This window comes from Streptomyces sp. NPDC032745, from assembly GCF_055579465.1.
On record NZ_JBVING010000004.1, the window covers coordinates 225,242 to 338,808 of the forward strand.

Here is a 113,567-nt window from a genome sequence, read left to right on the forward strand (position 1 = left end):
ACGGCGGAGGCCCGAACCCGTGCGCGGGCTGCGGCGGTTGCGGCGCCTGCGGCACGTGCTGCTGCGGGAACTGCGTCGGTTGCTGCTGCGCCTGCTGGGCCAAGGCCGCACGCTGGGCCTGCTCATGGGCCTGCCGGGCCTCGTGCGCCTGCTGGGTCCACGGGTTCACCGGCGGCTGCCAGGGCTCGTAGGCCGCGAAGTCCCGCAGCAGCAGCACGATCAGGGCGCCGGTCACGAGGACGCCGACGGCGAAGGTCGCCAGCTTCAGCCCGCCCTGGAGGGTCGAGGTGAAGTAGTCGGTCTGCTTCTCGTCGAACAGCGCGCCCGTCAGGCTGCGCATCCGGTTGTAGCCCTCGATGGCCGCGCCGCCGATGATGATGCCCCGGCCGAGGGTGTTCCCGCGCAGGACGAGAAGGCCGCCCGCCACGTAGACGACACCCCAGTTGAGGTTGAACGTCTCGGCGGCTCCGGAGCCGTCGCCGATGCCGTAGTAGACGATGCCCTGCAGGAAGTCGACGACGCCGACCTGCCAGAAGCAGTTGTAAAGGGCCCACAGGAGCAGGACCCCCGCCCATCCCATGGCCACGAAGGCGGCCACGCGGTGGGCGCGTGGCGTTAGCGCGCTCAACTTCACTCCTTCTCGGATGATCCGTCGTGCAGGGCGAGCCATTGCACTCCGGAGGGGCCCGGTTCACGGCCCCCGGTGATCGTCTTGGGGTCGTTGTAGGTCTGCTGCACGTCCGCCTGGGGGTTCTTCGCGGTGAGCCCGTCGCCCCACACGGTCCACAGCACCCAGGGCGCCTTGTCGAGCGTCGTGCGCTGCGCCGCGCCCAGCGGCACGTGGAAGGACTCCGCGAGGATCCGCGGCTTGCCGTAGTCCTCGAGGCCGCGGTGCCACGTCGATGTCCAGGCGGCCGGGTCGAAGGGCTGGTCCGGCGTTCCGCTGTAGTCGTCGACCCCGACCACGTCGACGTACTCGCCGCCCGGGTAGAAGTCCCAGGGTTCGCTGCCGTGGATGCCGTCCCAGGCCGTGGGGGCCCATACGAAGATCAGGTTGTGCAGGCCCCGGGAGCCGACCAGGTAGTGGTGGAGCAGCTCCCACAGGGCCGTGTACTGCTGCGGCTTCAGCCCCGCCCACCAGAAGCTCTGCTCCCCGCCGAGCGAGTTCATCTCGTGGTACGGGCGCAGCAGTACGGGTACGTCGTACGCGGCCAGGTAGCCGAGGTGGTCCGCGAGGAACGACAGGTCGAGCAGGAGCGCCGCGTGTTCGGGGGTGCCGGGGGTGAGCACCCGGTCGATCCAGCCCGGGTCCTTCGCCGAGGGGGCGTTGCGGCGCAGCGTCTGGTCGTAGCTCTTGACGGGGCTGCCCGGCCACGGCTGGTGGAACGACATCCCGACCAGGCCCGCGGGCGCTCCCCCGTTGGTCGGCAGCACGGTCTTCGTGCCGTTCCAGAGGCGTTCGGTGCCGGTCGGGTTGTACGAGCCGTCGTCCTTGCGGGGCAGTCCGTGCCAGACGCCCATGGCGAGGTCCACGACGTCGTTCGTGTAGGTCCAGAACTCGCGGCGGGCGGGCCAGGCGGCTCGCGAGTAGTCCCGCGCCTCGCCCACGCCCCAGCTGTCCTGCTGGTAGCCGGGGCCCAGGTCCAGTTCGAGGAAGGCCGGCAGTTTCCCGGTGATGTCCTGGGGTTTGCGGTAGTAGTAGCCGGGCGGTTTGGGACCGCTGTGGTCGCCGTACTCCGGGTTGTACCGCTCGTTGTGCACCTCGGCGTGCTGGCCTATGAGGGTGCCGCGGCGCCGTCCGGCCCGGGCGTCCGCCTCCAGCCCGGCCAGTAACCGGTACACGGCCCGGGCCGACTTCGAAGCCTTGGGATCCCGTGACACCAGGTCCTGCTGCAGGCCGGTGGCGGGGGCGCGCGAGGTGCTGAAGGCCGCCACTCCGGCCAGGGCGCCGCCCGTGGTCGCGGTGGCCGCCGCCCCCAGGAGGAGATTGCGGCGCTTCAGCTCGCGGCCTAAGACCGGGCGGCCCGACACGTCACGACCCCACACTCCGAGACCCCCCTCGGTCGACAGCCGGCCGACGATGGCCCCTGCCGATGACTCGGAACCCCCGGGACCGCTGTCACCCTACGCGTCGGCCCCCGAGCGATGCACTCGGGGGCCGAACGTTCACCGTATGTACGTGTGGTTCACCGTTTGTGCCTGTTACGCCGCGGGCAGCGTCTCCAGCTGGGCCTGGATCCGGGCGATGTCCGCCTCGGCCTTGGCCAGCCGGCCCTTGATCTTGTCCACGACGTTGTCGGGGGCCTTGGCCAGGAAGGCCTCGTTCCCGAGCTTCGCCTCGGCCTGCTGCTTCTCCTTCTCCGCGGCCGCGAGGTCCTTGGAGAGGCGCGCCCGCTCGGCGGCCACGTCGATCGTGCCCGACAGGTCGAGCGCGACGCTGGCGCCGGCGACCGGCAGGGTGGCGGTGGCTGTGAAGGCCTCGCCCTCCGGCTGCAGGCGCAGCAGCTGGCGCATGGCCGCCTCGTGCGCGGCCAGCGGCGTACCGGTCAGGTCCAGACGGGCGGGGACCTTCTGGCCGTCCTGGAGACCCTGCTCCTTGCGGAAGCGGCGGACCTCGGTGACGACGGCCTGGACTCGCTCGATCTCCGCCTCGGCGGCATCGTCGCGGAAGCCGCCCGGGGCGTCAGCCCCGGGAACGGACACAGCCTTGGGCCACTCGGCGATGACGAGCGACTCGCGGCCGGTCAGCGTGGTCCACAGCGTCTCGGTGACGAAGGGGACGACCGGGTGCAGCAGCCGCAGCATGACGTCGATGACCTCGCCGAGCACACGGCCGGAGACCTTGGCCTGCTCGCCGCCCGCGAAGAACGTCGTCTTCGACAGCTCCACGTACCAGTCGAAGACCTCGTCCCACGCGAAGTGGTAGAGCGCCTCGCTGAGCTTCGAGAACTGGAAGTCCTCGTAATACGCGTCGACCTGCGCGACCGTCTTGTTCAGGCGGGACAGGATCCAGCGGTCGGTGGCCGACAGCTGCTCGACCGGCGGCAGCTCGCCCTCGATGGTGGCGCCGTTCATCAGCGCGAAGCGCGTGGCGTTCCAGATCTTGTTGGCGAACTTGCTGGACGCCTGGACCCAGTCCTCGCCGATCGGCACGTCGGTGCCCGGGTTGGCGCCCTTGGCCAGGGTGAAGCGGACGGCGTCGGAGCCGTACTTGTCCATCCAGTCCAGCGGGTCGACGACGTTGCCGAAGGACTTCGACATCTTCTTGCCGCGCTCGTCGCGGACCAGGCCGGTCAGCGCGATGGTCTTGAACGGCGCCTCGCCGTCCATGGCGTACAGGCCGAACATCATCATCCGGGCGACCCAGAAGAAGATGATGTCGTGGCCGGTGACCAGGACGTCGGTGGAGTAGAACTTCGCCAGGTCCGGGGTCTTCTCCGGCCAGCCGAGCGTGGAGAACGGCCACAGGCCGGAGGAGAACCAGGTGTCGAGGACGTCGGTGTCCTGGTGCCAGCCCTCGCCGGTGGGCGCCGCGTCGTCGGGGCCGACGCAGACGATCTCGCCGTCCGGGCCGTACCAGACCGGGATGCGGTGGCCCCACCACAGCTGGCGCGAGATGCACCAGTCGTTGAGGTTGTCGACCCAGTCGAAGTAGCGCTTCTCCATCTCCTTCGGGTGGATCGTGACCCGGTCGTCGCGGACCGCGTCACCGGCAGCCTTGGCGAGGGTCTCGACCTTGACCCACCACTGCAGCGACAGGCGCGGCTCGACGGTGGTGGAGCAGCGGGAGCAGTGCCCGACGGAGTGCAGGTACGGGCGCTTCTCGGCGACGATGCGGCCCTGCTCGCGCAGCGCCCCGACGACCGCGGAGCGGGCCTCGAAGCGGTCCAGGCCGAGGAAGGGGCCGTGAACGGTGATGATGCCGTGCTCGTCCATGATCGTCATGTTCGGCAGGCCGTGGCGCTGCCCGATGGCGAAGTCGTTCGGGTCGTGGGCGGGCGTCACCTTGACGCAGCCGGTGCCGAACTCGGGGTCGACGTGCGTGTCCGCGACCACCGGGATGGAGCGGTCGGTGAGCGGCAGCTTGATGAGCTTGCCGACGAGGTGCTTGTAGCGCTCGTCGTCCGGGTGCACGGCGATGGCCGTGTCACCGAGCATCGTCTCGGCGCGCGTGGTCGCGACGACGAGGGTGTCCTCACCCTCGCCGTACTTGATCGAGACGAGCTCGCCCGCGTCCTCCTGGTACTCCACCTCGATGTCGGAGATGGCCGTGAGACACCGGGGGCACCAGTTGATGATGCGCTCGGCGCGGTAGATCAGCTCGTCGTCGTAGAGCTTCTTGAAGATCGTCTGGACGGCCTTGGAGAGGCCCTCGTCCATGGTGAACCGCTCGCGCGACCAGTCGACGCCGTCGCCGAGCCGGCGCATCTGGCCGAGGATCTTGCCGCCGTACTCTTCCTTCCACTGCCAGACGCGCTCGACGAACTCCTCGCGGCCCAGGTCGTGGCGGGACTTGCCCTCCTCGGCGAGCTGCTGCTCGACCTTGTTCTGGGTGGCGATACCGGCGTGGTCCATGCCGGGCAGCCAGAGGGACTCGTACCCCTGCATGCGCTTGCGGCGGGTCAGGGCGTCCATGAGCGTGTGCTGGAAGGCGTGCCCCAGGTGCAGGGAGCCGGTGACGTTCGGCGGGGGGATGACGATGGTGTACGCGGGCTTCTCGCTCGCGGGATCGGCCGTGAAGTACCCACGCTCCACCCAGCGCTCGTAGAGCTTCCCCTCTACCTCGGCCGGAGCGTACGCGGTCGGCAGTTCGGAGTTGGGGCTGCTGGGTGTCTGCGTGTTCTCGGTCACGAGGCACAGTTTAGTGGCGTAACAGTCAAGTCATGAAACCGGTAATGAGGGGGCCCGGCGCCCTGCGCGACTCCGGCTTCCGCCAGGATGTCTGAAACGCATAAAGGATTCCTGAAGGGGGACGCGGGCATGAGTTACAACCAGCCGGGACCGTACGGGGCCCAGCCGCCGCAGCAGCCGGGACCGTACGGGGGCCCGCAGCCGGGACCGTACGGCCAGCCCGCCCCGCAGCCCGGCTACGGATACCCGCAGCAGCCCCCGCCGCCGGGCGTCCCCCCGCAGGGCTACCCCCAGCAGCCCCAGCCGGCCTACGGCTACCAGCAGCCGGGGATGCCCCCGCAGCCCCCGTACGGAGGAATGCCGCAGCAGCCGAAGAAGTCGAAGGCGGGCGTCATCATCGCCGTGGTCGTCGCGGTAGCGGTCATCGCGGGCGCCGGCTGGTACTTCACGAAGGGCGGCGGCGCGGGCGGCGCCATCGCGGCGGACACCAAGGGTTACAAGCTGGCCTTCCCGGCCTCGGTCGACAGCTACGCGAAGAACGATCAGGCGGCTGGTACCGCGAAGAGCGACACGCCCCTGACGGGCGAGCAGAAGACCAAGGCCGAGGCCATCGGCATCAAGGACCCGCACCAGGCGACCCAGCAGTACCTGAACGGCACGAAGGGCAAGGCCAAGCAGATGACCGCGAGCGGCTTCTGGGGCCAGATCGACGACCCTGAGCGGGCCCTGGACGCCTACTTCGCCACGATCGGCGCCCCCAACCCGGAGACCGACAAGCTCGGCCTGAAGTACGAAAAGGTCGGCGCCCCCAAGGCGTTCACGCCGGACGGGTTCAAGGGCGCCGTCATGCAGTGCGTCGACGTCAAGATGTCCACCACGAAGACCACCAAGCCGGGAGAGCCCAGCTCCCTCGTGGTCCCCACCTGCGCCTGGAGCGACCACTCCACCTTGGTCGCGGTGAACCACATGGACCAGACGACGATCCTGACCGGTGGCACCCAGGGCACCCTGGAGGACGTCTCCAAGCTGGCGGCGAAGCTCTACAACAGCTCGCGAACCAAGGTCTGATCGCGCCGGTGGCCGGTGCGGGCACTCGTCCCGCACCGGGCCGACCTGTACAACTCTCAGCCCGCCAGGCCACACGCCTCCTGCGCGTGATAGACCCGCACCCCGATGTTCATCAGCTGCCCCAGACAGCTGCCATAGGCGATGGGCGAAAACTCGGACCCGGCCTTACAGGCGGCCTCCACGTTCGGGCCGACGTTGTAGCCCTGCTCGTGCAGGTAGTACTGGCAGTCGCCCTGATCCGCCGAGGCAGGCGTAGCCGCCATGATCGGGAGGGCAGCTGCGGCAAACGTCGCGGCCAGGACGCCGACTGCGCGCTTCTTCATCTTCATGTCTCGTTCCCCTCGACTAAGGCTGGTCGAGACAAAGATGATCAAGAAGTCATCCGCCGCACCAGGCAGCACGGCCCACTTGTCCGATTATCGGCAAAGGTAGTCCGAATATGCGAAGGGGCGCCCCGGGTGACCGGGGCGCCCCTTCGCGTACGTGTAACGGTTACGCCGACTTCTCCTGCGGGCCCTGGTCCTTCGGGACGATGCGGGGGACCAGCGTCGGGTTGACGTTCGAGCGGACCACGTCCGCGGTGATGACCACGCGGGCCACGTCCTTGCGGGACGGGACCTCGTACATCACCGACATCAGGACCTCTTCCATGATGGCGCGCAGGCCGCGCGCGCCCGTCTGGCGGAGGATCGCCTGGTCCGCGATGGCCTCCAGCGCCTCGCGCTCGAAGTCCAGCTCGACGCCGTCGAGTTCGAACAGCCGCTGGTACTGCTTGACCAGCGCGTTCCGCGGCTCCACCAGGATCTGCAGCAGCGCCTCGCGGTCCAGGTTGTGGACCGAGGTGATCACGGGCAGACGGCCGATGAACTCCGGGATCATCCCGAACTTCACCAGGTCCTCCGGCATGACCTCCTGGAACTGGTCGCTCGCCTCGATCTCGCGCTTCGAGCGGATCGTCGCCCCGAAGCCGATGCCCTTGGCGCCCGCACGCGACTCGATGATCTTCTCGAGGCCGGCGAAGGCGCCGCCCACGATGAAGAGCACGTTCGTCGTGTCGATCTGGATGAACTCCTGGTGCGGGTGCTTGCGGCCGCCCTGCGGCGGGACCGAGGCCGTCGTGCCCTCGAGGATCTTCAGGAGCGCCTGCTGCACGCCCTCGCCGCTCACGTCGCGCGTGATCGACGGGTTCTCGCTCTTGCGGGCGACCTTGTCGATCTCGTCGATGTAGATGATCCCGGTCTCGGCCTTCTTGACGTCGTAGTCGGCCGCCTGGATCAGCTTGAGCAGGATGTTCTCGACGTCCTCGCCGACGTACCCGGCCTCCGTCAGCGCGGTCGCGTCGGCAATGGCGAACGGGACGTTCAGCATGCGCGCGAGCGTCTGGGCGAGGAGCGTCTTGCCCGAGCCCGTCGGGCCCAGCAGCAGGATGTTGGACTTCGCGAGCTCGATCGCGTCGTCCCGGCCCTGCGCACCGCCGTTCTCGCCGGCCTGGACCCGCTTGTAGTGGTTGTACACCGCCACCGAGAGGGCCTTCTTCGCCGGCTCCTGGCCGACGACGTAGCTCTCCAGGAACTCGTAGATCTCACGAGGCTTGGGGAGTTCCTCCCACCGGACCTCGGAGGTCTCGGCGAGCTCCTCCTCGATGATCTCGTTGCAGAGGTCGATGCACTCGTCGCAGATGTACACACCGGGTCCTGCGATGAGCTTCTTCACCTGCTTCTGGCTCTTTCCGCAGAACGAGCACTTGAGCAGGTCGCCGCCGTCACCGATGCGTGCCACGAGGTGCTTCCCCTTCGCCTGGGAGACGCTTGGTTCAGCGCTCCTGGTGCCTCATATCCGACGGTACCTTGCCGGGGGCCCCGTACGGGGCCCCCTTGACGTGGTTCACATCGCCGAATGTGACGACGTGCCCACGCCAACTGGCGGCAAGGATCAGTGGGAGTTCTTGCGGGTCGAGACGATCTGGTCGATCAGGCCGTACGCGAGCGCGTCCTCGGCCGTCAGGATCTTGTCGCGCTCGATGTCCTCGCGGATCTTCTCGATCGGCGTGGTCGAGTGCTTGGCCAGCATGGTTTCCAGCTGATCGCGCATGCGCAGGATCTCGTTGGCCGCGATCTCCAGGTCGGAGAGCTGCTCGCGGCCGGTGCCGCCGGACGGCTGGTGGATCAGCACGCGGGCGTTCGGCAGCGCCATGCGCTTGCCGGGGGTGCCGGCGGCCAGCAGGACCGCGGCGGCAGAGGCCGCCTGGCCCATGCAGACCGTCTGGATGTCCGGCTTCACGAACTGCATCGTGTCGTAGATGGCCGTCAGCGCGGTGAAGGAGCCGCCGGGGCTGTTGATGTAGATCGAGATGTCGCGGTCCGGGTCCATCGACTCCAGGCACAGCAGCTGCGCCATGACGTCGTTGGCGGAGGCGTCGTCGATCTGCACGCCGAGGAAGATCACGCGCTCCTCGAAGAGCTTCGCGTACGGGTCGTACTCGCGCACGCCCTGCGAGGTGCGCTCCACGAAGCGCGGGACGACGTAGCGGTTGTCCACCGGCGCGCCGGTGTAGAGGCCGCTCGCGGGAGAGAGGTTGTTCATGTGCATCTGGGTGTTCACCATCCTGGTGGCGTTCTGCGGGCTGGGGCTTGCCGGGTGCGGGCGGGCGTACGGGGCCTCGTACGAGGTCCCGCGCGCCGGGGCCGGGATCAGGCCCCGGTGCCGCCGCCGCCCGGGACCAGCGACGCGGCGGAGATGATCTCGTCGATGAGGCCGTACTCCTTGGCCTCCTCCGCGGTGAACCAGCGGTCGCGGTCGCCGTCGCGGATGATCGCCTCCACGGTCTGGCCGGAGTGGTGGGCGGTGATCTCGGCCATGCGCTGCTTGGTGCGCAGCAGGTACTGGGCCTGGATCTTGATGTCCGAGGCGGTGCCACCGATGCCGGCGGAACCCTGGTGCATCAGGATGTCGGTGTTCGGGAGCGCGAAGCGCTTGCCCTGGGCGCCGCCGGTGAGCAGGAACTGGCCCATGGAGGCCGCCATGCCCATGCCGATGGTGACGACGTCGTTCGGGATGTACTGCATGGTGTCGTAGACCGCCATGCCTGCCGTCACCGAGCCGCCCGGGCTGTTGATGTACAGGTAGATGTCCTTCTCCGGCTCGGCGGCCAGGAGGAGGAGCTGCGCCGTGATCTTGTTGGCGATGTCGTCGTCGACCTGCTGGCCGAGGAAGATGATGCGCTCGCCGAGCAGCCGGTTGTAGACATGGTCGCCGAGGCCGCCACCGATGGACGGCTCACCCGCGGCGTAAGGCTTCAGATTCGTCACGTATCCACCTGCTCGTCTCCGACGGCCACATGCCGTCTCAGCGTCTCGTTCTGGGGCGCGGACCGGTCGGGGCGGCGGTGGCCGCCGCTTCCGGGTACTCCCGTGCCCTCGTATTCATGGACCCTAACGCGCAGGTCGGACAACGCCATCCCGCTTCCCGAACTGTTCGCTCGGAGCGCAAGGTCCGTGGGCCCTTCGGGGGCCGGGCGGAGGCCCTGTGGACAGCGCGGTGCACGGAGTGTGCGAAGGGCCCGTACACGGCTGCGTACGGGCCCTTCGGGGTGCTGCTCAGCGGGCGCCGCGCGGGGCGGCGCCCAGGGTGTTACTTGGCCTCGTCGGCCTGCGCCTCGGCGGCGTCGGCGTCACCGTCGACGACGGCCTCGACGGTCTCGGCGGCAGCCTCGACCTCGTCCTCCTCGTCGGAGAGGTCGACGACCTCACCGTTGGTGTCGACGACCTTGGCGGCCTCGACGACGACCGCGAGGGCCTTGCCGCGGGCGACCTCGCCGACGAGCATCGGCACCTGGCCACCCTCGACGACGGCCTGGGCGAACTGGTCGGGGGACATGCCGGAGGAAGCCGCACGGCGCATGAGGTGCTCGGTGAGCTCCTCCTGGTCGACGCCCAGCTTCTCCTTGTTGACGAGCGCGTCCAGGACGAACTGGGTCTTGATGCCCTTGATCGCCTGGTCCTTGGTCTCGGCGTCGAACTCCTCGACCGTCTTGCCCTGGAACTCCAGGTACTTCTCGATGGTCAGGCCCATCTGGCCGAGCTGGTGGTGCTCCAGGTTGTGCTTGCGGGTGTTGACCTCGTCCTCGAGCAGCTTCTCGGGGATCGGCACCTCGACGAGCTCCAGCAGCTTCTCCAGGACGCGCTCCTGGGCCTGCGTGGCCTGGTCGTACTGCTTCATGTTCTCGAGGCGCTTGCGACTGTCCGCCTTGAGGTCCTCGAGCGTGTCGAACTCGCTCGCCATCTGCGCGAACTCGTCGTCCAGCTCCGGGAGCTCCTTGGCCGAGACCTTGGTGACCTTGACGGTGACCTCGGCGTCCTTGCCCTCGGCGGAGCCGCCCTTCAGCTGGGAGGTGAAGGTGGCCTCGCCACCGGCCTCCAGGCCCTTGACGGCGTCGTCGATGCCGTCGAGGAGCTCGCCCGAGCCGATGGTGTAGGAGACGTCGGAGGCGACGCCGTCCGGCAGCACCTCGCCGTCGACCTTGGCCTCGAGGTCGATGGTGACGACGTCGCCGTCCTCGGCCGCGCGCTCGACGTCCTTGGTGGACGCGAAGCGGCCGCGCAGCTGCTCGACCGACTTCTCGATGTCCTCGTCGGAGACCTCGACCGCGTCGACCTCGACCTCGATGCCGGAGTAGTCCGGGATCTCGATCTCGGGGCGGACGTCGACCTCGGCGGTGAAGGCCAGCAGCTCGCCGTCCTTCAGCTCCGTGATGTCGACCTCAGGCTGGCCCAGCGGGTTCAGGTCGGCCTCGTTGACGGCCTCGGTGTAGAACTTCGGGAGGGCGTCGTTGACGGCCTCCTCCAGCACCGCACCGCGACCGAAGCGCTGGTCGATGACCCGGGCGGGGATCTTGCCCTTGCGGAAGCCCTTCACCGTGACCTGCTGGTTGATCTTCTTGTACGCCGCGTCGAGGCTGTCCTTGAGCTCCTCGAAGGGCACCTCAACAGTGAGCCGAACCCGAGTCGGGTTCAGGGTCTCCACGGCGCTCTTCACGGTTCGGTCTCCTTGTGGCTGACTGCTTGGGGTTCTGCGTCCGCGCTGCGATTCAGCGGTTCGGCGGATTCGGCCCGGTACATCAGACACACGGGCACGCAGCTTGCATAGTAACCGCAAGCGGCAATCAGCCCACAACGCGATCTTGTGATGGCGATGCTGGTGGTCGGGGTGGCCGGATTCGAACCGACGACCTTCCGCTCCCAAAGCGGACGCGCTACCAAGCTGCGCCACACCCCGTCGGTGCGACACGTAGGGTACATGCCCGGAGACCCTCTGATGCGCGGGGTTTAAAGCGAACGTTTCCGGACGCCGCACCGCGGGCGCGTAATGCGGTGTGCACTCCCCCGGCCCGACCCGCTAGGATGCTGTCCGTGCCGCGGTCCCCCGGACCTGCGGCGCACGTGTTGCGGGCGTAGCTCAATGGTAGAGCCCTAGTCTTCCAAACTAGCTACGCGGGTTCGATTCCCGTCGCCCGCTCTGAAGCACGAAGGGCCAGGTCAGAGGACGTTTCCTCCGCCTGGCCCTTCGTCGTTCCGGGGCCCCCGATCAGCTCGGCGTGCCCCCTGCGTGCCCCTTGCGCTGTGGATCTTCCTTCGTGTCCTTGGCGGCCTTACGCCCTTTCTTCACGAGCCCGCTCAGCGCGTCGGCGATCAGCCGGTCCCGGTCGGCACTGGCGTGCTGATAGATCAGCGCGGCGCGGGCGGTGCTGTGGCCCATGCGCGTCATCAACTCCCGCGTGCTGGCCCCTGTTGACGCGGCGAGCGTGTTGCCCGTGTGCCGAAGATCATGGAAATGCAGCCCCTTGATCCCCGCCTCACGGCAAGCCTTCTGCCACAGCCGATTGAAGTGGTTGCGGCGCGGCGTCGCCCCTTTGGCCCCGATGAAGACGCGCCCGTCGGCGCCGGCCTCGGCGTACCGCTTCAGGTGCTCGTTGATGTCCGGGAGGATCACGCCGGGGATGGAAACCGTCCTCTTGCCGGCGGCGCTCTTCGGTGCCTTGATCTCCCGCTGCCCGTTGCCCAGCTCGGCGACAGCCCGCCGCACGCGGACGGTGCCGTGCTCCACATCGATGTCCCGCCGATGCAGCCCGATCAACTCGCCCCAGCGCAGTCCGAGGAATCCCGCCATGAGCACGAGGGCCCGAAAGCGCGGCTGAACCGCATCGGCCAGGTCGTAGACCTCCTTCACCGTCGCAGTCGGCCGCTCAGGGGTGTGAACGCTGCTGGCTCCCTTGACCTGACAGGGGTTCCGCCGGATCAGCTCGTCGGACACGGCAGTCCCCAGGATGGCCCGGAGGAGGGCGTAGGCCTTGGCCACGGTGGTGGGGCCGGTGCCGGCGGCAAGCTTGTCGGCACGCCAGCTCCGTACGAGGGGCGGCGAGATCTCCGCCAGGTTGACGGCGCCGAGGACCGGCTCCAGGTGGTGCTTGAGGAGCGAGCCGTAGAGCTGCCGCGTGGTACTGGTCAGCTCGCGCTCCTTGATCCACGCGACGGCGTACGGTCCGAAGGCGACCTTCCCGGCGTCCGGATCCTGCCAGTCGCCCCGGCGCATCTCGGTCTGCTTGTCGGCGAGCCAGTCGTCAGCGTCCCTCTTCGTACGGAACGTCTCGGGCGCGGGACGGAGCTGTCCGTCCGGGCCGAGGTACCGGGCCTGGTACCGGCCGGAAGGCAGCTTGCGGACCCGGCCGAACTGGCGGCGCTTCCCGGCCATCAGGCAGCCACCCCCAGACGGCGACGACGCGGCTCGACGGTGTTCGCGGTGATGAATGCCTGGACGGCGCTCTCAGGGATCCGAACGTGCCGCCCGACCTTCACGTAGGTGATCCGCCGCTCCTCGACCAGTCTCCGAGGGAACCTCGCGGTGGTCCCGAGGAGCTCGGCGACCTGGACGACGGACAGGTACCGCTCATTCATGCTGCTCCCCCTTCAGGGCTTCGCGGGCGGTCTCCCGGTTGAGCTGGATGTCGCGGGCGATGGTGGCGGCGAGGACCGACTCCCCCGGGCTGTGCCCGTGGCCGGCGTACTGCCATGAGGTGAGGACGAGCACCGTGTCCGGCTCGAAGTCGTCCAGGCCGCGCGCCTCTCGTTCCTGGGCGGCGCGGTAGTCGGCGCGGGTCTGGCGTAAGGCCCCGAGGGTGGTCGAGTAGGAGCGCGACTTCGTGGAGAAGTGGCCGCGGAAGCCGAGCATGTGCGACCAGGCGGCGAGGCGCCGGTCCGGGTAGAGCGGGTCGAGGTCGAGGCAAGCCGAGATCAGCCGGGCAGTGTGGTCCGGCACGTCGAGGAGCACCAGGGCTTCGCGATTCCCGACGCGCCTATCGAGCGTCCCGGTGTTCTCGGCCGCCTTGGTCGCGTACTTGGCGACGTACGAGGCCACAGCCTGCTCGGTGATGTCGGAGCCGTTCCCGAACGCCTTGATCGGCCGGACGTCGAGCTGCGTACCCCAACGGAAGGTCCGGGCGGGCTGTTCTCCGGCCGCCGGCACGCTGACAGAGGTGTACGAGTGAGCGACAGCGGCACGGATCGAGGCAGTCAGCAGTTCCGTCGTAGCCCAAGCAGGCGGCGGGCTGTCCGGCCCGCCGGGACCGTCGATCCGCACGACGGCGTGGAAGTGGATCGCCCCGCGCTTCTGGAACTCGGCGACCTTCCCGTAGGAGAGCCGGGCCACCTCCTTGAGCTCCCGTTGGGTCAGCCCGGCGTAGGCGGCGATCGCGCGTCGCAGTCGGGTGGTGAAGCGCTGCCAGAGCTGACCGGCGTGGTTGTTGAAGAGGACGGCGCCCGCGTAGTCGTACGTGTCCGGATCGAGCGCGGTACCGAGCTCGGCGTCGTCCTCCTGGTGGAGCTTGCCGCAGCGGCAGGAACGGCCGGCGGGGCGGTTGTGGACCGGGCCGAAGGAAGGCGCGGTGAGGGTGGCGAAGACCCGGGGGTGTTCGCGGACGGTGGCGGGGATGTCCCGGCGGTCGTCCCCCGCGAGCCCGGCCCGGATCAGGTGGTACGTGTCTCCGGCGTAGGTCCAGGCGCAGGCCGGGCAGCGGGAGGCGCGGCGGTTGCCGCAGGCGATCCGCAGTCGGCCGCCGGGCTCGTTCTGAGTGGAGTACCGGTGCAGGGTCTCGCCGGAGGTCTTGTCCTTGGAGACGGTCCAGCCGGTGATGTGGATCGGGTCGGAGCAGCCCCCCGTACGGCGGATCTGGTCCTCCCAGCGGGCGTAGTCGGGTGCCGCGGCCACCTTCAGCATTTCGCCGAGGAGGCCCGGGGCGGGGTGGGGCCGGGACATGATGGAGCTTCCTTCCGGATCTTTTGGTTCGGGCAGGAGCACGGCGCCGGGACGGCGGAGACTTGGCGGTTGAGGCCGTCCCGGGGCCGGTCAGCGGTGGTGCTGGCCGTTGAGCAGCGAACGCAGGACGACGGCGCAGACGGCGACCGAGGCGCCGGTGATGGCGACAGCCAGGAGCATCGAGACCAGGACCGCGCCGACGACGAGGACAAGGCCCGCTCCCCCGGCGACTGCGGCAACGAGGCCAGCCGGAGTGAGGCGGACGGCGGGCAGCTGCACACGAGACGTCGGCTGAACCGGGGCGTGGTGGCAGTCGCAGGCAGGAGCCGTACCCGTGTGGGGTTCAACGGCGGTGGTCGGCTGGTCGAGCGGGATGACGAGGCCGGTCGGGAGCGGGTTGACCGGGATCTTGGGCCGGATCATGTGGTTCTCCTTCCGGGGCGGGTTACTTGTTGATCGCGGTGTCGATGGCCGGGGCGAGGAAGCTGTCCGCGAGGAGGAAGCCGCCGAGGAGGATCACGGCGACGAGCCACAGCGGCGGGCGGATGAGCTTGTAGCCGAGAACACCGACGACGATCAGGGCGAGCCAGAGCGGAACATCCACGGCGGTGTGTCCTTCAGGTCAGTTGATGCGGCAGCGGTGAGAGCGGGCGGCGAGCTGGGCGGCGGCGGTGCTGGCGTAGTCGGCGGACCAGCCGCAGCCATCGGCGGTGCACACGGCGGCGTGCTTGGTGCGGCCGCGGTTGTCGCGGTAGGTGCCGATCTGGACCGGGCCGATCTTCATGAGCGAGTGGAACGAGTTCCGTACGGGCATCGAGGTCTCCCCTCAGACGAGCTGGACGGCGATGGCCTCGGCCATCGGGAGCGGGACGCCGAGCCGGGCGCGCAGGGTCTCGGTGTCGATCTCCGAGCCGGTGCGGGTGCGGTGATCGGCGGCAAGCTTCTGGGCGTGAGCGACGAGGGCCGGCGGAGCGGTGACGGCAGGCGCCTCCTGATCCGGCGCGGGCAGTACCGGAGCAGGTTCGGACTCGACGGGCGGTTCCCGCTCAAGCACGGGACCAGGCGCGAAAGCCGGTTCAGGCGCGGCGGACTGGGCTGCATGCGGGTGGACGAGCAAGGTCCCGCCAAGGAAGGCCAGCGCCGGCCATCCGGCGACGAGGATCCGGAGCCAGTCCGGGACGTGGGCCAGGTCGAGGAGTCCGGCGGTGGCGACGTTCGCACCCAGCGACGCGGCCAGGGCGACGGTGAACCAGGTCCACGCGGGCCCGGTCGACTCCCCCGCGTCTCGGAGGCTGCGCAGCCGACGCCAGGCGGCGACGAGGAGCAAATCCACGCTGACCGGGTAGGCCCAGGCTTTCCATCCGTCCTGGCCGGCCGCTTCGGCGAGGTCATGCAGGTGAGCGAAGGACAAGGCCCCCGCGATGACGGCTTGGACGAGGACGGCGTCCGGGCGGACGAGGCGGGCCATGTGCTCCACCTCCTTTCAGGCATGGGTCGGGTAAGGACTTGGCGTGAGAGGCCACGCCGACCGAGTGGGGTGATCGCCTACGGCAGGACGATGCCGCTGAGGACGCGGGCAGGCAGCACCGGGCGGAAGGGATCCAGCTCCGAGATCTGCGGCGTGCGGTACGCGTGGGCGTTGCAGACGTCCACGGCCTGACGGAGCGTGGTGTGCGGCGTACGGATGCGCGTCCAGCCGCCGGAGGAGTCGCCGACAACGGCGGTGCCGGGCCGGTCCTTGTCGATCTGGATGGCGGCGAGCACGGCCTCGGAGGAGATGTCGCCGAAGGCCATGTTGGCCGAGGTTTCGTCATTGACGCGGTGGGCGGTGCGGCCGGTGAGCTGGGCGCGAAGCATGGTGATGCCCTTGCCGAGTTCGGAGCCGAAACGCTGGCCGCAGATCTCCAGGTGGATGCCGGCGGCGCGACCGAGCTGGGAAAGCCGTACGAGGTGAGTGACGATCTGGTCCCTCCGGACCTCCTCCTTCTTGTTCGCGGCGAGGGCCAGCTCAGCGACCTCATCCACGAGCAGCACGACAGGGGTCGGGCGCAGGTGTTCGGGCAGGTCCCAGATGTCGGCGGTGATGTCCGCGTCCGGCAGATCGGCGCTGACCCGCTGTTCTGCACGTATGACCTGGTAGACGCGGTCCATGTACTGGACGAGTGCGGCGAGCAGGTCAGCAGCCGTATCGGCGTTGTCGGCCAAAGCCGTGAACCGCCTCGCAAGGGGCGCAAGTTCGACGCCGTTCTTGCAGTCGATCCCAACCAGAGCGACGTCACACGGCGCAAGACCGGCGACCAAGTTGCGCTGGTACACAGACTTCCCGGACTTGGTAGCACCTACGTTCAGCGCGTGCGGGACCGACCGATAGTCGCGATGGTGCACAGCCCCGTCCTCCCGCAGAGCAACAGGAACCCGAAGTACTCCAGAAGCCGGATCAGAAGCAGGCATCCGAACCTCCCGCAGGACGTCGTAGCCGGTCATCCGCAGCTCGACGACTCCGGAGCGGATCTCCTGCGCAGTGACGGCGTGGAGGACGAAGGAGTGCCGGAGGCGATCCGAGGCGGCCGAGAAGTCGAACGCGTCCTGACCGGACCGAATCTTGAGGCGGAGCACCAGGCCGGTGCGGGTGGGGCGGATCCACAGGATCCGGGGCGACCGGGATTCCGGCGCGGGACGGTCAGTCAGCCTGGCCAACGCCAGGCGCCAGCGCGAGGGCGGGACAGTCAGCCCGCAGGCATCCATCACTGACCGGTAGCGGGCCAAGACGCGGACCGCGGCGCAGGTGACCCCGAAGGTCACCCAGTACCAGCCCGGACGGTACCGCCGCAGGACGAGCGCGACGGCGACGATCAGCAGCGGCAGGACGACCCATAAGACGTCCATGATCAGGCGGCCTTCGGCGTGGAGGTGGCCTGGACGAGCGAGGTCACGGCGACGGCGCGGAAGCTGATGCCGTGCCGCTTCTGGCCGTTGAACTCGTTCTCCCAAGGGCGGGCGACGAGCCCGGTCAGCCCTACCGGCGTGCCCATCACGAGCTCTCCGGTGATGCCGGTCTCGGGGACCGTGACGGAGAGGACCTCGGCATCACCATAGGCGGCGAAGAGCACGTCCACGGTCATCATGCGGACGCCGGTCTCGGGGTCGGTGGCGATCTCACCGGTACGGCGGTCCTTGACCTTGGCGGCCGGCGGCTGGGCCACCATCACCATGGCGGCGGAGGTGTCGACGGGGATCTGACGCACAGAAGATCACTCCTCTATAGGGGCAGGACTCCTTCACTCATGTACATGAGTGACATGAAGAAGAGTGCCCGACTCCTATACATGAGTCAACCCGCTGCGGAAGAAAACTCGCAGCGGGCTGTGGGGAGTTGAGGAACCGTCAGTCGCGCGCCGGGATCCGGTACTCGAAAACGAACTGGTCAGCGGCCATGAGGGTGTCGCAGACCTCCACCACGCGACCCGCCTCCGTCACCGCATCTCGCACCAGGTGCACGACAGGCGCGCCAGGGCTCAGCGCCAGCTCGGACGTCTCAGCCTTAGAGGCCGGCCGAGCCTGCAAGGTCTCCACGAACTCTGCGAAGACGTACCCGTGTTCCTCCAGCCGCGCGTAAATCCCACCGCCACCAGGATTCTCGGCGAACAGCTCAGGGATGTCCTTCACGACGTCCCACGGCAGGTACGAGGTCGCGGTCTCCACCGGCGTCCCGTTCCGGAAGTACAGCCGCCGTCGGGCGAGCACCTGAGTGCCGGTCTCAACCCCAAGCCGTCCGGCAATCTCCTCCGGGGCCTCCATGGGCCCGATGAACAGCACGCTCACCTTGGCCTCGGCGCCGGACTGCGCGGACTCGGCAAGGTAGGCCGCTCGCCCCTCCTGCCGATGAGTACGCCGAAACCGATCAGACGACCGGTGCCGTACTGGCGGCCGGGCCTTAACAATCGACCCCTTGCCGTGCCTGGTCTCCACGAGCCCACTCGCCCGCACCTCGACCATGGCCTTACGAATGGTCCCGCCGGAGACGCCATACCGATCCACGAGCTCAGACTCACTCGGCACCATGTCGCCGGCGCCCAGCACCCCGGCCCGGATCTGCTGAACGATCTCGTCGGCGATCTGGACGTACCTCGGGGCGGCCTTGCCGCCTCCCACTGCGGTTCCCATAGTCCTTCTCTTCCTCCTATGCTCCTATACATGAGTACGGGTTCCCCGCAGCACAAGTCAACGCCACTGCATTCCGTGTCCGTGGCCGGGGCCGTGCTGCGCGAGGACGGCCGACTCCTAGCGATCCGCCGAGCGGACAACGGCACTTGGGAGCTCCCGGGCGGAGTCCTCGAACTGACCGAGTCCCCAGAGGCCGGCGTCCGCCGCGAGGTCCTAGAGGAAACAGGCATCGACGTCGAAGTCAACGACCTCACCGGCGTCTACAAGAACACCACCAGAGGCATCGTCGCCCTGGTCTTCCGCTGCAAGCCCTCCGGCGGCACGGAACGCACCTCCAACGAGTCGACCGCAGTCGCATGGCTCACCCCAGAAGAGGTAGCGGACCGCATGTCTGAGGTCTACGCGATTCGCCTCCTGGACGCCTTGGACGACACAGGCCCCCACGTCCGCAGCCACGACGGCAAGCACCTCGTTGCCGCTCGCTGACGGCCCAGTCATGACCCCTCAGCGAAGCATGACCCGCGACGAGGCCATCCTCTTGGTCCAGCAACTCCTGACCGGCGACGGCGCCGAGCCAGAGACAGGCGCGATCATCGCTGCTCTCCAACGCGACTTGGCCTGCCCTCACATCAGCGACTACATCTACTGGGACTTCGACCCCGCACTGAGTGCTGAGAAGGTCGTAGACCGCGCCATGGCGTACAAGCCCATCGCGCTCTGATCTCAGGCCAGCGCGGTAAGAGTTTCCCTACTTCATCAAGGCACCCGCCGCGCATGGCGCGGCGCGTGCGGCCCGTCGCCCGGGCCTGCGCTCCTGTCTCCGCCCCGCTCCAGCCCGGCCGCCAGCCGCACGCCTACGGCTCGGGTTGATGGGGTATGGCGCCCAGGTCGAGAGGGCCAGAGGCTGTCCATTCCGGCCCGACACGGTTCAAGCGGGCGTTCAGACGCGGCAACCGTCACATGGCATGCGTGGCCGGGAGCACTGCCGACTGCGGCCGAGACGAGGTACTAAAAGACGGCCAGCGGCGGGGAGGGGTGGTCTCTTGCGCAAGGCCGGCCGACTGCCGGGCCTGAGTCGGGCTGGGCGCCGTACCCCCGCCGTCACGAATGACGGGTGCGTGAGGCGAACGCACCACCGGGCGTGGGTGGGCGGGGAGCAGCTGCTGCCGCGATGTGGCGTAGGCCGGTGTGGTCGCTCCGCGTCGGTACCGGTCTCGTTGTGGCTGATGAGCGTGTCGTCTCAAAAGCCTTGCCAAGCTGTCGGCCATGGCACCGGACAAAGCCGCTGCACCGACTCTCGACGTGCGGCGGCATCCTCCCTCGAAGGACGGGAAGTTGGCATCATTCACGCACCTTGGGACGCAACTATCAGTAGGCTACGTTCGATCATCATGTGGCACGACCTTCAACCCGCGGGGGGACCAAGGGTGAACGTACGCACTAACAGATTTCTGAACGTGATGGAAGATATCCAGGCAGCTTCCGAGAGAGACGAGCAGGGAGAAAGCCCACTTCGCCTCGATCTGACTGTCCTGCGATTGCTCACCGCCGACACCTTCGATCGAGAAATCACCTTGGAAGGACTGATGGTCGATGCAGATCTCGATTGAGGCTCAGCTTCGCAGAGGCTTGCGAATCATCAGTGAAATCCCAGACATCCCCCTCTGTCGCATCGAGGGATATAACGGGATTGGCAAGACCAGCGCTATCAAACTATTGCAGCTCTGCTGCGGAGAGCAGCCATTCGAAGGCCACGATTCTGCGTGGCGAACATTCCGCGAGCAGCTAATCAGCGCACGCGTGCGCGTTTCCAATTTGCACGACACCGATGATATCGAATGGGAGTTGAGTACAAATAAATGGCCCACAACTCCCGAATTGCCCGGAGCTGATTTCGCGACGGTTAGAATCGGAGGGCGTCCGGCCAAGATCAAGGACCTCCGAGATATCCTGGAAGTACACCACGTGCGGGCGGATGAGACGCTCGAGGACATGCTGATCCAATACTCCGAGTCGTCCCGGAACACCATCAATGGCTGGCTCTCCTCTCACGGGACTACCCGAAGTGAATGTGTTGATCAAGAGCTGAAGTCGATCCAGGATGCGATCCTCGCTTGCTCGCCCTCTCAACTACCCGTTGACGTTCAAGCAGCAGCCGATTCACACGAAATCGCGCAAGCAGCCCGCGAAAATGCACGGAAAGCGCGAACCCGCGTCGAGCTTCTTGAATCAGCGGTGCAAGTTCTGGAAAAAATCGAGCAAGTCCGTGGGCGTGGCTCCGAAATGGATGCCAAGCTAGAGAAACTCAAAGAACAGATCGAGAACCTAGCAACCCTCAAGGGTGAACTTGACATAAAAATCACCCAAGCAAGCGAGAGGCAGCAGCTCGACACCCAGGCTGAAAAGGAATTCAGTCTGGCCCAGAAGCAGTTCCTCCGACAGGAAGGTAATTTCCAGGAAGCCCAGAGCAAGCTGGAGGAAGAATGCGCAAGAGCATTCATCGGATCCGACCGAGAAGCAGTCGAGCAAGCGCGGCGTTCCACCGGAAAGAAACTTAGCGAACTAGTTGCACTACAACCACAGGTACACGCCACCCCTCTACTCGTCGAGCTTCTCGGTGAGCTTATCCGCCCGCTGGAGCGAGCTGAGGTAGATGAACTCGGCGATAAATCTCTAGTAAGCGGCGACCTCAACCGCGCAGGCTACACCGTGAGTGAACTCAAAGAGGCCCTGAGTCTCCGCTTGTCTGAACTAGAGAGCCAGAGTCCCGATGAGGAAGCAGAACAGCTAGCCTCGAACATCGAAATAGCTCGTCTGAGGCTGAGTTCAATCTCCGAAATCGAAACTCTGCTGAGTAAATACGAAGAGGCCGAGAGGAATCGTGAGCGAGCCAAGCAGCGACTGCGGGCAGCTGCCGCTGGTCTGCCTCCAACCACAGCAAAGACGCTCAACGAGCTACTCACGGAGCGCAACCGACTAGACGAAGAGGCGACTTCTACTCAGCTCCAGCACACACGATTGCATCAAGCTCGCGAGCTGCTTGGTGGCGGTCAGACCGAAGACGCCCTCGCCGCAGAACTCGTCCAGCTGTCAGCCGCAATCGGTGTAGAAGCATCGCGCGTGCATGGCCGGCTAAAGGAGGAGGCACTCGAACTTGAGGACCTAACACGACGTCACAACCTGGCCAGCCAGCAAGCCGCTAGGGCTCGCCGTGTTGCAGATGAGCGGACCGCTCAGCTCACCCAAGTCGTAGCTGACCTCTCGACGCAGGCCAACTTCTCGTGGCTACACAAAACCGTTCCGGCACTTAGAGAGCTCCCGGGCAAAAGCTTGCTGGATCAGGCGCAAGTTTTGACCGAAGTACTTCAGGCCGTCGAAGCGGCGCGGAATCGCCTTACCAGCACTGTGCGGGCCGTGCAGGGCATCTCAGGGGCACTAGGAAATGTCGTTAACCTTCTCAAATCAGGTGACGCCGTGACAGGTACATGGAATGACCCCGTTCGCGCCTGGCTCAGCGAAGAAGTCCGGCGCTGGTTTGATAATGATCAAGTAAGGCAGGCCCTTTTCGGCGGCGGAAAGGATGTAAAGCTGGATCCGCTGGCCATGACTGTCTCGTGGACGGATACTGACGATGCGGCCTTTACGCGCCCCTTGACAGCATTCTCCAGTGGTCAACAGGCTTTCGCCTTTACTCGTGCACGTGTGGCGCAGCTCGACAGAGAAACGCACGGCGCCGCCAACAGGTTGATCGCTCTGGATGAGTTCGGCTCGGTCATTGACAGCGAGAAGATGTCTCACCTGGCATCTTTCCTGGACCAGCGACGGGAAAAAAGGCCGCACGACCAAGTAGTCGTGATCCTGCCACTGCGGGAAGAATTCCTTCACTCTGCTACAAGTCAGTCTGCCCAAAGGCACAGAGAAAGCCTGCGAGGCAGTGGCTACTTCGCAGAGCCTCTTCGCCCATAAATTGGTTCCTGGAAAAGGTGACGCAATGAGTCGGAGCGTTTTCGGTGTACCGACAGTTCTGACGGGGTCCGAACTGAAGGAACTGATCGCTGACCTTAGTGAGCTATGGGAGCTGACCTATGGGGCGCCTCCCGGCAGCGTCGAAAGCGATCTGCATGATTGCCGCAAATTCTTCGACCCGTTGGTCCGTGGATATACGCTCAGAGATCGCCTCGCCCAACTTCCCAAAACTCCTCAACGCCTGACCTCACGGCTGCGCAGAATCGGCGACCCTCTCATCACCGATGCCGGCGACCAAAGGTTGCTGGTTGGGGTGGAGGGTCGCCTGCTGCTCGAGGCTCTCAGGATTAACGAGGTCATCGATGACCACACCGTGATCCGCTCAGATGAAGTCTCTAGAATCCACTCTAGGGCCCTTGAGATCTACCGAGAATGGTGCACAGGTCGACTGGTTCAAGTGGTGCAGCTACGCACCGGAGCTGGCAAGGAAGTACTGCAAGCAACGTCCGTCGGGCTAGTAATCGCCATTCTCGTGAATCGATCAACGGCGCCGGAGCGAGCGATCGTCGACCGCGGTGACAGTCGAGAGGGAGAGGTCACTAACTCGGCTGTCCATCTGGGAGCTATTCGGTTCGCGGAAAGAATTACCTCAGGCAGGAAGAAATCGCCAGGCGAGCAAAAGCTACGCGGCGGGTACATCATCAGCGAAGCACGAAGGCGCCTTGCGCACCGCTTGGTGGTGAAGGAAGGCGCCTCCACGTCCGAAAGCCTAGTTTACATCCCAGAAGAATTTGTGAACGAGGTAGTAGATTTTCTAGGTAGCGATCTCTCGCGCCGCCCCAGCCTTTCGGACTCAACTCTGAGATCGGGTTTGGACGACTTGGTTAGCGCCTATAGGTCTGTAGCTAATGATCTCGCTAGTCAATCGCTAGTCCACGAACGTCCGGCTGATACATCTCAACTCGTGGAGATGGTTATGTCTTCCTTCGGAAGACATCAGAAGGATAGGTCGAGGTCCAATTCTTAACGACGGCGGAATAGCAGTGAGCGTTCAGACAGTTCGATATTGTGACGCATGCTATTGCCCGACCAACGCTGGCCACGGCGTCGAAGTGTCACGTCCTTCTCCAGGGAGAAGCCAAGCTGTTCTGCCAGCTGACCAATAATGTGGGGCGTATCTACATAGATCCCATAGGGAGCACTGTCCCCCACAAGCCAAATGCAAGGCGCACCTTCCTCCAGCGCTGAAGAGAGGTTTTCAAGAACCTGCGCTATTGCGGAAAAATAGGCAGGGATTACCCGGTCGTATTCCTTACCGCGACTCCTGCCGATCCGCTCCTCCGTCAGACTGTTCGTCAGATTTGAAATCGAATCGGACACATCGCCGAATTTCCGAAGGTAGCTTTCAGCCTGCTCCGCGGAACCAACGCTACTCTGCTGCGTCGTAGCGGTAATCATGTCTTTCCTGACCGACCCGCACATCTCCGACCAGCTTGAAGCGTACCCCCAGAAGTAGATCTCTAGGCGTGTCGCATCAGCATAGTCGAAGTTATTCAGGTAGGGCGGTGAAGATACGCAACCTTGGGCATTACCCGCTCCCACGCGCCAGGACTCGGGATTTCGAGAATCACCGCTGACGGCGCGGGAGCTATGCGAAACAGAGTCTGCATATTGTGCCAAGTCCTCGGCGATCCACGCCACACGCTGGGTGAATCTGACCAAAGGGTCGGCAAACTTGGGCTTCCTCTGTTCCGAGGGCCTCTGATAAGGCCAGCCGACCTTGACGGATGCCACGTCTCTCAACGTCGCCAACAAAGCCCATTTCAAATAAAGCTCAAACGATTCCGAAGAGATTCCTTTGATCAAGTCCCTCAAGGTAACAAGGGCTGCTAGTACCGGACCCTCGAATGACCTCTGAACCAGGTCCGTCTCGCTCGCTACCAATTCCTCAATGAAACCCGAACCGGAAGCGCAAGCAGCACGTGTCTTGGTGGTGAGCTCATCGGCGAGTGCAGTGAGGCCGCTAAGACCCTGTGGTGTGGGCCTCAACTTGAGGTCCGCTAGTTCAGCGATCAACGGATGTGCTTCGATTCCGAAGAACGTCAGACCTGCGTTTCTGCAGCTAGTGCCGGTTACACCCGATCCCGCAAAGGGGTCCACAATTAGCGATCCGGGCGCCAGGTCGAGCTCTCGTAGCAGGAGGGTCGCGTAGTCAGATGCAAAGCCCGCAGGGTACCGGAACCACCGATCGAAGGGTGCTCGTACGCTGGTTCCGTGACTGCGGCCCCTGCCTGACCCAGGTTCGGACAAAGTGACGGCTCCTGACGAGTACTTGGCGATCGGGGACGTGTCATGGCTACGGGTCTTCGGCGTGGTCACGGTCCATTGCACCATGGAGGCGGGCGTCACCGCCGCGGTGATGGCTTCAACTCTGCTGCCTACCTGCTCAGGACGGCCGCGAGTAGCGCACTCCGGGGGCGCCAAGACCCCGACTGTTTGTAGTAGTTACAGAGTTCAGGCCTAGGCGCAAGGACCCGGTTCATGACCGTAGCTGCAGGCCCCTCAAGGTCAGTCAGCCACTCAATAGTCCGAGCATGCTGACCGGCATGGCCAGCGTGCTGATCCGCGAGGAAGTAAGGGAGGGCCACATCTTCGGCGTAACCCAGTTCATCAGCTCCGACGAGTGTGGACAGGACCGTGAGTACGAAGCCTAGCGGCGCCTCGACATATCCCGGATCCCGATCACCCCAGCTGTTCATTGAATGTGCTGCCATGCGCTCGGCCAACTCCGCAGCCTGCCCCGGAACTGCAGCCACCCAAGGTCGGAGCCATCTCGTAGTGACCATTGCCAGGTGATCGAGAAACACTCCCGAATCATCAGGAAAAGCGCTTGCGAGATTCGCAAGAGCCTGCATGTCCTGATAGCGGCCCAGCATCAACTCAGATAGCAGCTTCGCCGCTCTCAGGTTGGCAGGTTGGTCTCTTCCATCGAAAACTTGCTGGAGTAGATCTCGGAGCTCCATCATGGAGCCGGGCCGATCGCTAGGAGTAGGCTCGGTGCACGCCTTAATGAACATACGCCAATGCTGATAGCGCCCCTCCGGGAGGTTCCGAACACCGGGGGTTGGCCATCTACCATCGAAGAACCACTCCGCGACTCTTCCCATGCTGTAGACGTCTGCGGCCGGCGTGGCATTCATAGCATTAGTGAGAAGTTCCGGGGCGCTGAATCCTGGAGTACCCAGCCCTTCACCCACTCGAGTCAAGGGAGGCGAGGTACTGGTCAACGGCCTCCTGACCAAGCCCCAATCTGCCACGACCCAGCGTATGCTTCGAGACTCGGTAGCGGTCAGCGCAAGAATGTTGTTCGGTGATATGTCGCGATGCAATAGCTCGCTATCATGTGCCACGCCAAGCGCGTCTGAGATATTTAGAAGTATCGAGGCCAACGATTCCTCGTCAAGATCAGCCCGCATCTCAGTCAAGTTCCCGCTGGCGCGCGGCATGGTGTACCAGAGATACCCAGGATCGAATTCCAAGATGGGCATGATATTCGGGTGGGCCAGTTCATGCTGAGCCTTAATTTCCCGACGAATCCGGTCTCGGGCATTTTGATCGATCTTCGCCCGTTTAAGCGCTACCTGTGCGCCGTCTTCGCGCCGAGTGGCAGCCATAACCTCCGCGTACCCGCCTCGTCCAAGCGGCCGGGCCTCCATCCTGTAGAGAGTCTTAGGGTCCACGCTCGGCTGCTCCTCTACCATGCGGACGAGAGTAATCGGTGTCGACGCTACGAGGGTGCGATTCTCCTGACCTCCACCTCCCTTATCAGGGCAGAGCCAAGGCGCCGCCCTCAAGTAGCCGCTAGTGCGACCGCGGCAGGCTCGCGCCCCAAGTCCCACCGCGAGCCGAGGAGATGGACTCGGCGATGCAACAACCGCGTTCAACACCCTGGGTGACGAGGCCCGTTCCTGAGCTTCATGCACGCTGGGCCCAGGCCCGATCGGCCTCCATGGACCGGGCGTCGTTGGAGCCACGCAGCGCAACACATGTTCTTCATTCGTTCGCTTCCGGTGCTGCCTGCGTGGGCCGCCGCCAAACCCCAGCCGTTGGATCGCCTGCGCGTGGACACGTACGTGTGGCGGTGCCGGCCAAGCGCGATGCCGCCGACACTCGCGGTCTATCTGCGGGACGGCCAGACCCTGAGCAAGATTGGGGGGAGCGCTCTGATCTGCGGAAACGCGCGAGACGCACGGGGCCTCCGGAGCCGTGTGCGCCAAGCAAGAGCGGCCCCTGACCGAGTCTGGGGCCGCTTCGTCGTCTCGTACGAGCGCTTGCTAACCGAAGTGCGGTGGCAGTCCTTCGTGAGCGGGATGGGCTGGGGACGTGAGGCGGTGGCCTCGGCTGATGGCTACTCGGAGCGTGTCGCGGAGGGCGCTGGAAAGGTCTGTTGCAAGGAGGCGGAGTTCCTCCGGGTCCGAGGCCGTGTCGGTGAGGACTTCGGCGGCGTGGGCCAGGAGCTCGGCTCCCAGGCCGAGTTGGGTCTCTTCGGTGTGGTCGGCCAGGAGGGATAGGTAGCCAGCAGTGTCGTCGGTGCTCAGGTAGCAGGGCTTGTCGTCGGGGCCCGTCCAGGGGAGGAGGCGCAGGCCATTGCTCGGCGTCATTCCGGCGGGGTCCCCTCGTCGATCATGAGGCAGGTGGTGAAGAGGGCGTCCGCTCTGTCGCCGGGGAGGACTATGAGAGCTGCCTCGACCACGCGGCCGGCGGTGTCGGTCGCCACGCGGGTAAGTGAGAGGACCGGCAGGGACGTGCTGATCCGGAGGGCCGTTGACTCCTCTTGGGTGGGGAGGCGGGCGCCGAGTCGCTCTTGGATTTCGGACAGCGGTGGGCGGAGGTCTGCCAAGCGCGCTCGCATCTGCTCGGGCGAGGGACAGTCGGTTGGCGCCAGGTCTCGGGGGACGTAGATGCGGGCCAGGCTGTGAGGCGCCTTCTCGTCGTGGGTCATGTAGAGGAGCTCGGTCAGCGGGCTGAGAGGTGGGACATTCAGGAGGGCGGGCAGGTCGCCGTGCGCTTCGAGGTTCGTGGTGCGGACGGTTGCTCGTAGGGGTGGGATTGGTGACGTGCCGACGCCGCCGACGTACGTGATCTTGCGGAGGGGGCGGCGGACGAAGTTGCCGCTGCCGTGGATCTTTTCCACCAGGCCCTCGCCTTGGAGGAGCGCGAGGGCGCTGCGGAGGGTTGGCGTGCTGACCGTGTAGCGGGTGGCGAGTTGGGCCTCGGAGGGGAGGCGCTCGCCGGCCTTGAAGTGGCCCGTTGAGATCTGGTGGCGGAGGTCTTCGGCGATGGCATGGCGGCGGGAAGGCATCTGCCGGGTCACCACTTTCTCATCACTCGGAGGGCGATGAGTCGGCTCCTTGCGTGCATCGTGAGTGCCTCGCCCGTCTCAAAGAGCAGCCGCTTGGCGCCGGCGCGGAGTTGGATGAGGTCGGTCACGCGGCACGGTTGGCCGCCGATCTGGATGACGTCGCCTCGCTGGACGCTGTCCGAGGTGATCTCGACGGGCGTGGCGAGCGCGCCGGTGGGGGCCCTCACCGGTTCGCCTGCCGTGGTTCCGACGGTTCGTTCGGGGTGTGGCAGGAGCAGGCGCACGCCTCGTAGATCACGGGGACGCCGACGGGCGCCGTGGCCGGGGACGACTGGGCGCATTCGGAGTGGGTGCCGATCGCGCACGAGGTCGACCGGTAGGTAAGCCTCGCGTGTGTGGCATAGGAGAGTGCGGGGAGGTGCGGCCCACTGGTGTGGGCGTTGGTGGGACCCGTACGGTTGTGCACGCTGATCAGCTCCTATCGCTGACGGCCAGGTCCCCGGACATCGCCCGTCGCGGGGACCGCTTTGTTTACGGCGGCCCAGAGGGTGCGGCCGGTCAAGCTGCTGGCGACGAGTCCGAATCGGTCGGCCTCCGCCACCACTTCCAAGACCTGTCGCCACGATTCGGCAGGCAGCGCCTCCGGCACCTCCGCTCCGATCGACGTGTACGTGGCGTGCAGCTCCACGCGCGTGGCCAGCCCGAGGGCCGACAACTGGGAGGCGAGATCCTTGGCCCTTGCTTCTGAAGCGGGCACACAGGCCTCCGTCGCCGATTGATCACGTTGAGTGAAGCTAGTTAACTAGATTAGAGCTAGTGGACTAGATTTTCCACATGCCTGAGCAGCCGCCTTATCTCCGCATCGCCGACGTCCTGCGGCAGCGGATCGCGGAGCACGTGTGGATGGCCGGAGATCGGTTGCCGTCCCGTGCCCAGATCGCCGAGGAGTGCGGGGTCGGCGAGAACGTGGTCCGTCGAGCGCAGGAGCTCCTGATCTCCCAGGGTGTGCTGGAGGGGCGTGCGGGGTCCGGGACGTACGTGGCCGAGCCGCGGCAGCGTGTGCGCGTGGTTCGTTCCTCGGCCAGGGAGCAGCCGGACGGCTCACCGTTCCGGGCGGACATGCGGGCGCTGGGCAAGCAGGGGAACTGGGAGAGCCGGACCGAGGCGAAGGTGCCGGCCCCGGCGGAGATCGCGGCGCGGCTTGGTATCGCCGAGGGTGACCTGTGCGTGCGTACGGTCTACGAGTTCCTTGCTGATGGCCGGCCGGTGCAGTTGTCGACGAGTTGGGAGCCGTACGAGCTGACCGGCGGCACGCTCGTCGTGTTGCCGGAGGGCGGGCCGCATGCGGGGGTCGGCGTCGTGAATCGGATGGCCGAGATCGGGATCACGGTCAGCCACGCCGTAGAGCAGCCGGAGCCGCGGCAGGCGACTGCCGAGGAAGCGTCCCTCCTCGGGATCCAGAAGGCCGCTCTGGTCACGCACATCCGGCGGACGTACTACAGCGACCAGGGGCGTCCCGTGGAAACGGCGGACATCGTCATCCCCGCCGCGCTGTGCGAGGTCGTCTACGAGATCCCTGTCGGCCGCTAGAGCGGCTGGCGGAGAACGGAGGGGATCGCCTTGGACGCGGAGCGAGAGGCTCGCATAGCGGAGGTAGCCGCGAGAGCGCGGCCCGTGTGTGCGGAGAAGCACGACGGCGAGGCTCTGCAGGAGTTCTTGGAGGTGCTCGGCTGTGACGGCGTGGACGCGGTCATGGTGACCAGACAGGTGGTCGGATGCAGTCTCGGCGAGGCTCAGGAGATGTTTCTCACCGCGCCCTGCCGGGCCACCGAGCTCGCCTTCCACAACGCGTTCATGGAAGCCCTTGAGCGGTCTCAGGGCGACGTCTGACCCCTCCGGTCCACTCCTTACTCGGGTGGGGCCCCGTCCGGCCTTCGTACGCCAGCACAGGCGATCAGGTCGCCACCGTCCTCCGTGAGGAAGAACGTGTAAATCCATGACCTGTCGCAGGCTTTGATCTGCCCGATGCGGATGGGCTGAGCGCGCTCACGGAGCAGTTCTACCGCTCGTTCCCATCCCAGGGTCTCGGCGCCCTTCCGCTGCATGCACCGATGCCGGATCGCGAAGGTGCCTGCATGGCCGTCCGAAAGCCTCGCCCCGGCATCCCATACGTCGTAATCGGCACCGGCGGTGAGGGCCGCCAGAGCAGCCTTGGTTGCCGCGTCGTCGCCGGCGAGCAGCCGCATCAGCTCATGACGTTCCATGGTCAGCCCTCCTCCGCCGGAATCCTGCTGGATCGCGGCAAGGCGCCGCAACGCCGTTAGGGTCCTCGGCATGACCAGCAACGCGCCTGCCTGCCCGGAGTGCAGCCAAGTCATGAACTTCGGCGGATTCGTGCTCTGTCGCCGGGAGGACGACGGCGAACGGGTCTGCCGGTCGCTGTGGAAGTGCCCCGCTCGGCATGTCTGGTGGCACTGGGCCGACCGGCCGGACGAGGCGTTGGAAGCGTGCCCGATGCCGGAGATGTTCCGCTGACATCTGTGTCTGCACGCGTGCCCTTCGTGTGCCCGATCAGACGGCGAGTGGTGGGGAACCACGGTCATCTGTGGTGGGTGCTCGGCTCGGGTGCAGGTCAGGGGCTTGGCTGGTGGCAGGGAAGGTGCGTACGCGATCTTCCAAACTAGCTACGCGGGTTCGATTCCCGTCGCCCGCTCTGAAGCACGAAGGGCCAGGTCAGAGGATGTTCCTCCGCCTGGCCCTTCGTCGTTCCCGGGGAGATCAACACGGCACGGGCGGTGCTGTGACCCATCCGCGCCATCAACTCCCGCGTGCTCGCGCCGGTTGACGCGGCCAGGGCGTTCCCCGTGTGCCGCAGATCATGAAGATGCAGCCCCTTGATGCCTCAGGTGCTGCCGGATCTCCGGAACGATCACCCGGGAATGGAGCCGGTCCGCTCCCCAGCCGCACTCTTGGGCGCCTTGATCTCCCGCTGCCCGTTCCCGAGCTCGGCGACGGCGCGGCGGAGCCAGCTTGCCGGCCCGCCGACGCCGTACGAGTGGCGGCTGCCCGCCGGGCCTCACGTACCGCGCCTGGTATCCACCGGAGGGAAGCTTCCGCACTCGCCCGAACGGACGTCGCTTTCCAGCCATCAGGCTGCCACCAGCCCACGCCGACGGGGCTCGACGGTGTTGGCGGCGATGAACGCGCGCACGGCGCTCTCGGGGATCCGAACCTGCCGCCCGACCTTCACGTAGGCGATCCACCACTTCTCGATCAGCCGTCGAGGAAACCGCACGGTGGCCCCGAGCAGCGCGGCGACCTGGACGACGGACCGGTATCGCTCATGCATGCCGCTCCCTCTTCAGGGCTTCGCGGGCGGTCTCCCGGTTGAGCTGGATGTCGCGGGCGATGGTGGCGGCGAGAACCGACTCCCCCGGGCTGGCCCGTGGCCGGTGTACTGCCATGAGGCGAGGACGAATACGGTGTCCGGCTCCATGTCGAGGCCGCGGGCTTCCCGGTTCCTCGTGGGGCCTCCTGCCAGAGCCGCCTCCGGCGGGGGCGCTCAGGCTCCGGGATCGAGGGGGCCAGTTCTGCGACTGCCGGTCGGATGTGGTGCCCGACCCAGGTCACGCGAAGCGCGCCGCAAACGCATTGACACCAGGACTTGAACACGTTCAAGATGATGTCCGCCGCTTCCTTGAGGCGTCGCCTCCTGTTCCGCCTACTACCCGGTCGAGGTCAACACCGCTGACCGGCTGACGGGCGCGTGGTCGGACTGGAGCGGGGCGACAGTTGAGTTCAAGGACGACGGCACGTTCACAGCCAAGGGCTTGGACAAGGAGGACGTCGTCGGCTGGGGGTGCTCCGGGTTCGCCGACCGGCAGCATGGAACCTGGTCTCCCTCCCCCGGAGCGTACGGCGAGGTCACCTTCGACGGCGTGGACTGCGAGCACATGAAACTGGCCTTCTACGGCTCCCCGGATTCCTTCGTCGCCTGCTTCACCCGGGACGTGACTTCCGGGGGGTGCACGCACGAATTCAGCCGGGAGAAAGACCGATCCGGGTCCCGGCCGCGAACCGGCCCCTGACTGGGTCCGGGGCCGCTCCGTGGTTTCTTGGCAGGTCAGTCAGTTGACTGCGGCCGCAGCGCAGGCGGCATGGGCTCAGTGTTGGAGCACGGTGCAGTTGACGGTGGTGCCATCGGCCGTCTTGACGACGTACTTGCTTCCGCTGAGACCGCCGAGGTCGAACCTTCCCGACTTGTCGATGGGGACGGAACCCGAGGTGGATCCGGAGTAGGTCACCGTCGTGCCGCCGGGGAATCCCTGACCCCACAGGTGGTACTTGCCGGCCGAATCCGTTTCGACTTTGCACGTGGCGGCGGTGGTCGAGGCGTGTGCGGCGACGGCGGGTCCCAGCGCGAGAGCGGGGGCCGCCAAGAGCGCGAGTACTGCAAGACGACGTGTCCGGTTCATCATTCAACCTGCCTTGGACGCGGAACGGTGCGGCTGGTGGGGCGTGACGGCTCCGAATACCCGCGGCAGTGGTCGCACGGGACGCCGAGGGGAGAGTCTTGCTCCGTTACGCCGTGCTCATATCGACCCGCATGGACGCGTGAGGTCGATGGCCTTTTTCATCCTATCGTCCGGTTTGCCGCATGGCATCTCGCGGGCTGCCCGCGGCTGTTCCTCGCCCTTGACGGGGGTGAGGGGAGGTTGTGTACTCCCCTGCATGCCAGGGGAGGGCGGGAGCCGGGGTGCCGCGGCGCGGGAGTACGTCGAGACGCGGCTGTGTCAGTACCAGGAGTGGTACGACCGCAAGGCCGTGCGGAGCAAGGCCGTGCATTTACGGATGCGGACCCTGTCGGTCGTCGGCGGGGCGCTCGTGCCCGTGCTGGTCAACCTCGACATGCCGTTCTCCCGGATCACCGCCACCGTGCTGAGCCTGCTCGTGGTCGTCTCCGTGTCGCTCGAGAGCGTGTACAGGTACCGCGAGCAGTGGAAGAACTACCGCTCGACCGAGCAGCTGCTGGGGCACGAGCGGATCTACTTCGAGACCGGGGTCGGTCCGTACGCCGGGCTGTCCGGGGCCGATGCGTTCACGACACTCGTCTCCCGGGTGGAAAAGGCGATCGCCAACGAGAATTCGGCCACCCTCAACGTCATGACCCTGGGCGGCCAGGTGAGTTCCGACCTGGAGTACCGGCTCGGCGTTCCGGGGGCCCGGCGGGCGGCGGAGTAGGCCGGCGGGTACGCGAGAGAGCCGGTCCCCGGGCGGACGGGACCGGCGTCGACTGCCGTTCTAGAGCTTGATTCCCGCGATCGTGTCGGCGAGGGAGTTGAGGAAGCGGTTGACGTCCGGGGCGATGGAGCTGGACGCGAGGAAGAAGCCGAAGAGGACCGCGACGATCGCGGGGCCGGCCTTGATGTGGTTCCCGCGGACGAGCACCACCAGGATGACCGCCAACAGAACCACCACTGACAGCGAAATGGCCACTACTGATCACACCTTCGGTCGTCCCCTGGTCGGCCCGGGGCGCACGGCCGCGCGCGCCCCCACATGGACCATCCTCCCACCAACGGGCCCCGGCTATCCGCCCCGTGGCGAATCGGCGTCGGCGCTTTCCCGCCAACCGCCCGTGCACCGGGCATATTTCGGGCGCGGGGCCGGGGTCACGGTGCGGTGAGGCCGAGGAGGGAGCGGACATATGCATACTTCGCGGACAGTCGTTCCCGGGTGGGGCCGTCCAGTACGGAGAGCCGTACGGGGTCCGCGTTGTGCGCCAGGTCGGCCTCCTTGACCAGGAGGGCGCCCGGGGTGGCGAGGATCCGGGCCGCGTACTCCTCCACCGGTTCGCCGGGGCGCTTGGTGACCGCCAGGACCATGTCCTTCACCGGCTGGGGCAGAGCGGCGGAATCCAGCCATTCCCGGCTGAGCGCGTCGTCCTCGACGGCGTCGTGCAGCCAGGCCGCCGCCTGCTGCTCCGCGCTGCCGCCGCGGGCACGGACTCCCTCCGCGACGGCCGCGAGGTGCTCGGCGTACGGCCGGCCGGCCTTGTCGGTCTGGCCCTCGTGCGCGGAGCGCGCCAGGGCCTCGACCTCGAGCAGGGTCAGCGGTTGCTGCTGCGTCATGCGGTCCCCTTCGCTTTCGCTGCCGTGTGTGCCGCTGCCGCTGTACGGAGAGCCTGCGCGGCCCGGCGTACATCGGCCTGCGTGGTGCGCCAGTTGGAGAACGCTGCGCGCAGGGCGGGGGTTCCCGCGTAGACGGTGGGGGTGACGAAGACCTCCTCCTGGGCCGCCTCCCGGAGGGCCGTCAGGCGGGCCGGGGTGGGGTCCTCGGCGAGGGTGAAGCAGACGACGTTCAGGCGGACCGGGGCGAGCAGGCGGAAGGCCGGGTCCTGCTCGAGTGCGGTGCCGAAGGCTCGGGCGCAGGCGATGTCCCGCTCGACGATCTCGCGGTGGCCTTCGCGACCGTACGCGCGCAGGGTGAACCACGCGGCGAGGGCGCGCAGCCGGTGCGAGTTCTCGGGGGTGAGGTGGACCAGGTCGGGGCGCTCGCCCAGGGGGCCGAGGTAGGCGGCAGCGTTCTGGAAGACGCGGGCCTGGAGGTCTTGGCGTCGGGTGAACTGGACGGCGCTGTCGTAGGGAACGTTCAGCCACTTGTGCAGGTCGATGCAGAGGGAGTCGGAGGCGTCGAGGCCGTCGACGAGGTGGGAGTGCTCCGGGGAGAGGGCGGCGAAGGCACCGAAGGCGGCGTCGGTGTGGAGCCAGAACGCGTGGCGCTCGCGGAGGGCGGCGATGGCGCGGAGGTCGTCGAAGTCCACGGTGTTGACGGTGCCGGCGTTGGCGACGACGACGGCCGGGCCGGGGGTGTCGGCGAGGGCGCGGTCGAGGGCGGCGGGGTCGACGGCCTCGCGGCCGGGCAGGGTGGGTACGGAGATGAGGGAGCTGCGGCCGAGGCCGAGGACGGAGAGTGCCTTGGCGATGGAGGAGTGCGGGGCTCCGGACAGGACGCGGACGGGGCCGAGGGCTGCCGCGCCGTCTTCGGAGGGGGAGACGCCGAGGCGTTCGCCGAGCCACTCGCGGGCGATGGCGAGGCCAGTGGTGTTGGACATGGTGGCGCCGCTGACGAAGGTGCCGGTGTGGGCGCCGGTGAGGCCGAAGAGCTCGCGGAGCCAGGTGACCGTTTCGCGTTCGAGGTCCTGGCCGGCGCCGTCCAGGGCCGAGTTGGAGTTCTGGTCGTGGACGGCGGTCAGCCAGTCGCCGGCGAGGGCGGCGGGGGTGGCGCCGCCGGTGACGAAGCCGAGGTAGCGGGGGCCGGCGGAGGCGGAGAGGCGGGGCTCCCACCCGTCCCGGAACGCGGCGAGGGCGGCGTCCGCCCCGGCGGCGTGCTCCGGCAGGGGCTCGGGGTCCCGCGGAGGCCCGGCGGGCGGTACGACGGGACGGGCGTCCAGGGCTCCGAGGGCGTCGGCGGCGGTACGGCGGGTGGCCTCCAGGAGGTCGGGGAGGCGGGCGAGGTCGGCGGCGAGCGTGCGGTCCATGGGGGCACGGTAGGGATCCGCCGGGCGCGGCGGACCGGCCAATCGGGGGTGATTGGCCCGGCCCGCGTCTCCGAGGCCCGTCCCGCGTCTCCGGGGGCCCGTCCCCGGCCCCCGCGTGTCGTGCGGCGGCGCTGTGCGAGCGGCCCCGGGCTGCGCCGGCGCCCTGGCTCTCCGGAGCTCCGCCCCGGACGGAGCTCCGCCCCGGACCCGCGCCTCACACGCCGGCGGGGCTGGATCTGCCGCTGCACGGCCTGGAGTCGACCGGTGCGGGCGGGGCGGCGGGAGCAGGCAGGCGGGAGCCGGCCGGCCGTCAGGGGGAGGGAAACCAGGCGGAGTTGGGCGATGTCGCCCCGGTGGCGCGGGCGGGGCGGGTGGGGGTCGTAGGGTCGGGGGATGGTGAGCTTGCGGTGGGTGGCGGGGGTTGTCGGGGGTGCCGTCTTGGCGGGGGTGGTCGTGGGGTGCGATACGCCGCCGGCACCCGAGGCTGCGCCGGGGCCCACGTGGGCGGGGGCCGCACCGTCCGTCCGTGCCGCCCCGTCGGAGGCAGGGGCGCAGAAAGACTGCCCCGAGGGCGGGGTGCGGTTGCTCGAAGGGGAAGGGAATGCCGCGATGGGACTTCGGGTGACCGGCATCCAGCTGTTCAACTGCGGCACGCAGCCGTACGTACTCGAGGGCTATCCGGAGATCCGGCTGCTGGACAAGAAGCGGGTCCCGGTGGAAGTCGCGGTCGTGCACGGGGCCGAGGGGATCACGTCCGCACCGACCGGCGTGGAGGGCGCCCCTGAGAGGGTGGAGCTCCGGCCCGGCCAGGCGGCCACGGTCATGATGGTGTGGCGGAACCTGGTCACCGATGCGACCGTGCCCGCCGCCGAGGGGTGGGTGCTGGACGTGACCCCGCGGGCCGGTGCGCCCCGGGTGGAGCTGGAGCTCGACCACTCCGTCGACCTCGGGAACACCGGGAAGCTCGGGATCGGCCCCTGGAAGGCACCGGCCCGGTGATCATCTGGCTCAACGGGCCCTTCGGGGGCGGGAAGACGCAGACCGCGTACGAGCTGCAACGGCGGCTGCCCGGCAGCGTCGTGTGCGATCCGGAGCACGTCGGGTTCGGGTTGCACCGCATGCTGCCCGCGCCGCTGCGCGGGGACTTCCAGGACCTGCCGGCGTGGCGGCAGGGCGTGTTCGAGGTGCTGGACCTGGCGGCGCAGCGGCATCCGGGGCCCTTGCTCGTACCGATGACCGTGACGGAGCCGCGGTACTTCGCCGAAACGGTCGGGCGGCTGCGCGAAGCGGGCCACGACGTACGCCACTTCGCGCTGCTGGCCGAGCGGGAGACCGTACTGCGCCGCCTCGGCGAGCGCGGGCTCGGGCGCGGGCTGAAGAGGGCGAGCTTCGCAGTGGCCCGGCTCGACGGATGTCTGGAGTCGCTGCGCGGACCGGAGTTCGCCGACCACCTGGTCACCGACCATCTGACGGTGTCCCAGGTGGCGGGCCGGGTCGCGGCCGTGTCGGGGCTGTGGGCGGCCCCGGACACCGACGGCGTGCTCCGCCGAAGGCTGCGGCGCGCACTGGTCGGTGTCCGGCACATCCGGTTCGACCAAGGGGTGTCCGGCGGATCAGGGCCGGACAGCCCTTAGGCCTGACCGCGTACGACCGGGTACGGACGGACCGTCTCCTGCCCAGGGGCCGTCGCGCTCGCCTCGCTCCTGATGTGGGGGAGCGTCGCGGGCCCGGCGCGATCCCGCAGCGCGAAGGCCTACCTTCCCGGGCGGAGGACCCAGCGGGCCGGGAGGGTGGTGGCGGTCAGGCCCAGGGTCAGGGCCGCCGCCGCGAAGGAGGCGTAGAGCATCGGCGGGATGTGCGGGGGCGCCCCGGTCAGGGCCTCGGTCAGCGGGAACAGCGTGGCCAGGGCGATCGCGCTGCCGAGGGTGACGCCCGCGCCGCCGATCAGGAGGGCCTCCCAGCGCAGCATGCGGAACACCTGGCGCCGGGTGGAGCCGACGAGGCGCAGCATCCGGAGCTCCCGGCGGCGGTCGAGGACGGTCATCACCAAGGTGTTGGCGGCGGTGACGGCAGCGAAGCCGCCGAGGACGGCCGCCATCGTGGTGTTGGCCCAGGCGTTGAGCTCGCGGTCGAGGTCCTGGGCGGTGGTCCACTCCGAGACGGGCACCGCCGAGGCGGACACCGCCGGGCCGAGACCCGCCGGCACCGGGCCGCGGATCAGGAGTTCGGTGGCCTGCCCGGCCGTGGTGTGGCCGGTCAGGTCGGCCGCGGGGAGGGTGATCTGGCCGAGGCCCAGGCCGCGGGTGTAGACCGCCACGATCTCGGGAGTCACCGGAACCCCGTCCGGGAGGCGGAGTTCGATGCGGTCGCCGACGGCCGCGTGTGAGGAGTCGGCGATGCTGCGGTCCACGGCGACCGTGCCGGGTCGGAGCGCGGCGAGGCTGCCCTCGCGGACGCCCAGGTCCTCGACGGTGGTGACGTCGCCCGCGACGCCTTGGGCCGATGCGGACTGCAGTCGGCGTTCGCCGCCGCTGCCGGCCATCACGAGGACCGGGGTACGGGTGATCGCGACGCCGGCGCGGGCGTCGGAGGGCGGGTCGGTGATCACGTGGTCGGCGAGCAGTCCGGCCTCCTGCTGCTGCCGGACGGCCCGTTCCTGGCTGGTGTGCAGGAAGACCAGGGTCGAGGAGAAGGCCATGGCGAGCACGATCGGGGTGATCGCGGAGGCGAGCCGGCGGGCGTGGGCCCGGGAGTTGGCGGCGGCCAGCGAGCCGGACGCCCCGCCGGCGCGCAGCGGGAGGCCGAGTACGGCGGCGCAGGCGCGGGCGATCAGCGGGCCGAGCAGGGCCACCGCCAGCATGAAGAGCATGACGACGCCGAGCGCGGCGTTGGCTGCGTCCTCGCCGGAGCCGGTGGCGGCCAGACCGGCGCACACGGTCCCGCCGGCCACGGCAGCGAGGCCGAGCGGCGTACGGATCCACCCCGGGCGGAGGCGTTCCACGGCGGCCTCGGCCAGCGCCTGGCCGGGGCGGATCCGGGCGGGCCGGCGGGCGGCGGCCCAGCCGGCGAGCAGCGCGGCGACGAGGCCGATGCCGACGGCCGAGGCCAGGGGGATCCAGGAGACGGCGAGGCCGACCCCGGCGGGGATCGCGCCCTTCGCCTTGAGCTGCCCGAACCACCAGGCGGCGAGGCCGATTCCGGGTACGCAGCCCAGCGCGCCCGCGACGGGTGCGACGAGCAGGGCTTCGGTGGCGACGGTGCGGCGGATCTGCCGCGGGGTGGCTCCGACCGCTCGCAGCAGGGCGAACTCGCGGGAGCGCTGCCCGACGGAGAGCGCGACCGTCGCGGCGGCGGTGAAGACGGCGACCAGGGTGGCGGTCCCGCCGAAGGAGCCGCCGAGGCCGGTCAGCATCGCCTTGGCACCCGCGAGCTGCGGGTCCACGGCGCGGGCGGTGCCGGTCAGCACCTGGGCGCGGCCGTCGACGGCGGCGCGGACCCGGGCCGGGTCGGCGTCGAGCAGGACGACGGCGTCGAGGGTGCCGGGGTGCCCGGAGAGGGTCCGGGCCTCGGCGTCGGAGAACCAGGCGCCGGTGCCTTCGGCGTGTCCCACGACGCGGAACTCCCTCTTCCCGACCGGGGTGTCGAGCGACACCCGGTCACCTGCGAACCCCGTACCCGTGCCCGTGCCCGTGCCCTTGCCCAGCACGACCTCGCCCGGAGCCGCCGGGGCCCGGCCCTGGCCGAGCCGCGCACCCGTGAAGGCCGACGCCCCCCAGCCCGAAGCCTCCACGGCAGGGCCCGCGTCCCCGCGTACGGGGAAGACCACGTCGGGGACGGCCCGCCCGAGCGGAGCCAGCCGCTCGAGCAGGGCGGCATCGACCCGGGCCCGCTCCGGCACCTGCACGGATTCCTCGTACGAGCCTTCGCCGCTGCCCACCCGCAGGCGGATCTGCTGGTCGGCGGCCACGACGACGGGGGCCTGGGCGTAGCGGGTGGGCGGGACGCTCGCCCGGACTCCGCTCTCCAGCAGGATGCCGCAGGCGGAGACGATGGCGACGGTCATGAGCAGGGCGATGAAGGTGCCGGCGAAGGCGGCGGGGCGGAAGCGGACCGCCGCCCGGGCCAGGCCGTTGGGGCGGAGCAGCATCAGGCGGCCGCTCCCGCGTACGCCGGGGCGGTGAGGGCGGTCATCCGGTCGGCGATGGTCGCGGCGGAGCTGTGCGGCAGCCGGTCCGCGATCAGTCCGTCGGCGAGGAAGAGCACCTGGTCGGCGTGGGCGGCGGCGGCCGGGTCGTGGGTGACCATGACGATGGTGGCGCCCATGGAGTCCACGGCGGCCCGGAGCAGTCCGAGGACCTCGGCTGCGGTGGCGGTGTCGAGGGCGCCGGTGGGTTCGTCGGCGAAGACGACGTCGGGCCGGGTGACCAGGGCCCGCGCGATGGCGACGCGCTGCTGCTGGCCGCCGGAGAGCTCGGCGGGGCGGCGCCGGCCCTTGCCCTCGAGGCCGACGCGGGCGAGCAGGTCGGCGGCCCGGGCCCGGTCCTGGCGGCCGCCGGCGAGCCGCATCGGGAGCAGCACGTTCTGCTCCACGGTGAGGGAGGGCAGCAGGTTGAAGGCCTGGAAGACGAAGCCGAGGCGGCTGCGGCGCAGCTCGGTGAGCTCGTTCTCGTTCATGCCGGTGATCTCGGTGCCGCCGAGGCGGACGGAGCCCGCGGTGGGCAGGTCGAGTCCGGCCGCGCACTGCAGGAAGGTGGACTTGCCGGAGCCGGAGGGGCCCATCACCGCGGTGAAGCTGCCGCGCGGCAGGCTGAGGTCGATCCCCCGCAGCGCGTGCACGGTGGCGGCCCCCCGCCCGTACTCGCGGCGTACGCCGCGCAGCTCGACGGCGGCGGTGCTGTCGTACGGCGACTCGTACCGCGTCTCGTGTCCCGTGCCGTGACCTGTGCCGTGACCCGTGCCGCTGTGCGCCGTCTCGCGCTGTCGCCTGCTGCGCCGGAGCCCCATGGTGTGCCGCCCTCCGTGTCCGCCGATGATCGTGGTCTCGACGTTACGGACGGAGGTGCCGGGGCGGACATGGCGCAGCCAGGCGGATCGCCGGTGGGGAAAACCCCACCCCGGCGGACCCGCCCCGGCGGACCCGCGCTCAGGGCGAGCGGCGGATCAGGAGCAGCGCGCGGTCGTCGTTGACGTCCTTGGCGACCTTTTCGATCAGGTGCCAGGCAGCGCCGTCCCAGCCGGCGGCGACGTAGCGGTCGGCTTCGCCGGTGAGGCGGTCGATGCCCTCGCTGATGTCCCGGTCGGCGGTCTCGACCAGGCCGTCCGTGAAGAGCATGAGGACGTCGCCGCGGCGCAGGTTGCCGCGGGCGGGTTCGAACTCGGCGCCGTCGTAGACGCCGAGCAGCGGGCCCTCGCCGGACTTCTCCTGCCAGCGGCCGGTGCCCGCGGAGAGCTGGAGGGCGGGCAGGTGGCCGGCGGAGAGGAGCTCGTAGTCGCCGGTCTCCAGGTCCAGGACGAGGTGGATGGAGGTGGCGAAGCCCTCGTCCCAGTCCTGGCGGAGCAGGTAGCCGTTGGCGGCGGGCAGGAAGCCGTGCGGGGGCAGGGCGCCGAGCAGGCCGCCGAACGCGCCGGACAGGAGCAGGGCACGGGAGCCGGCCTCCATGCCCTTGCCGGAGACGTCGGTCAGGACGACCTCGAGGGTCCGGCCGCCGTTCGTGCGGGCGGCGACGACGAAGTCGCCGGAGAAGGACTGGCCGCCGGCCGGGCGCAGGGCCATCTCGCGGTGCCAGCCGCGCGGCAGGGCGGGCAGCTTGCTCTGGACCCGGATGCGTTCGCGCAGGTCGAAGAGCATGGTGCCGCCGCGCCGCCAGGGCACGCCGACGCGGCTGCGGAACTGGGCGATGACCAGTCCGAAGAATCCGCAGGCGGCCACGACCAGGACCGTGCCGGGGGTGACCCGGGCGGGGCCGAGGGTGTACGGCCCGAGGACCAGGGCCTCGACGATGAGGGCCGCCGCGGACGCCGCGTACAGCGCGAGCAGGCTCGCGGGGCGCAGCAGCAGGCCGCCCGCGACGATCGGCAGGACGAGGGCGGAGGGCGAGAACCAGACCGGCAGCATGATCGTGCCGCAGGCGATGGCGGGGACGGTCAGGAGCAGCCCGGCGAAGGCGAGCCAGTCGGAGGCGTCCCCGCGGAAGTAGTCGACGGCGGATTTGCGCAGGGCGGTGCGAGCCCGGTGCGACAGCATGCGCATCCGGGCCATGAGCGTCTCCATGCGTGCTCGGGCCATTGCTTCGGGACCCTATCCATCCTGGCTGTGCATGCGCAGGGGGACCCCCGGACCCGGGGGCTCCGGCCGGTCGAAAACCCTTCGACTGTGACGGAATGCCCTGGTAAGGATGGCCGTATGGCTCTTGAGATGCGCGTATTGCAGGCTGATGAGTGGGATGTCTGGTACGACCACCTGGAACTGGCGTTCGGTGGAGTGCCCGATTCCCCCGCGGAGCGGAAACTCTACAAGTCGCTGACCGAGACGGAACGTTCACTCGGGGTGTGGGACGGCGAGACCTGTGTGGGCTCGGCCGGGGCCTTCACCTTCCGCCTCTCGGTGCCGGGCGGTGCGCTGGTTCCGGCCGCCGGGGTCACGACGGTGGGCGTCTCCCCCACCCACCGCCGGCGCGGGGTGCTGACCTCGATGATGCGCCGGCAATTGGACGACATCCGGGCGGGTGGAGAACCGATCGCCGTGCTGACGGCCTCGGATCCGGCGATCTACGGGCGTTTCGGCTACGGCACCGCGACGTACGCGATGGCCGTGGACATCGACACGACGCGGGTACGGCTGTCCGTGCCGCCGGGGACGGACGACGTACGGCTGCGGCTCGTCGATCCGGAGAAGGCGCTGGCCGACTGCGAGCGGGTGTACGCGGGGCTCGTCGCGGGGCGGCCCGGGATGCCGGCCCGGCAGCCGGGCTGGGAGCGGCAGGGCCTGCTGGACCCGGCGGCCGTGCGGGACGGCGCGTCGCCGCTGAAGTGCGTGGTCGCGGAGGGGGCGGACGGCGAGGTCGTCGGGTACGCGCGCTACCGGGTCAAGCCCGACTGGGACCAGAGCGGTTCGGACGGCAAGGTCAGCGTCCTGCAGGTGGAGGCGTTGGAGCCGGCTGCGTACGCGGCGCTGTGGCGGTTCTTCTTCGGCATCGACCTGACCTGGCGGGTGCAGGCGTACGGGCGGCCCGTGGACGATCCGGTGCTGCACCTGGTCAGTGACATCCGGCGGGTCCAGGCCCGGCAGCGCGATGCCCTGCACGTACGGCTGGTGGACCTGCCCGCGGCGCTGCGGGCGCGGGCGTACGGGACCGGGCTGGACGTGGTCATGCAGGTCGAGGACGCGTTCTGCCCGTGGAACGAGGGCCGGTGGCGCCTGACGGCCGAGGCCGGGGGCCCGGTCACTTGCACCCGCTCGGACGAGCCGGCGGAGCTGGAGCTGTCGGTGCGCGAGCTGGGCTCGGCGTACCTGGGCGGGGTCGCGCTGACCGCCCTGGCGGCGGCCGGCCGCGTCCGCGAACTGCGCCCGGGCGCGGTGGCGGAGGCCTCGCGGGCCTTCGCGGGCGACGTGGCGCCCTGGCTCCCGCACGGGTTCTGACCCGGGGCGCGGGTACCTCCGGCGCTGTGCCCGGGCGGCGGAACCGGGCCTCGGGCGGCGCGGGTGTGTCCGTGCGCCGGCGGGCCGGCCCGTGGGCCCGCCCCGTCCGCCCGGCTCCGCGCTAGCGGGTCTGGCACCCCGGGCACCAGAAGAGGTTCCGCGCCGCCAGGCCGGCGGTGCGGACCTCGGCCCCGCAGATGTGGCAGGGCATGTTCGCCCTGCGGTAGACGTACACCTCGCCGCCGTGGTCGTCCACGCGCGGCGGGCGGCCCATGGCCTCGGGCAGGTGCTCGTCGCGGACGGTGTCGATCCGGTTGTTCCGTACGCCCTCGCGCATCAGCACCGCCAGGTCCGCCCACATGGCGTCCCACTCACCGCGCGTGAGGTCCCTGCCCAGCCGGTACGGGTCGATGCCGTGCCGGAAGAGGACCTCGGCGCGGTAGACGTTGCCGACGCCCGCGATCACCTTCTGGTCCATGAGCAGGGCGGCGACGGTGGTGCGGGAGCGGGAGATCCGCGTCCAGGCGCGGTCCGGGTCGTCGGCCGGGCGCAGCGGGTCGGGGCCGAGCCGCTCGTGTATCGCCTTCTTCTCGGCGTCGCCGATCAGTGCGCAGGCCGTGGGGCCGCGCAGATCGGCCCAGTGCTCCGCGTTGAGCAGCCGCAGCCGGACCGTGTCGGTGGCCGGGGGCGCCGGGGCGGGACCGAAGCCGAGCTTGCCGAACAGGCCGAGGTGGATGTGGATCCAGGCATCGCCGAGTTCCAGGAACAGGTGCTTGCCGTGTGCCTCGGCGCCCTCCAGGTCCCGCCCGTCGAGCAGCGCCGCGCTCTCGGCGAAGCGGCCCTGCGGGCTGCTCACCCGGACCGGCCGCCCGGCGAAGCGCTCGGCGTGGTCCTGGGCGAGGCGGTGGATCGTATGCCCCTCGGGCACGGCGCTGCTCCTACGTCTGGAAACGGCCGTGCCGCCGGGGGCTCCGGCGGCACGGCGAAGCGGAAGATCAGCCCTGCGGGTGGTGGGCCGGGATCGGGGGGAGCTCGCCGGTGGTCTCGTACGCGGAGAGCATCTCGATGCGGCGGGTGTGGCGCTCCTCGTCGGAGTACGGGGTCGCCAGGAAGGCCTCGATGAAGCTGACGGCCTCGTCCTGGGTGTGCATGCGGCCGCCGACGGAGATCACGTTGGCGTTGTTGTGCTCACGGCCGAGCTTCGCGGTCTCGACGCTCCAGGCAAGGATGGCGCGGACGCCCTTGACCTTGTTCGCGGCGATCTGCTCGCCGTTGCCGGAGCCGCCGATCACGATGCCGAGGGCGTCGGCGTCCGCGGCGGTCTTCTCCGCGGCGCGCAGGCAGAACGGCGGGTAGTCGTCCACCGCGTCGTAGATGTGGGGCCCGCAGTCGACGGGCTCGTGGCCGTTGTTCTTGAGCCAGTCCACCAGGTGGTTCTTGAGCTCAAAGCCGGCATGGTCGGATCCGAGGTACACGCGCATGGGACGAGTGTGGCACGAGCGTGCCGGAAGGCCCGCAGAGGGTGTCGCGTAAGTCACTTCTAAAGCTCAAGTAAACCCAAAGAACGCAGATGGGACAGGGGGGACCAAGGTCCTGGACGTTCGTCCCTACGCAACGATCCGGATTGGGGTCTTCCGCCCTGCGTTCATCTCAGGTTTGAATGCCGGGGCTCGCAACCCGAGAACCTAAGGATCCGTCCATGAGCTCCACGACGACCCTTCAGAAGGAAGGCAACCCCACCGGAAACAACGGTGACGGTCAGCCCTCCGACGGTCTGAAGGCCGGTCTCAAGAACCGCCACCTGTCCATGATCGCCATTGGCGGTGTCATTGGCGCCGGCCTGTTCGTCGGCTCCGGCGGCGGTATCGCCAAGGCCGGCCCCGCCATCCTGATCTCGTACCTCCTCGTCGGCGCGATGGTCGTCTTCGTGATGCGGATGCTCGGCGAGATGGCCGCCGCCAGCCCGAACTCGGGCTCCTTCTCCGCATACGCCGACCGCGCGCTCGGCCGCTGGGCCGGCTTCTCCATCGGCTGGCTGTACTGGTTCTTCTGGGTCGTCGTGCTCGCCGTGGAGGCGACCGCCGGTGCGAAGATCCTCGAGGGCTGGGTCCCGGCCGTCCCGCAGTGGGGCTGGGCCCTGATCGTGATGGTGGTCCTGACGATCACCAACCTCGGCTCCGTCTCCTCCTACGGCGAGTTCGAGTTCTGGTTCGCCGGCATCAAGGTCGTCGCCATCGGCGCCTTCGTGGTCGTCGGCATGCTCGCCGTCTTCGGCGTGCTGCCGGGTTCGGACAACCCGGGCGCGGGCTTCGCCCACCTCACCGACGCCGGCGGCTTCATGCCCAACGGCTGGGGCTCCATCCTCACCGGTGTGCTGATGGTCGTCTTCTCCTTCATGGGCAGCGAGATCGTCACGCTGGCCGCCGGTGAGTCCGAGGACCCGCGCCGCGCGGTCACCAAGGCCACCAACTCGGTGATCTGGCGCATCGGCGTCTTCTACCTGGGCTCGATCTTCATCGTGCTCACCCTGCTGCCGTGGAACGACAAGTCGATCGTCGACAAGGGCTCGTACGTCGCCGCCCTGGACTCCATCGGCATCGCGCACGCCGGCCAGATCATGAACGTGATCGTCCTGACCGCCGTGCTGTCCTGCCTGAACTCGGGCATGTACACGGCCTCCCGCATGGCCTTCTCGCTGGGCGAGCGCGGTGACGCACCCAAGGTCTTCGCCAAGGTCAACAAGAGGGGCGTGCCCACGGCCGCGATCCTGGGCTCGGTGGTCTTCGGCTTCGCCGCCGTCTACTTCAACTACTCCTCTCCGGACACGGTCTTCAGCTTCCTGCTGAACTCCTCGGGTGCGATCGCGCTCTTCGTGTGGCTGGTCATCTGCCTGACCCAGCTGCGGATGCGCAAGATCCTGGTGCGCGAGGCGCCGGACAAGCTGACGGTCAAGATGTGGCTCTTCCCGTACCTGACGTGGGCCACCGCCGCGATGATCACCTTCGTCCTGGCCTACATGGTCTACGACAAGGACAACCGCGAGACGGTCATGCTGTCGCTGCTGGTCGCCGCCGTCGTGCTGGTCATCGGCGTGGTGCGCGACATGCGCCGCAAGGCTGCCGAGCGCGTCTAGGCGGGCATGCGGACAAGCACGGCAGCCCCGGACCACTTCGCGTGGTCCGGGGCTGCCGTGCTTGCAGCGCTTGCCGTACGGAGGCTACTTGCGGCCGGCCAGCTTCCAGGTGGCGGGCAGCAGACCCATGGCCAGGGCCGCCTTGAGCGCATCGCCGATCAGGAACGGGGTCAGACCCGCCGCAACGGCCGCGCCGAAGGACATCCCGGTGGACAGCGCCAGGTACGGCACGCCCACCGCGTAGATCAGGGCGGAGCCCAGCGCCATCGTGGCGGCCGTGCGGAGCACCGAGCGGTCGGCGCCGCGGCGGGCCAGGGCGCCCACGACGGTGGCGGCGAGCAGCATGCCGAGCACGTAGCCGAAGGAGGCGCCGCCCGCGCCGGAGGTGCCGCCCGCGAACCACGGCACGCCCGCCATACCGGCGAGCGCGTAGAGGGCGAGCGAGAGGAAGCCGCGGCGGGCACCGAAGGCGGTACCCACCAGCAGGGCCGCGAAGGTCTGGCCGGTGACCGGGACCGGGGAGCCGGGGACGGGCACCGAGAGCTGCGCGGCCAGGCCGGTGAGCGCGGCTCCGCCGACGACGAGCGCGATGTCGCGGACGCGGCTCGCGGGCAGCAGGTCGGCGAGGACGGCGCCGGGGCGGAAGGAGACGGAAGCAGTGCTCATCGGAGGCTCCGCGGAGTGAGGGTGACGGGACGATCACCGACGCTAATGCGCGGCAGGGCCCCTCCCCACCTCCGGCCGGGACAAAGCCCTACTCACCGGTTTGGTGGGGAGTGCACAAAGAGGCCGGTTCACACCTGCATTGCAGTGATCCGCGTCACGAGCCAGATTCAGACAACACGTCCGTTTTGCACGGAGGGGCGCCGTCCGGCGAGACTGTAGGGTCCCGCCAATCCTCTGCGGAGCCCCCACCGCCGCTGCCGAGCACGAGAGTACGAGCACCCACTCATGCGCGACCGCTTGCCCACCGCACCGCCCACCGGGCCCACCCCGACTCCGGGGACCGAGATGCCGGCGGAACCCCTCAGTCACAGTCTCAAGCAGCGCCACCTGACCATGCTGGGTCTGGGCGGCGTGATCGGCGCCGGGCTGTTCGTCGGCTCCGGCGCCGGCATCGGCATCGCCGGCCCGGCGATCATCTGCTCGTACCTGCTGGCGGGCGCCCTCGCCATGCTGGTGATGCGCGCGCTCGGCGAGATGTCGGCGGCGATGCCCGCCTCCGGCTCGTTCTCCGTGTACGCGGAGCGGGCGCTCGGCCGCTGGGCCGGTTTCTCGGCGGGCTGGCTCTACTGGTTCCTTCTGGTCGTGGTGCTGGCCGTGGAGGCCACCGGCGCGGCGAAGATCGCGAACGGCTGGCTGCCCTCGGTCGACCAGTGGGTCTGGGTGCTGGTCTTCATGGTGGTCTTCACCGTGAGCAACCTGGCCGCCGTGAAGAACTTCGGCGAGTTCGAGTTCTGGTTCGCGGCCCTCAAGGTCGGCGCGATCGTGCTGTTCCTCATCCTCGGCACCCTCGCGGTCTTCGGGCTGCTCCCGGACACGGACCCGGTCGGCACGGCCAACCTCACCGGCCGGGGAGGCTTCTTCCCCGAGGGCTTCGGCGGGGTGGTGGCCGGCATGCTCGCCGTCATCTTCGCCTTCGGCGGCCTGGAGGTCGTCACCATCGCGGCCGCCGAGTCCGACGACCCGGCCAAGTCCGTGGCCCGCGCGGTGCGCAGCGCCGTGTGGCGCATCCTCTTCTTCTACGTCGGCTCGATGGTGGTCATCGTCACCCTGCTGCCGTGGGACTCGCTGAAGCCGGGCGAGAGCCCGTATGTCGCAGTGCTGGACTCCATCGGGATCCCGGCGGCCGGCCAGATCATGAACATCGTGGTGTTCGTGGCGCTGCTCTCCGCGCTCAACGCCAACCTGTACGGCTCCTCCCGCATGGTGTTCTCGCTGGCCGAGCGCGGCGAGGCGCCCGAGGCGCTGCTGAAGGTGTCCGGCGGCGGAGTGCCGCGCCGGGCCGTGTTCGCCTCGGTGTCCTTCGGCTTCGTGTCGGTGGTGCTGAACCTGCTGTGGCCGGACACGGTCTTCCTCTACATGCTCAACGCGGTCGGCGCGGTGCTGCTGTTCGTGTGGGCGCTGATCGCGGTCTCGCAGCTGAAGCTGCGCCGCACGCTGGAGCGGGACATGCCGGAGCGCCTCACGCTGCGGATGTGGTGCTTCCCGTACCTGACGTGGGCGGCGCTGCTCGGCATGGCGGCGGTGCTGGTGCTGATGCTGTTCGACGACTCGGCGCGACCGCAGCTGCTGTGGTCCACCGGTGCGGCCGCGGCCGTCCTGGTGGTGGCGTGGGTGCGGGAGATCCGGGCGCGCCGGGCCTGACGCCTTCGGGCCCGCCCTGCCCGCCGTCCGGATATTGGACACCCAATGTTCGATAACCGGACGGTGGGCAGTATGTCCCCATGAGTCAGAGCACCATCACACCCCCCGAGCAGCAGCACGGCACGGCAGCGCCGGCCGACGGCGGATCCCCCCTCGGCAACGGCCTCAAGCAGCGACACCTCTCGATGATCGCCCTCGGCGGGGTCATCGGCGCCGGCCTCTTCGTCGGCTCCGGCGCCGGCATCGCCGCCGCGGGTCCCTCGATCGTGATCGCGTACGCCGCATCCGGGCTGCTCGTGATGTTCGTGATGCGGATGCTCGGCGAGATGTCCGCCGCGAACCCCGCCTCCGGCTCGTTCTCCGTGCACGCGGACCGGGCGATCGGCCCCTGGGCCGGGTTCACGGCCGGCTGGATGTTCTGGACGCTGCTGTGCGTGGGCGTGGCCATCGAGGCGATCGGCGCGGCGCACATCATGACCGGCTGGTTCCCCGGCACTCCGTCCTGGATGTGGGTGCTGGCCTTCATGGCCCTGTTCTGCGGCACCAACCTGGCCGCCGTCTCCCATTTCGGCGAGTTCGAGTTCTGGTTCGCCGCCCTCAAGATCGGTGCGATCGCGCTGTTCCTGGGCCTGGGCGTGCTGGCCGTCCTGGGCCTGATGCCCGGCACCTCCTCCCCCGGCGCCGCCAACCTGCTTCACGACGGCGGGTTCCTGCCCAACGGCATGGACGGCCTGCTGGTCGGACTGCTGGCCTCGGTCGTCGCGTACGGCGGGCTGGAGACGGTGACCATCGCGGCCGCCGAGTCCGACAACCCCGTCAAGGGCGTGGCCCGGGCCGTGAAGACCACCATGTGGCGGATCGCGATCGTCTACGTCGGCTCCATGCTGGTCATCGTCACGCTGCTGCCGTGGAACGACCCGGCGGTGACCGGGGAGGGCCCGTACGCCGCCACCCTGGACCACCTGGGCATCCCGGCCGCCGGCGAGATCATGAACGTGGTCATCCTGATCGCCCTGCTGTCGGCGATGAACGCCAACATCTACGGCTCCTCGCGGATGGCGCACTCGCTCGTCTCCCGCGGCCAGGGCCCCAAGGCGCTGGGCAAGGTCAGCGGCCGGGTGCCGCGCCGCGCGGTGCTCGCCTCCTGCGGGTTCGGCTTCGTCACCGTGCTGCTGTCGTACTGGTACCCGGACACCCTGTTCGCGTGGCTGCTGAACATGGTCGGCGGGGTCATCCTCGTCGTCTGGGGCTTCATCGCCGTCTCGCAGTTCGTGCTGCGGCGCCGGCTGGAGCGGGAGGCCCCCGAGAAGCTGGTCGTGAAGATGTGGGGCTTCCCGTACCTGACCTGGGTGGCGCTGGCCGGGGTGGCCGGGGTCCTGGTCCTGATGGTCCTGGGCGAGGACACCCGGGTCCAGGTGGTGTTCACCGGCGGCCTCACCCTTGCCCTCGCGGCGACCGGCTACGTGATGCAGCGCCGGGCTGCGGCCCGGGCCTGACCGGCCCTCGTACGACGAAGGCGCTCCCCTTGCCACCGGGCACGGGGAGCGCCTTCGTCGTACCCGGGGCACACCCGACGAGGTCAGGTGACCCTTACGTGATCAGCGGAATAGATACTGCTAGCGTGCAGTTGCGCATTGATTGCAATAAGCAGTTGGCACGCTGAGGGGACCGGATAACACGCATGGCCATCTACACGCTTCCTGAGCTTCCGTACGACTACGCGGCGCTCGAGCCGGTGATCAACCCGCAGATCATCGAGCTGCACCACGACAAGCACCACGCGGCCTACGTCGCCGGCGCCAACACCACGCTGGAGCAGCTGGAGGAGGCGCGCGACAAGGAGAACTGGGGCGCGCTGAACGGCCTGGAGAAGAACCTGGCCTTCCACCTCTCCGGCCACATCCTGCACAGCATCTACTGGCACAACATGGCCAGCCCGAAGACCGGTGAGGGCGGCGGCGAGCCCACCGCCGCGGACGGCATCGGCGAGCTCGCGGACGCCATCACCGAGTCCTTCGGCTCCTTCGCGAAGTTCAGGAAGCAGCTGACGTTCGCGTCCTCCGCCACGCAGGGCTCCGGCTGGGGCGTGCTCGCGTACGAGCCGGTCAGCGGCCGCCTGCTCGTCGAGCAGATCTACGACCACCAGGGCAACGTCGGCCAGGCCTCGGTGCCGATCCTGGTCTTCGACGCCTGGGAGCACGCCTTCTACCTGCAGTACAAGAACCAGAAGGTGGACTTCATCGAGGCCATGTGGAACGTCGTCAACTGGCAGGACGTGGCCAAGCGCTACGCCGACGCCAAGGCGAACACCCCGCTGCTGATCCCCGCCAAGGGCTGATCACGGCCCCACCGAGCCCGCCCGCCTCGTGATCGTCTTCTCAGCCTTCGCGTGCGGGCGTGTCCAACGGAAGACCCCCGCAAGGACGTGACTTGCGGGGGTCTTCCGTACCTTCTGCGTCCGCCGGGCGGTCTACTCGAACGACGGGCCCTTGGTACGGGTGCGCTTGATCTCGTAGAAGCCGGGGGTGGAGGCGACCAGCAGGGTGCCGTCCCACAGCCGGGCCGCGGCCTCGCCGCGCGGGGTCGGGGTGACGACCGGCCCGAAGAAGGCCACCTCGTCGCCCTCGGCGCCGGGCACGGAGATCACCGGGGTGCCGACCTCCTGGCCGACGCGCTCGATGCCGTTGTTGTGGGAGTCGCGCAGCACCTGGTCGTACTCGTCGGAGTCGGCGTAGGCGAGCAGCTCGGCCGGCAGGCCGACCTCCTCCAGCGCCTCGGCGATGACCTCGCGGGTCGCGCCCTTGTCCTCGTTGTGGATCCGGGTGCCGAGCGCGGTGTAGAGCTTGCCGGTGATCTCGTCACCGTGCTTCTGCTGGGCCGCGATGACCACGCGGACCGGGGCCCAGCCCTTGGGGCCGAGGATTTCGCGGTAGTGCTCGGGCAGTTCGTCGAGCTTGTTCTCGTTGAGGACGGCGAGGCTCATCACGTGCCAGCGCACCTCGACGTCGCGGACCTTCTCGACCTCCAGCATCCAGCGGGACGTCATCCAGGCCCAGGGGCAGAGCGGGTCGAACCAGAAGTCGACCGGGGTCTTCTCTCGCACCTGGGTGTCGGCCATGTCTCTCCTCGTATCGCTTGGGTACCACGCGTCCTGTTCCCCCTCGCCAACCAGGCCAGGACCGTCCGCATTCCCCCGTGGGAGGATTCGATCAGGTATCGCGATCACGCACGAAGGAGTGCACGTGCCCGGAGAGAATCTGTCCCGTGACGAGGCCCGTGAGCGGGCCGAGCTGCTGTCCGTCGACGGGTACGAGGTGGTCCTCGACCTGAGGTCCGCCGTGGACGAGGCCGAACCGGCCGAAGGCCCCCGGACCTTCCGGTCGGTGACCACGATCCGCTTCCGGGCCGCGGCACCCGGCTCGGCCACCTTCGCGGACCTCGTCGCCCCGTCGGTGAACTCCGTCACACTCAACGGGCGCGCGTTGGACCCGGCCGCCGTCTTCGACGGGGCGCGGATCGCCCTGACCGGGCTGGCCTCCGAGAACGTCCTCGTGGTGGACGCGAACTGCGCGTACAGCCGGACGGGCGAGGGCATGCACCGCTTCGTGGACCCGGAGGACGGCGAGGTCTACCTCTACACGCAGTACGAGCCGGCCGATGCCCGGCGGGTGTACGCCAACTTCGAGCAGCCCGACCTGAAGGCGCCCTACCGCTTCGAGGTGACCGCGCCGGAGGGCTGGCAGGTCTGGAGCAACGGCGCGGAGGAGTCCCGCGAGGGACAGACGCGGCGGTTCGCCGAGACCGCGCCGATCTCCACGTACATCACGTGCGTGGTGGCGGGCCCGTACCACTACGTGACGGACACCTACACGCGCGGGGACCTGACGATCCCGCTGGGCGCGATGTGCCGCAAGGGGCTGGCGAAGCACTTCGACGCGGACGACGTCTTCCTGGTCACCAAGCAGGGCTTCGACTTCTTCCACGAGCACTTCGACTACCCGTACCCCTTCGGGAAGTACGACCAGGCCTTCGTGCCCGAGTACAACCTGGGCGCGATGGAGAACCCGGGGATGGTGACCTTCCGCGAGGAGTACATCTTCCGCGGGAAGGTGACGCGGGCCGCGTACGAGCGCCGCTGCAACACGATCCTGCACGAGATGGCCCACATGTGGTTCGGCGACCTCGTCACCATGAAGTGGTGGGACGACCTGTGGCTGAAGGAGTCCTTCGCGGACTTCATGGGCTCCTTCTCGCAGGTGGACGCGACCCGGTTCGACCAGGCGTGGGTGACCTTCGCCAACAGCCGCAAGGCGTGGGCGTACCGGGCCGACCAGCTGCCCTCCACGCACCCGATCACGGCCGACATCCGTGACCTGGAGGACGCGAAGCTCAACTTCGACGGCATCACGTACGCCAAGGGCGCGGCGGTGCTCAAGCAGCTGGTGGCGTACGTGGGGCGGGACGCGTTCCTCGAGGGCGCGCGGCGCTACTTCAAGGCCAACGCGTACGGGAACACCACGCTGGACGACCTGCTGGCGGTCCTCGGGGAGGTCTCCGGCCGGGACATGGCCGAGTGGTCGCGGGCGTGGCTGCAGACGGCCGGCGTGAACGTGCTGACGCCGGTGGTGACGTACGACGCGGGCGGCCGGGTGACCGAGCTGGCGGTGGTCCAGGAGGGCGAGGAGCTTCGCCCGCACCGGGTCGCGGTCGGCCTGTACCGGCTGGAGGACGGCTCGCTGGTGCGCTACGCGCAGGCCGAGGCGGACGTGGCGGGGGTCCGGACGGTCGTTGCGGAGCTGGCCGGGCAGGAGCGGCCCGACCTGGTGCTCGTCAACGACGAGGACCTCACCTACTGCAAGATGCGCTTCGACGAGGGCTCGCTGGAGACCCTGCGGGTGCGGCTGGGGGACGTGGCGGATCCGCTGGCGCGGGCGCTGTGCTGGTCGGCGCTGTGGAACCTGACGCGGGACGGGCTGATGCCGGCGCGCGACTTCGTCTCGCTGGTACTGGCCCACGCGGGCCGTGAGACGGACGTCGGCGTGCTGCAGATGGTGCACGCGCAGGCGCTGACCGCGGTCACGCACTACGCGGCGGCCGGCTGGCGCGAGCAGGGCGGCCGGGTGCTGTCGGCGGTCGCGCTGCAGGAGTTGCGGCTGGCGGAGCCGGGGTCGGAGCACCAGCTGACCTGGGCCCGCTTCTTCGCGGCGAGCTCGGCGACGGAGGGCGACTTCCAGCTGCTGCTGGGCCTGCTGGACGGGTCGGCGCGGATCGACGGGCTGGACGTGGACCAGGAGCTGCGGTGGGACTTCCTGCTGCCGCTGGCCGCGCACGGCGCCGTGGACGAGGCGGTGCTGACGGCGGAACTGGCGCGGGACGACACGGCTTCGGGCAAGCGGCACCAGGTGCGGTGCCTGGCGGCGCGGCCGTCCGAGGCGGTCAAGGACCAGGCGTGGGCGGCGGTGGTCGAATCCGACGCGCTGTCGAACGCGCTGGTGGAGGCGACGATCGCCGGTATGCAGCAGCCTTCGCAGCGGGCGCTGCTGGCGCCTTACGCGGAGCGCTACTTCGAGGTGATCGAGCGGATCTGGGCGGAGCGTTCGATCCAGATCGGCATGCACGTGGTGAAGGGGCTGTACCCGTCGCTGGAGGACTCGCCGGCCACGCTGGCCGCGACGGACGCCTGGCTGTCGGCCCACGAGTCGGCTCCGCCCGCGCTGCGCCGCCTGGTGCTGGAGGCCCGTGACGACCTGGCCCGCGCCCTGCGCGCGCAGGCCTGCGACGCGGCGGCCGCCGCGGTCTAGCCCTCCCGTCGGCGGGGCCGGACCTCCGGCCCCGCCGACGGAAGCGAACGGCGGTATCGGCTTTCGAACGGCCGTACTTTAGTGCGGTCTTGTCCGGATTTGTCGACGGGAAGGTAACAGGGGTTAGCAGGGCCCCGGCGAGCGGGAATCTCCGCCGCATGAACCACAACGCACCCCTCCCCCTCGCCCACCTCAGCGGTAGCCGCCCCCGCGTGCTGAGCCTCGCCCAGCTCCGCGAGCACGGCGTGAGCGCCTCCGACGCCGCCGCACGGCCCTGGCAGGAGATCCTGCCGGGGGTGTTCCTGCTCCACCCGGGCGCCGCGACCAGCGAGGAGCGCCTGCACGCCGCCCTGCTGTACGCGGGCCGCCGCGGCGGCGAGGCCATGATCACCGGACTGGCGGCCCTCGCGCTGTACCGGTTCGGCTCCGCCCCCGCGCTGACGGCCCTCGTGCAGATCGACGTGCTGGTGCCCCACACCCGCCGGCTCCGCTCCGTCGGCACCGTACGGATCGTGCGGTCGCACACCCCGCCCCGCGCGCAGCAGGTGACCGGACTGCCCGTCGCGCCCGTGGCCCGGGCCGTGGCCGACGCCGTCACCCAGCTCTCCGACGCGGGCACGGTACGCCGCCTGCTGAGCGAGGCCGTCCGCGGCGGGCACTGCGAACCCGCCGCCGTCGTACGGGAGCTGACGGTGGCCCGGCTGCTGAACCGTCCCCACGTGGTGGACGCCGTCGAGTCCCTGCTCGCCGAGGGCCGGGCCATCGCCGAGGACCGGCTGTACCAGCTCGTACGGGGCCACGAGCTCCCCGAGCCGGTCTGGAACGTGGACCTGCGCCTGCCCGGCGGCCCGCACCTGGGCGGGGTCGACGCCTTCTGGCCCGAGCAGGCCGTCGCCGTGGAGATCGACACCCGCGCACCCCGGCAGGGCGAGGACGAGCAGTTCTCGGAGGCCGTCCGCAAGCGGGAGGCCCTGGAGCGGCTCGGGGTGACCGTCCTGCACATCACCCCGCGCAAGCTCCGCGACTGGCCCGAGCAGCAGGCCGCGGTCGTCCGGACCGCCCTGACGGCGTCCTCCGACCGCGAGCCCGCCGCCTACCTGGTCGTACTCCCCCGGTGAAGGGCGGCCGGCGCCGGCCGGTCACGTACGCTTCGAGCGCTGACAGGCGTGCACGGAGGAGCGGTGGGATGGCGACACAGGCGGCGGACCCCCGCCCGCTGACGGGCGGACCGATCGCCCTGGACCTGCTGAACACGCGCTGGAACCAGGACGGCGTGCCCGCCGACCTCTTCGCCGGGGCCTTCGGGCTGACCCGGGTCGAGGGGCTCGCGATCTGGCTGCGCACCACCGGGCTGGCCGACCGCTTCCGCGCCGACGCCGCGACCCTCGTCCACCTGCTGACCGCCCGCGAGGCGCTGGCCCGCGCCGTCGCGGACCCGGCCGACGCGAGTGCCCGCGCCCTGATCGACGCCGTCCTGGAGCACGGACGGATCCGGGTCACCCTGACCGCCGAGGGGCCGGGCGAGCGGGCCGAGTTCGACGACCCGACCTGGGGTCCGGCCTGGACGGCCGCCCGCGACTACCTGGAGCTGCTGGTCTCGGCGCCCGAGCGGATCCGCGAGCACTACGCGCGCACGCGCGAGCGCTGAGAAGCCGGAAGTTGTCACACCCGGTCTGAGACCGGGCACCGCCGCACCTCCGCCAAGAGGTCGGGAAGTCGACAAAGCAACTCTCCAACCCCTGCGATTCGTACGAGTACGCCCCGGTACGGCCTCGATGGCACATCCCCTGAGCTGGCGGGAGTCCGCCATGTCAGGTCTCGGTCAAGACAACGCTCCCCAAAGAGCTGTCACTTGCGCAAAGCTGACCGGTCATCCGGCACCGAAATCCGGACCGTATCTTTCACTTATCCAGGGATGCTGATGACCCTCGAATCCCCCAGCTCCATATCCGGGGCCAGACGCGTTGCACGCGTCGCGGCCGCGGCCGGTCTGGTCGCCGCGCTCGCGACCGCGGGCGCGATGCCCGTGTTCGCGGCCACCGGCCCCGCGGCCGGCACCCCGGGCACCGGCCCGGCCGTCAAGTCGGCCGACCAGAAGCTCGGTTCGGCGGACGCCGAGCTGCTTCAGGAGGCCAAGGCCAAGGGTGAAGCGACCGTCACCGTCATGGTGGCCACCGCCCCCGGCCAGACCAAGCAGGTCGCCGACCAGCTCACCGCGGTCCAGGGCGCCTCGGTCGGCAAGACCGACGACAAGCTCGGCTACGTGCGGGCCACGCTGCCCACCGGCAAGGCCGAGGCCGCGCTGAAGGCGGCCGCCAAGCTGTCCTCGGTGCACGCCATGGACCTCAAGCACGAGATCCAGCTGTCGGACCCGCGCCCCGACGGCGGCAAGGAATCGAGCTCGGCGAAGAAGACCGCCTCCGAGACCTACCCGGGGCCGGACAAGAACACCCCCGCGAAGAACCCGTACAACCCGTCCTTCGAGACCGGTGCGGTGGACTTCGTCGCCAAGAACCCGCAGGCCGACGGCCGCGGCGTGACCATCGGCATCCTGGACTCGGGCGTCGACCTCGGCCACCCGGCGCTCCAGAAGACCACCACGGGCGAGCGCAAGATCGTCGACTGGGTCACCGCGACCGACCCGATCACCGACAACGACGCCACCTGGCGCGCGCAGATCACCCCGGTCACCGCCGCGGGCGGCACCTTCAGCGCGGGCGGCCAGAGCTGGAAGGCTCCGGAGGGCTCGTACCAGTGGAGCCGGTTCAGCGAGTCGATCACCGCCACCGGTGACATGAAGGGCGACGTCAACCGGGACGGGGACACCACCGACCGGTTCGGCATGCTCTACGACGCCGCCGCCGGCACCGTCCGCGTCGACACCGACCAGGACGGCGACTTCACGAACAACGAGCCGATGAAGCCGTACAAGGACGGCTACCAGATCGGCTACTTCGGCACGGACAACCCGTCGACCGACGTCGCCGAGCGCATCCCGTTCGTGATCCAGATCCGCAAGGACGTCCCGATGGACCCGCTCGGCGGGGACTGGGTCGGCAAGAAGGCCGACTTCGTCAACATCGGCATCATCGAGTCCGAGCACGGCACGCACGTCGCCGGCATCACCGCCGCCAACAGCCTCTTCGGCGGCAAGATGAACGGCGAGGCGCCCGGCGCGAAGATCGTCTCCTCGCGCGCCTGCTCCTGGTCCGGCGGCTGCACCAACGTCGCGCTGACCGAGGGCATGATCGACCTCGTCGTCAACCGCGGTGTGGACATCGTCAACATGTCCATCGGCGGCCTGCCGGCCCTGAACGACGGCAACAACGCCCGCGCCGAGCTCTACAAGAACCTCATCGACACCTACGGTGTCCAGCTCGTCATCTCGGCGGGCAACGAGGGCCCCGGTGTCAACACCATCGGCGACCCCGGTCTCGCGGACAAGGTCATCTCCGTGGGTGCCGCGGTCTCCAAGGAGACCTGGGCCGCCAACTACGGCTCCGGCGTGACCAAGAAGTACAACATGTTCCCGTTCTCCTCGCGCGGTCCGCGTGAGGACGGCGGCTTCACGCCGACCATCACCGCCCCCGGCGCCGCCATCAACACCACGCAGACCTGGCTGCCCGGCGGACCGGTGAAGGAGGCCGGCTACAACCTGCCGGCCGGTTACTCGATGCTGCAGGGCACCTCGATGTCCTCGCCGCAGGCGGCGGGCGCCAGCGCCCTGCTGATCTCGGCCGCGAAGCAGCAGCACATCGCGCTCACCCCGGCGGGCCTGCGCGTCGCGCTCACCAGCACCGCGAAGAAGATCGACGACGTCCCGGCGCACGCCCAGGGCGCGGGTCTGATCGACATCAACGGTGCGTGGGAGTCCATCCAGCGCGGTGCCAAGGCGAACGAGTTCGCCGTCAAGGCGCCGGTCGACACCGCGATCGACCAGTTCCTGAAGACCCCGGGCTTCGGCACCGGCCTCTACGACCGCGAGGGCGGCCTCAAGGTCGGCCAGAAGAAGGTCTACGACGTCGTCGTCACCCGCACCACGGGCGTCAAGTACGGCACCCGGCACAACCTGAGCTGGCGCAACAACGACGGCACGTTCAAGGTCGTCGGCGGCTACGACTACGTCACGCTGCCGCTGAACAAGCCGGTCACCATCAAGGTCGAGGCCAAGCCCACCACGGCCGGCGTCCACAGCGGCATCCTGCAGCTGGACGACGAGACCACCGAGGGCATCGACAAGCAGATCCTGACCACGGTCGTCGCCTCCACCCCGCTGGCGAAGCCGTCGTTCACGCTGTCGGACGCCTCCTCCGTGCAGCGCAACAGCCACAAGTCGTACTTCGTCACCGTCCCGCAGGGTGCGAAGTCCCTCGAGGTCGCCCTCGGCGGTCTCGCGGCGGGCAGCCAGACGCGCTTCATCTCGATCCACCCGTACGGTGTGGGCGTCGAGGACAGCGCGACCACCATGTGCTACCCGAACTACGACAACCCGGCCAACAAGTGCCGCCCCGACCTGCGCTCGTACGAGAACCCGCAGCCGGGCGTCTGGGAGATCGAGGTCGAGTCGCGCCGTACGTCGCCGCTGCTCGACAACCCGTTCAAGCTGGACGTCAGCGTCCTCGGCGCGGCCTTCGACCCGGCGGTCAAGGTCCTGCCCGAGGTGAAGCAGGGCACCCCGGCCCCGGTCCAGTGGACGATCAAGAACGACGCCGCCGCCATCTCGGGCGGCAAGCTCCAGGGCGGCCCGCTCGGCTCCGCGAAGGTCGCCAAGCCGACCATCGCGAACGGCGAGACCCAGACGAGCACCGTCACCATCGGTGAGGGCGTCTCCCGCCTGGACGTGGCCATCGGCGGTGTCTCCGACACCGGTGCCGACCTCGACCTCACCGTCCTCAAGGACGGTGTGAAGGTCGGTTCCTCCGCCGACGGCGACTCCGAGGAGGCCGTGACCCTGCTCAACCCGGCCGCCGGTACCTACACCATCCAGGTGGACGGCTACGCCGTTCCGTCCGGGTCCACCACGTTCAACTACCGCGACGTGTACTTCTCGTCCGCCCTGGGCTCCGTCCAGGTCGACGAGGGCGCCGCGGTGAACCTCGCCAACGGCGCCTCGGCGTCCGTCACGGCGAACGTCCTCGCCGCCGCTCCGGCCCCCGAGGGCCGCCAGTTCTTCGGCGAGGTCAAGCTGCTCAACGCCCGCGGCACCGCCGCCGGCACCGGCAGCGTCCAGATCGAGAAGGTCACCCCGTAGTACCACCGGATCCACGGATCCACTGATCCACGGATCCACACTGAAGGGGCGGTGCTCTGACGAGCACCGCCCCTTCGGGCTTTCCGCTCCTGCGGGCCGCGGGCTACCTGCCCAGCGAGCTCAGGTCCTGGGCATAGGTGCCGACCGCGTGGGCGATGACGTCCAGGTTGGTGTCGAAGGCCTTCAGGTCCAGGTTCTTCAGGGTGTCGCCCGCCCCGTGGTAGTTCGGGTCGTACGGGGCCCCGGCCGTGCCGCCGTAACGCAGGGCCTGCTCGGCGGTCTTGATGCCCTCGGCGCCGGTGAAGGTGCCGCCGGCCGGGATGCCGTTCGCGATGAACGGGCCGTAGTCGGAACGGCCGTCGAAGTCACTGCCCTCGTGCGGCTTGCCCTTGCGGTCGAGGAAGCCGTTGACGAGCGCCTCGATCTGCGCCGAGCCGGCCGGGCCGGCGCCTTCACCGGTCTTGTCCGAGTCGTCGCCGTCGTAGACGAACTGGACCGGGTTCGGCGAGGCGATCATGTCGAAGTTCAGGTAGAGCGCGATGTCCTTCTTCTGCTTCTGCGACAGCTGCGCCACGTAGTGCTCGGATCCCAGCAGGCCGAGCTCCTCCGCCGACCACCAGGCGAAGCGGACCTTGTTGGCGGGCCCCTTCCCCTTCTTGTTGGCGCCCTCTTCCGCGAGCTTCAGCGCCACCTCCAGCAGGCCGGCCGAGCCGGAGCCGTTGTCGTTGATGCCCGGGCCCTCGGGGACCGAGTCCAGGTGGCCGCCGACCGTGACGACACGGTCGGAGCGGCCGCCCCTGGTCTCGGCGATCACGTTGCGGGTGGTCTTCTTCACGTGCTCCTGGTCCAGGTCCAGGCGTACGGTCACCTCTCCCGCGGCCGCGGCCGCGGACAGTGCCTCGCCGTCGGCGAGGGTGATTCCGGCGCTCGGGATGATCCCCTCGGCGGGTGAGGAGAACCCGCCCCGGACCGGGGTGGTGCCGCTGTGGTTGTAGACGATCACGCCGAGCGCGCCGGCCGCGGCGGCGGCCTTCTGCTTCTCGACGAAGGTGCAGGCACCCCGCTTGACCAGGGCGATCTTCCCGGCGAAGGCCCCTCCCGGATAGTCCGCGGCGTCGCAGCCCGGGGTCTCGTCGACCCGGGCGAGGGCGATCGGGGCGGTCAGTCCGCCGGCCGGGGTCGGCTTCGTGAAGGTGAAGGCGGCGGTGGCCAGCTCCCGCGGGTCGGCGCCGAGGACGGTGGTCTTCTCCGTCTTCGTGTGCGCCTCGTGGATCTCGAAGTCCTGGTACGCGACCTGGTACCCGGCCTTCGCGAGGGTGTCGTGGACATAGGCGGCCGAGGCGGCGTGGCCGGGCGTGCCGGCGGCGCGGTTGCCGCCGTTGGCCTCGGCGATCTGCTGGAACTTCGCCAGGTGGCGGTAGGCACCGCGGGCGGTGACCTCCGCCACCAGTTCCCTGGCCAGCCTGCCCTCGTGCGGGTGGGCGGCCGCCGGGGCGGCGGTCAGCAGGACGGGTGCGGCCACGGCGGCGGCCGCGAGGGCGGCGAGCGCCGGTATGGACCGGCGGTGGTGGCGGTGGCGGTGGCGGATGGCGCGCACGGCGGTTCTCCCCGAGTTCGGTGTGCGGACGGCCCGTCCGGATACCGGACGCGACCGACCCGACCGTAACCGGCCGTGACCTGGCAAAACGGGCGCTCAGCGGGGGTGCAACACAGCCGCCACGAACGTGTCACGCGGGTTCACATCCGGGACACCGTCCGTTCCTCGGACAATGGATTGGACAAGCCTCGTGGGGTCGAACGCATGATGGCTCCACGCGCCCGCGTCGTACGTAGCAGAAGGAGTCACCGTGAGGGTCGGAATCGTCGGAGCCACCGGACAGGTCGGCGGAGTCATGCGCGGCATCCTCGCCGAGCGCAAGTTCCCGGTGGACGAGCTGCGGCTGTTCGCCTCGGCCCGTTCCGCGGGCTCGACCCTCGAGTGGGAGGGCAAGGAGATCACCATCGAGGACGCCTCCACGGCCGACTACTCCGGCCTGGACATCGTGCTCTTCTCCGCGGGCGGCTCGACGTCCAAGGCCCTCGCCGAGAAGGTCGCCTCCCAGGGTGCGGTCGTGATCGACAACTCCTCCGCGTGGCGCCGCGACCCCGACGTCCCCCTCGTCGTCTCCGAGGTGAACCCGCACGCGATCAAGAACCGCCCCAAGGGCATCATCGCGAACCCGAACTGCACCACCATGGCCGCGATGCCGGTGCTGCGCCCGCTGCACGAGGAGGCCGGGCTGACCGCCATGGTCGCCACCACCTACCAGGCCGTCTCCGGCTCGGGCCTGGCCGGTGTCGCCGAGCTCAAGGGCCAGGCCTGCGCCGTCTCCGAGGCCGCCGACCAGCTGACCTTCGACGGTGGCGCCGTGGACTTCCCGGAGCCGGCCGTCTACAAGCGCCCCATCGCGTACAACGTGGTCCCGCTCGCGGGCAACCTGGTCGACGACGGCTCCTTCGAGACCGACGAGGAGCAGAAGCTCCGCAACGAGTCCCGCAAGATCCTGGAGATCCCCGAGCTCAAGGTCTCCGGCACCTGCGTGCGCGTGCCGGTCTTCTCGGGCCACTCCCTGCAGGTCAACGCCCGCTTCGCGAGCCCGATCAGCGTGGAGCGCGCGTACGAGCTGCTGGCGGACGCCCCGGGCGTCGAGCTCTCCGAGATCCCGACCCCCCTGCAGGCGGCGGGCAAGGACGCCTCGTACGTCGGCCGCATCCGCGTCGACGAGACGGTCGAGAACGGCCTCGCGCTGTTCCTCTCGAACGACAACCTGCGCAAGGGCGCGGCCCTGAACGCGGTCCAGATCGCCGAGCTCGTCGCCGAGGAACTGCGCGGCTGAGCCTTCGGCCACGCGTGAGGGGCGGCACCGGCCGGTGCCGCCCCTCACGCGTTCCCGCCGGCCGTCAGGGCCTGCGGACCTCGAAGAGGAAGCAGCCGAACTCGGCGGCGCGGACGTGCACGAGGGCGACCTCCGGGTCGGCGAAGGCCTCGGCCAGCGCCTCCTCCAGCACCGCGTCGGGGTCCTCGCCGAGGGACAGGGCGCGGCCGCCGAGGATGCGGCCCCCGGCGTCGTAGCGGCGCGCCGTGCGCAGGGCGCCGGGGTGGGCGAAGGGGTATCCGGGGGCGTCGGCAGGGCCGCCGCAGTCGGCGGCGTGGATGAAAACCGGGCCCTGCTCGTCGTACGCGCCCGGGTCGGCGCCTGTCTCGGCGGCCCAGCGGCGCAGCGGTGCGTACGAGACGAGGGCGATCCGCTCCCCGGGGTGGCTGCGGCGCAGGCAGCAGCGCAGCGGGGCTCCGCCCTCGGGGTCCTCGTAGGGCAGGCAGGGCCGGCCGGCGTCGTCACGGACGCGCAGGCCGGCGAGGGCGGCGGGGGCGAGGGGGCGTACGGCGTGGAGCGCCGGTCGGGGCGCCGGTTGCGTGGTCATGCGGTCCAGGGTGCACGCCCGGACCCGGCGAAGCTGGCGGAAATCGGACGCCGCGTTTCGCCCGTGGATTACTCCAGGGCGCCTGGTCTGCGCCACGTGGAAGGATGGCGGGGCAACGTCACCATCGAAGGAGATGAACGCGTGCCTGGCACGAATCTGACCCGTGAAGAGGCTCAGCAGCGGGCGAAGCTGCTCAGCGTCGACTCGTACGAGATCGACCTCGACCTGAGCGGGGCGCAGGAGGGCGGCACGTACCCCTCCGTGACCACCGTGCGCTTCCAGTCCGCCGAGGCGGGCGCGGAGACCTTCATCGACCTGGTCGCTCCGGCCGTGCACGAGGTCGTCCTGAACGGCGAGCCGCTGGACGTGGCCGAGGTCTTCCGGGACTCGCGCATCGCGCTGAAGCGCCTCGCGGCCGGGGCCAACGAGCTGAAGGTCGTCGCGGACTGCGCGTACACCAACACGGGCGAGGGCCTGCACCGCTTCGTCGACCCGGTCGACCAGCAGGCCTACCTGTACACCCAGTTCGAGGTGCCGGACGCGCGTCGCGTGTTCGCCAGCTTCGAGCAGCCCGACCTGAAGGCGACGTTCCAGTTCACCGTGACGGCCCCCGAGGGCTGGACGGTCATCTCGAACTCCCCGCGGGACATTCCTGAGGGGGCCGAGGCTGCGGACGTCAAGGACAACGTCTGGCGCTTCGAGCCGACGCCGCGCATCTCCACGTACATCACGGCGCTGATCGTCGGCCCGTACCACGCGGTGCACAGCTCGTACGAGGGCCCGAACGGCCAGTCGGTGCCGCTCGGCATCTACTGCCGGCCGTCGCTCGCCGAGTTCCTGGACGCCGACGCGATCTTCGCAGTCACGCGTCAGGGCTTCGACTGGTTCCAGGAGAAGTTCGCGTACGACTACCCGTTCGCCAAGTACGACCAGCTCTTCGTTCCCGAGTTCAACGCGGGTGCGATGGAGAACGCGGGCGCGGTCACCATTCGCGACCAGTACGTCTTCCGCTCGAAGGTGACGGACGCGGCGTACGAGGCCCGCGCCGAGACGATCCTCCACGAGCTCGCGCACATGTGGTTCGGCGACCTGGTCACCATGGAGTGGTGGAACGACCTGTGGCTGAACGAGTCGTTCGCGACGTACACCTCGATCGCCTGCCAGGCGTACGCCGAGGGCACGAAGTGGCCGCACGCGTGGACCAGCTTCGCCAACTCGATGAAGACCTGGGCGTACCGGCAGGACCAGCTGCCGTCCACGCACCCGATCATGGCCGACATCCGTGACCTGGACGACGTCCTGGTCAACTTCGACGGCATCACGTACGCCAAGGGCGCCTCGGTGCTCAAGCAGCTCGTCGCCTACGTGGGCACGGAGGCCTTCTTCAAGGGCGTGCAGGCGTACTTCAAGGCGCACGCGTTCGGGAACACGCGCCTGTCGGACCTGCTGGGCGCCCTCGAGGAGACCTCGGGCCGCGACCTGACCACCTGGTCGAAGGCATGGCTGGAGACGGCCGGCATCAACATCCTGCGCCCCGCGATCGAGACGGACGCGGCCGGGAACATCACCGCGTTCGCCGTGCGCCAGGAGGCCCCGGCGCTGCCCGCGGGCGCGAAGGGCGAGCCGACGCTCCGGCCGCACCGGATCGCGATCGGCCTGTACGACCTGGACGGCGGCAAGCTCGTCCGTACGGACCGGATCGAGCTGGACATCGACGGCGAGCTGACGGAGGTGCCGGAGCTGGTCGGCCGGGCCCGTCCGGCGGTCGTCCTGCTGAACGACGACGACCTGTCGTACGCCAAGGTCCGCCTGGACGAGGTCTCCCTCGCCAACGTCACCGCGCACCTGGGCGACTTCACCGAGTCGCTGCCGCGGGCGCTGTGCTGGGCCTCGGCGTGGGACATGACCCGCGACGGCGAACTGGCCACGCGCGACTACCTCGCCCTCGTCCTGTCGGGCATCGGCAAGGAGTCGGACATCGGCGTCGTCCAGTCGCTGCACCGGCAGGTGAAGCTGGCCGTCGACCTGTACGCCGACCCGGCGTGGCGGGAGCAGGGCCTGGCGACCTGGACCGAGGCGACCCTGGAGCACCTGCGCGGCGCCGAGCCGGGCAGCGACCACCAGCTGGCGTGGGCCCGCGCGTTCGCGGCCACGGCCCGCACCGAGGGGCAGCTGACCTACCTGTCCGCGCTGCTGGACGGTGCGGCGGAGGTCGAGGGCCTGGTCGTCGACACCGAGCTGCGGTGGGCGTTCCTGGAGCGCCTGGTCGCCACGGGTGTCCTGGACGAGCCGGCCATCGCGGCGGAGCTGGAGCGCGACCGCACGGCGGCGGGCGAGCGCCATGCGGCCACCGCGCGGGCCGCGCGTCCGACGGCGGAGGCCAAGGCCGAGGCGTGGGCCTCGGTCGTGGACTCGGCGGACCTGCCGAACGCGGTGCAGGAGGCCGTGATCGGCGGCTTCGTCCAGACCGACCAGCGTGAGCTGCTGGCCCCGTACACCGAGAAGTACTTCGCGGTGATCAAGGGGATCTGGGAGAACCGCAGCCACGAGATCGCCCAGCAGATCGCGGTGGGCCTGTACCCGTCGCTGCAGGTCTCCCCGGAGACCCTGGCGGCGACGGACGCCTGGCTGGCCTCGGCGGAGCCGAACGCGGCCCTGCGCCGCCTGGTCTCGGAGTCCCGCTCGGGCGTGGAACGCGCCCTGAAGGCCCAGTCCGCAGACGCGGCCTCTGCCTGACCGCACCCCCTGAAGGGCCCGGCCGAGCACGTTCGGCCGGGCCGGGACCGGGCCGGGACCGGGCCGGGACCGGGCCGGGACCGGGCCGGGACCGGGCCGGGACCGGGCCGGGACCGGGCCGGGACCGGGCCCTAGCGGGCCGCGGCGGCTTCGCGGAGGGCGGCCAGTGCATGCGCCACCGCCGGCGCGGATTCCGAGCCCCGGCGGGTGGCCGCGATGACGTGCCGGGTCGGGCGGTCGTGGGTCAGGACCCGCACCGTCACCCCCGAGGCCCGGCTCGACACCATGCGCGGGACCAGCGCCACGCCCATCCCGGCCGCCACCATCGCCAGGATCGCGGTCCAGCCGGATGCCGAGTGCGCCTGCTCCGGGACGAAGCCGGCCGCCTCGCAGGCGTTGCGGGCGATCTCCTGCCACGGCCCGCTGCCCCCGTAGATCCACGGATCGCCGGACAGGTCCGCCAGCCGCAGGACCGGCACCGACGCCAGCGGATGCCCGGGCGGGAGCGCCACGTCGAGCGGGTCCTCCATCAGCGTCAGCCGGGTGAACCGCGGGTCCCGGGCGGTCGGGGCGTGCGCCGCCAGCGAGAGGGCCAGGTCGACCGCCCCGGCCGACAGCAGCTCGTACGACTCCGCCGCCTCGGTCTCCCGTACCCGTACCTCCACCCCCGGGTGGCTCCGCCGCAGCGCCGCCACCGCCGGGACCACCAGCACCGGCACGGCCGTGGAGAACGCCCCGATCCGGACCTCCCCCGCATCCCCCGCCAGGTACCCGGCCAGCTCGGCGTCCGCCCGCTCCAGCTGCGCGAACACCGCCTCCGCATGCCGCAGTACGAGGTGGGCGGCATCCGTGAGCCGGACCCGGCGCCCCTGCGCCTCCAGCAGCGGAACCCCCAACTGCCGTGCGAGATTGGTCAGCTGCTGCGAAACGGCCGAGGGCGTCATGTGCAGCGCCTCGGCCGTCGCGGTCACGGTCCCCCGGTCGGCGAGGGTCCGCAGGATCCGCAGCTTCTTGATGTCCCACTCGGTCATGGGACCGAACCTACCGCCGCGCGCCCAGGCCCACGCCGCCCAGGATCAGCGCCATGCAGAGCAGCTGCGCCGGGCCCGTCCGCTCGTCCAGCAGCAGGAGGCCGAGGCCGGCGACGCACACCGGCTGGAGGTAGTAGACGACTCCCGCCCGGGCCGCGCCGATGAGCGAGACGGCCTTGTTCCAGGCGAAGAAGGCGACCGCGGAGGACATGACGCCGACGTAGAGCAGCATGCCGCCGGTGCCCGCGGTGACCTCGAAGCCGCCCTGGACGGTGACGGACACGGCGTACGCGGGGGCCAGCATCAGCGCGCCGAGCACGAAGGTGGTGATCAGGAAGGCCGGTCCGCCGAGTTCGGCGGGCTTGCGCTTGAGCAACGCGCTGTACGTGGCGAACGACAGGGCGGCGGCGAACATCCACAGGTCACCGGCCCCGAAGTCGAAGCCGAGCGAGCCGTCCCCGACGAGCAGCAGCACACCGAACGCGGCGAGCAGCAGCCCGAAGGTGCGCCGGGCGCCGAGCCGTTCGCCGCCGAGGCGGGCGTACAGCGCCATGACGACCGGCGAGGCGGCCATGATCATGCCCATGTTGGACGCGGAGGTCGTCAGTCCGGCCTGGTGCACGAGCGTGTTGTACAGGGCGACGCCGAACAGCGAGGCGAGGGCGATGAAGCCGAGGTGCTTGCGGATCAGCTCCCGCTGCTGCCAGGCCTGCCGGGCCGCGAAGGGGGCGACGGCGAGGGTGGCGATGATCCAGCGCCAGAACACGGCCTGGACGGGCGGGACGGCGTCGGCCATCCCCCGGGTTGCGACGAAGCTGCCGGACCAGACGACCGTGGCGACCAGGGCGAGGAGTACGCCGAGTCCGGCGGACCCCTTCTTCACCTGGATGCCCGGCTTGTGCTGCGCAACGGTACGGACCCGGTCCATCACGGCCACGGTGTATCTCCCCCTCGGGTGCTGGTCCGACGGTCTGTCCGTCCGACGCGGGTCTACCGTCGCACCGGGCCATCCGTCAGGTCCATCGAAATGTTTCGATCATTCTCTTCAGCAGAACTGAACGATTCACCCGAGGCGGGGGCGGAGGCAGCGGCGAACAGCTGGCCCGCGACGGTGGCGCCGAAGGCGATCCCCATGCCCACCAGTTGGACGGGCGACAGCGCCTGCCCGAGGGCCGCCCAGCCGATGACGGCAGCGCTGAGCGGGGAGAGCGGGCCGAGCAGGGTGACCGAGGTGGCGGTGAGCCGGCCGATGCCGCGGAACCAGAGCCAGTACGCGATACCGGTGTTGATCAGCATCATGTAGCCGTAGCCGAGGAGGGCGTTGCCGTCGAGCGCGGGCGGCGCCCCCTCGACGAGGGCCGCGACGGGGATGATGACCAGCCCGCCCGCGGTGAGCTGCCAGCCGGCCACGGCCAGCGGGCCGACCCCGTCCGGGCGCCCCCAGCGCTTGGTCATCACCGTGCCCGCGGCCATGGAGGCGGAGGAGACGACACCGGCGACGATGCCGACGAGGTCCAGCCGCGCCTCGGCGGTCAGGACGACCATGCTCACGCCGAACGCCCCCGCGACGGCGGCGAGGACGGTCCGCAGCCGCGCCCGCTCCCCCAGGACGAGGGCGGCGAGTCCGACGACGAACAGCGGGCCGGCGGAGCCGAGCACGGCCGCCACCCCGCCGGGCAGCCGGTACGCGGAGAGGAACAGCAGCGGGAAGAAGGCGCCGATGTTGAGCGTGCCCAGGACGGCGGACTTCCACCACCACTGCCCGCTCGGGAGTCTGCGGGACAGGGCCGTGAGCAGCAGTCCGGCGGGCAGGGCCCGCATCACCGCGGTGAACAGGGGCCTGTCGGGCGGGAGCAGTTCGGTGGTCACGGCGTACGTCGAGCCCCAGGAGATCGGAGCGAGGGCGGTCAGGGCAACGGTGGCGAGACGGTTCATGACAGGGGACTCCTCGGGCGGGTGAGGAACTCGGAAGGGAGCGGAGCCGGTCCACCGGCAGGCGGCTCAGGCAGCCGGGGCCTGCGTCCGGACGGCCGGGGTCCGCGCCCCGGCGGCGGTCACCACGACCGGCGGCTCCGCGTACACGGCCTCGATCGGCAGCCGCCGCTCCAGCCGGACCAGCGCCAGGGCGGCGCCGCCCGCGGCGGCGGCGAGGACGGCCCAGGGCAGGCGGCCGTCGACGGAGAGCAGGGCGGTGAAGAGGGACGGGGCCAGCGCGGTGGCCAGCGAGTAGGACAGCTGGTAGGTGGCCAGGTAGCGGCCGCGTACGGCGTCCGGCGCGGCGGAGACGGACAGGGCCCCGCCGGACGGGCTGTGCACGAGCTCGCCGAGCGTGTAGACGACGACGATGGCCAGCAGGGCGACCAGGGTCGCGGTCCGCCCGGGGCGCAGGGTGCCGAGCACGATCTGCCCGACGAAGGCGGCGGCGAAGAGCAGTGCGCCGAGGGCGGCCGAGCGGGTGCGGCGGGCCCCCGAGCGGCGGACCCGGCTCGCGACGAGCACGCCGATCCCGGCGCACAGGGCGGTGTTGACGGTGAACGCGGCTCCGGTGAGGGAGTCGGGCCCGTGCAGCCAGGTGGCGATGTAGAGCGGGAAGAGCACGGACAGGGCCGCGTAGCCCAGTGCGGTCAGGAAGTTGGCGGCGGTCAGCGCGAGGAAGGGCCGGTCGCGCAGGACCATCCGGTACCCGGCGGGCGGCCGCTCGACGGCGGCCTCCCGCCCGCCCTGCACCGGGCGGACCCGGCGCACGAGCAGTCCGGCGAGCGCGAAGGCGAGCGCATTGCCCCAGGCGGTGTACGTGAAGGCGGCGGTCCCCCACAGCGCCAGCACTGCGGAGACGATGAGGGCCCCGGCGCCCATCCCGGCGTTCTGCAGGGCTCGGAGGGAGGCCTGGAGCCGGTCCCGGTCGGCGCCGCGCGCCACCTCCCCGATCAGGGACTGCTGGACGGCGGGGAAGGAGCGGTCGGCCAGGGCGGTGACGAGCGCGACGGCGGCGAAGGCGGGCAGCGAGCCGGCGAACGGGTAGAGCGCGAAGCCGAGCGCCCGCAGCGCGTAGAGGGCCAGGACGATCCGCCGGGCGCCGAACCGGTCGACGGCCGAGCCGGCCAGCGGCATGAACGCCAGTCCGGCGAGGCCGGTTGCGGTCATGACCGCGCCGACGAGGGCGAAGGAGAGGCCGGTGACGTGGTGGAAGAAGACGAGCGAGAAGGGGACGTACATGCCGATCCCGACCGCGCTGACACCGGCGCCGACGAGCAGCGACTGCTCCCCCGCCACCCTTGCTTCCTTGGCCATGGCCACGGCTCCTCCCCCAAGTAGATTGCTAGAAAGTAGCTTACTCCTAAGCTACTTTCCGTCAAGCAACTTTCTTGCGAACGATCGGAGGAAGGCCGGATACTGCGCGCATGACCGAGGCCAACAAGGACGCCGTCGACGCGATCATCGACCAGTGGGCTGCAGTACGGCCCGACCTGGAAACCGCCCCCATGGCCGTCTTCGGCCGCATCTACCGGATCGCGCGGGCCATGGGTGATGCGATGGAGAAGGCCTACGGCCGCTACGGGATCTCGCGCGGCGAGTTCGACGTCGTCGCCACGCTGCGCCGCTCGGGCGCCCCGTACACGCTCTCGCCGCGCCAGCTGTCGGCCACGCTCATGCTCACGACGGGCGGCATGACCGGGCGCCTGGACAAGCTGGAGAAGGCCGGCCTGCTCTGCCGCAAGCCCGATCCGCACGACCGGCGGGGACTGCAGGTGACGATCACCGACCGCGGGCTCGCCCTCATCGACGAGGCCGTCGCCGCCGGCCTGGAGGTGCAGCGCGCCGCACTCACCGGGCTCGACGACGAGGAGGTCGCCGTCCTCACCGGCCTGCTCCGCAAACTGCTGGCCGGCATCTAGCGGGCGCCGCGGGCGCCCGGAACGCACAACGGGGCGCCGGGTGTCCGCACCGGAGCCGAAACGGCATCGGCCTGCGGACCCCCGGCGCCCCGGAAGTCTGACGGGTACTGACCCCGCGGGGTCAGCGTGCTCAGCTGCTGTGCTGCGGCCTGTCCGACTTGTCCAGGACCATCACGAGACCCGTGATGATCAGGAACAGCACGATCGGCGTGGCCACGTACAGGCCGAGGGTCTGGGCAATGCTCAGGCCCTGGCCCGGGTCGTCGCCGTCGTCGCGGGTCACCGCGAGCGCGGGAGACGTCATCAGCAGCATCATCAGCGTCGATCCGGCCGTGACGGCGCCGGCGCGCAGAGCGTTCTTCTTGTCCACGGTGCAAACGTAGCGAACACCTAAACGAGGCGCGCGCCCGGGGGTGCCGTACGGGCACACGCCCCCTCCCGCACCGCGCCCAGCAGGGCGTTCGCCCGGGGCGAGGCGGCCAGCGCCTCCAGGGTCAGCGGCCGTCCCGCCGCGTCGGCGACCGGCAGCCGCCAATTGGGGTACTGGTCCCAGGTACCCGGCAGGTTCTGCGGCCGCCGGTCCCCGACCGCGTCCGGCAGCCATACGCCGACCAGCCGGGCGGGGGTGCGCAGCAGGAAGCCGTACAGGGCGCGTACGGCGGCCTCCTCGCCCTTGGTGTCCAGGCCGAGCCGCTCCAGTACGTCCAGCCACCGGGCGGTGTCCGCGGCGTCCTCGGCGCGCTCCTGCTCCAGCGGGCGGGTCAGCAGGCCGAGCCGGTCGCGCAGTTCCACGTGCCCTCCGGCCAGCTTGGCGGCCGTGGGCGGCAGGTCGTGCGTGGTGGCGGTGGCCAGGCAGTCGGCCCGCCAGGCCCCGGGGGCGAGCGGCTGCCCGTCGCCCGCCCAGTCCCGTTCGAACCAGAGCACGGAGGTACCGAGCACCCCGCGCCGGGCCAGCGCCCGGCGGACCCGCGGCTCCACCGTCCCGAGGTCCTCGCCGATGACCAGGGCCCCGGCCCGGTGGGCCTCGAGCACCAGGACCGCGAGCATCGCCTCGCCGTCGTACGAGACGTACGCGCCGTCGGCGGGCGGGGCGCCCTCCGGGATCCACCAGAGCCGGAACAGGCCCATGACGTGGTCGATGCGCAGGGCGCCGGCGTAGCGGAACACCCCGCGCAGCAGGGCCCGGAACGACGCGTACCCGGTGGCCTCCAGCCGGTCGGGCCGCCATGGCGGCAGCCCCCAGTCCTGGCCGCGCGCGTTGAAGGCGTCCGGCGGGGCACCGACGCAGACGCCCCTCGCGTAGAGGGGCGGGCCGGCGGTGTCCGAGCCGTTCGGGTGCACGCCGACGGCCAGGTCGTGCACGATGCCGACCGCCATCCCGGCCTCGCGGGCGGCGCTCTGGGCGGCGGCGAGCTGGGTGTCCGTCAGCCAGACCAGCCAGCGGTGGAAGTCGGCCCCGCTCGTCGGGTCGTCGCCGGCGTGCCCGGCGCACCACGCGGCGTGCCGGTCCAGCGCCTCGCCCTGCTCGGCGCAGAACTCCCGGTAGGCGGACTCGCGTTCGGTCGTGCGCGGGACCGTGTAGAGCAGTTCCAGGGCGGCGCGCTTGAGGGCCCAGACGGCGTCCCGGTCGATCAGCGCCCCCTTCTCCAGGACCTCGCGGCGCAGCTCCCCGCCCCGGGCGGCGAGTTCGGCGAGGGCGCCCGCATCGGGGCAGTCGGCGTACTCGGGGACGTCCTCGATCCGCAGGTGCACCGGGTCGGGGAAGCGGCGCGTGGAGGGCCGGTACGGGGAGGGGTCCGTCGGGGTCCCGGGTACGGCCGCGTGCAGCGGGTTGACCTGGATGAACCCGACTCCGTGGGTCCGGCCGGCCCAGCGGGCGAGCGCGGCCAGGTCGCCGAGGTCCCCCATGCCCCAGGAGTGCTCGGAGAGCAGGGAGTACAGCTGGACGAGCAGCCCGTGGGCCCGTTCGGGCGCGGCCGGGGCCCGCTCCGGGGCCACGATGAGGGTGGCGGCCCCGGTACGGCCGTCGGGGGTCTCGGCGGTGAGCCGGTGCACACCGAGCGGCAGTCCGGGGCCCCAGGCGAGTTCCCCGCCCGTCTCCTCGGCGACGACCCGCAGCCGGGTGCCCGGCGGCAGCCCGGCGGGCTCCGGCGGCACGGGTTCCCCCTGCCAGAGCACCACCGTCCGCGGCAGCAGCCGCTCGGCCGCCTCCCGTACGGCGTCCTCGGCGCGCACCCGGACGTCCTCGGCGTCGTCGGCGACGACCCCCAGCAGCCCGAGGAGCGCCTTGACGGTGGCCTCCGGGACCCGGACGGTGACGTCCTCGGCGGGCCGGTAGGTGGTGGCGATGCCGTGCAGGTCCGCGAGCCGGGCGAGGTCGTCCATGTGAATACCTGTGTCCCTGTGTCTAATCGCCTGCGGCAGCGGCCGCGGCGGGTGGGGTCGGCTCGCTCGTCAGCGGGGCCTCGTCGGTGAGCGGAGGCTCGCTGGTCAGCGGCGCGTGGGCGGCACCGGCGAGCGGGGGCTCGCTGGTGAGGGGTCCTTCGGCGGGCCCGGCCTGCGCGGGCAGGTGGGCGAGCAGCGGGGTGTGCCCCGGGGCGGCGGGGGTGTGCGGTGTGCCGGTTGCGGTGTTCACGCGCGGTTGCTCCTTTGTCCGTAAGAGGTGTGAGGGTGAATCAGGAGTCATGGAACACCGCCGGGAACATCGCAGCCATACCCCGCGGGCAGCGCCGCAATTCCTGCGTATCCAGGTCAGAACGCCCGCCCGCATTGACACTCCGGCCGCACGGGTGGTGGGCTCGGGGTCATTCGTACGGGCGGGTGACGACTCGGGACGGGGAGGCTCCGTGCAGCTCAGGGGCAGGAAGCGGGCGACAGCAGCGGCGGTGGCGGTCATCGGGACGCTGCTGGGCGGCGGGGTGTTCGCCGGTCCGCCCGCCGCGTTCGCGGCGCCGAGCGCGCCGGCCCTCCCGGGGCCGGACCCCGCTGCCGGACCAGCCGCCGGGACTGCGGCCGGACATGCGAACGGACCTGCCGGCGGACCTGCCGCCCGGCCGGCATCCGATCCCGCGACGGGGCAGACCCCTGGGCCTGCGTTCGACCCGGGCTCCGACGCTCCGCGAGCGGCCGCCGAGGGACCGGCCGTGTGGCCGCGGCCGCAGTCGATGACCGCCGACGCGGCGCGCGAGGTCCCGCTGGGCGCCGAGGCCGTGCTGGTGGCGGCGCCGGACGCCGATCCGTACGCGGTCGGGCTGGTCCGCACCGCCCTGCGCGCGGCGGGCGTACGGACCCTGCACGAACCGGCTCCCGGGGCGCCGCTGCCCGAACGGGGCACCGTCGTACGGCTGCAGGGCCCCGACGCGCAGGAGGCCCTGCGGGCGCTGGGTGCGGCCCCGGCCGCGGGGGCTGCGGAGCTGCCGAGCGGGGGCTACCGGCTGGCCGTCGGCAAGGCCGCGGGCCGGGACACGGTCGCGCTGGCAGGCGTGGGGGAGGACGGGCTGTTCCACGCGGCGCAGACGCTGCGCCAGCTGCTGGCCCCGGTCGGAGCGGGCGGCGGGAAGGTGCCCGGGGTGGTGGTGCGGGACTGGCCGACCGCTCCCGTACGCGGGATCACCGAGGGGTTCTACGGGCAGCCGTGGACGCAGGACCAGCGGCTCGCACAGCTGGACTTCATGGGCCGGACCAAGCAGAACCGGCTGCTGCTCGCGCCCGGCGACGACCCGTACCGTACGACCGGCTGGCGCGAGGACTACCCGGCGGCGCAGCAGGCGGAGTTCCGGGCCCTGGCCGATCGGGCCCGCGCCAACCGGGTGGTGCTGGCCTGGGCGGTGGCCCCGGGGCAGTCGATGTGCCTGGCCTCTGCGGCCGACCGGGCGGCGCTGGCGCGCAAGCTGGACGCGATGTGGGACCTGGGCTTCCGCGCGTTCCAGGTGCAGTTCCAGGACGTCAGCTACACCGAGTGGGGCTGCCGGGCGGACCGGGTGCGCTACGGGACGGGCCCGGCGGCGGCCGCGAAGGCGCACGCGGAGGTCGCGGACGAGCTGGCGGCGCACCTCGCCGCGCGGCATCCGGGCGCGGCGCCGCTGTCGCTGATGCCGACGGAGTACCACCAGAAGGGCGCGACCGCGTACCGGACCGCCCTGGCGAGCCGGCTCGACGGGCGGGTGGAGGTCGCCTGGACGGGCGTGGGCGTGGTGCCGCGCTCGATCACCGGGAAGGAACTCGACGGGGCGCGCAGCGCCTTCGGGCAGCACCCGCTCGTCACCATGGACAACTACCCGGTCAACGACTGGGACCCGGGCCGGGTCTTCCTCGGCCCGTACACGGGCCGGGACCCGGCGGTGGCGGGCGGCTCGGCGGCCCTGCTGGCCAATGCGATGCAGCAGGGCACCCTGGCGCGGATCCCGCTGTTCACGGCCGCCGACTTCGCGTGGAACGCGAACGGCTACCGGCCGGGCGAGTCCTGGGCGGCGGCGGTCTCCGACCTGGCCGGGCCGGACCAGGCCGCCCGCCGGTCCCTGGCCGCGCTGGCCGGGAACACGGCCTCCTCGGGCCTCGGCCATCAGGAGTCGGCGTACCTGCGCCCGCTGGTGGACGAGTTCTGGCGCAGCCGCGGCTCGGGCGACCCGGCGGCCGGTGACCGGCTGCGGGCGGCGTTCACGGCCCTGCGGGAGGCGCCTGCGCGGCTGCCCGGGCTGTCGGCCGAGGCCGGGCCGTGGCTGGCGCGGCTGTCGGCGTACGGAACGGCGGGCGAGCTGGCGGTGGATCTCCTGCGGGCCCAGTCCCGCGGGGACGGGGCGGCGGCGTGGAAGGCCTCGCAGGAGCTGTCGGCGGCCCGCAAGGCGCTGGCCGAGCCGGGCACCGCCCGGCTGGACCAGACCGTACTGGACCCGTTCCTCGCGCAGGCGGTGGCGGAGGCGGACGCGTGGACGGGAGCGGCCCGCCGGCCGGGCACGGTGTCCCGGGAGCCGGACTCGTACACGGTCAAGCTGGACACGGTGCGGCCGGTGTCGGTGGTGACCGTGATGACGGACCCGCTGCCGACGGGGGTCCGGGGCGCGGCGGTGGAGGCGCACGTGCCGGGCGAGGGCTGGCGCAAGGTCGCGGAGGCCTCGGCGTCGGGCTGGACGCAGGCGGACGTCGGCGGCCTGGGCGCGGACGCGGTACGGCTGTCGTGGGCGGGGCCCGCTCCGGCGGTGCACCAGGTGGTGCCGTGGCTGGCGGACGGGCCGTCGGCCGCGTTCGAGCTGCCGGAGACCGTGGAGGTGGAGACCGGCGGGACCGCGCAGGTGGTGCCGGCCCGGCTGTCGGCGCTGAGCCCCGGCGGGGTCCGGGGCCCGCTCTCGGCGGCACCGCCTCAGGGGATCGATGTGAAACTCCCTGCGGAGGCCGCTGCTCCGCGGGGTACGCAGGTCACGGTCCCGGTGTCGGTGACGGTCCCGGCGGGCACCCCGGCGGGCAGCTACCCGGTGCCGGTCACCTTCGCGGGGCAGACCCGGACGCTGACCGTCCGGGCGGTTCCGCGTACGGGCGGGCCGGACCTGTTCCGCTCGGCGCGGGCCTCTTCGTCGGGGGACGAGACCCCGGCGTTCCCGGCCTCGGCGGCGGTGGACGGCTCCCCGACCACGCGCTGGTCGTCCAAGCCGGTGGACGGCGCGTGGTGGCAGGCGGAGCTCCCGGCGGCGGCCCGGATCGGCAAGCTGGTCCTGCACTGGCAGGAGGCGTACCCGTCGGCGTACCGGGTGGAGACCTCCCCGGACGGCGTCACCTGGCACCCGGCGGCGACGGTCCCGGCCTCCCGGGGCGGCCTGGAGACGGTCCGTCTGGACGCCCCGGCCGCGGCCCGCTTCGTCCGGGTCACCTGCGACAAGCGCGCAACCCGCTTCGGCTGCAGCCTCTTCGCGGCGGAGGCCTACGCGGTCGCGCCGTAGCCCCGGCCCGGGGGCCGGGGCCCCCGGGCCCGCACGTCAGGAGGCTGCCGCGCCGATGCGGTCCAGGGCGTCCTCCGCGCCGTACGGCTGGAGGTACGGCATCCAGCGCGGATCCCGGTGGCCCGTGCCGATGATCCGCCAGGCCAGCCCCGACGGCGGGGCCGGCTGGTGCCGCAGCCGCCAGCCCAGCTCCAGCAGGTGCCGGTCCGCCTTGACGTGGTTGCACCGCCGGCATGCGGCGACCACGTTGTCCCACACGTGCTGCCCACCCCGGCTGCGCGGGATCACGTGGTCGACGCTCGTGGCGACCCCGCCGCAGTACATGCAGCGTCCGCCGTCGCGGGCGAACAGCGCGCGGCGGGTGAGTGGAACGGGCCCCCGGTAGGGGACCCGCACGAAGCGCTTGAGCCGGACCACGCTGGGCGCGGGGACGACTCTCGTCGCGCTGTGCAGAAAGGCGCCGGATTCCTCCAGGGAGACAGCTTTGTTCTCCAGGACGAGGACGAGCGCGCGGCGGAGCGGTACGACGCCGAGCGGCTCGTACGACGCATTGAGGACCAGGACGTGCGGCACGGACTGCCTCCTTGTACGCCGGCGGCGCGTGGCTCGCGCCGGGACGATCTGCTCTCCAGTCTCTCCTTACGGCTGGTCGAAGCGCCACCACGCGCCCGTAACGGGTCCGAGGTGTTTTCAACCACACCCGGTTCATCCCCAGGTGAGTCTGGTCTCTCCCTCGAACACGGCAACGGGGTCACACGAATGCCCCGTTAGTGTGGTTGGTCTGTCCCGCACACCCCTTCCGCGGGCAGACCGCTACACCTGGAGGTTCCCGTCGTGCCCTGGCATGCCGCCCTGCTGCCCCTGGCAGCCGACAACCCGGACCCGGCCGCTTCGGTCAAGGAAGCCCACGAGAGCGTCACGAACGCCGCCAGTTTCATCGAGGAGAACTGGGCCGGATGGCTGTACCTCGGCCTGAAGATCCTGCTGATCCTGGTGATCGCGGCAGCCCTGCGCTCGCTGGTCCGCAAGTCGCTGACCAAGCTGATAACGCGGATGAACCGGGGTGCCGAGGCCGTTGAGGGCATGGCGCTCGGCGGGTTGCTCGTCAACGCGGAGCGCCGGCGGCAGCGCTCCGAGGCTATCGGTTCGGTCCTGCGTTCGGTGGCTTCGTTCCTGATCCTCGGCACGGCCGGGCTGATGGTGCTCGGCGCCCTGGGCATCAACCTCGGCCCGCTGCTCGCGAGTGCCGGTGTGGCCGGTGTGGCGATCGGTTTCGGTGCGCGGAACCTGGTGACGGACTTCCTGTCCGGCGTGTTCATGATCCTCGAGGACCAGTACGGCGTCGGCGACAAGATCGACGCGGGGGTGGCCTCCGGCGAGGTCGTCGAGGTCGGCCTGCGCGTCACCAAGCTGCGCGGGGACAACGGCGAGATCTGGTACGTCCGCAACGGCGAGATCAAGCGGATCGGCAACCTCAGCCAGGGCTGGGCGACCGCGGGCGTGGCCGTCCAGGTCAAGCCGTCGGAGAGCCTCACCCACGTCCGCGAGGTGGTCAAGCACGTAGCCGAGGGCATGGCCAAGGAGTCCCCGTGGGACGAGCGCCTGTGGGGCCCGGTGGAGGTGCTGGGCCTGGACGAGGTGCTGCTGGCCTCGATGACGGTGAAGATCTCCGCGAAGACGATGCCGGGCCAGCAGTTCGCCGTGGAGCGCGAGCTGCGCTGGCGCATCAAGGAGGCCTTCGACGAGGCCGGCATCCGGATCATCGGCGGTCTGCCGGCCGCCGACGGCGAGGAGGACGAGGCCCCGGCCGACCCGTCGGCCGCCGTGGCGCCGCCGTCGGCGCTCGCAAACCCGGCCTCCCCGCAGTCCCTGGCCACCGCTCCGATCCCGGCGCCGGCCGCCGGCACCCCCCGGATCAGCAAGTAGCCCCCTCTCCCCTTCTCCCTCCGCACCACACCGCTGCCCCCGCAGGTTCATTTCTGCGGGGGCAGCGGCATTGACACGGCTCAAACACCGATAGGAAACTTACCTAACAGTTCCCGACCACGGCGTGAGCCGACGACGGAGAGAGCGCTCATGACCGGCACCACCCCCGGAACACCCAGCCTGCTGCGCGTCATGAACGACCGCGCGGCGCTGGACCTGCTGCTGGAGCACGGGCCCCTGTCCCGCACCCGGATCGGCCGGCTCACCGGGCTCTCCAAGCCCACCGCCTCCCAGCTGCTGGCCCGCCTCGAAGCCGCCGGGCTGGTCGTGGCCACCGGCACCGCCGGCGGCCGCCCCGGACCCAACGCCCAGCTGTACGGGGTCAACCCGCGCGCCGCCCACGTCGCCGGACTGGACGTCACCCCGAGCGGCATCGTCGCGGCCGTCGCCGATCTCACCGGCGAGGTGATCGGCAGCCACGAGCTCCCGTACGCCGAGGGCACCGGGGCCGTCGACCGGGTCACCCGGGCCCTCGGCGGGGCCGTCAAGGACGCCGGGCTCGACCGCTCCGACATCCACCGCGTCGTCATCGCCACCCCGGGGTCCTTCGACCCGCGCACCGGCGCGCTGCGCTACGCCGAGCACCTGCCCGGCTGGCACTCCCCCACCCTCCTCGAGGAGCTGGCGGCGGCCCTGCCGATGCCCGTCGAGTACGAGAACGACGTGAACCTCGCCGCGGTCGCCGAGCAGCGGCTCGGCGCGGCCCGCGGCCACGGCGACTTCGTCCTGCTGTGGAACGAGGAGGGCCTCGGCGCCGCCCTGGTGCTCGGCGGCCGGCTGCACCGCGGCTGGACCGGCGGCGCGGGCGAGGTCGGTTTCCTGCCCGTGCCGGGCCACCCCCTGGTCCGGCAGGTCACCCGGGTCAACTCCGGTGGCTACCAGGCGCTGGCCGGTGTGGAGGTGGTGCCCGGGATGGCTGCCGCGCTGGGCATCGGGATGCCGCCCGGCGCCGGGGCGGGGACGCCGGTCGCCGCGGCGGTCGCGCTGCTGGCGCAGGCCGCCGGGCACCCCGAGGGGGCGAACCTGCGGCTGCTGCAGCAGTACGCCACCGCGCTGGCCACCGGTCTCGCCGCGCTGGTCGCCGTACTGGATCCCGAGATCGTGGTCCTGTCCGGCGCGGTGACCGCCGCCGGCGGGGACGTGCTGCGCGAGCTCGTCGAGGCCGAGCTCGCCGATCTCGCCCCCTCCCGGCCCCGCCTCGTCTCGGGCACGGTGCGCGAGCGGCCCGTACTGCGCGGCGCACTGGAGAGCGCCCTCGCCGCCACCCGCGACGAGGTCTTCGACACCTCGCGCCGCTGACCGGCCCGGCCCGGCCCCCCTACGTCCGGCCGGCGCCTCCGGCCCCTGCCCACCCCCTCGGCATCACCGGCACCCCCGGCACCACCCGCGTCACCGAAACGCGTCGTCGCACCCCCTGGCACACCTCCGGAAGTTCCTCCCGCAGAGAGCGAGCACCGCCATGCCCAGAAACCGCCGTCTGACCGCCGTGGCCACCGCCGTCGCCGCGATATCCGTCCTGGCCACCGCATGTACGGGCCAGAGCGGGAACGCGGCCGCCGACGACCCGGACAAGGAGGTCACGCTCAACTTCTGGCACGGCTGGTCCGCGCCGAGCGAGGCCAAGGCGATCGAGGAGAACATCGCCCGGTTCGAGAAGGCGCACCCGAACATCAAGGTCAAGGTCACGGGCAACATGACCGACGACAAGATCAACCAGGCGCTCCGGGCAGGCGGGGACAAGGCCCCCGACGTGGTCTCCTCCTTCACCACCGACAGCGTCGGCAAGTTCTGCAACTCCGGCGCCTTCGCCGACCTGAACCCGTTCCTCCAGAAGTCGGGCGTCGACAAGGCGAAGGTCTTCCCCAAGACCCTGCTGGAGTACACCCAGTTCAACGGCAACCAGTGCACGCTGCCGCTGCTGAACGACGCGTACGGCCTCGTCTACAACAAGGACGCGTTCAAGGCCGCGGGCATCACCGAACCGCCCAAGACCTGGAGCCAGTTCACCGAGGTCGCGCAGAAGCTAACCAAGTCCAGCAGGGACTCGTACGACCAGCTCGGCATCATGCCGACCTACCACGGCTACGAGACCACCCCCATGCGCCTGGCCGCGCAGTGGAGCCCGAAGTACTTCGGCGCCGACGGGAAGGCGAACCTGGCCAAGGACCCGGGCTTCGCGAGCATGCTGAACGCGCAGAAGGACCTGGTGGCCAAGCTCGGCGGCTACGAGAAGCTCGAGAAGTTCCGCAGCACCTTCGGCGACGAGTGGAGCGCCGAGCACCCCTTCCACAAGGGCCAGGTCGCCATGCAGATCGACGGCGAGTGGCGGGCTGCGATGGCCAAGGAGGCCGGGGTCACGTTCGAGATCGGGACGGCCCCGCTGCCGGTGCCGGACGACCAGGCCGCCGATTACGGCAAGGGCTACCTGTCCGGCACGATCATGGGCATCGCCTCGGGCAGCAGGAAGCAGAACGCCTCCTGGGAGCTGGTGAAGTACATGACCACCGACACCGAGGCGGTCGTGGCGTTCGCCAACGCCATCCACAACGTGCCCTCCACCCTGGCCGCCCTGGACTCCCCGGACCTGCAGGTCACCCCGGAGTTCAAGACCTTCCTCGACATCGCCCGGCACCCGAGGTCGAACACCACCCCGGCCCAGGCCGACGGCGGCACCTACCAGCTGACCTTCCAGGACCTCGCGTACGCGGTAGAGAAGGGCGACGTCGCCGACGTCCAGGCCGGCCTCGCCAAGACCGACCAGCAGATCGACACGGACATCGCGAAGGCGAAGTAGCCCCCGATGGCCGCCGCGATGCCGAACACAGGCACCCTCCCCACCGCACCCGCACTGCGGGCGAAGCAACGGCGGTCCGCCCTGCGGACCGCGGCCTTCATGTCGCCCTGGCTGATCGGGTTCGCCGTCTTCTTCGCGTACCCGCTCGTCTCCACCGTGTACTTCTCCTTCACGAAGTACGACGGCTTCCGCCCGCCCGCCTTCAACGGCGTGGACAACTGGACGTACGTCCTCACGGACTATCCGCTGTTCTGGCCGGCCATGCGCAACACCCTGTGGCTGGTCGTGGTGATGGTCGTCAGCCGGGTTGTCTTCGGCCTCGGCATCGGCCTGCTCATCACGAAGATCAAGACGGCGCCGGGGCTCTTCCGGACCCTGTTCTACCTGCCCTACCTGGCCCCGCCGGTGGCCGCGACGCTGGCCTTCGTCTTCCTGCTCAACCCCGGCACCGGCCCGGTGAACACCCTGCTGGAGGGGGTCGGCCTGCCCGCCCCCGGCTGGTTCACCGACGCCGACTGGTCCAAGCCCGCGCTGACCCTCCTCGCCCTGTGGGGGATCGGCGACCTGATGGTCACCTTCATGGCCGCGCTGCTCGACGTACCGAAGGAGCAGTACGAGGCCGCCGAGCTGGACGGGGCCGGCCCCTGGCAGCGGTTCCGGCACATCACCCTGCCGAACATCTCGCCGATCATCCTGTTCGCGGTGGTCACCGGGGTCATCCAGGCCATGCAGTCCTACACGCAGCCCCTGGTGGCGGGGAAGGTCGCCGCGGGTGTCATCGGCGGCTCGGGCCAGCAGGTCGAGCCGGGCTACCCCGACAGGTCCACGCTGACCCTCCCCCAGGTCGTCTACAACGTCGGCTTCCAGCGCTTCGACTACGGCACCGCGTGTGTCGTCGCGCTGGTCCTCTTCGCCCTCTCCATGGCCTTCACCGCACTCCTGATGCGCCGCCGTGGCGGGCTGATCGGAGCAGGTGACTGAGATGGCCCGACTGACCGGCACGACGGCGCCCCGAGCCGCGAGGACGTCCGGGGCGGCCTCGAGGACGACCGGACCGCGCCGCAGCGGCAGCGGCAGCGCCGGCCGCAAGGCCTTCCTGCACTGGGTCGGGGTGCACGCCCTCGGCGTCGCGGCCGCCCTGTTCTTCGTCCTCCCCTTCGTCTTCCTCTTCCTGACCTCCCTGATGAGCGACCAGCAGGCGCTGACCCGCGACCTGGTGCCCGGCACCTGGGAATGGGGCAACTACGCCAAGGTCTGGGACACCCCCGGCTTCCTGACCTGGTGGCGCAACACCCTGCTGTACGCGGGGCTGGGCACGCTGCTGACCGTGGTCTCCTCGGTGCCCGTCGCGTACGCCCTCGCCAAGTTCCGCTTCCGCGGGCGGCGGCTCTCGCTGCTGCTGGTGATCGCCATGATGATGCTGCCGCCGCAGGTGGTGGTCATCCCGATGTACCTCTTCTGGGCCAAGCAGCTGGACCTGTCCGGAACGCTGTGGCCGCTGATCATCCCGATGGCCTTCGGCGACGCGTTCTCCATCTTCCTGCTCCGCCAGTTCCTGCTGACCATCCCCGACGAGTACCTGGACGCGGCCAAGGTCGACGGCTGCGGCGAGGTCCGCACCCTGCTGCGCGTCGTCGTGCCGATGGCCAGGCCGGGCATCGCCGCCGTCGCGCTGTTCCAGTTCTTCTCCGCCTGGAACGACTACTTCGGCCCGCAGATCTACGCCTCGGACAACCCCGCCGCCTGGACGCTCAGTTACGGACTGGAGTCCTTCAAGGGGGCGCACCACACGAACTGGAATCTGACCATGGCCGCGACCGTGCTGGTCATGGCGCCGGTGATCGTCCTCTTCTTCTTCGCCCAGAAGGCGTTCGTCGAGGGCGTCACCCTGACGGGAGTGAAAGGCTAGTGACCATGAAACTCGCAGTGGTGGGCGGCGGTTCCACCTACACCCCCGAGCTGATCGACGGATTCGCGCGGCTGCGCGACACCCTGCCGATCGGCGAGCTGGTGCTCATCGACCCCGCCACCGAGCGGCTGGAGCTGATCGGCGCGCTGGCCCGGCGGATCTTCGCCAGGCAGGGACATCCGGGGCGGGTCACCACCACCGCCGATCTCGACGCGGGCGTCGAGGGCGCCGACGCGGTGCTGCTCCAGCTGCGCATCGGCGGGCAGGCGGCCCGGCTGCAGGACGAGACCTGGCCGCTGGAGTGCGGCTGCGTCGGGCAGGAGACCACGGGCGCGGGCGGGCTCGCCAAGGCGCTGCGGACGGTCCCGGTGGTGCTGGACATCGCCGATCGGGTCCGGCGGGCCAACCCGGACGCCTGGATCATCGACTTCACGAACCCGGTCGGGATCGTCACCCGCGCCCTGCTGCAGGCCGGGCACAAGGCGGTCGGGCTGTGCAACGTCGCCATCGGCTTCCAGCGGAAGTTCGCGGCGCTGCTGGACCTGGCCCCGGCCGACATCCACCTGGACCACGTGGGGCTCAACCACCTCACCTGGGAGCTGGGCGTGCGCAAGGGCGGCCCGGACGGCGAGGACCTGCTGCCGCGGCTGCTCGCCGAGCACGGGGAGGCCGTCGCCGCGGACCTGCGACTGCCGCGCGCGGTACTGGACCGCCTCGGCGTCGTCCCCTCGTACTACCTGCGGTACTTCTACGCGCACGACGCGGTGGTGCGCGAGCTGGGCGGGAAGCCCGCACGGGCCGCCGAGGTGGCCGCGATGGAGAAGGAGCTGCTCGCCCTGTACGCCGATCCGGCGCTGGACGAGAAGCCGGAACTGCTGGCCAAGCGGGGCGGGGCCTTCTACTCGGAGGCGGCCGTGGACCTGGCGGCGGCGCTGCTGGGCGACGGCGGCCCGGGGCCGGCGGCACTGCAGGTGGTCAACACGCGGAACGACGGGACGCTGCCGTTCCTCCCGGACGACGCGGTGATCGAGGTGCAGGCCCGGGTGGACCGGTCCGGCCCGGTGCCGCTGGCCGCGGCGCGGCTCGACCCGCTGTACGCCGGTCTGGTCGCGCACGTCACGGCGTACGAGGACCTGGCGCTGGAAGCGGCCGTACGGGGCGGCCGCGAACGGGTCTTCAAAGCACTGCTGGCCCACCCGCTGGTCGGCCAGTTCGACCTCGCCGAGGGGCTGACCGACCGGCTCCTCGCGCACAACAAGGAGCACCTGGCATGGGCGTGAACCCTCCCGCCCCTCCCGCCCGTCCCGCCCGGTCCGCCGTCCTGGCCGTCGACGCGGGCAACAGCAAGACGGACGCGGCCCTGATCGCCGCGGACGGCACGGTCCTCGGCACGGGGCGCTCCGGCGGCTTCCAGCCTCAGCGCACCGGTGTCGAGGCGGCGGTGGACGTACTGGCGCAGGCGGTCGCGGAGGCCGCCGACGCGGCTGCGCTGCCCCGGCCGGGGCCCGGTGCGCCGCAGTACGCCGACCAGGTCTCGGCCTGTCTGGCCAATGCCGATCTCCCGGTGGAGGAGCGGCAGCTCGCGGAGGCGATCGGGGCGCGCGGCTGGGGGGCGGCGACCCGGGTGTTCAACGACACCTTCGCGATCCTGCGGGCCGGGCTCTCCGGGGGCGAGCCGCCGCGCGGGGTGGCGGTGGTGTGCGGGGCCGGCATCAACTGCGTGGGGATGCTGCCCGACGGGCGCACGGCCCGGTTCCCGGCGCTCGGGCAGATCTCCGGGGACTGGGGCGGCGGGGGCGGCCTGGCCGCGGAGGCCCTGTGGTGGGCGGCGCGGGCTGAGGACGGCCGCGGCGGGCCGACGGAGCTGGCGGCGGCGCTGCCGCAGCACTTCGGGCTCGCTTCGATGGCCGAGCTGATCGAGGGGCTGCACCTGGGGACCCTGGCGCAGCGGCGGACCCACGAGCTGGTGCCGGTGCTGTTCGCGGTGGCCGCGGCGGGCGATCCGGTGGCCGCGGCGATCGTGGAACGGCAGGCCGACGAGGTGGTGGCGCTGGCGTCGGTGGCGCTGGCCCGGCTGGACCTGCTGGACGAGGAGGCTCCGGTACTGCTCGGCGGCGGGGTCCTCACGGCCGGTCACGAGCAGTTGGACGGGCGGATCGCGGCGGGGCTGGCGCGGCGGGCCCCGCGGGCCCGGGTGTCGGTGGTCGCCGCCCCGCCGGTGCTGGGCGCCGGGCTGCTGGGGCTGGACGCGCTCGGGGCGCTGCCCGAGGCCCATGGAAAACTCCGTGCCCATTTCGGGTGAACCTGCCCCGGGAGGACCCGGTTCTGGAACCGTGGCGGCCATGGAGTCGTATTCACGGTGAAGGGGTGGGGTCGGCGCGCACAGGGGGTGGATCGCCAAGATCCGGCACCGGGTGCTGTGGTTGACCGCCACTACGGCCATACTGCTGCGGAGCAGACGACCAAGGGGGAGGTCACGGTGGCCATCACATCACGCGCGCCCGCGCCCGAGGGCGGTGTCGCCGTGCCGCCCGCGGGTCCGCCGCAGGCGCCTCCCCGGCCCGGTACGGCCTGGGCCGAGGGTGTGGAGCGGCTGCGTGCGGCCGCGACGACCGAGCCCGGCCGGCTGCGGATCATCGGCGCGGTCCTGGCCGCCCTGGTGCTGCTGTTCGGCGCGGTGACCGTCCTGGAGATCTCCGACCGGGTCGGCGCCGCGGAGGACGTGGTGGGCCGCAGCCAGCCGCTGAGCGCGGACGCGGCGAGCATCTACCGCTCGCTCGCGGACGCCGACACGGCATCCTCCAGCGGGTTCCTGGCCGGCGGCGACGAGCCGCGGGAGGTCCGCCAGCGGTACGAGAAGGACATCTCCAACGCCTCGAAGCTGCTGGTGAGCGCGGCCGCCAACACCGGGGCGGACGAGGACTCCCGCAAGCAGATCGCGCTGCTGAGCGAGCAGCTGCCCCGCTACACGGGCCTGATCGAGCAGGCGCGGGCCACGAACAAGCAGGGCCTGCCGCTGGGCGGCGCCTATCTGCGGTACGCCAACGAGCAGATGAGCACCCAGCTGCTGCCCGCCGCGCAGCGGCTGTACGAGGCGGAGACGGGCCGGCTCTACACGGACTACGACGACGCCCGCTCGCTGCCGCTGGCCTCGCTCGGTGCGGGGCTGCTCGCGCTCGCCGCGCTGGCGTGGGCGCAGCGCCGCAACTACCGGCGGACGAACCGGGTCTTCAACCACGGTCTCGTGGCGGCGACGGCCGCCTCGCTGGTGGTGCTGATGTGGCTGGCCGTGGGGCACACGGTCGCCCGGTCGGAGCTGGCGGAGGCCAGATCGGACGGGCAGGAGTCGCTGAAGGTGCTGAACGACGCGCGGATCGCCTCGCTCCAGGCGCGCGCCAGTGAGAACCTGACGCTGATCGCGCGGGGCGCCGTACTGGCCGCGGACAACAAGTCCGACAAGTACGACGTCGACTTCACGACCGAGATGAAGGAGCTGGACGCCGGGCTGGCGACGGCGCTGAAGCTCGCCGACGACAGCAGCGGGCGGGAGCCGGTCGGCCGCGCCGCGGACGGTGTCAAGCAGTGGAAGCAGCGGCACGCGGCGGCCCGGGAGACCGACTTGCGCGGCGACTACCAGGACGCTTTGCCCCAGGTCATCGGGGACAAGGACCACAAGGACAGCAGCGGGGCCTCGTTCGACACGGTGGACGCGTCCCTGGAACAGGCAGTGGCCCATGAGCAGAAGGAGTTCACCCGGGCGGCCCGGGGCGGGCTCGGCGCGCTGGGCGGTTTGGTGACGGGTTCGGCGGCCCTCGCGGCCGTCGGCGCCGCGGCGGCGCTGCTCGGCATCGGGCGCCGTCTTTCGGAGTACAGGTGACAGCGATGCGGATACGCGTGAAGTCCCACGACGAAGGCCACGACCGGGGCCACGACGGCGGAACCGGCCTGCGCCGGGCGGCGGGACGGCTGCGCGGCTGGGGCGGGGTGAGCGCCATGGCCGCCGCCTGCGCGGTGACGGCTGCGGCCGTCCTGCTGCCGCTGGCCCATGCCGCTCCGGACACCGGCCCCCCGGCCCTGGTCCGCGAGCCCGCCTCGATGGCGGCCGCGCCGGCGCCCTGGTCGCTCACGGACACCTGCCAGGACCCGGAGGCCAGCCTGCGCCCGTCCGGCGTGGACGGGCCGGCCATCGAGCGGATCCGCAAGGCGGGCAAGCTCGTCGCGGGCGTGGACCAGAACAGCTTCAAGTGGGGCTACCGCAACCCGGTCGACGGCCGTCTCGACGGGTTCGACATCGCCCTGGTCAAGGCCATCGCGAAGGACATCCTCGGCGACGAGAACGCGGTCATCTACCGGGCCATCCCCACCAGTCAGCGCGTCCCCGCCCTCCAGGACGGCCGTGTCGACGTCGTCGTGCGGACCATGACGATCAACTGCAAGCGGCTGGAGGACGTCGCCTTCTCGACGGCGTACTTCGAGGCCGGGCAGCAGGTCCTCGCCCCCAAGGGCTCGCCGATCACCGGGTACGACGCCTCCCTGAACGGCCGCCGGATGTGCACCGCGGCCGGTTCCACGGCCGAGGCGGCGCTCAAGGCACAGCCGTACGGCTCGGTCCCGGTCAGCGTGCCCAACCAGCTCGACTGCCTGGTCCGGCTCCAGCTGGGCGAGGTCGACGGCATCATCACGGACAACGCGCTCGCGGCCGGCCAGGCCGCACAGGACCCGTCGGTGCGCCTCGTCGGCTCCCCCTTCACCAAGGAGTTCTACGGGGTCGCCATGAACAAGGACGCCTCCGACCTGGTGCGCCGGGTCAACAAGGTGCTGGAGAACTACCGCGCCGGCGGTGACAGCAGCCCCTGGATGCAGGCCTACGTGACGCACCTCAAGCCCGTCCTGCCCGGTGTGGCCGGACCGCCCGCGCCGAAGTACCGGGACGGCTGAGGCAGGTGGCAGAGTCGGAGCCCGATGTCAGGAAAGCGGAGGCGGGGTCTTTGGAAGCGCAGTCGGCAGTGATGGACCGGGACGACGTCGACCGCGCCCTGGCCCGGCTCGGCGCGGAACACGAGGCCGTCGAGACCTCGCTGCTCGCCCTCCAGGACCACGCCGGGCGCCGGCTGCTGGAAGGAGCCGGGCTGACCGGCGTCACCAAGGAGCGGTGGGCCGAGGCCGACGTCGCCATCACCCGGCTGTGGACGTACTTCGACGCCTACAGCGGGGCGCTGGGCGCTGCCCGGGAGATCCGCGAGCGGCGCCGCTGGCCGGGCCGCGAGGAACTGATCGAGCTGACCGAACGGCTGCGCGGGCCCGGAGTGCTGATCGCCGGGGCCGCGGCGGAGGGCGTGGCCTTGGCAGAGCGGCTCTCGCTCGCCGAGCTGGTGTCCCGGATGAACGAGCTGTACGCGAGCTCGCTGGACGTGGTGGTGGCCGCCGACTCCGTGTGGTCGGCGCTGCCCGCCCGCATCGACCTGCTCGCGGCCGAACTGCACCGCACCCGCTCGCTGGCCCACTCGGTGGGGGTGCGCCCCGGTGAACACCCCTCGGGCGACGACCTGGAGGACATCACCGCCGAGCTGACCGGGCTGCGGGCGCAGGTGATCGCGGATCCGCTGGCGTTCTGGCAGCCGGTGGCGGGGAGTTCTGCGCCCGGCGGGGGCCGTCCGGACACCACCCGTTACGACCGGGCCGCGGTCGCGCTGGAGGACGTACGCCGGGAGATCGAGGCGGTCCTGGCCGTACGGCAGGACGCCGAGCAGCGGCTGATCAGCCTGCGGGACGTGCTCTCGCGGGCCGACCGGACGCTGGCGGAGGCGCGGACCGCGCGCGGCGAGGTGCTGGCGAAGATCGCGGCGTCGGAGGTCCCGGTGGTCAGCGGTCCGCCGACGGCGCTGCAGGAGCAGCTTGCGGCGGCGGCCGAGTACCGGCGCCAGGCCCAGTGGCACCGGCTGTCGCCGCTGCTGGAATCGCTGGAGGAGCGGGCCGAGGAGGAACTGCGCCGGGCCCGCGAATCGTTGACGGCGGTGACGGCTCCTTTGGCGGTCCGGGCCGAACTGCGCGGCCGGCTGGACGCGTACAAGGCGAAGGTGGCCCGGCACGGGATGGCGGAGGATCCGCTGCTGATCGAGCGGTACGACACGGCCCGGCGGATGCTGTGGAGCGCGCCCTGCGATCTGCGGGCCGCCGAGCAGGCGGTGCTGCGCTACCAACAGGCGACGGCCGAGTCACTGGCACCGCCGCAGCCGCAGTACCGGCCCGCGGGGCCGGGGGAGGAGGACGCATGAGTCTGGCCGGAACCGCGTGCGTTCGCCCCGGCTGCCCGGGGTCGTACGAGGACATGGGCGACGGCGAGCTGTACTGCGACACCTGCGGTCTGGCGCCGGTCGGCGCCGTCGCCGCAGGTGCGGAGGAGCTGGTCTCGCCGCCGACGGGGATGACGAGCGCGGCCCGGCACGGCGACTCGCAGGGCTCGCAGGGCTCTCACGGCTCGGCCCGGTCGGGCCGGTCGGGGTCGGCCTCGGCGCGCTCCTCGCGGTCCTCGCGTTCGTCGTCCTCGCGGCGCTCGGTGTCGGGCCGGCTCTCGCGCTCCCTGTCCGGGGCGGGGTCCACCCGCTCGGTGTCGGTGCGCAGTTCGGGTTCGGCGGCCGGGCCCTCGGGGCGCAGCCGGCTGGGCGCCGGGCTGGTCAACGTTCCGGAGGTGCCGCGTCCCGATCCATCGGCGGCGGTGCTGGAGAACCCGGAGGTGCCGGAGCGCAAGCGGTTCTGCTCGCGCTCGGACTGCGGGGCCCCGGTGGGCCGGGCCCGCGGGGACCGGCCGGGCCGGACCGAGGGCTTCTGCACCAAGTGCGGCCACCCGTACTCCTTCGTGCCCAAGCTGCGCGCGGGGGAGGTCGTGCACGGCCAGTACGAGGTGGCGGGCTGTCTGGCGCATGGCGGTCTCGGCTGGGTGTACCTGGCGGTGGACCGGGCTGTGTCGGACCGGTGGGTGGTGCTCAAGGGCCTGCTGGACACCGGGGACCAGGACGCGATGGCCGCGGCGATCTCGGAGCGGCGCTTCCTCGCGGAGATCGAGCACTCCAACATCGTGCGGATCTACAACTTCGTGGAGCACCTGGACCAGCGGACGGGTTCGCTGGACGGGTACATCGTCATGGAGTACGTCGGCGGCAAGTCGCTGAAGGAGATAGCGAACGAGCGGCGGCGGCCGGACGGCCGCCGCGATCCGCTGCCGGTGGAGCAGGCCTGCGCGTACGGCATCGAGGCGCTGGAGGCGCTCGGGCACCTGCACAGCAGGAACCTGCTGTACTGCGACTTCAAGGTCGACAACGCGATCCAGCAGCAGGACCAGCTGAAGCTGATCGACATGGGCGCGGTGCGCCGGATGGACGACTTGGAGTCGGCCATCTACGGCACGGTGGGCTACCAGGCGCCGGAGGTGGCCGAGCTCGGCCCCTCGGTCGCCTCCGACCTGTACACGGTGGCGCGGACGCTGGCCGTCCTGACCTTCGACTTCCAGGGCTATACGAACGTGTTCGTGGATTCGCTGCCGGATCCGGAGCACATAGAGGTGTTCGGGCGGTACGAGTCCTTCTACCGGCTGCTGGTCCGGGCGACCGACCCGGATCCGGGCCGGCGGTTCTCGTCCGCGCAGGAGATGGCGGACCAGCTGACGGGCGTGCTGCGGGAGGTCGTCGCCCTGCAGACGGGCCACCCGCGGCCGCAGGTCTCCACGCTCTTCGGGCCGGAGCTCCGGGTGCTGGACACCCGGCTGTTCGCCGAGGTGGCCGGGGCCGAGGTGTCCCGGCTGGGGGCTCGGACGCTGCCGGCTCCCGCGGCCGGACGCAGGCTCGGGCGCAGGCCGGGGCCGTCGGCGCCGCCGCCGGCTCCGGCGGCTCCGGCGGCTGCAGTGGCCGCGGCACCTGCGGGGACACCGGGGGCGGCAGCCCTCTCGACGCCGCTCGGGACCACGGCGACCCACCGGGCCGGCGGCCCGGCGGCCGGAGCGGTGCCCACGGGTACCGTCCCGGCTCCGCGCCAGGCCCCGGCGGCGGCCGGCCGGTACGCCCCGGGGGCGGGTCCGGCGGCGGCCGGCCCCGTGGCGGTGCCCCCACCGGCCGTGCGCCCCGGCGAACTGGCCGCGCTGGACGCCCGGGGCATGGCGCTGGCCCTGCCGGTGCCGCTGGTGGACGCGGGCGACCCGAACTCCGGCTTCCTGGCCGGACTGCTGGCCTCGGCACCGGGCGACCTGCTGGGCGCCCTGCGCTCGGCCCCCGCCGACTCGGCGGAGCTGCGGCTGCGCGAGCTGCGGGCCCGCCTGGAACTCGGCGAACTCGCCGCGGCCGGCGGCGCCCTGACCGACCTGGAAGCCCGGCATCCGGACGACTGGCGGGTGGTGTGGGCCCGCGGGATCGCCTCGCTGGCCACCGGCGAGGACGAGATAGCGGCGCTGTCCTTCGACGCCATCTACGACGCCTTCCCGGGCGAGCCCGCGCCGAAGCTGGCGCTGGGCCTGTGCGCGGAGATCCTGGGCCAGCTGGACAACGCCGCCGAGTACTACCGGCTGGTCTGGATCACCGACCCGGGTTTCGTGAGCGCGGCCTTCGGGCTGGCGCGCGTCCAGCTCGCCTCGGGCGACCGGTCCGGTGCGGTGCGCACGCTGGAGTCCGTGCCCGAGGCCTCGATCCATTACACCGCCGCACGGGTGGCGGCGGTACGGGCACGCCTGCGCGACCGGTCTCCCGAGGAGGCCCTGCTGCCGGATCTGGCGGCTGCTGCCGCGCAGGTGGAGGCCCTGGAGCGGTTCGGCCTGGACGCGGTGCGCCACGAGCGGCTGTCGACGGAGGTTCTGGGCTCGGCCCTGGACTGGGTACTGTCGGGTAGCCGGGGTTCCGACCCCGGTCGGACCTCGCTGCTCGGCAGTCAACTGGACGAGCGGGGCCTGCGCTTCGGCCTGGAGCGCTCGTACCGCGTACTCGCGCGGCTGGCGCAGCGGGGCGAGGACAGGATCGAACTGGTGGAGCGGGCAAACCGTTTCCGTCCCCGGACGTGGGTGTGAGTGATGTCGATGCATCGGCCGTCTGGCTGCCCCAGCTGCGCGGAGCCCCTCGAGGAGGGTGACCGTTTCTGCGGCGTCTGCGGCTCCCCCGTGTCCGCCGCGCCCCCTCCCGTGTCCCGGGACAACCCGACCCTCCCGATCCCGCCGCTCCCGGCGGGTCCGGCCGGCGGGTACGCCCTCGCGGAGCCCGCGCCCGGGTGGGGCAGTGTCGCGGCCGGTGCGGCGCCCACGCTGGTCGGGGACGCCGCCGGCTGGTCCGCAGCGGCGGAGCCGGCCGTCGGGCCCGGCGCGGAGCCGGCCGCACGGCCGGTCCCCGATGCGGCCGCCGCCGCGAGGCCGGTCGCGGAACCCGCCGCCCCGCCGGTCATCGTGCCCGTCGCCGAGGCCGCCCCCGTACCGCAGCAGGGGCCTTCGTACGGGGCGCCCGTGCCTGCGTACGGCGGCGTGCCCGAACCGGCGGCCGGCGGCGAGATCCGCCACGACCGGCCCGGCAGCACCCCCACCCCTCCCGAAGGGACCCCCTGGTCCGCGGCCGAAGCCGCGTACGGCGCCGCCGGCCCCGGACACGAGGACCCGTACGCCTCCGGCACCGCGCCGGGCAGCGGCCCCGCGGCCGCCGACGGCGGGAAGACCTGCGTGGCCTGCCGGGCCGGGCGGGTCGACACCGACGGGTACTGCGAGCACTGCGGGCACGCCCAGCCGCGGGAGCGGGACCACCTCGAGGAGGAGCTCGGCAGCGTCGCCGCCGTCAGCGACCGGGGGCTGCGCCACCACCGCAACGAGGACTCGTTCGCGGTCGCGGCCACCGCCCTGCCCGACGGCTCGGCCGCCACCGTGGCCATCGTCTGCGACGGCGTCTCCTCCGCCAGCCGCCCCGACGAGGCATCGGCCGCCGCGGCCGGCGCCGCCAACGAGGCCCTGCTCGAAGCCCTCCCGCGCGGCGCCCACCCCCAGGAGGCGATGCACGACGCCATCCTGGCCGCGGCCGCCGCAGTGAACGCCCTGGCCCCGGAGGTCGCCGGCGCGCAGAACGCCCCCGCCTGCACCCTGGTCGGCGCCGTCGTCAGCGGCGGGCTGCTGACCATCGGCTGGGTCGGCGACAGCCGCGCGTACTGGGTCCCCGACGACCGCGACGCGCTGCCGCGCCGCCTCACCGAGGACGACTCCTGGGCGGCCCAGATGGTCGCGGCCGGGCTGATGGGCGAGGCCGAGGCCTACGCCGACGTCCGCGCCCACGCCATCACCGGCTGGCTCGGGGCCGATGCGTACGACCTGGAGCCGCACACCGCCACCTTCAAGCCGGACCACGCGGGCGTCGTGGTCGTCTGCACCGACGGCCTGTGGAACTACGCCGAGTCCGCCCAGGACATGGCCCAGGTGCTGCCCGCGGACGCCGCCGACCGCCCCCTGCACAGTGCGCAGGTCCTGGTGGGGCACGCCCTCGACGGGGGCGGCCACGACAACGTCACGGTCGCCGTCGTCCCGTTCGCCGCGCCGACCGGGCCGGGAGCGGCGGAGGCGACGGCTGCAGCAGCCGCGCCCGGGCCGCAACAGCCGCAAGCGGAATCGGAAACGGAAGCGGAAGTACGCCCTCAGGGCTGATCCACCCGCCCGTCCCCCGTCCCTCTCCTAGGAGTCCAGCCGATGGCGAACTTCGCCAAGCCGAGCGCCCCGCGCTTCAGCGTGGAGGTGTACCAGAACGAGTTCCTCCCCGAGGGCGGGCGGGACGTCCACGCCATCGTCACGGTCACGTCCACCGGCGGCGCCACCGCCACCCGGGCGGCGGCCGCCCACGGCTCGGCCGCCGTCGTGATCATGGTGGACTGCTCGGGGTCCATGGAGTACCCGCCGGACAAGATGCGCGGCGCCCGCGAGGCCACCGCCGCCGCGATCGACACCCTGCGCGACGGCACCGCGTTCGCCGTCATCGCCGGGACGCACGTGGCCAAGGAGGTCTACCCCGGCCAGGGCCGCCTCGCCGTCGCCGACCCGGCCACCCGCGCCCAGGCCAAGGAGGCCCTGCGGTCCCTGAGTTCGGGCGGCGGCACCGCCATCGGCACCTGGCTGCGCCTGGCCGACGGCCTGCTGCGCCAGTCCTCGGCCGCCATACGGCACGGCATCCTGCTCACCGACGGCCGCAACGAGCACGAGGACCCGGCCGTGCTCCGCGCCGCCCTCGACGCCTGCGCGGGCCGCTTCACCTGCGACGCCCGCGGGGTGGGGACCGACTGGGAGGTCAAGGAGGTCACCGGCATCGCGAGCGCCCTGCTCGGCTCGGCCGACATCGTGGCCGATCCGGCGCACCTCACCGAGGACTTCACGCGCATGATGGAGAACGTCATGGGCAAGGAGGTCGCGGACGTCGCGCTGCGCCTGTGGACCCCGGTCGGCGTGGAGATCCAGTACGTCAAGCAGGTCGCACCCACCGTCCAGGACCTCAGCGACCGCCGCACCGAGGCGGGCCCGCGCGCCGGCGACTACCCGACCGGATCGTGGGGCGACGAGTCCCGCGAGTACCACGTGTGCGTCCGGGTCCCGGCCGCCTCCGTCGGACAGGAGATGCTGGCCGCCCGGGCCACGCTCCTCCTCCCCGGCGCGCCGGGCGAACCGCCGGCCACGCTCGCGCAGGGACTGGTCCGGGCGGTGTGGACGGACGATCTGGCCGCGTCCACCGCCATCAACCCGCAGGTCGCCCACTACACGGGGCAGGCGGAGCTCGCGCAGGCTATCCAACAGGGCCTGGAAGCGCGCAAACTGGGCGATGTCGGCGGCGCCACGGCCAAGCTCGGCCGTGCCGTGCAGCTGGCCAGTGCCTCCGGAAACGCAGACACGGCCAAACTGCTCGCGAAGGTGGTGGATGTCGTCGATGCCGCGGCGGGTACTGTGCGGCTGAAGGCGAAGGTCGCGGATGCCGACGAGATGACCCTCGAAACGCGTTCGATCCAGACCGTCCGAGTGAAGAAGACCTGAGAGACCTGAGAAGACCTGACGCGATGACGCAGGCTGAAGGGGGAAGAGCCGCCATGCCGACCTGCCCGAACGGGCACCAGTCCGCCTCCGACGACTGGTGCGAGGTCTGCGGCCACCGCATGGCTGCCGCCACGGGTGCGCCCGCGGCGCCCTCCTACGGCTACGGCTACCCTCCCACCGCCGGTGAGCCGACCGCCCAGGCGGAGCTCTGCCCGCAGTGCCGGACCCCGCGCGAGGCCATGGCCCCGTTCTGCGAGGAGTGCCGGTACAACTTCCTGACGCGCTCGGCGACCTCGTACGCACCGCTCGGTACGGATGCGGGAGCCGTCGGCGGGACCGGCCCCGGGGCGACCCCGCCGCCTCCGCCTCCCGCGCCGCCGGCTCCTGCCCCGGCGCCGTTCTCCCAGGACCACTTCGAGTACCAGGGCTCCCGGCCGTCCCGGGTCAACCGGCCGGCGGAGCCGCTGCAGCGCGAGGACGACTGGCTGCTGCCGCCCCCGGCGCACGAGCAGCAGCAGGCCCAGCCTCAGCAGCAGTACCGGCAGCAGCCCCCGCCGCAGCAGGAGTACCGACAGCCGGAGTACCCCCAGCAGCACGAGTACCAGCAGGCCCACCAGCCCCAGCAGCACCAGTCCCAGCCACAGTCCCAGCCACAGCAGCCGTTCCCGCCGCAGAGCACCGGCGCCTGGAGCGCGACGATCGGCCCCGACCGCTCGTACTTCATGGCGATGATGCAGCGCAGCGGCCCCGAGGCGGCCGGGCTCAACCTGCCCGCGTACTCCCCGGAGCAGCACCTTCCGCTCTCCGGCGGCCAGATCACCATCGGCCGCCGTCGCGCCTCGACGGGCGAGTCCCCGGACATCGACCTGTCGGTGCCCCCGGAGGACCCGGGCGTCTCCCACCAGCACGCGGTGCTCGTCCAGCAGCCCGACCTCAGCTGGGCGGTGGTGGACCAGAACTCGACCAACGGCACCACCATCAACGGCGGCGAGGAGCCGATCCAGCCCTACGTCCCGATCCCCCTCACCGACGGCGACCGGGTCCACGTGGGCGCCTGGACCACCATCACCATCCGCCGGGGCTGATCCCGGGCTGCTGCACTACTCCCCCAGAGGCCATACGTACGGGCCCTGGGGGTCGTCGAGCCAGCACCACTGGCCCTCCGTGCCGACCGTCACCCCGAACCGCTCGCGGCCCGGCCTGCCCTCGCCGCGCCACAGGTCCAGGGCCTCGCGCGGGTGCAGCGCGCCCGCCGTCAGCACGAGCATGAACTGGAAGCGCTCGTTCTCCACCAGCTCGTACGGGAGCCCGTACGGCAGCCCGGGCGCGGTCGGCGAGGCCTCGGCCCCGCGCAGCGGGACGAAGTACGCCGGGATGTGCAGGAAGTGGCCCTCCGCGAGGTCGGCGTCCCGGACGGTGAGCGCGATCAGCCCCGTCGACAGCGGAGCCAGGATCCGCGCCCCGGGCCGGCACTGGCCGAGCCAGGCGTGCGGGATCAGCGGCAGCGTGCACGTCACCAGGATCCGGTCGAACGGGGCCCGGGAGGGACAGCCGCGCGCCCCGTCCCCGGTGACCACGGTCGGCCGGTAGCCGAGCTGGGCCAGGTGCGCCCGCGCGGACTCGGTGATCTCCTCGTCCAGGTCCACCGTGGTGACGTGCTCGTCGCCGAGCCGGTGGCAGAGCAGCGCGGCGTTGTAGCCGGTGCCGGCGCCGATCTCCAGCACGTCGTCCCCGTCGCGGACGTCCAGCGCCTGCAGCATCTTCGCCATCAGGGACGGCTGGCTGCTGGAGGAGACCAGTTCGCCGTCGCGCAGCCGGGTGGCGAGCGGGCCGTCCGTGTAGACCCCGCGCAGCCAGCGGGCGCGGTGGGCCGGGTCCGGGTCCTCGCCCCACAGCCGCTCGTGGCCGGCGCCGCGGCCGGTGAAGAAGTACGGGACGAAGACGTGCCGGGGCACCGCCGCGAAGGCCGAGCGCCAGGCGGGGTCCTGCAGCACTCCGGCAGCGGTCAGCTCCCGCACCTGCGCGGCGTGGGCGGCGTCCCGCAGGTCCCGCGTCTCGGCGTGGGCGACGGGCGCGGCGTGCGCGGGGCGGGCGGAGTGTGCGGCGTGTGCACCCATGGCTCCACTGTCCTGCGGCCGGGCCCGGGAGGCGAGCGGTGGCCCCGGGAGCGTGGGCCGCCGTGGGAGCCCGGGGCCGCGGGAGCCGGGGGTCCTAAGTCCCCGGTCCTCCGTCCGGGCGTCTGAGACGATGGTCGGGTGAATGAGATTCCGCGGGGCACGCTTCAGGAGCAGACGTTTTACGAGCAGGTGGGCGGCGAGGAGACGTTCCGCCGCCTGGTGCGGCGCTTCTACCAGGGGGTCGCGGAGGACCCGCTGCTGCGCCCGATGTACCCGGAGGAGGACCTCGGCCCCGCCGAGGAGCGGTTCGCCCTGTTCCTGATGCAGTACTGGGGCGGCCCGAACACGTACAGCGAGAACCGCGGCCACCCGCGCCTGCGGATGCGGCACGCCCCGTTCCAGGTGGACGCGGCCGCCCACGACGCGTGGCTGGGGCACATGCGCGTGGCGGTGGACGAGCTGGGCCTGGCGCCTGAGCACGAGGCGCAGCTGTGGCGGTACCTGACGTACGCCGCCGCATCGATGATCAACACCGCGGGCTAGTCCGTAAAAGAGCCCGTACGAGCGCCCGTACGCGGCACGCGGAACCCCGGGCGGAGGGCGCGCCGAGGGCTAGACCGGCCGGACCTGGAGGGCGCCCAGGCCGCCGTTTCCGCCGGGGCGGCGCATCGCGATCGAACCGTACGGGGTGCGCAGCCGGAGCCAGCCGCCCGAGGCGAGCAGGGCCACCGGCTCGGGGGCACCGGGTGCGGGGGCGCCGCTCGGCACGGCCGACCGGATCGGCCGCAGGAAGCCCAGGGACTGCGCGGCGTGCACGGCGCGCAGCGGGAGCTCGGTGTCGCCCAGCGTCCGGGACCAGAGCTCACGGCCGATGCGGTCCCGCTCGGACCGGGTCCGGTGCTGCGGGGGCAGGGCCTCGTCACGGGCCCGGAACTCGGCGACGGAGGCCGCCACGGCGGCCCGTATCTCCGCGGGGCCGGGCAGCCCGGGCAGCTGCCGCCAGCCGCCCCGGGGCGGGAGCACCCCGGTCCAGGGCGGGCCGGTGACCGGCCCGGGCACGGCGGTGCTCGCGGTGGCCTCGTCGACGGATTCCAGCAGCTCGCCGGCGGACACCGTCACGTCCAGCGGCCGGGAGACGGGTACGGCGAGGCGCACCGTGCGGATGGCCAGCACCTCGAAGGACGCCGGCCGTCCGAAGACGGCGAGCGCGCCGCCGCCCGCCTGCGCTTGCAGGCGGACCGCGGCGGCGCGGTCGTAGTGCACCAGCCGGCCCAGGAAGGCGGCGAGGTCCGCCGCCTCCCCGGAGTCGGCGAAGCGCAGCAGCTCGGTCATGCCGCCAAGCGCCCTTCGGCGGCCTTGGCCCTGCCGGCCGGCTTGGCCGGCTCGTCGAGGTACTTCTCGAGGAAGTGCCTCTCCTCGGCCGTGATGCGGCGGGGCCGCCCCTCGGCGAGGTTGTACGGCACGACCACGGTCTCGGCGCGCACGTACACCGTCTCCGGTGCGTCCTCGGTCGCCTCGTCCTTGACCTCGTAGCGGATGGTCAGGGACGCGGCGCCGATCCGGGTCACCCAGGACTCGATGAGGACGGGCTCGTGACGGTGGACGAGGGGCAGCTTGTAGTCGATCTCGTGGCGGGCCACGACGGAGCCGCCCGTGAAGGACTCGCTGCCCTCCCCCGGCGCGAGGCGGAACATGAAGTCGATCCGCGCCTCCTCCAGGTAACGGAGGAAGACGACGTTGTTGACGTGCCCGAAGGCATCCATGTCCGCCCAGCGCAGGGGGCACCGGTAGTGGTGTCTGGCCATGTTGTCGGCCTCAGCCTCGCGTGAGCTTCTTGTAGGTGGCACGGTGCGGACGGGCCGCGTCCGGGCCGAGACGCTCGATCTTGTTCTTCTCGTACGACTCGAAGTTGCCCTCGAACCAGTACCACTTGGACTCGCCCTCGTACGCCAGGATGTGCGTGGCGACCCGGTCGAGGAACCAGCGGTCGTGGGAGATGACCACGGCCGCGCCGGGGAACTCCAGCAGCGCGTTCTCGAGCGAGGACAGGGTCTCGACGTCGAGGTCGTTGGTGGGCTCGTCGAGGAGCAGCAGGTTGCCGCCCTCCTTGAGCGTCAGCGCCAGGTTGAGGCGGTTGCGCTCACCACCGGACAGGACGCCGGCCGGCTTCTGCTGGTCCGGGCCCTTGAAGCCGAAGGCGCTGACGTACGCGCGGGAGGGCATCTCGACCTGGCCGACGTTGATGTAGTCCAGCTCGTCCGACACGACCGCCCAGAGGGTCTTCTTGGGGTCGATGTTGGCGCGGGACTGGTCGACGTAGCTGATCTTGACGGTGTCGCCGACCTTGACGGAGCCGGAGTCCGGCGCCTCCAGGCCCTGGATCATCTTGAAGAGCGTGGTCTTGCCGGCGCCGTTCGGGCCGATGATGCCGACGATGCCGTTGCGCGGCAGCGTGAACGACAGGTCGTCGATGAGGACCTTGTCACCGAACGCCTTGGAGAGGTTGTTGACCTCGACCACGATCGAGCCCAGACGCGGGCCCGGCGGGATCTGGATCTCCTCGAAGTCCAGCTTCCGCATCTTGTCCGCCTCGGCCGCCATCTCCTCGTAGCGGGCGAGACGGGCCTTGGACTTGGTCTGGCGGCCCTTGGCGTTGGAGCGGACCCACTCCAGCTCTTCCTTGAGGCGCTTCTGGCGCTTCTCGTCCTTGCGGCCCTCGACCTTGAGGCGGGCGGCCTTCTTCTCCAGGTAGGTGGAGTAGTTGCCCTCGTAGGGGTGCGCGCGGCCGCGGTCGAGCTCGAGGATCCACTCGGCGACGTTGTTCAGGAAGTAGCGGTCGTGGGTGACGGCGACGACCGCACCCGCGTACTTCGAGAGGTGCTGCTCCAGCCAGTTCACCGACTCGGCGTCGAGGTGGTTGGTGGGCTCGTCGAGGAGGAGCAGGTCCGGGGCCTCGATCAGCAGCTTGCAGAGCGCCACGCGGCGCTTCTCGCCACCGGAGAGGGTGGTGACCGCCCAGTCGCCGGGCGGGCAGCCCAGGGCGTCCATGGCCTGCTCCAGCTGGGCGTCCAGGTCCCACGCGTTGGCGTGGTCCAGGTCCTCCTGGAGCTTGCCCATCTCGTCCATGAGGGCGTCGGTGTAGTCGGTCGCCATGAGCTCGGCGACCTCGTTGAAGCGCTTGAGCTTCTTCATGATGTCGGCGGCGCCGTCCTGGACGTTCTCCAGGACCGTCTTCGACTCGTCGAGCTTGGGCTCCTGCATGAGGATGCCGACGCTGAAGCCGGGCGACAGGAACGCGTCACCGTTGGACGGCTGCTCGAGGCCAGCCATGATCTTCAGAACGGTGGACTTACCGGCACCGTTCGGGCCGACCACACCGATCTTCGCGCCGGGCAGGAAGTTCAAGGAGACGTCATCAAGAATCACCTTGTCGCCGTGCGCCTTGCGCGTCTTGCGCATGGTGTAGATGAACTCAGCCAAGAGAAACCGTCCGGCAGATCGATGGGTGGGCAGATACACCCCATCTTGCCAGTCGTCTACACCTACGGGCGAATGGGTAGGTCAGGCCGCCGTGACCAGGCTGTTTCCGACGGGACACCGGAGCGGAACGGTCACCGTCGGTGGCCACTGGTCACCCTTGCCGGCCCTCCCACGGCCCTCCCCCGTCCCCCGGACGGCCCGCGGACAGCCCGCGGACGGCCCGCGGACGGCCCCCGGACGGGCACGAAGCGGCCACGTCGACGCGTCTGGGACGGGCGGGTCAGCGCAGGCGGAGGGCGCCGGGGACCTGCCCTTCGAAGATCTCCGTCAGGAAGTCGAACAGCGTGGGGCCGCGGCCTGCGCGCGCCCGTGTCAGCTCGCCGGCGACGCGCTCGCGGTTGGTGGGATGACAGCGCAGGAGCACTCCTTCGAGGTAGCGCACGGTCTCGGGGTGACCGAGTGCCCGCCGGGACGCCTCGTGGTCGCGCCACTCGATCACGAAGTCGCCGTCGTCAGGGGTTCCGAAGCCGCCCCGGAGACAGTCGTTGAGGGAGTCCAGGTTCCGCCCGAAATACCCCCCGGGCCCGTTGACGGCTTCCCCCATCAGCATCCAGAAGTCCTCGAGCCCCCCGATCCGGCGGCCGTCGAGCACGTAGATCGTCGTCACGTCGCTGAGCCTAAGGGCTGCGCAGGCGCCGGGACGCGGGGAGGCGGAGCCGCGGGGAGGCGGAGCCGCGGGGAGGCGGAGCCGCGGGGAGGCGGAGCCGCGGGGAGGCGGAGCCGCGGGGGACTCCCTCAGCGGGGGCGGTAGACCGTCAGGGCGTTCGGGAGGGCGTCGAGGACCAGCGCGGCGGGGGCGTGGGCGTACTCCCCGTCGTACGCCAGCGGGGTGCCGGCGGGGATCTCCGCAAGACGCAGGCTGCGCAGGCGGGTGGCCGTGTGGACGGGGGAACGGCTCAGCGGGCCCGCGAGAGCTGCGGCGAGCAGGCGAGGGCCGGGGCGGCCGCCGCCGTGCACGAGGCGGACGTCGAGCAGGCCCTCGCCGAGGCTGTCGCGGCGACGGGGGGCCGGGCCGGTGCCGTGGTAGGTGCCGTTGCCCGCGAAGAGCAGCCAGACGCTCCGGGGCCGCCCGGCCAGCCGGAACCGTACGGGGCGCTCCGCACGCAGCACCTTCCAGGCGGCCAGGAGCGCGGCGGGCCCGCCGCCGATCCGCGGCGCCCAGTGCAGACGGTGGCGCAGCAGCTCCGGGTACGCGCCGATGCTGAAGGTGTTCAGGAAGTGGCCGGAGCGGCCGTCCTCGGGGTCGGGGCCCGGGGTGAAGCGGCCCACCGCGGCGTGGACCGCCTGCCCGGCGGCGAGGGCGCGGCAGGTGTCCTCGGCTCCGGCGAGGCCGAGGTCCAGGGCGAAGTGGTTGAGCGTGCCGCCGGGGAACACCGCGAGCGGCACCCCGGCCCGCAGTGCGGCGGTGGCGGCCGCGTTGACCGTGCCGTCGCCGCCACACACCCCGAGCACGGTGGCCCGGGCGGCCGCCGCCGCCAGTTCCACGGACAGCTCCGGGCCCTCGCACTCGACGACCTCGGCCTTGGGCAGCCGGGCGCGCAGGACGTCGAGCCCGGCAGCGGCGGCAGTGCCCGACCCGGTGTTGACCACCACCGTGAGCCCGGCCCCGTCCGGCAGCGCGGGCGCCTCGGTGGCCGTCCGCTCGTCGCCCGGGACGACCCGCGCCTCCTCGACGCCGCGCGCGAGGCGGCGTACGGCCAGGCCCGCGGCCACGCCCAGCGCCGCCCCCGCGACCACGTCGGACGGGTAGTGGACCCCCGTGTACACGCGGGAGAACGCCACCGACACGGCCACCGGGGCCAGCACGGCGCCCCAGCCGGGCGCCTCCAGCGCGAGCCCGGTGGTGAACGCGAACGCGGACGCCGAGTGCCCGGACGGGAACGAGGTGGTCGTCGGCTGCGTCACGAGCCTCCGCACCTCGGGCACCCCCTCCAGCAGCGGCCGGGACCGGCGTACGGACCATTTGCCGACGGTGTTGACGGTCGCCGAGGCCAGCGCCAGCGAGGCGGCTCCGCGCAGCGCCGCCTTACGGGCCCCGGCCGAGCCGAGGACGGCGATCGCCGCGGCGGCCCCGCCCCACAGCAACCCGTGGTTCGCGGCCCGCCCGAGTCTCGGCAGCACCCGGTCGGCCGCGGGCCAGTGCCGGCGGGCCACCCCGTCGAACAGCATCCGGTCCCACCGCGCGGCGGTGCCCCGCCAGGTCAGCTCGTGATCGGCCATTGACTGCGCCTACCCGGAACCTCCGCCCCGGAACCAGCGCGTCCGCCAACCGGCCCTCCGCGAGCACCCGCACTCCGCGCGCCCCGCGCCACCCGACGGGCAGCATGCCGCTCTCCCGGGGACTCCTCCCGACGCCCGTCCCGCCGCCAGGACACCGGAGCCACCCCGTGGGCAACATGCCGCTGCCTCTGGCCTCGCCACGGGCGTCCCGGCGCCGGGACGCCGGAGCCGTCCCACGGCCGGCACGCCGCTGCCCCCGGACCCGTGCCCGGGGCATGCGGATGCGCTCCTACGCCTGGTCCTCCTCGTCCAGTGGGCGCTTGCGGAGCAGGAGGACCACCAGGCCGCCCAGTACCACCAGACCCACCGCCAGGGAGGCGATGACCGGGGTGGCGGCGGAGCTGCCGCTGGTGGCGAGCCGCTCCTCGTCCGGGGTGGATTCCGACGAAACCGCGGCCGCCGCCGCAGCCGCAGCCGAGGCCTGCGTCACGGCGGGACCGTCGCCGGTCGTGCCGGCCTCGGCCACCACGGGCTGCGGCCAGACCGCGTTCGCCGAGGCCGCCGCCGCGGACTCGCTGGAGCCCGCCACGATCTGCGCCTGGGCCGGCACCCCGCTGGTGAAGACCCGCCCGACCGGCACCTTGGTGGAGCCCTGGACGGTGACCGAGGCCGCGCCGTCCGGTGTGCCCGCCGGCACCTCGAAGTACAGCCGGCTCCCGTTGGCCGCGGTGGTGAGCGGTCGCCCCTCGGCGTCCACCACCCGCACCCCCATGGCCACGGCCGCCGCGTCCGGGGTGACCGTCACGCTCTGCGCCCCGGTCCGCACGGTGACCGGCCCGAGGTGGGTGCCCACGGGACCCGACACGTTCTCCGGGTCCAGCCCCAGCGAGGCCGGCGGCTCCGGGAGCTTGCCCGCCGACCGCTGGAGGTAGTCGGCCAGCTTCTCGGCCGCCGGGTCGGTGGCCTCCACCTGCGCCCCGTCCGCGAGCCGCCAGATCGCGACCTGGGTCCCGGCGGCCGCGCTCTCCGCGGTCAGGGCTCCGGCCCCGGCCGCCTTGGCCAGGCCGGCGAGGTCGTTCAGCTGCGGATAGGAGTGCTCGAGGACCCAGCGGATCCGGCCCGCCTCCCCGTTCCCGGCGAGCAGGGTGCCGCTCCAGCCGCTCTCCGTGTACCGGGCCTGCGGCTGGGCGTTGCCCGCCACGCCGACCCCGTAGGTCTGGAGCATCCCGCCGCCGTCGACCCGCATCTCGTACAGCCCGGCCGGGATCTGCCGGACCGAACCGTCCTTCGCGTGCAGGACCGCCTGCCCGTACGTCTTCAGCCCGTCCAGCACGGCGCTCGCGCCCTCCGGTGTCCGGGGCGCAGGCGTCCCGGAGTCGGCGGCCGCCCGGGCGGCCGGGGCGGCGGCCAGGGCCGCGGCCAGCAGCGCAGCCGCCAACGGCCGCCGCGCGGAAGCCCGTACGGCCATCGCCGCAGCCGCAGCCGCAGGTCTCGCGGAAGCGACAGCAGCAGAGCGCGGAGAAGGAACGGAATCAGGAGTGGAGGATGCGGGAACGCCAATCGACACAGTCTTCCCCTTCGGGCCGATGACCCAGGTGCCCGTGAGTACCGGGGAATCCTAACCGCCTCGAACATTCAGACCACCGCCGCCTTCTGAGTGGCCATCAGTGGGGGATCCGCCTTGACGACCCGCCGGAATGCCGCCGTCCCCCGGTTCAGGTCGTGGCCGACGGCGGTCGCGTCGATCTCCGCCGAGAACCACCGGTTGCCCTCCCCGTCGGGCGGATCTTCCCGTACGCGCAGCCGCCCGTGCACCACCAGCGGCTCGCCCACCGCGACGGAACCGGCCAGGTTCACCGCGAGCGTGCGCCGCGCCCACACGGTGTAGAAGCTGGTGGTCCCGTCCGCCCAGGCGTCCTTGCGCCGGTCGAAGTACCGCGGCGTCACGGCGAACCTGAACCGCGCGGACGGCCCGTTCACCGTCTCCTTGTAATCGATCTGCGTGGCCACATGACCGATCAGCGTCACCGTGGTGTCGTTCATCCCGGTAGCCCTCCCCCGCATCCGTACCCGCACGGACCATCCGCACGACCCGCACGGACCTTCCGCACGACCTGCACAGACCATCCGCACGACCCGCACGGACCCTCCGCACGAGGTACGAACCATGCTGGCGCGGCCCCCCGATTCCCGCTCCGGCCTGTGGACTACTGGCGGGTTGTGGACAACTTCGTCCCCCCTGCGGCCACCGTCGCGTACTGCTCGCGCACCTCCCGGTAGCGCAGCAGCTCCGCCGCAACCGGCTCCAGCACCCGGGCCCGCCCGCAGCCGGCCGCAGCCTGCCGCAGCCGCCGCTCCGCGTCCTGCCCGTACCGCCGCGCCGGGCCCCGGGCCGCGATCGAGCAGGTCCACTCCACCAGCGGTCCGCCGACGATGCCCGCCACCATCAGCAGCACCGGCGGCATCAGGCGCGGCTCCAGGACCCCGGCGATCTGCCCGACCAGCCACAGCCCGCCGTAGATCTGCAGCAGCGTCATCGCCGCCTGCGCCAGCACCGCCGCCGGCCACCACGCCGGCCGCGGCGGCCTGGCGCTCGGCACCGTGACCGCCGACCCCAGCGTCACCGCGATCTCGTCCAGCGACTCCGGGAGCTGTTCGGCGCCGCGCACCGCGGTCTCCCGTACCGCCTGGGCCCAGGCGTCGGGCAGCCCGTCGGCCGCCGCGTCGGCGACCGTCCGTACGGCCTGTTCCACCCGCTGGCGCGCGGTCACCTCCTCCTCGACCGGCGTTTGCGCGGTCGCGGGCCCCCGGCCGCCGATCGCCGCCAGCGCGGCCAGTCCGGCCAGCGTGCGCGGGGCGCGCCGGCTCTCGTACCACCGCCACAGCCGCAGCCACGGGGTGCCGCACGCCTTGCCGGCATTGCGCCGCCAGGCCCGCTCGGCGGCCAGCCCGGCCGCGTACGCCCCGACCGCCTCCGCGAGCCGGTCCTCGAACTCGGCGCGCGCCGCCTCCCCGATCTCCGGCCCCGGATGGCCGTCGGCCACGTACAGCGGGCGCAGCCGCATGGCGGCCCGGTCGACATCGGCGGAGATCCGCCGGGTCGCGGCGCCCTTCTCCTGGGTGAACTGTGCGAGGAGGTCGCGGAGTTCCCCGACGCCCTCGCCGGTCAGCGCCGACAGCCCGAGGACGGTGGCGCCGGGCTCGTCGTGCTCGCCGAGGGCGATGCCGTCGTCGTCCAACAGCCGCCTCAGGTCGTCCAGTACGAGGTCCGCCGACTCGCCGGGCAGCCGGTCCACCTGGTTCAGCACGACGAACGTCACCTCGGCGTGCCCGGCCAGCGGCCGCAGGTACCGCTCGTGCAGCACCGCGTCGGCGTACTTCTCCGGGTCGACCACCCACACCACCGCGTCGACCAGGGCGAGCACTCGGTCCACGTGGTCGCGGTGGGCGCCGACCGCCGAGTCCAGGTCCGGCAGGTCCACGAGGACCATCCCGCGCAGCGCCCCGGTCTCCGAGGTCTCGCGCGGCCGGCGGCGCAGCCTGCCCGGGATCTCGAGGCGGTCGAGCAGCCCCGCCGCGCCGTCCGACCAGCTGCACGCGATCGGCGCGGCGGTCGTCGGCCTGCGCAGCCCCGTCTCGGAAATCTGCACTCCGGCGAGTGAATTGAAGAGCGTGGACTTGCCGCTTCCGGTGGCTCCGGCGATCGCGACGACCGTGTGCTGCGGCGACAGCCCGCGCCGCGCGGCCGCCTCGTCGAGCACCCGGCCGGCCTCGGCGAGGGTCTTTCCGTCGAGCCGGGTCCGTGAGAGGCCGACCAGCTGGCGCAGCGCCTCGAGGCGGGTGCGCAGCGCCTGTCCCTCGGCGCTGAGCGGCGGCGAGGGCGCCTTGCCCCCGTCGCTTCCGGCGCCGGAGACGGCACGGATGAGCGCGTCGTCGCGCTCGTCCCCGTCCCCGTCCCCGTCGTCGTCGAGGCCGACGTCGAGGTCGACGTCGATCCCGCCGACGCGGCGCGAGCGTGCGATGAATCCGTCGTCCCAGCGGTCGTCGGTGCGGTCGGTCAAGGCGGTCACCGCGTCACCTCTCCTTCTGCAGTAGGGACAGCGCGGCGATCAGCTCGGCCTGCGGTTCCGGCGTCATTTCGAGTGCCTCCAGCGGAGCCAGCCGACGGTCGCGTTCGGCGCGCAGCACCTGCTCCAGGTGCTGCGCGACCAGTTCGCCGCCCCGGTCGCGCAGCCGTACTGCGGCCTGTACGCCGATCCGCTCGGCGAGCTTCTCCCCGGCGGGCCGGGCCCGTTTGCCGCCGAGGAGGGCCGCGACCAGCAGGGCGGCGACCCCGTCGGGGTCGGGCGCGGGCTGCTTGTCGAGCCGGGCGACCTCGTCCTCGGCAAGTTCCTCCAGTACGCGCCGCCAGTGCCGTACGGCCAGGCCGATACGTTCCGCCGCCTCCCGGTCGGGCCCTGGCAGCTGCACCGCCCCGGCGGCCGGCTCGCGCCGCCATGCCTGGGCGATCCGTTCGTCGGCGGCGGCCACCGCGCACTGGAGCAGTGCGGCGAGCGACTCGGCGAGCGAGTCGAGCAGTTCGTCGGCGCTGGTGTCGAGGGGATAGCCGCGCCACCGGGTCAGTGCGTCCCCGGCCAGTACGGCGCCCTGGTCGAGCCGGTTGCGGACCCGCTTCCCCTCCCTCCTGTACGCGTCCTCCACGGCCGAGGTCAGCCGTACGGAGGCGGCGTACTGGGCGGCGACGGCGGAGGCCAGCTCCGGCATCCGGCGCCCGAGGGAGTCCAGCGCGCCGAGCGCGGTGCGCCCGACGGCGTACTGCCGGGCGGCCGGGTCCTGCGCGTGGTGGGCGAGCCACGCGAAGAGCGGTGCGACGGCGCTGGCGGGCAGCAGCCCGCCCCCTCCGGCCGATTCGGGCAGCTCGGGCACCGTGAACCGGGGTACGTCGCCCAGCCCGGCCCGGGTGAGCAGGGCCCCGTACTGCCGCGAGACCTCGGCGAGCACCTGGTGCGGGACCCGGTCGAGGACGATGCCCAGGGTCGCCTTGTACTGCTTGGCGGTGCGCAGCAGGTGCCAGGGCACGGCGTCGGCGTACCGCGAGGCGGTGGTCACCATGACCCAGACGTCGGCGGCGCAGATGAGCTCGGCGGCGAGTGTCCGGTTCTCGACGACGAGGGAGTCGATGTCGGGGGCGTCGAGGATGGCGAGCCCGCGGGGGAGGCCGGCGACGGTCTCGATCCGCAGCTCGCGGGTGGCGGCGGTGTTCCCGAATCCGCGCGGGAAGCCGCGGTGGGGGGCGGGGAGCGGGTCGTCCTCGCCGGGCGGCGCCCAGACCCGCATCAGGTCGGGGAGCACCCGCATCCCGGCGAACCAGTGATGGTCATCCGGATGGCAGACGAGTACGGGGATGCGGGTGGTGGGGCGCAGTACGCCGGCCTCACTCACCTGGCGTCCCACGAGGGAGTTGACGAGAGTGGACTTACCGGCCCCGGTGGACCCGCCGACGACGGCGAGCAGCGGCGCCTCGGGCGCCTTCAGCCGGGGTACGAGGTAGTCGTCGAGCTGCGCGAGCAGCTCGGCTCTGGTCTGGCGGGCGCGCGGGGCGCCGGGCAGGGGCAGCGGCAGACGCACGGACGCGACCCGGTCGCGCAGGGCGGACAGGGCATCGAGCAGCTGAGGCCGAACATCCAAGGTCACCACATGCGAAGAATGCCCAATTTAGGACCATTTTTGAAGCTTATACGCCCTCTGCGCGCCGAGCGCGACTCCAGCGGGACCTTTTGGACACAGCGGACGAGTGGGGCGCAGGCATAACGAGTACACAACACCAGGGGCGCCGCGGCGCAAAAGCGGTGCGAGAATCGCACCTGCCTGCGATTATCGGGACCGCTTCACCGAACCTCCACATCGTGGCACGCGGGTGAAGCAACCGGGACAAGGCGGCCGGAGCCCTATCCTTGACCCGGTCCGGACGACAGTCCCACCCCCACCCCGGGGCTCCAGGCCACCACGGCCACCTTCCGGCCCCCGTAGCTCAGTGGATAGAGCAGGTGCCTTCTAAGCACTTGGCCGCAGGTTCGAGTCCTGCCGGGGGCACTCTCCACGTCCCACCCTCAGGCCCTCCTCTCGGAGGGCCTTTCTGCTGGTCACAGGCACCCCAGCGTCTCGCCGACAGCACTGCCGCAAGCCCCGGAACCCCCTGCCCGGAGTCCGGGGCCGTCCGGCTGTCACCGGGTTCTTGCGGGTGGCCACGGAGAATGCGCGGTGAAGTTCTCCGCGGCCCTCAGCCGCCCTCCGGCACTTCGGGGAGGTCTCCCCCGCTCTCGATCCGGTGCTTGAGATCGGCGAGTTGTCCACTGACGCACCATGCATAAACGGCCGGCAGGACCGCGACGCTGTTACCCGCCCGTCGGCCACCTGCGCCGGCGGCACGCCGTCGTTCAGCCAATTAGTCGGACAGGTATGGCGCAAGTCGTGCACCCGCTTCCCGAGGGGCGACGCCACTTCCTCCGGCGTCAGCACCTGTCTGCGCGCCGTCGTCCACGCCCGGCGGATGACCGAGCCGGCGAGGGTACCCCCGCTCTCGCCCTGGAAGATCACCAGTGCTTGCCGACCTCGGGCCGTGCCGTCTGGATGTGGAGTTCACCCCATTGGTCGCCGTCCGCTTCCTCCGGCAGCCGGCCGTCCGTCACCCGCGTGGCGACGGTCTCCTCCGGCCGGGGCGCCGCGTAGTACATGGTGGCGAAGAAGGCATGCAGCCGGGGCCCGCGGCCGCCGGCGGACCCACGCGGGCAACTGGGCTGCTTGCCCCTTCCCGACGAGGGACCGCTTGTCGACGGCGGCCGATGCCTTCGGGGCCGTCCCTCGGCCCTTCGGCAAGGGGTTGCTCCTCAGCACGTCGCGCTTGACGGCGCACTCCATGGCCACGTTCAGAATCCGGCGTGTCCGCTCGACGGAACTCGCTGCGGTCGCGGAGCCGTCCAACCGCTTGTCCAGGGCGTTTGGCACACGCTCCACCGCGTGGGGGCCCTCCCAAGCCCCCATGATGGGCGAGTTCCTGCGGACCCATACCAAGATGGCTCGAGTCTCGGCCTCCGCGACCTCCCTCCGGCCCATCCTCGGTCGGCGCCATCATCGTGGCCGCCGAAGCCGAGGAACTCGCCCACGGCTACTCCCGCGAGACGGATGCTCACGTCCACGCCGAGGAGTCGGCCCTGGCCAAGCTCCCGGTGGACGACCCGCGCCTCTCCGAGGCCACGATCTACAGCACCTTGGAGCCCTGCGCCGAGCGCAAGTCCCGCCCCCTCACCTGCACTCAGCTGATCCTCCGCTCCCCGATCCGCCGCGTGGTCATCGCCTGGCGCGAGCCGAGCCTCCCGGTGGCTGATTGTGTCGGCGTCGAATCACTCCGAGAGGCTGGGACCTACGTCCTGAAAGTCCCGGGCTTAAGGTCCCATAATCCCCGGCGGGCGCACGACGACAGCTACGGCACCTCGCCGTGTTGCCGGAACGCCCGGATACGCCCACTATGAGGACGCTCCTCCGTCTTGCGATGCACCGCATCTGACGCCGCGCGCCGATCCACCGGGGATTACGAGACAGCCCGTAGCTGAAACAGCCCGCCGGGGTGAACGCTCACCTATTTGAGTGAGACAAACTGCCGTCTCATTTGACACCGAGGCTGGCCAGCGGGAGCCAGGACAGGGCGAGCCCTGGGCAGTCGTACCAGATACGCCGGGTGGATCCGCCCGAGCTCACAGAACTAGGCATCCACTCAACCATGCGCCTACGCGTCGAACACTCGATGGACACGTCTCGGAGCGTGCCTTCAAGACGTGGGCTGACACAGGTGGTTCTCATGCCAGGGATCACGGCGGCAATCAGTCGACAGCACGTGTCAGGATCGCGGTTCCACGGCACCACTTCCCGAACCATGTCGGAAGCTGAAGTTCCTCAATAGTCCTACTCAACTCTGCCCGCGTGAAAGGGCGGCTTCGGCTACGCAGATCCACACCGGCCATCCGGGCTTCATCGCGGGTAGCGGCAGCGCGAGCAAACCACTCAAGCCCGTGAACTCCCTGAACTACTTCATGGAAAGCGTGCAGGCTCGGCGAGCTGGACTCGTACAGAGCACATGCCAACCAGAGCAGCAACCTGCGCAGCTCTCCGTCCGAGTCGATGTCCCTCAGTTGATCGGGGGACATTTCCTTCAAAAACTTCGAAATATCCTCAAACGACTCCGCAAGGCCGTAAGGGTTGTCGATACGCCACTTACTCAAATCTTGACGCTTCGCCCAGTCGAGAACACTAAAATCTACATTTTCACGCAACCATACTTTTTGCAGCAGCTCGACGGAAAGCGGGCCGAGCCGGCACTGGCCGAACACAACCAGGTGAGTAAGCCAACCAGGGAGGTGCCGCAGGTGCAATGTTTCGACATCGGCGATACCGATTAGGAGAAGGAAAGCCTGGACCGCGGTATCCCTTGGCGGCTCTTCCGCGTAGAGGCGGGACGCCAAATCGGCCATCTGGAGGGCCCAGCCTTCGTCGAAATAGCCACTCTCTGACGAAACGGCAAAACGAGCCCATCGCGCAAGGACCGCACGGGCCGGCTCTGAGGCGCCCACCTCAATCCCATCCACAAGTAGACCGTAGAGACGGTTTCGCGGGTCCCGGTAAAGGTCGAATAGTTCAGCAGAGGAAGCTACCGTATCATCGATCGGCGTCCGCTCCCAGAAATCAAAAAGAGCACCAAAGATCGCATCCGTCGTGCGCTTAGGAAGAGGTGCCGCATTGAGAATCCTCAGGCTCAGCGAGACATATTTGCTGGCCGTAGCTTTTCCGAGAGAGCGGGTCTTTTCCAAAAGACCCGCGACGATGGCTTCAGCGCCTCTATCGTGCTTGTCGTCCGCACACTGAATGATCACGTCAGCTAGCACCGAGCTCGAATCACGCTCGTACGCTTTCACCACCTCTTCGACCAGAAGATCCATCGAAGCTGCCCTACGCACGATCTCTTCTGCGGAGAAATACTCCATAAACGTGCGGTGCGTGAACCCGAAGAGCCGCTCCCCACGGTCCGTCGTTCCTTGCGAGGTCAGCAGCCACGCCCTGTCCGCACAGAAATCGAGAAATGCCTGGGCCCGGCGAGACCCTTCCTCTTGCTCGACAGATCCGGTGTCCGTGAAGAAATTGGTGATTACCTTCCGCAGCTGCCCTTCCTCGACTCCACCTTGAGCCGACTGGCTTCGGTAAAAGAAGTAGGCAAGGTCCTGCATGAGGCGTGTGCCGTACTGTCGGTGATCCATGGGCTGCTCAATCTGCCTCATGGAGTCCCAGCGCTGAAATAGCAAATCGGCGCAAGACTTGTAAACTTCTCGCCTATTTCGAGGAATGTAGCCCCGGGCGCGGTAAAGGGCACACAGAAGCGAAAGCATGAGCGGATTGGCGCATACATCGTGAATATTCTGCGATTCACGAAGAAATGAATCCCGCTCTGCCTCACTTCTCTCAGTCGCGGCGAACCATTTCTGCACATACTCGGCAACTTGCTCGTCATTGAAGTCATCGAGTTCATATAGAGTGAACTCACTCGTCCGCAGAGGTGCCTTTTGGTAGCCCACACGGCGAGCCGTGACCAGGATGGGGGCTAGCGGGTACCGGATCGCGAACTGTTCGATGGCTTTAACGAAAGCCGTCCGCCTGCTGATATCGATAATTTCATCGATGCCGTCGAAAACCACCAAGGCGCGCCCCAGCGTAAGAACGTCGCCAAGGGTTGAATTTTCAATCTCAAGCTGTAGGTTTTCACGCAGCGATCGAGTAATTGCGTCGAGGATGTACTTACTTGAATCCGCTGCCGCGAATTCTCTGCATTGAACCAGAAGGGGGGCGAAGTCGCTCCCGTCTGCCGAGGTCGACGAGCTCACCTTGTGAATCAAGTGCTGGACCATGGTGCTCTTGCCGACGCCTGGGTTACCAATTACCACGCAGCGAGGTCGGTTGAGCGGCCTCGCCAAGAACTCGTCCGTGTGCAGTTCGCTGGAATTATGCCTACGCAGGCTTCGCGTAACATAGAGAACCCCGCTATCAAAGCGGAAAGACTCCTGAGTGTGCCCAAGCGTGTGGGCTAGATTAACCTCTGAGTAGTAGCCGGCAGACGCTGTGCGGATGTCATAGAGGCTGTGCCGTGCGGCCTCAAACCGCCGTCGATCGCCTGCGATATCCGCCAGTTCCCTGAAGGCCACATTGGCCGGCTGCATCCGGCCCTCGATTAGCGAAGTAGTGCCCACGTAAGACGACAGACGTTTTTGCTCGTCTGCCGTCACAAAGGAAGACAACTGATCAAGCGGAAAGACTTGCTCAAGAGACTCTGTAAGTAGCGCCCACAGCACATCGGCAAGATCTGACCAGTTGTAGTTTCGCTCACTGCAATGAATATGGACCAGCGAACAGAAGGCGTCTTCGAACCCCTCAGTGACTGC

Annotated in this window: 98 protein-coding genes, 3 tRNA genes and 3 pseudogenes (2 of these 104 running past the window's edge); 42 read left to right on the forward strand and 62 right to left on the reverse strand. The window is 70.7% G+C overall.

What is annotated here, in order from left to right:
- From ACZ5WG_RS12290 to ACZ5WG_RS12300, 3 genes are all read right to left on the reverse strand, one after another.
- Window positions 1-628, reverse strand: the 5' portion of a protein-coding gene (locus ACZ5WG_RS12290) for a hypothetical protein (RefSeq protein ID WP_468722579.1). 170 nt of this gene lie to the left of the window's left edge; only the first 628 of its 798 coding nucleotides appear in the window; its start codon is at window positions 626-628; its stop codon lies beyond the left edge, outside the window.
- Window positions 629-630: 2 nt separating this feature from the next.
- Window positions 631-2,031, reverse strand: coding sequence for a glycoside hydrolase family 26 protein (locus ACZ5WG_RS12295; protein ID WP_468722581.1), 1,401 nt, complete (start codon window positions 2,029-2,031; stop codon window positions 631-633).
- A 171-nt stretch (window positions 2,032-2,202) separates the two neighbouring features.
- Window positions 2,203-4,851, reverse strand: coding sequence for a valine--tRNA ligase (locus tag ACZ5WG_RS12300; protein ID WP_468722583.1), 2,649 nt, complete (start codon window positions 4,849-4,851; stop codon window positions 2,203-2,205).
- A gap of 129 nt (window positions 4,852-4,980) precedes the next feature.
- On the opposite strand from ACZ5WG_RS12300, the gene ACZ5WG_RS12305 reads away from it, so the two are divergent.
- The gene (locus tag ACZ5WG_RS12305) at window positions 4,981-5,919 is read left to right on the forward strand and encodes a hypothetical protein (protein WP_468722585.1); all 939 of its coding nucleotides are present in this window, start codon (window positions 4,981-4,983) and stop codon (window positions 5,917-5,919) included.
- Window positions 5,920-5,975: 56 nt separating this feature from the next.
- Here the strand turns inward: ACZ5WG_RS12305 and ACZ5WG_RS12310 are convergent, their stop codons facing one another.
- From ACZ5WG_RS12310 to ACZ5WG_RS12335, 6 genes are all read right to left on the reverse strand, one after another.
- Window positions 5,976-6,248, reverse strand: coding sequence for a hypothetical protein (locus ACZ5WG_RS12310; protein WP_468722587.1), 273 nt, complete (start codon window positions 6,246-6,248; stop codon window positions 5,976-5,978).
- A 163-nt stretch (window positions 6,249-6,411) separates the two neighbouring features.
- Window positions 6,412-7,698 carry an ATP-dependent Clp protease ATP-binding subunit ClpX gene (gene clpX / locus ACZ5WG_RS12315; protein WP_030297265.1) on the reverse strand — a complete coding sequence of 429 codons (1,287 nt, stop codon included), beginning with the start codon at window positions 7,696-7,698 and terminating at the stop codon, window positions 6,412-6,414.
- A gap of 153 nt (window positions 7,699-7,851) precedes the next feature.
- Window positions 7,852-8,523 (reverse strand): ATP-dependent Clp protease proteolytic subunit, encoded by a 672-nt coding sequence (locus ACZ5WG_RS12320; RefSeq protein WP_099892369.1) that lies wholly within the window; start codon window positions 8,521-8,523, stop codon window positions 7,852-7,854.
- 86 nt (window positions 8,524-8,609) lie between these two features.
- Entirely contained in the window at window positions 8,610-9,227 is a 618-nt protein-coding gene (locus tag ACZ5WG_RS12325) for an ATP-dependent Clp protease proteolytic subunit (RefSeq protein WP_030297268.1), read from the reverse strand.
- Between the two features lie 322 nt (window positions 9,228-9,549).
- Window positions 9,550-10,953, reverse strand: coding sequence for a trigger factor (gene tig / locus ACZ5WG_RS12330; protein ID WP_468722590.1), 1,404 nt, complete (start codon window positions 10,951-10,953; stop codon window positions 9,550-9,552).
- Window positions 10,954-11,116: 163 nt separating this feature from the next.
- Window positions 11,117-11,193 (reverse strand) — tRNA-Pro (locus tag ACZ5WG_RS12335).
- A 169-nt stretch (window positions 11,194-11,362) separates the two neighbouring features.
- On the opposite strand from ACZ5WG_RS12335, the gene ACZ5WG_RS12340 reads away from it, so the two are divergent.
- Window positions 11,363-11,433, forward strand: a tRNA-Gly gene (locus ACZ5WG_RS12340).
- A gap of 69 nt (window positions 11,434-11,502) precedes the next feature.
- Here ACZ5WG_RS12340 and ACZ5WG_RS12345 read toward each other — a convergent pair.
- From ACZ5WG_RS12345 to ACZ5WG_RS12390, 10 genes are all read right to left on the reverse strand, one after another.
- Window positions 11,503-12,666 carry a tyrosine-type recombinase/integrase gene (locus tag ACZ5WG_RS12345; RefSeq protein WP_468722592.1) on the reverse strand — a complete coding sequence of 388 codons (1,164 nt, stop codon included), beginning with the start codon at window positions 12,664-12,666 and terminating at the stop codon, window positions 11,503-11,505.
- Window positions 12,666-12,869 (reverse strand): excisionase family DNA-binding protein, encoded by a 204-nt coding sequence (locus ACZ5WG_RS12350; protein WP_468722593.1) that lies wholly within the window; start codon window positions 12,867-12,869, stop codon window positions 12,666-12,668. Before ACZ5WG_RS12350 ends, ACZ5WG_RS12345 begins: the two co-directional genes overlap by 1 nt.
- The gene (gene repSA / locus ACZ5WG_RS12355) at window positions 12,862-14,226 is read right to left on the reverse strand and encodes a replication initiator protein RepSA (RefSeq protein WP_468722595.1); all 1,365 of its coding nucleotides are present in this window, start codon (window positions 14,224-14,226) and stop codon (window positions 12,862-12,864) included. Before repSA ends, ACZ5WG_RS12350 begins: the two co-directional genes overlap by 8 nt.
- Before the next feature lie 90 nt (window positions 14,227-14,316).
- Window positions 14,317-14,649 carry a SpdD-like protein gene (locus tag ACZ5WG_RS12360; protein WP_468722597.1) on the reverse strand — a complete coding sequence of 111 codons (333 nt, stop codon included), beginning with the start codon at window positions 14,647-14,649 and terminating at the stop codon, window positions 14,317-14,319.
- A 22-nt stretch (window positions 14,650-14,671) separates the two neighbouring features.
- On the reverse strand, window positions 14,672-14,830 hold the full coding sequence (locus ACZ5WG_RS12365) for a hypothetical protein (RefSeq protein ID WP_107048169.1): 159 nt from the start codon (window positions 14,828-14,830) through the stop codon (window positions 14,672-14,674).
- 18 nt (window positions 14,831-14,848) lie between these two features.
- The gene (locus tag ACZ5WG_RS12370; protein ID WP_468722599.1) at window positions 14,849-15,040 is read right to left on the reverse strand and encodes a mobile element transfer protein; all 192 of its coding nucleotides are present in this window, start codon (window positions 15,038-15,040) and stop codon (window positions 14,849-14,851) included.
- Window positions 15,041-15,052: 12 nt separating this feature from the next.
- Entirely contained in the window at window positions 15,053-15,694 is a 642-nt protein-coding gene (locus tag ACZ5WG_RS12375) for a DUF2637 domain-containing protein (protein ID WP_468722601.1), read from the reverse strand.
- 77 nt (window positions 15,695-15,771) lie between these two features.
- Window positions 15,772-17,112, reverse strand: a complete 1,341-nt coding sequence (locus ACZ5WG_RS12380; protein ID WP_468722602.1) for an FtsK/SpoIIIE domain-containing protein — start codon at window positions 17,110-17,112, stop codon at window positions 15,772-15,774.
- Window positions 17,113-17,114: 2 nt separating this feature from the next.
- A complete protein-coding gene (locus ACZ5WG_RS12385) occupies window positions 17,115-17,471 on the reverse strand; it encodes an SCO3933 family regulatory protein (RefSeq protein ID WP_133898058.1) in 357 nt (118 codons plus the stop codon).
- Between the two features lie 139 nt (window positions 17,472-17,610).
- Window positions 17,611-18,390, reverse strand: coding sequence for a GntR family transcriptional regulator (locus tag ACZ5WG_RS12390; protein ID WP_468722604.1), 780 nt, complete (start codon window positions 18,388-18,390; stop codon window positions 17,611-17,613).
- A gap of 18 nt (window positions 18,391-18,408) precedes the next feature.
- Here ACZ5WG_RS12390 and ACZ5WG_RS12395 point away from each other — a divergent pair, with 18 nt between their 5' ends.
- The 4 genes from ACZ5WG_RS12395 to ACZ5WG_RS12410 all read left to right on the forward strand — a co-directional run bounded on the left by ACZ5WG_RS12395 (window position 18,409) and on the right by ACZ5WG_RS12410 (window position 22,356).
- Window positions 18,409-18,876, forward strand: a complete 468-nt coding sequence (locus tag ACZ5WG_RS12395; protein WP_468722605.1) for an NUDIX hydrolase — start codon at window positions 18,409-18,411, stop codon at window positions 18,874-18,876.
- 28 nt (window positions 18,877-18,904) lie between these two features.
- On the forward strand, window positions 18,905-19,111 hold the full coding sequence (locus tag ACZ5WG_RS12400; RefSeq protein WP_468722607.1) for an e9imm peptide: 207 nt from the start codon (window positions 18,905-18,907) through the stop codon (window positions 19,109-19,111).
- Between the two features lie 736 nt (window positions 19,112-19,847).
- Entirely contained in the window at window positions 19,848-20,000 is a 153-nt protein-coding gene (locus ACZ5WG_RS12405) for a hypothetical protein (protein ID WP_468722609.1), read from the forward strand.
- The gene (locus ACZ5WG_RS12410; RefSeq protein ID WP_468722611.1) at window positions 19,984-22,356 is read left to right on the forward strand and encodes a coiled-coil domain-containing protein; all 2,373 of its coding nucleotides are present in this window, start codon (window positions 19,984-19,986) and stop codon (window positions 22,354-22,356) included. The genes ACZ5WG_RS12405 and ACZ5WG_RS12410 overlap by 17 nt, the downstream gene beginning before the upstream one ends.
- Window positions 22,357-23,379: 1,023 nt before the next feature.
- Here ACZ5WG_RS12410 and ACZ5WG_RS12415 read toward each other — a convergent pair.
- The 7 genes and pseudogenes from ACZ5WG_RS12415 to ACZ5WG_RS12445 all read right to left on the reverse strand — a co-directional run bounded on the left by ACZ5WG_RS12415 (window position 23,380) and on the right by ACZ5WG_RS12445 (window position 28,475).
- Window positions 23,380-24,222 (reverse strand): hypothetical protein, encoded by an 843-nt coding sequence (locus tag ACZ5WG_RS12415; RefSeq protein WP_468723068.1) that lies wholly within the window; start codon window positions 24,220-24,222, stop codon window positions 23,380-23,382.
- 204 nt (window positions 24,223-24,426) lie between these two features.
- Window positions 24,427-24,750: pseudogene (locus ACZ5WG_RS12420) on the reverse strand (DNA methyltransferase); the annotation flags it as partial.
- Window positions 24,751-24,794: 44 nt separating this feature from the next.
- The gene (locus ACZ5WG_RS12425) at window positions 24,795-26,117 is read right to left on the reverse strand and encodes a serine/threonine-protein kinase (protein WP_468722613.1); all 1,323 of its coding nucleotides are present in this window, start codon (window positions 26,115-26,117) and stop codon (window positions 24,795-24,797) included.
- A gap of 573 nt (window positions 26,118-26,690) precedes the next feature.
- A complete protein-coding gene (locus ACZ5WG_RS12430; protein ID WP_468722614.1) occupies window positions 26,691-27,017 on the reverse strand; it encodes a hypothetical protein in 327 nt (108 codons plus the stop codon).
- Window positions 27,014-27,730, reverse strand: a complete 717-nt coding sequence (locus ACZ5WG_RS12435) for a GntR family transcriptional regulator (protein WP_468722616.1) — start codon at window positions 27,728-27,730, stop codon at window positions 27,014-27,016. Before ACZ5WG_RS12435 ends, ACZ5WG_RS12430 begins: the two co-directional genes overlap by 4 nt.
- Window positions 27,727-28,002 (reverse strand): hypothetical protein, encoded by a 276-nt coding sequence (locus ACZ5WG_RS12440; protein WP_468722618.1) that lies wholly within the window; start codon window positions 28,000-28,002, stop codon window positions 27,727-27,729. Before ACZ5WG_RS12440 ends, ACZ5WG_RS12435 begins: the two co-directional genes overlap by 4 nt.
- 194 nt (window positions 28,003-28,196) lie before the next feature.
- Complete coding sequence (locus ACZ5WG_RS12445) at window positions 28,197-28,475, reverse strand: hypothetical protein (RefSeq protein ID WP_468722620.1); 279 nt, start codon at window positions 28,473-28,475, stop codon at window positions 28,197-28,199.
- Window positions 28,476-28,552: 77 nt separating this feature from the next.
- Here ACZ5WG_RS12445 and ACZ5WG_RS12450 point away from each other — a divergent pair, with 77 nt between their 5' ends.
- Window positions 28,553-29,308 (forward strand): GntR family transcriptional regulator, encoded by a 756-nt coding sequence (locus ACZ5WG_RS12450; RefSeq protein WP_468722622.1) that lies wholly within the window; start codon window positions 28,553-28,555, stop codon window positions 29,306-29,308.
- Between the two features lie 84 nt (window positions 29,309-29,392).
- Complete coding sequence (locus ACZ5WG_RS12455) at window positions 29,393-29,608, forward strand: hypothetical protein (RefSeq protein ID WP_468722624.1); 216 nt, start codon at window positions 29,393-29,395, stop codon at window positions 29,606-29,608.
- Between the two features lie 17 nt (window positions 29,609-29,625).
- Here the strand turns inward: ACZ5WG_RS12455 and ACZ5WG_RS12460 are convergent, their stop codons facing one another.
- Entirely contained in the window at window positions 29,626-29,982 is a 357-nt protein-coding gene (locus tag ACZ5WG_RS12460) for a hypothetical protein (protein WP_468722626.1), read from the reverse strand.
- Window positions 29,983-30,052: 70 nt separating this feature from the next.
- Between ACZ5WG_RS12460 and ACZ5WG_RS12465 the strand changes: the two genes are divergently transcribed.
- The gene (locus tag ACZ5WG_RS12465) at window positions 30,053-30,253 is read left to right on the forward strand and encodes a dehydrogenase (protein ID WP_468722628.1); all 201 of its coding nucleotides are present in this window, start codon (window positions 30,053-30,055) and stop codon (window positions 30,251-30,253) included.
- Between the two features lie 613 nt (window positions 30,254-30,866).
- Here the strand turns inward: ACZ5WG_RS12465 and ACZ5WG_RS12470 are convergent.
- The 3 genes and pseudogenes from ACZ5WG_RS12470 to ACZ5WG_RS12480 form a co-directional block, all read right to left on the reverse strand.
- Window positions 30,867-31,067, reverse strand: a complete 201-nt coding sequence (locus ACZ5WG_RS12470; protein WP_468722630.1) for an excisionase family DNA-binding protein — start codon at window positions 31,065-31,067, stop codon at window positions 30,867-30,869.
- Window positions 31,060-31,217, reverse strand: a pseudogene (locus ACZ5WG_RS12475) (replication initiation protein); the annotation flags it as partial. The gene ACZ5WG_RS12470 and the pseudogene ACZ5WG_RS12475, both read right to left, overlap by 8 nt.
- A 664-nt stretch (window positions 31,218-31,881) precedes the next feature.
- Window positions 31,882-32,157: a hypothetical protein gene (locus ACZ5WG_RS12480; protein WP_468722632.1), complete on the reverse strand. Its 276-nt coding sequence runs from the start codon at window positions 32,155-32,157 to the stop codon at window positions 31,882-31,884.
- 292 nt (window positions 32,158-32,449) lie between these two features.
- Here ACZ5WG_RS12480 and ACZ5WG_RS12485 point away from each other — a divergent pair, with 292 nt between their 5' ends.
- Window positions 32,450-32,959: a DUF4231 domain-containing protein gene (locus tag ACZ5WG_RS12485; RefSeq protein ID WP_468722634.1), complete on the forward strand. Its 510-nt coding sequence runs from the start codon at window positions 32,450-32,452 to the stop codon at window positions 32,957-32,959.
- Between the two features lie 60 nt (window positions 32,960-33,019).
- Here ACZ5WG_RS12485 and ACZ5WG_RS12490 read toward each other — a convergent pair whose 3' ends face one another.
- The 3 genes from ACZ5WG_RS12490 to ACZ5WG_RS12500 form a co-directional block, all read right to left on the reverse strand.
- Window positions 33,020-33,214, reverse strand: a complete 195-nt coding sequence (locus ACZ5WG_RS12490; RefSeq protein ID WP_030297273.1) for a hypothetical protein — start codon at window positions 33,212-33,214, stop codon at window positions 33,020-33,022.
- A 176-nt stretch (window positions 33,215-33,390) separates the two neighbouring features.
- Window positions 33,391-33,849, reverse strand: a complete 459-nt coding sequence (locus tag ACZ5WG_RS12495; protein ID WP_468722636.1) for an HD domain-containing protein — start codon at window positions 33,847-33,849, stop codon at window positions 33,391-33,393.
- On the reverse strand, window positions 33,846-35,258 hold the full coding sequence (locus ACZ5WG_RS12500; RefSeq protein WP_468722638.1) for a pyridoxal phosphate-dependent decarboxylase family protein: 1,413 nt from the start codon (window positions 35,256-35,258) through the stop codon (window positions 33,846-33,848). The genes ACZ5WG_RS12495 and ACZ5WG_RS12500 overlap by 4 nt, the downstream gene beginning before the upstream one ends.
- A gap of 393 nt (window positions 35,259-35,651) precedes the next feature.
- Here ACZ5WG_RS12500 and ACZ5WG_RS12505 point away from each other — a divergent pair, with 393 nt between their 5' ends.
- Both ACZ5WG_RS12505 and ACZ5WG_RS12510 read left to right on the forward strand, forming a co-directional pair.
- Window positions 35,652-36,257 carry a DUF4232 domain-containing protein gene (locus tag ACZ5WG_RS12505; RefSeq protein ID WP_468722640.1) on the forward strand — a complete coding sequence of 202 codons (606 nt, stop codon included), beginning with the start codon at window positions 35,652-35,654 and terminating at the stop codon, window positions 36,255-36,257.
- On the forward strand, window positions 36,254-36,892 hold the full coding sequence (locus ACZ5WG_RS12510) for an AAA family ATPase (protein WP_468722642.1): 639 nt from the start codon (window positions 36,254-36,256) through the stop codon (window positions 36,890-36,892). Before ACZ5WG_RS12505 ends, ACZ5WG_RS12510 begins: the two co-directional genes overlap by 4 nt.
- Before the next feature lie 119 nt (window positions 36,893-37,011).
- Here ACZ5WG_RS12510 and ACZ5WG_RS12515 read toward each other — a convergent pair whose 3' ends face one another.
- From ACZ5WG_RS12515 to ACZ5WG_RS12525, 3 genes are all read right to left on the reverse strand, one after another.
- Complete coding sequence (locus ACZ5WG_RS12515; RefSeq protein WP_468722644.1) at window positions 37,012-39,405, reverse strand: ABC transporter permease; 2,394 nt, start codon at window positions 39,403-39,405, stop codon at window positions 37,012-37,014.
- Window positions 39,405-40,262 carry an ABC transporter ATP-binding protein gene (locus ACZ5WG_RS12520; protein WP_468722646.1) on the reverse strand — a complete coding sequence of 286 codons (858 nt, stop codon included), beginning with the start codon at window positions 40,260-40,262 and terminating at the stop codon, window positions 39,405-39,407. Before ACZ5WG_RS12520 ends, ACZ5WG_RS12515 begins: the two co-directional genes overlap by 1 nt.
- Before the next feature lie 139 nt (window positions 40,263-40,401).
- A complete protein-coding gene (locus tag ACZ5WG_RS12525; RefSeq protein WP_468722648.1) occupies window positions 40,402-41,544 on the reverse strand; it encodes a SpoIIE family protein phosphatase in 1,143 nt (380 codons plus the stop codon).
- A gap of 117 nt (window positions 41,545-41,661) precedes the next feature.
- Between ACZ5WG_RS12525 and ACZ5WG_RS12530 the strand changes: the two genes are divergently transcribed.
- Complete coding sequence (locus tag ACZ5WG_RS12530; protein ID WP_468722650.1) at window positions 41,662-42,897, forward strand: GNAT family N-acetyltransferase; 1,236 nt, start codon at window positions 41,662-41,664, stop codon at window positions 42,895-42,897.
- 121 nt (window positions 42,898-43,018) lie between these two features.
- Here ACZ5WG_RS12530 and ACZ5WG_RS12535 read toward each other — a convergent pair whose 3' ends face one another.
- Both ACZ5WG_RS12535 and ACZ5WG_RS12540 read right to left on the reverse strand, forming a co-directional pair.
- On the reverse strand, window positions 43,019-43,825 hold the full coding sequence (locus ACZ5WG_RS12535) for an Fpg/Nei family DNA glycosylase (protein WP_468722651.1): 807 nt from the start codon (window positions 43,823-43,825) through the stop codon (window positions 43,019-43,021).
- 67 nt (window positions 43,826-43,892) lie between these two features.
- Window positions 43,893-44,378 carry a ribose-5-phosphate isomerase gene (locus ACZ5WG_RS12540; RefSeq protein ID WP_468722653.1) on the reverse strand — a complete coding sequence of 162 codons (486 nt, stop codon included), beginning with the start codon at window positions 44,376-44,378 and terminating at the stop codon, window positions 43,893-43,895.
- A gap of 218 nt (window positions 44,379-44,596) precedes the next feature.
- Here ACZ5WG_RS12540 and ACZ5WG_RS12545 point away from each other — a divergent pair, with 218 nt between their 5' ends.
- Window positions 44,597-46,030, forward strand: coding sequence for an amino acid permease (locus ACZ5WG_RS12545; protein ID WP_468722655.1), 1,434 nt, complete (start codon window positions 44,597-44,599; stop codon window positions 46,028-46,030).
- Window positions 46,031-46,114: 84 nt separating this feature from the next.
- On the opposite strand, the gene ACZ5WG_RS12550 is transcribed toward ACZ5WG_RS12545, so the two are convergent.
- Entirely contained in the window at window positions 46,115-46,696 is a 582-nt protein-coding gene (locus ACZ5WG_RS12550) for a biotin transporter BioY (RefSeq protein ID WP_468722656.1), read from the reverse strand.
- 285 nt (window positions 46,697-46,981) lie between these two features.
- Between ACZ5WG_RS12550 and ACZ5WG_RS12555 the strand changes: the two genes are divergently transcribed.
- From ACZ5WG_RS12555 to ACZ5WG_RS12565, 3 genes are all read left to right on the forward strand, one after another.
- The gene (locus ACZ5WG_RS12555; RefSeq protein ID WP_468722658.1) at window positions 46,982-48,397 is read left to right on the forward strand and encodes an amino acid permease; all 1,416 of its coding nucleotides are present in this window, start codon (window positions 46,982-46,984) and stop codon (window positions 48,395-48,397) included.
- 80 nt (window positions 48,398-48,477) lie between these two features.
- Window positions 48,478-49,893 carry an amino acid permease gene (locus ACZ5WG_RS12560; RefSeq protein WP_468722660.1) on the forward strand — a complete coding sequence of 472 codons (1,416 nt, stop codon included), beginning with the start codon at window positions 48,478-48,480 and terminating at the stop codon, window positions 49,891-49,893.
- A gap of 185 nt (window positions 49,894-50,078) precedes the next feature.
- Window positions 50,079-50,735, forward strand: a complete 657-nt coding sequence (locus ACZ5WG_RS12565) for a superoxide dismutase (RefSeq protein ID WP_266667030.1) — start codon at window positions 50,079-50,081, stop codon at window positions 50,733-50,735.
- A gap of 132 nt (window positions 50,736-50,867) precedes the next feature.
- Here the strand turns inward: ACZ5WG_RS12565 and ACZ5WG_RS12570 are convergent, their stop codons facing one another.
- Entirely contained in the window at window positions 50,868-51,515 is a 648-nt protein-coding gene (locus ACZ5WG_RS12570; protein ID WP_468722662.1) for a mycothiol-dependent nitroreductase Rv2466c family protein, read from the reverse strand.
- A gap of 124 nt (window positions 51,516-51,639) precedes the next feature.
- On the opposite strand from ACZ5WG_RS12570, the gene pepN (ACZ5WG_RS12575) reads away from it, so the two are divergent.
- The 4 genes and pseudogenes from pepN (ACZ5WG_RS12575) to ACZ5WG_RS12590 all read left to right on the forward strand — a co-directional run bounded on the left by pepN (ACZ5WG_RS12575) (window position 51,640) and on the right by ACZ5WG_RS12590 (window position 59,449).
- Complete coding sequence (gene pepN, locus ACZ5WG_RS12575) at window positions 51,640-54,198, forward strand: aminopeptidase N (protein WP_468722664.1); 2,559 nt, start codon at window positions 51,640-51,642, stop codon at window positions 54,196-54,198.
- A 158-nt stretch (window positions 54,199-54,356) separates the two neighbouring features.
- Complete coding sequence (locus tag ACZ5WG_RS12580; RefSeq protein ID WP_468722666.1) at window positions 54,357-55,316, forward strand: hypothetical protein; 960 nt, start codon at window positions 54,357-54,359, stop codon at window positions 55,314-55,316.
- A gap of 68 nt (window positions 55,317-55,384) precedes the next feature.
- A pseudogene (locus ACZ5WG_RS12585) lies at window positions 55,385-55,816 on the forward strand (ABATE domain-containing protein); the annotation flags it as partial.
- 303 nt (window positions 55,817-56,119) lie between these two features.
- Entirely contained in the window at window positions 56,120-59,449 is a 3,330-nt protein-coding gene (locus ACZ5WG_RS12590; protein WP_468722668.1) for a S8 family serine peptidase, read from the forward strand.
- 103 nt (window positions 59,450-59,552) lie between these two features.
- On the opposite strand, the gene ACZ5WG_RS12595 is transcribed toward ACZ5WG_RS12590, so the two are convergent.
- Window positions 59,553-61,046: a M28 family metallopeptidase gene (locus ACZ5WG_RS12595; RefSeq protein ID WP_468722669.1), complete on the reverse strand. Its 1,494-nt coding sequence runs from the start codon at window positions 61,044-61,046 to the stop codon at window positions 59,553-59,555.
- A 250-nt stretch (window positions 61,047-61,296) separates the two neighbouring features.
- Between ACZ5WG_RS12595 and ACZ5WG_RS12600 the strand changes: the two genes are divergently transcribed.
- Window positions 61,297-62,325, forward strand: a complete 1,029-nt coding sequence (locus ACZ5WG_RS12600; RefSeq protein ID WP_468722671.1) for an aspartate-semialdehyde dehydrogenase — start codon at window positions 61,297-61,299, stop codon at window positions 62,323-62,325.
- 64 nt (window positions 62,326-62,389) lie between these two features.
- Here the strand turns inward: ACZ5WG_RS12600 and ACZ5WG_RS12605 are convergent, their stop codons facing one another.
- Window positions 62,390-62,911 carry a DUF1203 domain-containing protein gene (locus tag ACZ5WG_RS12605; protein WP_468722672.1) on the reverse strand — a complete coding sequence of 174 codons (522 nt, stop codon included), beginning with the start codon at window positions 62,909-62,911 and terminating at the stop codon, window positions 62,390-62,392.
- 141 nt (window positions 62,912-63,052) lie between these two features.
- Between ACZ5WG_RS12605 and pepN (ACZ5WG_RS12610) the strand changes: the two genes are divergently transcribed.
- Window positions 63,053-65,647: an aminopeptidase N gene (pepN, locus tag ACZ5WG_RS12610; protein ID WP_468722674.1), complete on the forward strand. Its 2,595-nt coding sequence runs from the start codon at window positions 63,053-63,055 to the stop codon at window positions 65,645-65,647.
- A 131-nt stretch (window positions 65,648-65,778) separates the two neighbouring features.
- Here the strand turns inward: pepN (ACZ5WG_RS12610) and ACZ5WG_RS12615 are convergent, their stop codons facing one another.
- From ACZ5WG_RS12615 to ACZ5WG_RS12630, 4 genes are all read right to left on the reverse strand, one after another.
- Window positions 65,779-66,678 carry a LysR family transcriptional regulator gene (locus ACZ5WG_RS12615; protein ID WP_468722675.1) on the reverse strand — a complete coding sequence of 300 codons (900 nt, stop codon included), beginning with the start codon at window positions 66,676-66,678 and terminating at the stop codon, window positions 65,779-65,781.
- Between the two features lie 10 nt (window positions 66,679-66,688).
- The gene (locus tag ACZ5WG_RS12620) at window positions 66,689-67,615 is read right to left on the reverse strand and encodes a DMT family transporter (RefSeq protein WP_468722676.1); all 927 of its coding nucleotides are present in this window, start codon (window positions 67,613-67,615) and stop codon (window positions 66,689-66,691) included.
- A gap of 53 nt (window positions 67,616-67,668) precedes the next feature.
- Window positions 67,669-68,613, reverse strand: a complete 945-nt coding sequence (locus ACZ5WG_RS12625) for an EamA family transporter (RefSeq protein WP_468722677.1) — start codon at window positions 68,611-68,613, stop codon at window positions 67,669-67,671.
- Window positions 68,614-68,679: 66 nt separating this feature from the next.
- Window positions 68,680-69,969 carry an MFS transporter gene (locus ACZ5WG_RS12630; protein ID WP_468722679.1) on the reverse strand — a complete coding sequence of 430 codons (1,290 nt, stop codon included), beginning with the start codon at window positions 69,967-69,969 and terminating at the stop codon, window positions 68,680-68,682.
- Window positions 69,970-70,079: 110 nt separating this feature from the next.
- On the opposite strand from ACZ5WG_RS12630, the gene ACZ5WG_RS12635 reads away from it, so the two are divergent.
- Window positions 70,080-70,574 carry a MarR family winged helix-turn-helix transcriptional regulator gene (locus tag ACZ5WG_RS12635; RefSeq protein ID WP_468722680.1) on the forward strand — a complete coding sequence of 165 codons (495 nt, stop codon included), beginning with the start codon at window positions 70,080-70,082 and terminating at the stop codon, window positions 70,572-70,574.
- A gap of 130 nt (window positions 70,575-70,704) precedes the next feature.
- Here the strand turns inward: ACZ5WG_RS12635 and ACZ5WG_RS12640 are convergent, their stop codons facing one another.
- Genes ACZ5WG_RS12640 through ACZ5WG_RS12650 form a run of 3 tightly spaced genes read right to left on the reverse strand, consistent with a single transcriptional unit; the run spans window position 70,705 to window position 73,209 of the window.
- Window positions 70,705-70,944, reverse strand: a complete 240-nt coding sequence (locus tag ACZ5WG_RS12640) for a hypothetical protein (RefSeq protein ID WP_468722681.1) — start codon at window positions 70,942-70,944, stop codon at window positions 70,705-70,707.
- Window positions 70,945-70,964: 20 nt separating this feature from the next.
- Window positions 70,965-72,959: a 4-alpha-glucanotransferase gene (locus tag ACZ5WG_RS12645; protein ID WP_468722682.1), complete on the reverse strand. Its 1,995-nt coding sequence runs from the start codon at window positions 72,957-72,959 to the stop codon at window positions 70,965-70,967.
- A 22-nt stretch (window positions 72,960-72,981) separates the two neighbouring features.
- Window positions 72,982-73,209 carry a hypothetical protein gene (locus ACZ5WG_RS12650; protein WP_468722684.1) on the reverse strand — a complete coding sequence of 76 codons (228 nt, stop codon included), beginning with the start codon at window positions 73,207-73,209 and terminating at the stop codon, window positions 72,982-72,984.
- Window positions 73,210-73,420: 211 nt separating this feature from the next.
- Between ACZ5WG_RS12650 and ACZ5WG_RS12655 the strand changes: the two genes are divergently transcribed.
- Window positions 73,421-76,504 carry a beta-N-acetylglucosaminidase domain-containing protein gene (locus tag ACZ5WG_RS12655; protein ID WP_468722686.1) on the forward strand — a complete coding sequence of 1,028 codons (3,084 nt, stop codon included), beginning with the start codon at window positions 73,421-73,423 and terminating at the stop codon, window positions 76,502-76,504.
- Between the two features lie 36 nt (window positions 76,505-76,540).
- Here ACZ5WG_RS12655 and ACZ5WG_RS12660 read toward each other — a convergent pair whose 3' ends face one another.
- Window positions 76,541-77,077 (reverse strand): HNH endonuclease, encoded by a 537-nt coding sequence (locus ACZ5WG_RS12660; RefSeq protein WP_030297339.1) that lies wholly within the window; start codon window positions 77,075-77,077, stop codon window positions 76,541-76,543.
- A gap of 261 nt (window positions 77,078-77,338) precedes the next feature.
- Between ACZ5WG_RS12660 and ACZ5WG_RS12665 the strand changes: the two genes are divergently transcribed.
- The 14 genes from ACZ5WG_RS12665 to ACZ5WG_RS12730 all read left to right on the forward strand — a co-directional run bounded on the left by ACZ5WG_RS12665 (window position 77,339) and on the right by ACZ5WG_RS12730 (window position 96,294).
- Window positions 77,339-78,430 (forward strand): mechanosensitive ion channel family protein, encoded by a 1,092-nt coding sequence (locus ACZ5WG_RS12665; RefSeq protein ID WP_468722688.1) that lies wholly within the window; start codon window positions 77,339-77,341, stop codon window positions 78,428-78,430.
- A gap of 150 nt (window positions 78,431-78,580) precedes the next feature.
- Window positions 78,581-79,789: an ROK family transcriptional regulator gene (locus ACZ5WG_RS12670; RefSeq protein ID WP_468722689.1), complete on the forward strand. Its 1,209-nt coding sequence runs from the start codon at window positions 78,581-78,583 to the stop codon at window positions 79,787-79,789.
- 160 nt (window positions 79,790-79,949) lie between these two features.
- On the forward strand, window positions 79,950-81,284 hold the full coding sequence (locus tag ACZ5WG_RS12675) for an ABC transporter substrate-binding protein (RefSeq protein WP_468722691.1): 1,335 nt from the start codon (window positions 79,950-79,952) through the stop codon (window positions 81,282-81,284).
- Window positions 81,285-81,290: 6 nt separating this feature from the next.
- Window positions 81,291-82,265, forward strand: coding sequence for a carbohydrate ABC transporter permease (locus ACZ5WG_RS12680; RefSeq protein ID WP_468722692.1), 975 nt, complete (start codon window positions 81,291-81,293; stop codon window positions 82,263-82,265).
- Window position 82,266: 1 nt separating this feature from the next.
- Window positions 82,267-83,193 carry a carbohydrate ABC transporter permease gene (locus tag ACZ5WG_RS12685; RefSeq protein WP_468722694.1) on the forward strand — a complete coding sequence of 309 codons (927 nt, stop codon included), beginning with the start codon at window positions 82,267-82,269 and terminating at the stop codon, window positions 83,191-83,193.
- 5 nt (window positions 83,194-83,198) lie between these two features.
- A complete protein-coding gene (locus ACZ5WG_RS12690) occupies window positions 83,199-84,473 on the forward strand; it encodes a 6-phospho-beta-glucosidase (RefSeq protein WP_468722696.1) in 1,275 nt (424 codons plus the stop codon).
- A complete protein-coding gene (locus tag ACZ5WG_RS12695) occupies window positions 84,464-85,495 on the forward strand; it encodes an N-acetylglucosamine kinase (protein ID WP_468722698.1) in 1,032 nt (343 codons plus the stop codon). The genes ACZ5WG_RS12690 and ACZ5WG_RS12695 overlap by 10 nt, the downstream gene beginning before the upstream one ends.
- A 222-nt stretch (window positions 85,496-85,717) precedes the next feature.
- Window positions 85,718-87,070, forward strand: coding sequence for a hypothetical protein (locus ACZ5WG_RS12700; RefSeq protein ID WP_468723040.1), 1,353 nt, complete (start codon window positions 85,718-85,720; stop codon window positions 87,068-87,070).
- Between the two features lie 5 nt (window positions 87,071-87,075).
- Complete coding sequence (locus tag ACZ5WG_RS12705; protein WP_468722699.1) at window positions 87,076-88,131, forward strand: glutamate ABC transporter substrate-binding protein; 1,056 nt, start codon at window positions 87,076-87,078, stop codon at window positions 88,129-88,131.
- A gap of 71 nt (window positions 88,132-88,202) precedes the next feature.
- On the forward strand, window positions 88,203-89,468 hold the full coding sequence (locus ACZ5WG_RS12710; protein ID WP_468722701.1) for a hypothetical protein: 1,266 nt from the start codon (window positions 88,203-88,205) through the stop codon (window positions 89,466-89,468).
- A complete protein-coding gene (locus ACZ5WG_RS12715; RefSeq protein WP_468722703.1) occupies window positions 89,465-92,239 on the forward strand; it encodes a serine/threonine-protein kinase in 2,775 nt (924 codons plus the stop codon). The genes ACZ5WG_RS12710 and ACZ5WG_RS12715 overlap by 4 nt, the downstream gene beginning before the upstream one ends.
- Window positions 92,240-92,242: 3 nt before the next feature.
- A complete protein-coding gene (locus ACZ5WG_RS12720) occupies window positions 92,243-93,841 on the forward strand; it encodes a protein phosphatase 2C domain-containing protein (RefSeq protein WP_468722704.1) in 1,599 nt (532 codons plus the stop codon).
- 42 nt (window positions 93,842-93,883) lie between these two features.
- Window positions 93,884-95,209, forward strand: a complete 1,326-nt coding sequence (locus ACZ5WG_RS12725; RefSeq protein WP_468722705.1) for a vWA domain-containing protein — start codon at window positions 93,884-93,886, stop codon at window positions 95,207-95,209.
- A 53-nt stretch (window positions 95,210-95,262) separates the two neighbouring features.
- Window positions 95,263-96,294, forward strand: coding sequence for an FHA domain-containing protein (locus tag ACZ5WG_RS12730; RefSeq protein ID WP_468722707.1), 1,032 nt, complete (start codon window positions 95,263-95,265; stop codon window positions 96,292-96,294).
- 15 nt (window positions 96,295-96,309) lie between these two features.
- Here the strand turns inward: ACZ5WG_RS12730 and ACZ5WG_RS12735 are convergent, their stop codons facing one another.
- The gene (locus ACZ5WG_RS12735; protein WP_468722709.1) at window positions 96,310-97,326 is read right to left on the reverse strand and encodes a methyltransferase domain-containing protein; all 1,017 of its coding nucleotides are present in this window, start codon (window positions 97,324-97,326) and stop codon (window positions 96,310-96,312) included.
- Window positions 97,327-97,464: 138 nt separating this feature from the next.
- Here ACZ5WG_RS12735 and ACZ5WG_RS12740 point away from each other — a divergent pair, with 138 nt between their 5' ends.
- Window positions 97,465-97,869: a globin gene (locus tag ACZ5WG_RS12740; RefSeq protein WP_266629170.1), complete on the forward strand. Its 405-nt coding sequence runs from the start codon at window positions 97,465-97,467 to the stop codon at window positions 97,867-97,869.
- Window positions 97,870-97,938: 69 nt separating this feature from the next.
- On the opposite strand, the gene ACZ5WG_RS12745 is transcribed toward ACZ5WG_RS12740, so the two are convergent.
- The 9 genes from ACZ5WG_RS12745 to ACZ5WG_RS12785 form a co-directional block, all read right to left on the reverse strand.
- Window positions 97,939-98,658: a DUF8010 domain-containing protein gene (locus ACZ5WG_RS12745; RefSeq protein ID WP_468722711.1), complete on the reverse strand. Its 720-nt coding sequence runs from the start codon at window positions 98,656-98,658 to the stop codon at window positions 97,939-97,941.
- On the reverse strand, window positions 98,655-99,131 hold the full coding sequence (locus ACZ5WG_RS12750) for an acyl-CoA thioesterase (RefSeq protein ID WP_468722712.1): 477 nt from the start codon (window positions 99,129-99,131) through the stop codon (window positions 98,655-98,657). Before ACZ5WG_RS12750 ends, ACZ5WG_RS12745 begins: the two co-directional genes overlap by 4 nt.
- Window positions 99,132-99,141: 10 nt before the next feature.
- Complete coding sequence (gene ettA, locus ACZ5WG_RS12755) at window positions 99,142-100,806, reverse strand: energy-dependent translational throttle protein EttA (RefSeq protein ID WP_468722714.1); 1,665 nt, start codon at window positions 100,804-100,806, stop codon at window positions 99,142-99,144.
- Window positions 100,807-101,086: 280 nt separating this feature from the next.
- A complete protein-coding gene (locus ACZ5WG_RS12760) occupies window positions 101,087-101,473 on the reverse strand; it encodes a barstar family protein (RefSeq protein WP_468722716.1) in 387 nt (128 codons plus the stop codon).
- A 128-nt stretch (window positions 101,474-101,601) separates the two neighbouring features.
- Window positions 101,602-103,086, reverse strand: a complete 1,485-nt coding sequence (locus tag ACZ5WG_RS12765; RefSeq protein WP_468722718.1) for a phosphatase PAP2 family protein — start codon at window positions 103,084-103,086, stop codon at window positions 101,602-101,604.
- Between the two features lie 289 nt (window positions 103,087-103,375).
- The gene (locus ACZ5WG_RS12770) at window positions 103,376-104,554 is read right to left on the reverse strand and encodes a thioester domain-containing protein (protein WP_468722720.1); all 1,179 of its coding nucleotides are present in this window, start codon (window positions 104,552-104,554) and stop codon (window positions 103,376-103,378) included.
- A gap of 167 nt (window positions 104,555-104,721) precedes the next feature.
- A complete protein-coding gene (locus ACZ5WG_RS12775; protein ID WP_468722722.1) occupies window positions 104,722-105,129 on the reverse strand; it encodes a single-stranded DNA-binding protein in 408 nt (135 codons plus the stop codon).
- Window positions 105,130-105,293: 164 nt separating this feature from the next.
- Window positions 105,294-107,156 carry a GTPase gene (locus tag ACZ5WG_RS12780; protein WP_468722723.1) on the reverse strand — a complete coding sequence of 621 codons (1,863 nt, stop codon included), beginning with the start codon at window positions 107,154-107,156 and terminating at the stop codon, window positions 105,294-105,296.
- A gap of 4 nt (window positions 107,157-107,160) precedes the next feature.
- Entirely contained in the window at window positions 107,161-108,774 is a 1,614-nt protein-coding gene (locus ACZ5WG_RS12785) for an ATP-binding protein (RefSeq protein ID WP_468723041.1), read from the reverse strand.
- A 332-nt stretch (window positions 108,775-109,106) separates the two neighbouring features.
- Here ACZ5WG_RS12785 and ACZ5WG_RS12790 point away from each other — a divergent pair.
- Window positions 109,107-109,179 (forward strand) — tRNA-Arg (locus ACZ5WG_RS12790).
- A 500-nt stretch (window positions 109,180-109,679) separates the two neighbouring features.
- On the opposite strand, the gene ACZ5WG_RS12795 is transcribed toward ACZ5WG_RS12790, so the two are convergent.
- Window positions 109,680-109,820, reverse strand: a complete 141-nt coding sequence (locus tag ACZ5WG_RS12795; protein ID WP_468722725.1) for a hypothetical protein — start codon at window positions 109,818-109,820, stop codon at window positions 109,680-109,682.
- Window positions 109,821-110,150: 330 nt separating this feature from the next.
- On the opposite strand from ACZ5WG_RS12795, the gene ACZ5WG_RS12800 reads away from it, so the two are divergent.
- The gene (locus ACZ5WG_RS12800; RefSeq protein WP_468723042.1) at window positions 110,151-110,615 is read left to right on the forward strand and encodes a cytidine/deoxycytidylate deaminase family protein; all 465 of its coding nucleotides are present in this window, start codon (window positions 110,151-110,153) and stop codon (window positions 110,613-110,615) included.
- A gap of 348 nt (window positions 110,616-110,963) precedes the next feature.
- On the opposite strand, the gene ACZ5WG_RS12805 is transcribed toward ACZ5WG_RS12800, so the two are convergent.
- A protein-coding gene (locus ACZ5WG_RS12805) for an NACHT domain-containing protein (RefSeq protein WP_468722727.1) crosses the window boundary here: on the reverse strand, window positions 110,964-113,567 show its 3' portion. 315 nt of this gene lie beyond the right edge of the window; only the last 2,604 of its 2,919 coding nucleotides appear in the window; its start codon lies off the right edge, out of view — the gene reads right to left on this strand; it ends in the stop codon at window positions 110,964-110,966.

Excerpts from the sequence above, each read along its gene's own strand:
- ACZ5WG_RS12495 (WP_468722636.1), bottom strand. The coding sequence starts at position 33,849 with ATGACGCAGCAGCAACCGCTGACCCTGCTCGAGGTCGAGGCCCTGGCG.
- ACZ5WG_RS12310 (WP_468722587.1), bottom strand. The coding sequence starts at position 6,248 with ATGAAGATGAAGAAGCGCGCAGTCGGCGTCCTGGCCGCGACGTTTGCC.
- ACZ5WG_RS12520 (WP_468722646.1), bottom strand. The coding sequence starts at position 40,262 with ATGGGGCTCCGGCGCAGCAGGCGACAGCGCGAGACGGCGCACAGCGGC.
- ACZ5WG_RS12670 (WP_468722689.1), top strand. The coding sequence starts at position 78,581 with ATGACCGGCACCACCCCCGGAACACCCAGCCTGCTGCGCGTCATGAAC.
- ACZ5WG_RS12485 (WP_468722634.1), top strand. The coding sequence starts at position 32,450 with ATGCCAGGGGAGGGCGGGAGCCGGGGTGCCGCGGCGCGGGAGTACGTC.
- ACZ5WG_RS12770 (WP_468722720.1), bottom strand. The coding sequence starts at position 104,554 with ATGGCCGTACGGGCTTCCGCGCGGCGGCCGTTGGCGGCTGCGCTGCTG.
- ACZ5WG_RS12545 (WP_468722655.1), top strand. The coding sequence starts at position 44,597 with ATGAGCTCCACGACGACCCTTCAGAAGGAAGGCAACCCCACCGGAAAC.
- ACZ5WG_RS12460 (WP_468722626.1), bottom strand. The coding sequence starts at position 29,982 with ATGGAACGTCATGAGCTGATGCGGCTGCTCGCCGGCGACGACGCGGCA.
- ACZ5WG_RS12370 (WP_468722599.1), bottom strand. The coding sequence starts at position 15,040 with ATGCCCGTACGGAACTCGTTCCACTCGCTCATGAAGATCGGCCCGGTC.
- ACZ5WG_RS12410 (WP_468722611.1), top strand. The coding sequence starts at position 19,984 with ATGCAGATCTCGATTGAGGCTCAGCTTCGCAGAGGCTTGCGAATCATC.
- ACZ5WG_RS12675 (WP_468722691.1), top strand. The coding sequence starts at position 79,950 with ATGCCCAGAAACCGCCGTCTGACCGCCGTGGCCACCGCCGTCGCCGCG.
- ACZ5WG_RS12540 (WP_468722653.1), bottom strand. The coding sequence starts at position 44,378 with ATGCGCGTGTACCTCGGATCCGACCATGCCGGCTTTGAGCTCAAGAAC.
- ACZ5WG_RS12605 (WP_468722672.1), bottom strand. The coding sequence starts at position 62,911 with ATGACCACGCAACCGGCGCCCCGACCGGCGCTCCACGCCGTACGCCCC.
- ACZ5WG_RS12350 (WP_468722593.1), bottom strand. The coding sequence starts at position 12,869 with ATGAATGAGCGGTACCTGTCCGTCGTCCAGGTCGCCGAGCTCCTCGGG.
- ACZ5WG_RS12715 (WP_468722703.1), top strand. The coding sequence starts at position 89,465 with ATGAGTCTGGCCGGAACCGCGTGCGTTCGCCCCGGCTGCCCGGGGTCG.
- ACZ5WG_RS12320 (WP_099892369.1), bottom strand. The coding sequence starts at position 8,523 with ATGGTGAACACCCAGATGCACATGAACAACCTCTCTCCCGCGAGCGGC.
- ACZ5WG_RS12765 (WP_468722718.1), bottom strand. The coding sequence starts at position 103,086 with ATGGCCGATCACGAGCTGACCTGGCGGGGCACCGCCGCGCGGTGGGAC.
- ACZ5WG_RS12470 (WP_468722630.1), bottom strand. The coding sequence starts at position 31,067 with ATGCATGAGCGATACCGGTCCGTCGTCCAGGTCGCCGCGCTGCTCGGG.
- ACZ5WG_RS12395 (WP_468722605.1), top strand. The coding sequence starts at position 18,409 with ATGCTCCTATACATGAGTACGGGTTCCCCGCAGCACAAGTCAACGCCA.
- ACZ5WG_RS12795 (WP_468722725.1), bottom strand. The coding sequence starts at position 109,820 with ATGTACTACGCGGCGCCCCGGCCGGAGGAGACCGTCGCCACGCGGGTG.
- ACZ5WG_RS12725 (WP_468722705.1), top strand. The coding sequence starts at position 93,884 with ATGGCGAACTTCGCCAAGCCGAGCGCCCCGCGCTTCAGCGTGGAGGTG.
- ACZ5WG_RS12625 (WP_468722677.1), bottom strand. The coding sequence starts at position 68,613 with ATGAACCGTCTCGCCACCGTTGCCCTGACCGCCCTCGCTCCGATCTCC.
- ACZ5WG_RS12635 (WP_468722680.1), top strand. The coding sequence starts at position 70,080 with ATGACCGAGGCCAACAAGGACGCCGTCGACGCGATCATCGACCAGTGG.
- ACZ5WG_RS12505 (WP_468722640.1), top strand. The coding sequence starts at position 35,652 with ATGGTGAGCTTGCGGTGGGTGGCGGGGGTTGTCGGGGGTGCCGTCTTG.
- ACZ5WG_RS12530 (WP_468722650.1), top strand. The coding sequence starts at position 41,662 with ATGGCTCTTGAGATGCGCGTATTGCAGGCTGATGAGTGGGATGTCTGG.
- ACZ5WG_RS12560 (WP_468722660.1), top strand. The coding sequence starts at position 48,478 with ATGAGTCAGAGCACCATCACACCCCCCGAGCAGCAGCACGGCACGGCA.
- ACZ5WG_RS12360 (WP_468722597.1), bottom strand. The coding sequence starts at position 14,649 with ATGATCCGGCCCAAGATCCCGGTCAACCCGCTCCCGACCGGCCTCGTC.
- ACZ5WG_RS12745 (WP_468722711.1), bottom strand. The coding sequence starts at position 98,658 with ATGACCGAGCTGCTGCGCTTCGCCGACTCCGGGGAGGCGGCGGACCTC.
- ACZ5WG_RS12565 (WP_266667030.1), top strand. The coding sequence starts at position 50,079 with ATGGCCATCTACACGCTTCCTGAGCTTCCGTACGACTACGCGGCGCTC.
- ACZ5WG_RS12525 (WP_468722648.1), bottom strand. The coding sequence starts at position 41,544 with ATGGCCCGAGCACGCATGGAGACGCTCATGGCCCGGATGCGCATGCTG.
- ACZ5WG_RS12390 (WP_468722604.1), bottom strand. The coding sequence starts at position 18,390 with ATGGGAACCGCAGTGGGAGGCGGCAAGGCCGCCCCGAGGTACGTCCAG.
- ACZ5WG_RS12570 (WP_468722662.1), bottom strand. The coding sequence starts at position 51,515 with ATGGCCGACACCCAGGTGCGAGAGAAGACCCCGGTCGACTTCTGGTTC.
- ACZ5WG_RS12690 (WP_468722696.1), top strand. The coding sequence starts at position 83,199 with ATGAAACTCGCAGTGGTGGGCGGCGGTTCCACCTACACCCCCGAGCTG.
- ACZ5WG_RS12730 (WP_468722707.1), top strand. The coding sequence starts at position 95,263 with ATGCCGACCTGCCCGAACGGGCACCAGTCCGCCTCCGACGACTGGTGC.
- ACZ5WG_RS12555 (WP_468722658.1), top strand. The coding sequence starts at position 46,982 with ATGCGCGACCGCTTGCCCACCGCACCGCCCACCGGGCCCACCCCGACT.
- ACZ5WG_RS12500 (WP_468722638.1), bottom strand. The coding sequence starts at position 35,258 with ATGGACCGCACGCTCGCCGCCGACCTCGCCCGCCTCCCCGACCTCCTG.
- ACZ5WG_RS12645 (WP_468722682.1), bottom strand. The coding sequence starts at position 72,959 with ATGGACGACCTCGCCCGGCTCGCGGACCTGCACGGCATCGCCACCACC.
- ACZ5WG_RS12375 (WP_468722601.1), bottom strand. The coding sequence starts at position 15,694 with ATGGCCCGCCTCGTCCGCCCGGACGCCGTCCTCGTCCAAGCCGTCATC.
- ACZ5WG_RS12345 (WP_468722592.1), bottom strand. The coding sequence starts at position 12,666 with ATGGCCGGGAAGCGCCGCCAGTTCGGCCGGGTCCGCAAGCTGCCTTCC.
- ACZ5WG_RS12450 (WP_468722622.1), top strand. The coding sequence starts at position 28,553 with ATGCCTGAGCAGCCGCCTTATCTCCGCATCGCCGACGTCCTGCGGCAG.
- ACZ5WG_RS12580 (WP_468722666.1), top strand. The coding sequence starts at position 54,357 with ATGAACCACAACGCACCCCTCCCCCTCGCCCACCTCAGCGGTAGCCGC.
- ACZ5WG_RS12515 (WP_468722644.1), bottom strand. The coding sequence starts at position 39,405 with ATGCTGCTCCGCCCCAACGGCCTGGCCCGGGCGGCGGTCCGCTTCCGC.
- ACZ5WG_RS12685 (WP_468722694.1), top strand. The coding sequence starts at position 82,267 with ATGGCCCGACTGACCGGCACGACGGCGCCCCGAGCCGCGAGGACGTCC.
- ACZ5WG_RS12400 (WP_468722607.1), top strand. The coding sequence starts at position 18,905 with ATGACCCGCGACGAGGCCATCCTCTTGGTCCAGCAACTCCTGACCGGC.
- ACZ5WG_RS12380 (WP_468722602.1), bottom strand. The coding sequence starts at position 17,112 with ATGGACGTCTTATGGGTCGTCCTGCCGCTGCTGATCGTCGCCGTCGCG.
- ACZ5WG_RS12305 (WP_468722585.1), top strand. The coding sequence starts at position 4,981 with ATGAGTTACAACCAGCCGGGACCGTACGGGGCCCAGCCGCCGCAGCAG.
- ACZ5WG_RS12695 (WP_468722698.1), top strand. The coding sequence starts at position 84,464 with ATGGGCGTGAACCCTCCCGCCCCTCCCGCCCGTCCCGCCCGGTCCGCC.
- ACZ5WG_RS12710 (WP_468722701.1), top strand. The coding sequence starts at position 88,203 with ATGGACCGGGACGACGTCGACCGCGCCCTGGCCCGGCTCGGCGCGGAA.
- ACZ5WG_RS12430 (WP_468722614.1), bottom strand. The coding sequence starts at position 27,017 with ATGACGCCGAGCAATGGCCTGCGCCTCCTCCCCTGGACGGGCCCCGAC.
- ACZ5WG_RS12720 (WP_468722704.1), top strand. The coding sequence starts at position 92,243 with ATGTCGATGCATCGGCCGTCTGGCTGCCCCAGCTGCGCGGAGCCCCTC.
- ACZ5WG_RS12590 (WP_468722668.1), top strand. The coding sequence starts at position 56,120 with ATGACCCTCGAATCCCCCAGCTCCATATCCGGGGCCAGACGCGTTGCA.
- ACZ5WG_RS12465 (WP_468722628.1), top strand. The coding sequence starts at position 30,053 with ATGACCAGCAACGCGCCTGCCTGCCCGGAGTGCAGCCAAGTCATGAAC.
- ACZ5WG_RS12630 (WP_468722679.1), bottom strand. The coding sequence starts at position 69,969 with ATGGCCAAGGAAGCAAGGGTGGCGGGGGAGCAGTCGCTGCTCGTCGGC.
- ACZ5WG_RS12750 (WP_468722712.1), bottom strand. The coding sequence starts at position 99,131 with ATGGCCAGACACCACTACCGGTGCCCCCTGCGCTGGGCGGACATGGAT.
- ACZ5WG_RS12705 (WP_468722699.1), top strand. The coding sequence starts at position 87,076 with ATGCGGATACGCGTGAAGTCCCACGACGAAGGCCACGACCGGGGCCAC.
- ACZ5WG_RS12550 (WP_468722656.1), bottom strand. The coding sequence starts at position 46,696 with ATGAGCACTGCTTCCGTCTCCTTCCGCCCCGGCGCCGTCCTCGCCGAC.
- ACZ5WG_RS12425 (WP_468722613.1), bottom strand. The coding sequence starts at position 26,117 with ATGGTAGAGGAGCAGCCGAGCGTGGACCCTAAGACTCTCTACAGGATG.
- ACZ5WG_RS12775 (WP_468722722.1), bottom strand. The coding sequence starts at position 105,129 with ATGAACGACACCACGGTGACGCTGATCGGTCATGTGGCCACGCAGATC.
- ACZ5WG_RS12680 (WP_468722692.1), top strand. The coding sequence starts at position 81,291 with ATGGCCGCCGCGATGCCGAACACAGGCACCCTCCCCACCGCACCCGCA.
- repSA (WP_468722595.1), bottom strand. The coding sequence starts at position 14,226 with ATGTCCCGGCCCCACCCCGCCCCGGGCCTCCTCGGCGAAATGCTGAAG.
- ACZ5WG_RS12735 (WP_468722709.1), bottom strand. The coding sequence starts at position 97,326 with ATGGGTGCACACGCCGCACACTCCGCCCGCCCCGCGCACGCCGCGCCC.
- ACZ5WG_RS12615 (WP_468722675.1), bottom strand. The coding sequence starts at position 66,678 with ATGACCGAGTGGGACATCAAGAAGCTGCGGATCCTGCGGACCCTCGCC.